Origin of the sequence: Collinsella sp. TM10-22, assembly GCF_003466125.1 — a bacterium.
Taxonomy (GTDB): domain Bacteria; phylum Actinomycetota; class Coriobacteriia; order Coriobacteriales; family Coriobacteriaceae; genus Collinsella.
The window spans coordinates 57,672-173,014 of sequence record NZ_QSOC01000003.1 but is presented as its reverse complement, the minus strand read 5'-3'; the positions used below and the strand labels follow the sequence as shown (position 1 = coordinate 173,014).

Annotated in this window: 93 protein-coding genes and 1 tRNA gene (2 of these 94 cut by a window edge); 19 read left to right on the top strand and 75 right to left on the bottom strand. The window is 60.8% G+C overall.

Going from position 1 to position 115,343, the window contains the following annotated elements:
* From DXD94_RS04205 to DXD94_RS04190, 4 genes are all read right to left on the bottom strand, one after another.
* Positions 1 to 637 carry the start of an L-fucose/L-arabinose isomerase family protein gene (locus DXD94_RS04205; protein WP_117763309.1) on the bottom strand. 764 nt of this gene lie to the left of the window's left edge, so only the first 637 of its 1,401 coding nucleotides appear in the window; its start codon is at positions 635 to 637; its stop codon lies beyond the left edge, outside the window.
* A 257-nt stretch (positions 638 to 894) separates the two neighbouring features.
* On the bottom strand, positions 895 to 1,905 hold the full coding sequence (locus DXD94_RS04200) for a LacI family DNA-binding transcriptional regulator (RefSeq protein WP_117763308.1): 1,011 nt from the start codon (positions 1,903 to 1,905) through the stop codon (positions 895 to 897).
* A 203-nt stretch (positions 1,906 to 2,108) separates the two neighbouring features.
* A complete protein-coding gene (locus DXD94_RS04195; protein ID WP_117763307.1) occupies positions 2,109 to 3,083 on the bottom strand; it encodes a nucleoside hydrolase in 975 nt (324 codons plus the stop codon).
* A 27-nt stretch (positions 3,084 to 3,110) separates the two neighbouring features.
* Positions 3,111 to 4,082: a ribokinase gene (locus DXD94_RS04190; RefSeq protein ID WP_117763306.1), complete on the bottom strand. Its 972-nt coding sequence runs from the start codon at positions 4,080 to 4,082 to the stop codon at positions 3,111 to 3,113.
* Positions 4,083 to 4,268: 186 nt separating this feature from the next.
* Between DXD94_RS04190 and DXD94_RS04185 the strand changes: the two genes are divergently transcribed.
* Positions 4,269 to 6,485: an acyltransferase family protein gene (locus tag DXD94_RS04185; protein ID WP_117763305.1), complete on the top strand. Its 2,217-nt coding sequence runs from the start codon at positions 4,269 to 4,271 to the stop codon at positions 6,483 to 6,485.
* Between the two features lie 511 nt (positions 6,486 to 6,996).
* Here the strand turns inward: DXD94_RS04185 and DXD94_RS04180 are convergent.
* The 8 genes from DXD94_RS04180 to DXD94_RS04145 form a co-directional block, all read right to left on the bottom strand.
* On the bottom strand, positions 6,997 to 8,193 hold the full coding sequence (locus tag DXD94_RS04180; RefSeq protein WP_055252163.1) for an Nramp family divalent metal transporter: 1,197 nt from the start codon (positions 8,191 to 8,193) through the stop codon (positions 6,997 to 6,999).
* A 74-nt stretch (positions 8,194 to 8,267) separates the two neighbouring features.
* The gene (locus tag DXD94_RS04175) at positions 8,268 to 10,112 is read right to left on the bottom strand and encodes a magnesium transporter (RefSeq protein ID WP_117742950.1); all 1,845 of its coding nucleotides are present in this window, start codon (positions 10,110 to 10,112) and stop codon (positions 8,268 to 8,270) included.
* 437 nt (positions 10,113 to 10,549) lie between these two features.
* The gene (locus DXD94_RS04170; RefSeq protein ID WP_233502268.1) at positions 10,550 to 11,956 is read right to left on the bottom strand and encodes a polysaccharide deacetylase family protein; all 1,407 of its coding nucleotides are present in this window, start codon (positions 11,954 to 11,956) and stop codon (positions 10,550 to 10,552) included.
* A gap of 72 nt (positions 11,957 to 12,028) precedes the next feature.
* On the bottom strand, positions 12,029 to 12,784 hold the full coding sequence (locus tag DXD94_RS04165; protein ID WP_117735636.1) for a PRC-barrel domain containing protein: 756 nt from the start codon (positions 12,782 to 12,784) through the stop codon (positions 12,029 to 12,031).
* The gene (locus tag DXD94_RS04160; protein ID WP_099432470.1) at positions 12,784 to 13,173 is read right to left on the bottom strand and encodes a YtxH domain-containing protein; all 390 of its coding nucleotides are present in this window, start codon (positions 13,171 to 13,173) and stop codon (positions 12,784 to 12,786) included. The genes DXD94_RS04165 and DXD94_RS04160 overlap by 1 nt, the downstream gene beginning before the upstream one ends.
* Positions 13,174 to 13,309: 136 nt before the next feature.
* On the bottom strand, positions 13,310 to 14,143 hold the full coding sequence (locus DXD94_RS09800; protein ID WP_233540316.1) for a hypothetical protein: 834 nt from the start codon (positions 14,141 to 14,143) through the stop codon (positions 13,310 to 13,312).
* A 24-nt stretch (positions 14,144 to 14,167) separates the two neighbouring features.
* Positions 14,168 to 15,541, bottom strand: a complete 1,374-nt coding sequence (locus tag DXD94_RS04150; protein ID WP_117763304.1) for a hemolysin family protein — start codon at positions 15,539 to 15,541, stop codon at positions 14,168 to 14,170.
* Between the two features lie 110 nt (positions 15,542 to 15,651).
* Positions 15,652 to 16,335: a hemolysin III family protein gene (locus DXD94_RS04145; RefSeq protein WP_199568379.1), complete on the bottom strand. Its 684-nt coding sequence runs from the start codon at positions 16,333 to 16,335 to the stop codon at positions 15,652 to 15,654.
* A 187-nt stretch (positions 16,336 to 16,522) separates the two neighbouring features.
* Between DXD94_RS04145 and DXD94_RS04140 the strand changes: the two genes are divergently transcribed.
* On the top strand, positions 16,523 to 17,488 hold the full coding sequence (locus DXD94_RS04140) for an alpha/beta hydrolase (RefSeq protein WP_117763303.1): 966 nt from the start codon (positions 16,523 to 16,525) through the stop codon (positions 17,486 to 17,488).
* A gap of 252 nt (positions 17,489 to 17,740) precedes the next feature.
* On the opposite strand, the gene DXD94_RS04135 is transcribed toward DXD94_RS04140, so the two are convergent.
* The 4 genes from DXD94_RS04135 to DXD94_RS04120 all read right to left on the bottom strand — a co-directional run bounded on the left by DXD94_RS04135 (position 17,741) and on the right by DXD94_RS04120 (position 22,544).
* Positions 17,741 to 18,946 carry a DUF362 domain-containing protein gene (locus DXD94_RS04135; RefSeq protein ID WP_117763302.1) on the bottom strand — a complete coding sequence of 402 codons (1,206 nt, stop codon included), beginning with the start codon at positions 18,944 to 18,946 and terminating at the stop codon, positions 17,741 to 17,743.
* Positions 18,947 to 19,216: 270 nt separating this feature from the next.
* The gene (locus DXD94_RS04130; protein ID WP_117734744.1) at positions 19,217 to 20,422 is read right to left on the bottom strand and encodes an ABC transporter permease; all 1,206 of its coding nucleotides are present in this window, start codon (positions 20,420 to 20,422) and stop codon (positions 19,217 to 19,219) included.
* Entirely contained in the window at positions 20,409 to 21,596 is a 1,188-nt protein-coding gene (locus DXD94_RS04125; RefSeq protein WP_117763301.1) for an ABC transporter permease, read from the bottom strand. The genes DXD94_RS04130 and DXD94_RS04125 overlap by 14 nt, the downstream gene beginning before the upstream one ends.
* A gap of 9 nt (positions 21,597 to 21,605) precedes the next feature.
* A complete protein-coding gene (locus DXD94_RS04120; RefSeq protein ID WP_117763300.1) occupies positions 21,606 to 22,544 on the bottom strand; it encodes an ABC transporter ATP-binding protein in 939 nt (312 codons plus the stop codon).
* A 211-nt stretch (positions 22,545 to 22,755) separates the two neighbouring features.
* On the opposite strand from DXD94_RS04120, the gene DXD94_RS04115 reads away from it, so the two are divergent.
* Positions 22,756 to 23,901 carry a sensor histidine kinase gene (locus DXD94_RS04115; RefSeq protein WP_158564789.1) on the top strand — a complete coding sequence of 382 codons (1,146 nt, stop codon included), beginning with the start codon at positions 22,756 to 22,758 and terminating at the stop codon, positions 23,899 to 23,901.
* On the top strand, positions 23,898 to 24,527 hold the full coding sequence (locus tag DXD94_RS04110) for a response regulator transcription factor (RefSeq protein WP_117734748.1): 630 nt from the start codon (positions 23,898 to 23,900) through the stop codon (positions 24,525 to 24,527). Before DXD94_RS04115 ends, DXD94_RS04110 begins: the two co-directional genes overlap by 4 nt.
* Before the next feature lie 289 nt (positions 24,528 to 24,816).
* On the opposite strand, the gene DXD94_RS04105 is transcribed toward DXD94_RS04110, so the two are convergent.
* From DXD94_RS04105 to bilR, 13 genes are all read right to left on the bottom strand, one after another.
* Positions 24,817 to 25,158 carry a 4Fe-4S dicluster domain-containing protein gene (locus DXD94_RS04105; RefSeq protein WP_117763298.1) on the bottom strand — a complete coding sequence of 114 codons (342 nt, stop codon included), beginning with the start codon at positions 25,156 to 25,158 and terminating at the stop codon, positions 24,817 to 24,819.
* A 7-nt stretch (positions 25,159 to 25,165) separates the two neighbouring features.
* Positions 25,166 to 26,254 (bottom strand): nickel-dependent hydrogenase large subunit, encoded by a 1,089-nt coding sequence (locus tag DXD94_RS04100; RefSeq protein ID WP_117734750.1) that lies wholly within the window; start codon positions 26,252 to 26,254, stop codon positions 25,166 to 25,168.
* A 5-nt stretch (positions 26,255 to 26,259) separates the two neighbouring features.
* Positions 26,260 to 26,979, bottom strand: coding sequence for an NADH-quinone oxidoreductase subunit C (locus DXD94_RS09645; RefSeq protein WP_158564788.1), 720 nt, complete (start codon positions 26,977 to 26,979; stop codon positions 26,260 to 26,262).
* Complete coding sequence (locus tag DXD94_RS04085; protein ID WP_117734751.1) at positions 26,979 to 27,554, bottom strand: NADH-quinone oxidoreductase subunit B family protein; 576 nt, start codon at positions 27,552 to 27,554, stop codon at positions 26,979 to 26,981. Before DXD94_RS04085 ends, DXD94_RS09645 begins: the two co-directional genes overlap by 1 nt.
* A 12-nt stretch (positions 27,555 to 27,566) precedes the next feature.
* Positions 27,567 to 30,449 (bottom strand): proton-conducting transporter membrane subunit, encoded by a 2,883-nt coding sequence (locus tag DXD94_RS04080; protein ID WP_117763297.1) that lies wholly within the window; start codon positions 30,447 to 30,449, stop codon positions 27,567 to 27,569.
* A gap of 260 nt (positions 30,450 to 30,709) precedes the next feature.
* On the bottom strand, positions 30,710 to 31,105 hold the full coding sequence (locus tag DXD94_RS04075) for a helix-turn-helix domain-containing protein (protein ID WP_117763296.1): 396 nt from the start codon (positions 31,103 to 31,105) through the stop codon (positions 30,710 to 30,712).
* Positions 31,106 to 31,799: 694 nt separating this feature from the next.
* Entirely contained in the window at positions 31,800 to 32,507 is a 708-nt protein-coding gene (locus DXD94_RS04070) for a hypothetical protein (RefSeq protein ID WP_117763295.1), read from the bottom strand.
* 89 nt (positions 32,508 to 32,596) lie between these two features.
* Complete coding sequence (locus DXD94_RS04065) at positions 32,597 to 32,887, bottom strand: hypothetical protein (RefSeq protein WP_117763294.1); 291 nt, start codon at positions 32,885 to 32,887, stop codon at positions 32,597 to 32,599.
* Between the two features lie 49 nt (positions 32,888 to 32,936).
* Positions 32,937 to 33,740: a hypothetical protein gene (locus DXD94_RS04060; protein ID WP_117763293.1), complete on the bottom strand. Its 804-nt coding sequence runs from the start codon at positions 33,738 to 33,740 to the stop codon at positions 32,937 to 32,939.
* Complete coding sequence (locus DXD94_RS04055; protein WP_117763292.1) at positions 33,741 to 34,178, bottom strand: hypothetical protein; 438 nt, start codon at positions 34,176 to 34,178, stop codon at positions 33,741 to 33,743.
* 54 nt (positions 34,179 to 34,232) lie between these two features.
* Positions 34,233 to 34,682 carry a hypothetical protein gene (locus DXD94_RS04050; protein ID WP_117763291.1) on the bottom strand — a complete coding sequence of 150 codons (450 nt, stop codon included), beginning with the start codon at positions 34,680 to 34,682 and terminating at the stop codon, positions 34,233 to 34,235.
* A gap of 368 nt (positions 34,683 to 35,050) precedes the next feature.
* Positions 35,051 to 36,355, bottom strand: coding sequence for an ATP-binding protein (locus DXD94_RS04045; RefSeq protein ID WP_117763290.1), 1,305 nt, complete (start codon positions 36,353 to 36,355; stop codon positions 35,051 to 35,053).
* Positions 36,356 to 36,612: 257 nt separating this feature from the next.
* The gene (gene bilR / locus DXD94_RS04040) at positions 36,613 to 38,643 is read right to left on the bottom strand and encodes a bilirubin reductase, long form (protein ID WP_233540315.1); all 2,031 of its coding nucleotides are present in this window, start codon (positions 38,641 to 38,643) and stop codon (positions 36,613 to 36,615) included.
* A 575-nt stretch (positions 38,644 to 39,218) separates the two neighbouring features.
* On the opposite strand from bilR, the gene DXD94_RS04035 reads away from it, so the two are divergent.
* Positions 39,219 to 40,568: a CdaR family transcriptional regulator gene (locus DXD94_RS04035; protein ID WP_117763288.1), complete on the top strand. Its 1,350-nt coding sequence runs from the start codon at positions 39,219 to 39,221 to the stop codon at positions 40,566 to 40,568.
* On the opposite strand, the gene DXD94_RS04030 is transcribed toward DXD94_RS04035, so the two are convergent.
* The 5 genes from DXD94_RS04030 to DXD94_RS04010 form a co-directional block, all read right to left on the bottom strand.
* Positions 40,555 to 41,547 carry a flavodoxin family protein gene (locus DXD94_RS04030; RefSeq protein WP_117763287.1) on the bottom strand — a complete coding sequence of 331 codons (993 nt, stop codon included), beginning with the start codon at positions 41,545 to 41,547 and terminating at the stop codon, positions 40,555 to 40,557. The genes DXD94_RS04035 and DXD94_RS04030 overlap by 14 nt on opposite strands.
* A 195-nt stretch (positions 41,548 to 41,742) precedes the next feature.
* Complete coding sequence (locus DXD94_RS04025; protein WP_117743654.1) at positions 41,743 to 42,819, bottom strand: NADH-ubiquinone oxidoreductase-F iron-sulfur binding region domain-containing protein; 1,077 nt, start codon at positions 42,817 to 42,819, stop codon at positions 41,743 to 41,745.
* A 17-nt stretch (positions 42,820 to 42,836) separates the two neighbouring features.
* Positions 42,837 to 44,969, bottom strand: a complete 2,133-nt coding sequence (locus DXD94_RS04020; RefSeq protein ID WP_117763286.1) for an FAD-dependent oxidoreductase — start codon at positions 44,967 to 44,969, stop codon at positions 42,837 to 42,839.
* 133 nt (positions 44,970 to 45,102) lie between these two features.
* Positions 45,103 to 46,608, bottom strand: coding sequence for an FAD-dependent oxidoreductase (locus tag DXD94_RS04015; protein ID WP_117763285.1), 1,506 nt, complete (start codon positions 46,606 to 46,608; stop codon positions 45,103 to 45,105).
* Between the two features lie 255 nt (positions 46,609 to 46,863).
* Positions 46,864 to 47,442, bottom strand: a complete 579-nt coding sequence (locus tag DXD94_RS04010) for a DUF1097 family protein (protein WP_117743657.1) — start codon at positions 47,440 to 47,442, stop codon at positions 46,864 to 46,866.
* A 142-nt stretch (positions 47,443 to 47,584) separates the two neighbouring features.
* Between DXD94_RS04010 and DXD94_RS04005 the strand changes: the two genes are divergently transcribed.
* Entirely contained in the window at positions 47,585 to 48,481 is an 897-nt protein-coding gene (locus tag DXD94_RS04005; RefSeq protein ID WP_158553174.1) for a LysR family transcriptional regulator, read from the top strand.
* Positions 48,482 to 48,730: 249 nt separating this feature from the next.
* Here the strand turns inward: DXD94_RS04005 and DXD94_RS04000 are convergent.
* Positions 48,731 to 48,807 (bottom strand) — tRNA-Met (locus tag DXD94_RS04000).
* 196 nt (positions 48,808 to 49,003) lie between these two features.
* On the opposite strand from DXD94_RS04000, the gene DXD94_RS03995 reads away from it, so the two are divergent.
* On the top strand, positions 49,004 to 49,777 hold the full coding sequence (locus tag DXD94_RS03995; RefSeq protein WP_158564787.1) for a type III pantothenate kinase: 774 nt from the start codon (positions 49,004 to 49,006) through the stop codon (positions 49,775 to 49,777).
* An 85-nt stretch (positions 49,778 to 49,862) separates the two neighbouring features.
* Here DXD94_RS03995 and DXD94_RS03990 read toward each other — a convergent pair whose 3' ends face one another.
* From DXD94_RS03990 to DXD94_RS03975, 4 genes are all read right to left on the bottom strand, one after another.
* Positions 49,863 to 51,059, bottom strand: a complete 1,197-nt coding sequence (locus DXD94_RS03990; protein WP_117763283.1) for an ATP-binding protein — start codon at positions 51,057 to 51,059, stop codon at positions 49,863 to 49,865.
* Positions 51,060 to 51,311: 252 nt separating this feature from the next.
* Positions 51,312 to 52,013, bottom strand: coding sequence for a hypothetical protein (locus DXD94_RS03985; RefSeq protein ID WP_117763282.1), 702 nt, complete (start codon positions 52,011 to 52,013; stop codon positions 51,312 to 51,314).
* Positions 52,014 to 53,741 (bottom strand): dihydropteroate synthase, encoded by a 1,728-nt coding sequence (gene folP, locus DXD94_RS03980; RefSeq protein ID WP_117763281.1) that lies wholly within the window; start codon positions 53,739 to 53,741, stop codon positions 52,014 to 52,016.
* Positions 53,742 to 53,835: 94 nt separating this feature from the next.
* The gene (locus DXD94_RS03975; protein ID WP_117763280.1) at positions 53,836 to 54,588 is read right to left on the bottom strand and encodes an NAD-dependent protein deacylase; all 753 of its coding nucleotides are present in this window, start codon (positions 54,586 to 54,588) and stop codon (positions 53,836 to 53,838) included.
* A 135-nt stretch (positions 54,589 to 54,723) separates the two neighbouring features.
* Here DXD94_RS03975 and DXD94_RS03970 point away from each other — a divergent pair, with 135 nt between their 5' ends.
* Positions 54,724 to 55,542 (top strand): exodeoxyribonuclease III, encoded by an 819-nt coding sequence (locus DXD94_RS03970; protein ID WP_117734766.1) that lies wholly within the window; start codon positions 54,724 to 54,726, stop codon positions 55,540 to 55,542.
* A gap of 348 nt (positions 55,543 to 55,890) precedes the next feature.
* On the opposite strand, the gene DXD94_RS03965 is transcribed toward DXD94_RS03970, so the two are convergent.
* From DXD94_RS03965 to DXD94_RS09920, 4 genes are read right to left on the bottom strand one after another with little or no spacing between them, the layout of a single operon-like run.
* Positions 55,891 to 56,604, bottom strand: coding sequence for a DUF6580 family putative transport protein (locus DXD94_RS03965; protein WP_117734767.1), 714 nt, complete (start codon positions 56,602 to 56,604; stop codon positions 55,891 to 55,893).
* A gap of 4 nt (positions 56,605 to 56,608) precedes the next feature.
* The gene (locus DXD94_RS03960; RefSeq protein ID WP_233540314.1) at positions 56,609 to 58,042 is read right to left on the bottom strand and encodes an ABC transporter ATP-binding protein; all 1,434 of its coding nucleotides are present in this window, start codon (positions 58,040 to 58,042) and stop codon (positions 56,609 to 56,611) included.
* 20 nt (positions 58,043 to 58,062) lie between these two features.
* Positions 58,063 to 58,950 (bottom strand): energy-coupling factor transporter transmembrane component T, encoded by an 888-nt coding sequence (locus DXD94_RS03955; RefSeq protein ID WP_233502131.1) that lies wholly within the window; start codon positions 58,948 to 58,950, stop codon positions 58,063 to 58,065.
* Positions 58,919 to 59,053, bottom strand: a complete 135-nt coding sequence (locus DXD94_RS09920; RefSeq protein ID WP_255415020.1) for a hypothetical protein — start codon at positions 59,051 to 59,053, stop codon at positions 58,919 to 58,921. Before DXD94_RS09920 ends, DXD94_RS03955 begins: the two co-directional genes overlap by 32 nt.
* A 96-nt stretch (positions 59,054 to 59,149) precedes the next feature.
* Between DXD94_RS09920 and glmU the strand changes: the two genes are divergently transcribed.
* The 6 genes from glmU (at position 59,150) to gltA (ending at position 66,737) form a co-directional block, all read left to right on the top strand.
* Positions 59,150 to 60,562 (top strand): bifunctional UDP-N-acetylglucosamine diphosphorylase/glucosamine-1-phosphate N-acetyltransferase GlmU, encoded by a 1,413-nt coding sequence (gene glmU, locus DXD94_RS03950; RefSeq protein WP_117763279.1) that lies wholly within the window; start codon positions 59,150 to 59,152, stop codon positions 60,560 to 60,562.
* A 191-nt stretch (positions 60,563 to 60,753) separates the two neighbouring features.
* Positions 60,754 to 61,740: a ribose-phosphate pyrophosphokinase gene (locus DXD94_RS03945; RefSeq protein ID WP_089573682.1), complete on the top strand. Its 987-nt coding sequence runs from the start codon at positions 60,754 to 60,756 to the stop codon at positions 61,738 to 61,740.
* A gap of 452 nt (positions 61,741 to 62,192) precedes the next feature.
* A complete protein-coding gene (locus tag DXD94_RS03940) occupies positions 62,193 to 63,320 on the top strand; it encodes a hypothetical protein (RefSeq protein ID WP_117763278.1) in 1,128 nt (375 codons plus the stop codon).
* 351 nt (positions 63,321 to 63,671) lie between these two features.
* Positions 63,672 to 64,301, top strand: coding sequence for an aminoacyl-tRNA hydrolase (gene pth / locus DXD94_RS03935; protein ID WP_199568372.1), 630 nt, complete (start codon positions 63,672 to 63,674; stop codon positions 64,299 to 64,301).
* Positions 64,302 to 64,497: 196 nt separating this feature from the next.
* Positions 64,498 to 65,337: a sulfide/dihydroorotate dehydrogenase-like FAD/NAD-binding protein gene (locus tag DXD94_RS03930; protein ID WP_006235793.1), complete on the top strand. Its 840-nt coding sequence runs from the start codon at positions 64,498 to 64,500 to the stop codon at positions 65,335 to 65,337.
* On the top strand, positions 65,328 to 66,737 hold the full coding sequence (gene gltA / locus DXD94_RS03925) for an NADPH-dependent glutamate synthase (RefSeq protein WP_117734771.1): 1,410 nt from the start codon (positions 65,328 to 65,330) through the stop codon (positions 66,735 to 66,737). Before DXD94_RS03930 ends, gltA begins: the two co-directional genes overlap by 10 nt.
* 233 nt (positions 66,738 to 66,970) lie before the next feature.
* On the opposite strand, the gene DXD94_RS03920 is transcribed toward gltA, so the two are convergent.
* Together DXD94_RS03920 and DXD94_RS03915 are read right to left on the bottom strand one after the other, a co-directional pair.
* Entirely contained in the window at positions 66,971 to 73,588 is a 6,618-nt protein-coding gene (locus DXD94_RS03920) for a leucine-rich repeat protein (protein WP_199568371.1), read from the bottom strand.
* Positions 73,589 to 73,762: 174 nt separating this feature from the next.
* Positions 73,763 to 75,790, bottom strand: coding sequence for a hypothetical protein (locus DXD94_RS03915; RefSeq protein WP_117763276.1), 2,028 nt, complete (start codon positions 75,788 to 75,790; stop codon positions 73,763 to 73,765).
* A gap of 226 nt (positions 75,791 to 76,016) precedes the next feature.
* On the opposite strand from DXD94_RS03915, the gene DXD94_RS03910 reads away from it, so the two are divergent.
* Positions 76,017 to 77,420 carry a helix-turn-helix transcriptional regulator gene (locus DXD94_RS03910; RefSeq protein WP_117763275.1) on the top strand — a complete coding sequence of 468 codons (1,404 nt, stop codon included), beginning with the start codon at positions 76,017 to 76,019 and terminating at the stop codon, positions 77,418 to 77,420.
* 51 nt (positions 77,421 to 77,471) lie between these two features.
* On the opposite strand, the gene DXD94_RS03905 is transcribed toward DXD94_RS03910, so the two are convergent.
* The 11 genes from DXD94_RS03905 to DXD94_RS03855 all read right to left on the bottom strand — a co-directional run bounded on the left by DXD94_RS03905 (position 77,472) and on the right by DXD94_RS03855 (position 87,806).
* Positions 77,472 to 78,095: an AAA family ATPase gene (locus DXD94_RS03905; RefSeq protein ID WP_117763274.1), complete on the bottom strand. Its 624-nt coding sequence runs from the start codon at positions 78,093 to 78,095 to the stop codon at positions 77,472 to 77,474.
* A gap of 171 nt (positions 78,096 to 78,266) precedes the next feature.
* On the bottom strand, positions 78,267 to 78,905 hold the full coding sequence (locus DXD94_RS03900) for an amino acid ABC transporter permease (protein ID WP_055285379.1): 639 nt from the start codon (positions 78,903 to 78,905) through the stop codon (positions 78,267 to 78,269).
* Positions 78,906 to 78,908: 3 nt separating this feature from the next.
* Positions 78,909 to 79,655: an amino acid ABC transporter permease gene (locus tag DXD94_RS03895; RefSeq protein WP_117743673.1), complete on the bottom strand. Its 747-nt coding sequence runs from the start codon at positions 79,653 to 79,655 to the stop codon at positions 78,909 to 78,911.
* Positions 79,656 to 79,680: 25 nt separating this feature from the next.
* Positions 79,681 to 80,556, bottom strand: a complete 876-nt coding sequence (locus DXD94_RS03890; RefSeq protein ID WP_117763273.1) for a transporter substrate-binding domain-containing protein — start codon at positions 80,554 to 80,556, stop codon at positions 79,681 to 79,683.
* An 8-nt stretch (positions 80,557 to 80,564) separates the two neighbouring features.
* On the bottom strand, positions 80,565 to 81,296 hold the full coding sequence (locus DXD94_RS03885) for an amino acid ABC transporter ATP-binding protein (protein ID WP_055251548.1): 732 nt from the start codon (positions 81,294 to 81,296) through the stop codon (positions 80,565 to 80,567).
* Between the two features lie 416 nt (positions 81,297 to 81,712).
* On the bottom strand, positions 81,713 to 82,156 hold the full coding sequence (locus DXD94_RS03880) for a GatB/YqeY domain-containing protein (protein ID WP_117743340.1): 444 nt from the start codon (positions 82,154 to 82,156) through the stop codon (positions 81,713 to 81,715).
* Between the two features lie 54 nt (positions 82,157 to 82,210).
* Positions 82,211 to 83,431: a peptidylprolyl isomerase gene (locus DXD94_RS03875; protein ID WP_117743341.1), complete on the bottom strand. Its 1,221-nt coding sequence runs from the start codon at positions 83,429 to 83,431 to the stop codon at positions 82,211 to 82,213.
* Positions 83,432 to 83,566: 135 nt separating this feature from the next.
* Positions 83,567 to 84,031: a PTS sugar transporter subunit IIA gene (locus DXD94_RS03870; RefSeq protein ID WP_117743342.1), complete on the bottom strand. Its 465-nt coding sequence runs from the start codon at positions 84,029 to 84,031 to the stop codon at positions 83,567 to 83,569.
* A 152-nt stretch (positions 84,032 to 84,183) separates the two neighbouring features.
* Positions 84,184 to 84,885, bottom strand: coding sequence for a phosphoribosylglycinamide formyltransferase (purN, locus tag DXD94_RS03865; RefSeq protein WP_117763272.1), 702 nt, complete (start codon positions 84,883 to 84,885; stop codon positions 84,184 to 84,186).
* Positions 84,875 to 85,978, bottom strand: a complete 1,104-nt coding sequence (gene purM, locus DXD94_RS03860; RefSeq protein WP_117743344.1) for a phosphoribosylformylglycinamidine cyclo-ligase — start codon at positions 85,976 to 85,978, stop codon at positions 84,875 to 84,877. Before purM ends, purN begins: the two co-directional genes overlap by 11 nt.
* Before the next feature lie 157 nt (positions 85,979 to 86,135).
* On the bottom strand, positions 86,136 to 87,806 hold the full coding sequence (locus DXD94_RS03855) for an amidophosphoribosyltransferase (RefSeq protein ID WP_117743345.1): 1,671 nt from the start codon (positions 87,804 to 87,806) through the stop codon (positions 86,136 to 86,138).
* Between the two features lie 285 nt (positions 87,807 to 88,091).
* Here DXD94_RS03855 and DXD94_RS03850 point away from each other — a divergent pair, with 285 nt between their 5' ends.
* Complete coding sequence (locus DXD94_RS03850) at positions 88,092 to 89,321, top strand: putative ABC transporter permease (RefSeq protein ID WP_117743346.1); 1,230 nt, start codon at positions 88,092 to 88,094, stop codon at positions 89,319 to 89,321.
* Between the two features lie 90 nt (positions 89,322 to 89,411).
* Here DXD94_RS03850 and DXD94_RS03845 read toward each other — a convergent pair whose 3' ends face one another.
* From DXD94_RS03845 to DXD94_RS03805, 9 genes are all read right to left on the bottom strand, one after another.
* Positions 89,412 to 89,831, bottom strand: a complete 420-nt coding sequence (locus tag DXD94_RS03845; protein WP_117763271.1) for a molybdenum cofactor biosynthesis protein MoaE — start codon at positions 89,829 to 89,831, stop codon at positions 89,412 to 89,414.
* 83 nt (positions 89,832 to 89,914) lie between these two features.
* Entirely contained in the window at positions 89,915 to 90,910 is a 996-nt protein-coding gene (locus DXD94_RS03840; RefSeq protein ID WP_117763270.1) for a class B sortase, read from the bottom strand.
* Between the two features lie 35 nt (positions 90,911 to 90,945).
* Positions 90,946 to 91,410 carry a 5-(carboxyamino)imidazole ribonucleotide mutase gene (gene purE / locus DXD94_RS03835; protein WP_006235810.1) on the bottom strand — a complete coding sequence of 155 codons (465 nt, stop codon included), beginning with the start codon at positions 91,408 to 91,410 and terminating at the stop codon, positions 90,946 to 90,948.
* A 613-nt stretch (positions 91,411 to 92,023) separates the two neighbouring features.
* The gene (locus DXD94_RS03830) at positions 92,024 to 92,932 is read right to left on the bottom strand and encodes an ROK family protein (protein WP_089572591.1); all 909 of its coding nucleotides are present in this window, start codon (positions 92,930 to 92,932) and stop codon (positions 92,024 to 92,026) included.
* 24 nt (positions 92,933 to 92,956) lie between these two features.
* Positions 92,957 to 94,444, bottom strand: coding sequence for a glycoside hydrolase family 1 protein (locus tag DXD94_RS03825; RefSeq protein ID WP_089572592.1), 1,488 nt, complete (start codon positions 94,442 to 94,444; stop codon positions 92,957 to 92,959).
* 85 nt (positions 94,445 to 94,529) lie between these two features.
* A complete protein-coding gene (locus tag DXD94_RS03820) occupies positions 94,530 to 94,871 on the bottom strand; it encodes a PTS lactose/cellobiose transporter subunit IIA (protein ID WP_117734788.1) in 342 nt (113 codons plus the stop codon).
* 2 nt (positions 94,872 to 94,873) lie between these two features.
* Complete coding sequence (locus DXD94_RS03815) at positions 94,874 to 95,170, bottom strand: PTS sugar transporter subunit IIB (protein WP_089572594.1); 297 nt, start codon at positions 95,168 to 95,170, stop codon at positions 94,874 to 94,876.
* A gap of 48 nt (positions 95,171 to 95,218) precedes the next feature.
* A complete protein-coding gene (locus DXD94_RS03810; RefSeq protein WP_089572595.1) occupies positions 95,219 to 96,511 on the bottom strand; it encodes a PTS sugar transporter subunit IIC in 1,293 nt (430 codons plus the stop codon).
* Between the two features lie 154 nt (positions 96,512 to 96,665).
* Entirely contained in the window at positions 96,666 to 97,469 is an 804-nt protein-coding gene (locus DXD94_RS03805) for a ChbG/HpnK family deacetylase (protein ID WP_233502133.1), read from the bottom strand.
* Between the two features lie 252 nt (positions 97,470 to 97,721).
* Here DXD94_RS03805 and DXD94_RS03800 point away from each other — a divergent pair, with 252 nt between their 5' ends.
* Positions 97,722 to 98,543 (top strand): MurR/RpiR family transcriptional regulator, encoded by an 822-nt coding sequence (locus DXD94_RS03800; protein ID WP_117734789.1) that lies wholly within the window; start codon positions 97,722 to 97,724, stop codon positions 98,541 to 98,543.
* A 20-nt stretch (positions 98,544 to 98,563) separates the two neighbouring features.
* Here DXD94_RS03800 and DXD94_RS03795 read toward each other — a convergent pair whose 3' ends face one another.
* A complete protein-coding gene (locus tag DXD94_RS03795) occupies positions 98,564 to 99,952 on the bottom strand; it encodes a glycoside hydrolase family 1 protein (protein ID WP_117734790.1) in 1,389 nt (462 codons plus the stop codon).
* Between the two features lie 251 nt (positions 99,953 to 100,203).
* Between DXD94_RS03795 and DXD94_RS09640 the strand changes: the two genes are divergently transcribed.
* Positions 100,204 to 100,548 (top strand): hypothetical protein, encoded by a 345-nt coding sequence (locus DXD94_RS09640; protein ID WP_157758013.1) that lies wholly within the window; start codon positions 100,204 to 100,206, stop codon positions 100,546 to 100,548.
* 218 nt (positions 100,549 to 100,766) lie between these two features.
* Here DXD94_RS09640 and DXD94_RS03785 read toward each other — a convergent pair whose 3' ends face one another.
* Positions 100,767 to 101,909 (bottom strand): YhcG family protein, encoded by a 1,143-nt coding sequence (locus tag DXD94_RS03785; protein ID WP_117734791.1) that lies wholly within the window; start codon positions 101,907 to 101,909, stop codon positions 100,767 to 100,769.
* Between the two features lie 120 nt (positions 101,910 to 102,029).
* On the opposite strand from DXD94_RS03785, the gene DXD94_RS03780 reads away from it, so the two are divergent.
* Positions 102,030 to 102,920 (top strand): DMT family transporter, encoded by an 891-nt coding sequence (locus DXD94_RS03780; RefSeq protein ID WP_117763269.1) that lies wholly within the window; start codon positions 102,030 to 102,032, stop codon positions 102,918 to 102,920.
* On the opposite strand, the gene carB is transcribed toward DXD94_RS03780, so the two are convergent.
* The 8 genes from carB to dnaB form a co-directional block, all read right to left on the bottom strand.
* Positions 102,851 to 106,165, bottom strand: coding sequence for a carbamoyl-phosphate synthase large subunit (gene carB, locus DXD94_RS03775; RefSeq protein WP_117763268.1), 3,315 nt, complete (start codon positions 106,163 to 106,165; stop codon positions 102,851 to 102,853). The two genes, DXD94_RS03780 and carB, sit on opposite strands and share 70 nt — an antisense overlap.
* Before the next feature lie 98 nt (positions 106,166 to 106,263).
* Positions 106,264 to 107,769, bottom strand: a complete 1,506-nt coding sequence (gene carA, locus DXD94_RS03770; protein ID WP_233540313.1) for a glutamine-hydrolyzing carbamoyl-phosphate synthase small subunit — start codon at positions 107,767 to 107,769, stop codon at positions 106,264 to 106,266.
* A gap of 317 nt (positions 107,770 to 108,086) precedes the next feature.
* On the bottom strand, positions 108,087 to 109,052 hold the full coding sequence (locus DXD94_RS03765) for a hypothetical protein (protein ID WP_117743350.1): 966 nt from the start codon (positions 109,050 to 109,052) through the stop codon (positions 108,087 to 108,089).
* Between the two features lie 19 nt (positions 109,053 to 109,071).
* Positions 109,072 to 110,844: an ABC transporter ATP-binding protein gene (locus DXD94_RS03760; RefSeq protein ID WP_117763267.1), complete on the bottom strand. Its 1,773-nt coding sequence runs from the start codon at positions 110,842 to 110,844 to the stop codon at positions 109,072 to 109,074.
* Between the two features lie 203 nt (positions 110,845 to 111,047).
* Positions 111,048 to 111,743, bottom strand: coding sequence for an NUDIX domain-containing protein (locus tag DXD94_RS03755; protein ID WP_199406603.1), 696 nt, complete (start codon positions 111,741 to 111,743; stop codon positions 111,048 to 111,050).
* A 21-nt stretch (positions 111,744 to 111,764) separates the two neighbouring features.
* Positions 111,765 to 113,069: a phosphoribosylamine--glycine ligase gene (purD, locus tag DXD94_RS03750; RefSeq protein WP_117763266.1), complete on the bottom strand. Its 1,305-nt coding sequence runs from the start codon at positions 113,067 to 113,069 to the stop codon at positions 111,765 to 111,767.
* A gap of 118 nt (positions 113,070 to 113,187) precedes the next feature.
* Positions 113,188 to 114,474, bottom strand: a complete 1,287-nt coding sequence (locus DXD94_RS03745) for an adenylosuccinate synthase (protein WP_117763265.1) — start codon at positions 114,472 to 114,474, stop codon at positions 113,188 to 113,190.
* A 93-nt stretch (positions 114,475 to 114,567) separates the two neighbouring features.
* Positions 114,568 to 115,343 carry the 3' portion of a replicative DNA helicase gene (gene dnaB / locus DXD94_RS03740; protein ID WP_117763264.1) on the bottom strand. Its footprint extends 622 nt past the window's final position, so 776 of the gene's 1,398 nt are visible here — the last part of the coding sequence; its start codon lies beyond the right edge, outside the window; it ends in the stop codon at positions 114,568 to 114,570.

The following is a 115,343-nucleotide window of genomic DNA, read 5'->3' as shown; positions in this document are numbered from 1 at the left end:
GGGCGTCGCGCACGGCCTGAACAAGTTCGGTCATGGGGATGGGCGAAAGCTGAATATTGAACTTCTCGAGCAGCTCGCCCTCGTTGCACATAGTGGACCAGAAGTCGAACGGACGGGTGGCCATCTGCAGGATGCGAGTGTGCTTGAAGGTCTTGACCACGTTGCACACGGCCAGGAAGTCCCAGACGCCGCGCTCGAACTCGGGGTCGGTCAGGCGGCAGTTGGTCATATAGGTAAAGGGAACCTGGAAGCGGCGCAGGACCTTGCCGGTCGCGAACAGGCCACACTGGCTGTCGCGCAGGCGGGTGCCGTCGGGCTCGGGGCGCTCGTCGCGCGGGCCCCACAGCAGCACGGGCAGGCCGAGCTCACGGGCAAGGCGGGCGCAAACGTACTCGGTGCCAAAGTTGGCGTGGCACAGCATGATGCCGTCAACGCCCTCGGCGCGGAACTTCTTGACGATAGGCTCGATATGGCTGTCGTCAAACAGCAGTCCCTCGTCGTTGATGTCGTCGATGTCCACAATGTCGACGCCGATCTCGCGCAGGCGATCAGCCGTCAGGCCGCGATACTTGATCGCGTCCGGCGCGCTAAAAATGCTTCGGCGCGTGGGCACAAAGCCGAGCTTGATCTTATCCATGTACGTCCTCCCCTAGTCACATGTTCAGTAAACAGACGATTGTTTCGTTTTGTTCTGTTTACTAAATGTTTTACTATTCTGTTTAGAAGTTTAGCGCGAAATACCCACAGGCGGTAGAGAAATAAGCCTAAACGGTATGTAAACAAACTGAACATACAAGGAGAACAAAAAAGGGTCCCGAAGGACCCCCCTTTTGAACGGTGTTGCACTTACTGCCCTCGCGCGCTTTGACGCGCCGCGAGCGATGCTGCCTTCGCCTAGATTTCGCGCACGCTCTGGCGCTCGACAAAATACGTCGATACGGCCGTCTTGCAGGTATAGCTCTTGGGATTGCGGATGTTGCCCACCAGTCGGCGCACCGCGATCTCGCCCACCTCGTGCTTGGGAACGTGCACCGTGGTGAGCGGCGGGTTTGAGAAGGCGCCCAGAGACAGGTCGTCAAAGCCGATGATCGAGACATCCTCGGGCACGCGTACGCCGTGTTCGCTCAGCGCGCGCATGGCGCCCACGGCAAGCACGTCGTTCTCGGCAAAGAAAGCCGTCGGCAGGTCGTCGCGCGAGATGCTGTCGAGCCACGCGCCCATGTCGCGATAAGCGCCCTCGAGCGTGGTTCCCAGCGTGACGCGCCATGTCGGATTGGCGTCAAGGCCCGCGTCCTCTAGCGCTTGGCGATAGCCGCGCTCGCGATCCTTAAAGTTGCGGATGCGAAGGTCGCCTGCTAGGTAGCCAATTTGCTTGTGACCCTTCTCGATAAGGTAATCCACGGCACGCAGCACCGAATCGGTGTTGGCAATGACTACAGCATCAAAGTACTGGCGGTCGCTCCAGCCGTCGAGCACGATCAGGTGGGCGGCAGTGTTGGCGAACAAGGCATAATCTTCCTCACCCAACTCGGTGCCCATCAGCACGATGGCGGCAGCCGGGTCGGCGATAAGGCCCTCGACCTGCGGGCGCACGGCGTTCAAGTCGCTAAAGTCGAGCGAGACAAAGCTCGTGCTCATGCCGTGGCGACGCGCCTGGCGCTCCACGCCCTCGATGACCGCGGGGTGAAAGGTGCTCTCGTCCAGGATGGCGCCCGTCTTGCGCGCGAGCACAAACTGAATGCTCTCGAGCTGTGTCGATTGCTGGTAGCCGAGCGATTGCGCGCACTCCAGGATGACCTTGGCGGTCTCCTCGCTCACGCTGCGCTTGCGGTTGAGCGCGTTGGACACAGTCGCAGGCGAAAAACCGGTGATGCGGCTGATCTCGCGAACACTTGCTTTAGCCATTGTTCCCCCTAGTAACGGTCGCGGTCGAGCAACGTGGCCTGACCGCCCCGTGACTCGACAACTAAACGACCGCAAATTCAATCTAAACAGAATAGTAAATGTTTAATAGCTAGTTTAGCCTGTTGTCAAGCGAAGTGGTGCGACTATTCCCCCAACGGGCACATTTACTCGGTAGCTAATTTGGGACGGGGCGTGAAAAACATTTAACCTAGGACGCGGGCCATACGCGCCTTAAACTCCGCGAGGAAGCGCGGGGCGTCGACGGTCAGCGCCACAAGCGCGCTCTTGTCCGGATCGGACAGGCGGTGCTCGTCGCAGATGGTGCGGCCGCGGTACTCGCCCAGCAGGTCGACGCGCAGGTTACAGCCGAGCGCACCCACAAGCGTGGGGTCAATCGCCACGGCAACCGCCAGCGGATCGTGCAGTGCGCAGCCGCCCAGGTAGGGTGCGTTCATCTCGTACGAGCCAATATAGTGCTCGACCATGCTCGCAAATGCGCAGCCCGCCATGGTGCCCGAGCCCGTCCAGCCGGCAATATCGCGACGCGTGAGCACCACGCGATGCGTCACATCCAGACCCACCATAGTGAGCTTGCGGCCCGAGCGCAGCACGGCGTCGGCGGCCTCGGGGTCGCTTGCTATGTTGGCCTCGGCGCCCGCGCTCACGTTGCCGGGCACGGTGAGCGCACCGCCCATCACGACCACGCGGCCGATGGACATCATCGCCGCCGCATCGCGCTCCAGGGCAAGCGCCAGGTTGGAGAGCGGGCCGGTCGCCACGTAGATCAGGTCGGGGCCATAGGTACGCGCGGCATCGATCAGATAATCGACCGCAGCGTTGCCATCGGCCGACGTCGCCCCCACCGGCTCGTACGGCGAGGCGGGCACGCTCGCGCCGCCGATGCCGTTCTTACCGTGAATGAGCGTGGTGGACGCCGGCGGCGTATAGGGCTCGGTCGCCTGCAGAGGACGGTCGGCACCCAGGTACACCGGCACCTCGGGACGACCCAACAGGTCGAGCACCGCCAGGCAGTTGTGCGCCGACTGCTCGACGCGCACGTTGCCAAAGCACGTGGTAATGCCCACGAGCTCCACCTCGGGGCTCGCGATGGCATAGGAAAGCGCCATCGCATCGTCCACACCCATATCCAGATCAAGGATCAGCTTCTTAATCGCCATAGTTCTACTCCGCTTCTCCGTCTTGTACTAATCGTCTAAACCAAACATGCGCTCAACTTCGGCACGCGTGGGAATCGACTGCTGCGCGCCCAAACGTGACACCGTCACCGCCGAGGCACGGGCGCCGGCGGCCATGCACTCAAAGAGCGGCAGGCCCTCCAGGCGAGCCGCCGCAAGCGCACCAATAAACGTATCGCCCGCAGCCGTGGTGTCGACCACCTCGCTCGAAAGCGCCGGCATGCGCAGCAGCTCACCGTCATCGCCAAGTGCAACTGAGCCGGCGCCGCCTAGCGTGATGACCGCAGCCCCGGCGCCCTTGTCGACCAGCGCATTGAGCGCGGCGACGCAACTCGCATCATCCGTGGGCAGAATGCCCGTCAGCACCTGGCACTCGGTCTCGTTGGGGCAGACCAGGTCGACCGCAGGCCACGCTCCTGCCGGCAGATCGCAGGCGGGTGCCGGGTTAAAGATCGTATAGAATCCCAGCTCGTGAGCGCAAGAGAGCGCCGCGGCCGTTGCCATCAGATCACATTCGCCCTGGGCGATAAAGACGCTTCCGGCAGCCGGGGCAATCTCGCTGGCGTCGCCGTCGAGCTCGTCGGCCACCAGGCGCCTCAGTGCGCGGGCAACGTCCTCGCCCGCAAGTGCATGGTTGGCGCCCGGCGACAGCACGATGCGGTTATCGCTCTCGCAGCGAATGATAGTCGCGGTACCGGTCTCCACGCCATCGAGACGTGTCGCAAACTCAACGCCCACGCCGGCATCCTGAAGCCCCGCCACGAGCACATCGCCAAAGGTATCGCGCCCAACAGCGCCAATCATGCACGTGTGCGCACCCATGCGCGCGGCGGCGACGGCCTGGTTGGCGCCCTTACCGCCGGCGTTGGTGATAAAACCGCTGCCACCGACTGTCTCGCCCGCGCGCGGCATGCGCTCGCACGCCACCGAAAGGTCCATGTTCATGCTGCCGAACACCGCAACGATGCTGTGATCCGCCATGGAAACCTCCTCGTCCGTGGGCTCTGCGCCCGCTGTCGGCCGTCAATTGTGTGCTCTCGCACCTCCATAACTTTAATTCACTTTGATGTGGACGCGCGCTTGAGCTTGCGCCAGCAGCAAGCATTCACAGGAGCAGGCAGCTACAATGAATACGTGCTGATTATTCTCGTCATTGGATGATGTTTTATGGAACAATTCTCGCAATCGGGCTCGCGCGGCCGACGCCGCACGGGCAACGAGCCGGCGCCGCACGAACGCGTGAAGGGCGAACGCCGTGCCAACGAGCCACGACGCACCGCGAGCCCCCATCGCGCTTCCGCCAACAACGAGGGCAGCGCCAACACTCCCGCCGCGGAGCAGACGCCTGCTCGCCCCAAGTCCCGCTATATCCCTGCGCTCGACGGTTTGCGCACGCTTGCCGTCGTCGCGGTGGTGCTCTATCACCTCAACCTCACGTGGGCGCAGGGCGGTCTGCTCGGCGTCACGATCTTCTTTGTGCTTTCGGGCTATCTGATCACACGCCTGCTACTCAACGAAGTCGCTAAGACCGGCCGCATCGACCTCAAGAGCTTCTGGATCCGCCGTATCCGTCGCCTGGTCCCCGCCGTGGTAACGGTAGTGTTCGTGACCTGCGCGCTGTGCACCATCTTTAACCACGTGATGCTCACCAAGATGCGCCCCGACATCCTGCCGTCGCTGCTGTTCTTCAACAACTGGTGGCAGATTGCCCAAAACGTCTCGTACTTCAATGCTCTGGGCGACCCCTCGCCGCTCACGCACTTTTGGTCGCTTGCCATCGAGGAACAGTTCTACCTGATTTGGCCGCCACTGCTGTTTGCCATGGTATCCATGCATGTGAGCAAGCCCAACACGCGCCGCGTGGTTCTGGGCCTTGCCGCGGTATCTGCCCTCGCCATGATGGCGCTTTACAACCCTGCCGCCGACCCCAGCCGCGTATACTACGGCACCGACACCCGCGTGTTCTCGCTGCTGCTGGGTGCCTGGATGGCCTTTATCCCCGATCGCGACCTGGCGCCGGTGCGTCTCGCTCATCGTTTGGGGCTCAATCGCCTGGCTGGCGCCGCCAAGCACGGCAAGAACGCCGAGAGCAAGTCTGGCGAGAAGGCCGACGAAGCAGCCGAGACCGCCCCGGCACAGCCGAGCGCCCTCGTGCGCTTTTGGTCCTCGCCCGCATCCATCGATGTGTTGGGCGTCGTGGGTCTGGTTGGCCTTGCCGCCATGGTCGCGCTCACCAACGGCTACACCGCGTTCCAGTATCGCGGCGGCACGCTGCTGTGCTCGATCCTCACGCTCATGGTCATTGCCGCCTGCGTGCAGCCCCAGGGAATGGTTGCCCGCGCGCTGTCCGCCGAGCCGCTCGTGTGGGTTGGCAAGCGCTCGTACAGCATCTACCTGTGGCACTATCCGCTGCTGTTGCTCATGAACCCGGTCGCCAACATCAACGACACGCCCTGGTGGCAGTACATCTTGCAGGTACTTGTGGTGGTCGCCGTAGCCGAGTGCTCCTATCGCTTTATCGAAACGCCGTTTAGGAAGGGCGCCTTCGGCCGTACCGTCGCCGAGTTCCGCGACGGCACCACCACACCCGCCAACTGGGTGCGCGCGCATATTCCTGCGTGCGCCACTTGCGGGATCGTGCTTGTCATCGCGCTGGGCGGCCTGATCTTTGTGCCGGAGACCTCCGCGCTGAGCGGTGAGGGCGCCGAAGTCCTCAACAAGGAAGCCAAAAACACCGCGCCCACCGACCAGCAGGCGGCCGACGACACCGACAAGGACAACGACGGCTTCCCCGATGGCTCCTACGACCTGTTGATGATCGGTGACTCCGTGTCGCTGCGCGCCGTTGATTCCTTTGACAGCATGTTTCCTCACAGCCATATCGATGCCGAAAAGGGCCGCCAGTTTGATGCGGGCCGCGCGACATTTGAGGGCTATATCCAGCAGAACCTTGCCGGCAAGATCGTGGTCTTTGCCCTGGGCACTAACGGTTTGGTAACGGACGCCCAGGTCGACGCGATCATGGCCGTTGCGGGAGATAAGCGTATTGTGGTGTTTGTGAACACTCGCAGCCCGCAGCCGTGGGTCGGGTCCACGAACCAGGCCATCGCCAACGCCGCCACGCGCTACAAGAATGTACGCGTTATCGACTGGTACGGGCACAGTGCCAACCGCAACGACCTGTTCGATGGCGACGGCACGCACCTGTCGACTACCGGCGTGACCGAGTACCTCAACCTGATCCACGATGCGGTCAAGAAAGACCTGCCCGTGCACCCCGAGGACCACGTCAACGATCCGCAGCCGGCAGCCGTCAAGTCCGCCGCCGACGCGCTCGTCAATGCGCTCGCTCTCAAGCCGCACAAGCTGGGCACCGACAAGTAACCTGCAGCGCAAACTCCCCCCCTCCGGCAGTTAGGGACGTTCCTTATGTGCCGGCACCTAGGGACACTCCTGACACAGCCGAGGAACGCCCTCCTTGCGACCGAATTCTGGACGCCTCGCCACCCCGAGCGTTGTTTCCAAGCCCACACCCGCAGCAAGCAACCCAAAATTACTCTTTTCGAGCCGGCTCCAAGAGGTCGTGGACAAAAAGAGGCAAATATGAGTACTGTTACAATTTAAGTAGCAGGCAAAACCACCCAAAATGGCGCCCATGCGGTAGCGCGCGACCCTTCCAGTTGACCAGAATGGCCGGCTTAGGACTTGGAGCTCCGCTTTTAATGAACAGATTTTTAGATATGTTTATTATTTTCTTAGTTGTAAATGCTATCGGCCAGGCAACAGTACTCATATTTGGCATTTTTTGTCCACCCGCATATTACTAACCCCCTATAACAGGCAAAATACAGGCCGCAACCCATGGCGGCGGCCTGTTTGGAGTCCAAAAGAGGCGCTAAGCGCTGTAACCCATCGCCTGCAGGACAAACATGACAACCGTCAGCACCGTGATCACGCCGATAGTCGCCCACGTAAGCACATTCCACACGCGGCCGTTGCGGTTGGCGCCCATAATGTGACGATCGGCGGCAATAACCACCTGAAACACCAAAACCACGGGCAACAGCACGCCGTTGATGACCTGCGAGGTCATCATAATCTGGAACAGATCGACACCAGGCATAAGCACCAGTACGGCAGAGATACCGATGATGGCCGTAATGATGCCGCGATATACCGGAGCCTCGTCCCAGCTGCGATCGGCGCCGCGCTCCCAACCAAAAGCCTCGCAGATGGCACTCGACGTAACGCCCGGCAGCACGCAGGCAGCCAAAAAGCTCGCTGCGACCAGGCCCGAGGCAAACAGCACCGTGGACCACTGACCCGCGATGGGCTCCAGCGCGCGGGCGGCATCGGCGGCATCGCTAATCTGAATACCCGCCGGGAACAGCACCGTACCGGTCGTGATGATAATGAAGCCCGCAATGATATCAGCAGCGATCGAGCCGCTCACGGTATCAATACGCTGCAGCACGATATCGTCCTCGCCCGCATTCTTATCGACCACGTTATTCTGCGCCAAGAAAATCATCCACGGCGCGATGGTGGTACCGATCGTTGCGACCACGAGCGACACGTAGCTGGGATCGTTCTGAATATTGGGGACGACCAAGTCGACCGCGACCTCACCCCAGTTGGGACCGGCCATAAACGCGGCGACAATATAGGTCACGAAGACGCAGCTTACCAGCAGCAGAATCTTCTCGATGCGCTGGAAGCTACCCGACATGGTAAGCATCCACACCAGCAGCGCCACCAACGGCACCGAGATGCTCGCCGGCACGCCAAAGAGGGCAAGGCCGCTCGCGATACCCGCAAACTCCGAAATGGTCACAGCCGTGTTGGCGATCAACAGCGCCGCCATGGCCAGCACGCTCTTGCGCACGCCAAAGCGCTCGCGAATAAGCGATGCCAGGCCCTTGCCCGTGACGCAGCCGCAGCGCGCCGCGGTCTCCTGCGTCACGATAAGCAGCACGGTCATGACGGGAAGCATCCAGAGCATCTTATAGCCATAGCTGGCGCCCGCGCTGGAATACGTGGCGATACCGCCGGCGTCGTTACCCGAAAGCGCCGCCAGCAGACCGGGGCCCATAGCGCCAAAGATGGCGGCGATGGTCAGCTTTTGCTTGGCGCTCGCCTTTTGTTTCGTGTTTTCCACGAGACCACCTAACCCATGACTGACATGGTGAGCAGCACCGCGGCGATGCAGTACGCCACACACGAGATCATGACGGCGATGACGTTCATAGCGGTACCCGACGTGTTGAGGTCGTGCTCATCGCGCCAGAACAGCACCATCAGATAAATCACGGCGCTCATGTTGCCCACCAGGCAGATGATGGCAGCAATGTTAAAGCAGCCGGTAAAGAGCTGCTCCTCAAACATAGGGGCATCGGGGAACGCGGCGGTGCGCACCAGCTGCGCGCACAGGTAAGTAACAAGCGAAAGGATCAGGCCCATACCCGTGCTCTGGAAGAAGAACCCCAGATACGGCTTGGGCTCATCGTCATGGCCGTCGTACTCCAGGAAGTAGTTCTTGACGAACGACACCATGCGCGAGGCAGCCAGCAGCACGAGCGGCATGGCGCACATGGGGAACACCACCAGATACGCGGAGCCCAGCGCCGTCCCCAGCACCGTCGCCATGATGCACGAGGCAATGCCCCACACGACGACCCAGTACTGGCGATGCACAAACCAGCTGAGCACGTTCGTCGAGTCGTCCGATGCGCTATCGCCCGAACCGACACCGGCGATCTGCAGGTCCTCCTGGTGCTCCTCGGCAATAACGTCCATGGCGTCGTCGAAGGTCACGATACCCAGGATGTGGCGGTTCTCGTCGCAGACAGGGATGGCAACCAGGTCGTACTTGGTCATCTCGTCCGTCACGTCTTCCTGGTCCTCGTCGGGCGACACGTAGACCAGATCGCGATAGGCAAGCTGGCCCAGCGTGGCGTCGCGGTCGGCCACGATCAGCGTGCGCAGCGAAAGCACGCCCGTCAGCATGCCGCTCGGATCCTCGGTATAGACGTAATAGACACTCTCAAAATCCTCGTCGAGTTTGCGAATTGCCTCGATGGCATCGCCAACCGTCGCCGTGGCGGGCAGCGAGACAAACTCCGAGGTCATGATGCGGCCGGCGGTGTTGTCCTCGTAGCCCAACAGATTACGAATCGCCTTCTCCTCCTTGACGCCCATCAGGCGCAGGAGCTTCTCGGCCTTCTCATAATCGAGCTCGTCGATCAGGTCGGCGGCGTCGTCCGGGTCCATCATGGCCAGCATCGACGATGCGTCGGTATCGGACAGGCCCTCGAGCATCTCGGTCATGAGCTCGTCATCATCGAACTCCGAGATGGCCTCGGCAGCCTGTGCGGTATCGAGCTGCGCAAACACCTGCGCGCGCAGGCGCGGGTCGAGCTGCTCGATGATGTCAGCGATGTCGGCAGGATGCAGCTCGCCAAGCGTCTTGTGCGACACCGAGAGCTGGATGTTCTTAGTCGAGCGGTCGAGCAGGTCCATGTAAGACCAGGCGATAATGTCCTCGCTGAGCGGCTTGCCCAAGTGCTTCATAAAGCCCTCGACGATATGCTCGAGCGCGGGACCGATTGCACGCAGCAGACCGCGGGCGCCGACCTCGGCACCCAGCAGACGCAGCTGATTTTCGCCCGACATGGAGAACTTGATGTCGTTGACACGCACGACCTTCATGCCTTGCGTATCGACGATCTGCTTATTGAGAACATCGCGCGCCAGCAGGAGCTCGGTCGGCTGCAGGTACGAAAAGCGAATGTTGGTGGCAGACGTATTGAGATACACGCCCGTCTCGTCGATACGGTCGACCCATTTGCGCCAGCTGATCATAAACGGCGTCTTGCCGGGACCACGGAACGCAAGCGACGTCACGTGCGGAAAAACTTCGCCGGTTGCAATGCCAAAATCGTTCACAACGCCGAGCTTTTCGCCGTCGACGTCCAAGACCGGCAATTTGAGCATCTCACTCAGATAATTCAATGGTGCTCCCCATCATTATCCCTGCGGACCGCGTGACCATGCCGGCACGCAATCCGTGGACTTTTAGATATGTATACGCATGCGCGGGCGGCACGCCGCTCAGCGCTCACACCCCGTGCACGCGCAGAAAGCACCTGCATGGGGTCATCGACTGTATGGTCGAGGTTTGGATTTCACCTGTAACCTTTCTCTTGACCCTCATTAACCGCAGTAACTATAGCATCAGCATCGCGCTGCGGCGCCGAATTTATGCGCTGCACATTGCAGGCATACCAAACGCTGACGCATCCGTGACATAGTCGTCCGCAGCGAAGTGGTGGGACAAAATTATCAGTAGTGTTTGTCCCAGGGTCGCTTGCGACGACAAGCCCGATGCGCCTTTCGCACCTGGGACAAACACTACTGATAATTTTGTCCCACCGTGCCACTCGTTTGAGCTACTCCGTGGCGTCGTCGTCCTCGGCAAGTTGGGGAAATACGGCGTTCTTGGGCATGGTGACCTTCGTCAGTGACGTGAGCTTTTTGCTCAGCGCTGTGTCCGTCTTGACCAGATCGCTGAGCGTCACGATCTTGTAGCCGTCGGCAATAAGCCCGTCGATAATCTGCGGCAGCGCCTCGAGCGTCTGCTCGGCGCATTCGTCTCTATCGGTGAGCAGCACGATATTGCCTGGCGTCACCGAATCGAGCACCGTCGAGACCTGCTCGTCGGCACCTTTGAGCAGCCAGTCACCCGAATCGATATTCCACGAGACCACGGCGGAGACCAGGTCCATCGAGTCGATCCAGTTTTGCTCGTCAAAGGCAGCATAGGGAGCGCGCAGCAGCATCGTCTTCACGCCGGTCGCCGACTTAATCGCATCGGTACCTTTCGTGATCTGTTCGCGTACTGTCTCGCGATCCTCGCCCTTGAGCGAATCATCGCTGTAGCTGTTGGAGCCAATCTCGCACCCGGCATCGACAATCGCCTTGGCCGTGGCAGGCGAGGCCTCGGCCGCATCGCCCGAAAGGAAGAACGTCGCGGTGACGCCCTTTTCCTTGAGCACCTGCAAGATCTGTTTGGTGGCGCCGCTCGGGCCCTCGTCAAACGTCAGCGCCACGTACTTTTCGTTGCCCTTGGGCGCCACGCTCGCGCACTCGACCACGCAATCGGTAGCGTTCACGACCTCGCCGCGGTCCTGCGTCTTGCCCGACTGCTCGCCGACCCACACCTCGGAGCGGCCCTGGATGCCCCACGTCTTGACGTACTCGATGGCACCCGTGCCCTCGACCTTGAGCTTGGGATCGATAACCGTAGCCTGAACCTCATGCTTCTCGTAGGTGTTACGGCCATCCTTGACCGTCACCTTCTCGCCGCCCTCAAGTTCGCGGCTATCCCATTTGCCCTGCTTCACGCGCTTGCCGTCGACCTTCACCGACAGCTTTTCGCCCCCATGGCGCTTGAGCACGCTGTCATCGACGGCCAACAGGTCGCCTGCGTCGTAGGTGTCAGCCAACTCCTGGTCGTCGATAAGATTCTGCAACGTAGAGCCCACGCGCACCGCGGTCTTTTGCCCGTTGAGTTCCACGTCCACGCTGCGGTTTACGTAGCCCACGACGGCAGCGATAAACAGTACGAGCGCGCAACCCACGGCGATGAGCGCATAGGGCAGGCGGGACGGTCGGCGCGGTGAGCGCCCGCTGCCGATGCGCGCGCTGCGATCGCTAAATCCACGGCTATGGTTGAGGTACATCGCGCCGGGCTTACGGCGGCGACGGCGCTGGCCGCTGGGCAGCTGCCCCAGGTCGCGTCGCGCCGTCGGACGCGCACCCGAGCGCCCGTTTAAGTTAGATCCGTTTTGGCGCATGTGCCCTCCCCCATAAACGCAGCAAGCCGGAGCAACAGGTCTCCGGCTCGCCTCCCATCATTTGGTACGTCGCTATTTGCTAGCTTTTGACGAGCCCCCGCTCGCCTTTTGATATTCGTCCTTAAACGCCTTGAACATACCGCGCGTCTTGCCGAGCTGCTTGCCCAGTGCGCGGCTGCCCTTGTCCACGGCGACCGATCCCTTGTCATCGAGCACCTTGGCGCCCTTCTTGACCTTGTCACCCACCACGACGCTGGCCTCAGCGGCCTTGGCAGCCGCACCGCCCGAATACCCGAGCGACTTGACCTCGTCCGAGACGACCATCGCGCCGTTCTCGTAGCCCCGCAGCATCGTCGGCGGCACCTGCGTGTCACCAACCAAAACACTCGAAGCAGCACCGGCGGTCACATAGAATGCCTGCACGATACCCGAGCGTGGCTTGAACTCAACGTCCGAGCAATAGCCCACGACGTCGCCCGATTCCGTGCGCACGTCCATACCGACCCAGATGATGCAATCGTCCAGGTTGATGTCGAGGCGCTTGGCGGCGGCGGCATCGTACGTGTCCTTGACGTCATCGACCGCAATGGCGCCCTCGTAGACACCAATGGCGTCGAGCGCTACGAATCGGTCGGGACGCTCGATCATGCCCGCGATATCGGACTGGCGGACCATAAAGCCGACCACGCGCGTACCGCCCGGGGTAAAAACCGGAAAGTGAATCTTTCCGAGCTTTTTAGGGCTGCGCGGCGTGCCGTCCTTTTTGATGCGCTTGTCCTCGGTAGGCTTGCGATAGATCTTGGCGCCGACAAAATCCCCGGCGCGCATTATGCCTCGGTCGAGGGCTCCGCAGCCTCGGTATCAGCCTCGACGGCGTTCTCGACCACGACGTCGGCGGCAGGCGTCACGTTGCCGCCCGAAATGGCGTCGTTGAGCTGCTCGCGCAGCTGGTCCATGCGCTCGCGGGCCAGGTCGACCTTGGCGCGCAGGTCGTCGGTCTTGGCGTCGACCATCGGGCCAAAATCGTTGACCGCAGCACGGGCCTCCTCGGCGCTGTGCTCGTAGGTGTCGCGCATATTGTCCCAGGCGTCGTTGGCGATATCGGCAGCCATGGCGCGGGTCTCGGCGCCCGAGCGCGGGGCCAGAGCAACGCCGATAATAGCGCCGGCAGCGGCACCAAAAAGTGCGCCGGAGACAAAGCTGAAAGTCTTACCCATGATCATTCCTCTCCTGCGGGCACGTCGGTGCCCACCGTTTGAATGCTGTCCATTATACCCGCAGCGCATCACTTGCCGCTCCGCTCATCTGCGTACGGCAAAGGCGCAGGTCCGTGATGGTAATAAACGCGTAGGCCTACTCCTGAGGCATAGCCGGCATGGCCACCGTGGCACCCGGGTCCTCGCCGGCGCCGTCTACGAGCGGCAGGCCGCCCTCATGCGCAGGTCCCGCCGGAACCGTCGCCGCACCGCCAAAGACGGCAGCGGAAGCCTCGTGGTTTTCGGCAACCGCACCCTCGGTATCAATCGCCACCTGGGGCTCGTCGTCAAAGTTGGGGACGCCCTGGGGCTCGGTGGGAACGGGCTCGGCGGTCGCATCGGCAACAGGCTCGGCGTCGACCGGCACATCGCCCTCGTCAGCGCCCTCGTCCTCGGCAGCATCTTCGCCGTTCGCGGCGGCGACGGCCTCGTGAGGATCCTTGCCCTCGGCCTCGGCGCGCATGCCCAGCACCAGGTTGCGCAGGCCCGCGACCGTACCGTCCACATCGGGAGCCGGCTGGTCGGCGTGCAGATAGGCCCAGTCCATCATAAAGGTGGCAGAAGACAGCGCGCCAATGGCCAGCGCGTCGTCGGGACACGAAAGCTCAACCTCAAAGACGCGCTCGTCGTGCTCGCTTACGCGCGTGCGACCGCACGAGATGCTGCCGGCAAGACCGGTCTCGTTCATGAGCTCGACCGTCACGTGCTCCAGCAGGTGGCAAAGCTCGGTCTGACCCATGGAATCCTGGAACTCGCGGCCGGAATCACCCAGGCACAGGTGCTTGGCAATCGCCGGCACCAGGTAGTACACGCGCGCCGTGGCCTCGATATCCTCCGAGGTCATCAGCGGCATGCCGGGGTTCACCAGCACATGCGCGCAGATCTTGTCCTCGCTGACGGTGACCTTAAGGATGTTGAACAGGCCTGCCATAACTCTCCCCTACTCTTCCTTGCCCTACTCGTCGCCGTCGTGCGGATTCGCAGAACCCGCACCCGACGCTGCCGGCTTATCTGCCGAGAACTCGGAATCCTTCTTTTCGGTTTCGGCCGGAGCGATCACGCGAATGAGCGAGATGCGCTGGCCACGCATCGACTGCACCTTAAACTTGTACCCCGCGACCTCAAACACCTCTCCGATGTCGGGCACCGAGTCGCAAAGCTCCAAAATCCAGCCGGCGATGGTCTCATAATCATCGCTTTCCTCGAGCGGCCAACCAAGCTCAATTGCGTCATCGCACGAAAAACGCCCATCGACGAGCCACTCGCGGCGCGAAAGGCGCGTGAGGTACTTGTTGTCGGGGTCGAACTCGTCCTCGATCTCGCCCACGATCTCCTCGACGATATCCTCGATGGTGATGATGCCGGCCGTGCCGCCGTACTCGTCCACGACCACCACGATCTGGTCGTGCGAGGTCTGCATCTCGGACAGCAGCGGCAGGATATCCTTGGTGTCGGGCACAAAGGTGGCGTCGCGCAAAAAGCCGGCGATGGGCTGGTCGCCCTTGCCGTCGAGCGCAGGCTGGATCAGGTCCTTGATATGCGCGATGCCCGCCACGTTGTCGGGGTCCTCGTGATAGACGGGGATGCGGCTAAAGCCGGTCTGGCGCATGGTGGATAGCACGCTGGCGACCGTCTCGTCATCCTCGCACATGGTGGTGTCCACGCGCGGCACCATGACCTCGCGGGCAACGGTGTCGCCCAAGTCGAAGATCTCGTGAATCATGCGCTTTTCCTCGTCGAGCAGGTCATCCTGCTCCGAGACCATGTACTTGATCTCTTCTTCCGAGACGTTCTGACGGTCGTCGGCACTCTTGATGCGCAGGATGCGGGCTAGGCCATCGGAGCAAGCGCCAGTCAGCCACACGAGCGGACGGGCGATCTTTTGGAAAAACGACAGCGCCCCCACGACCTGCTTGGACACGCCCTCGGCATTGGCCAGGCCGATGCGCTTGGGCACGAGCTCGCCAATCACGATGGACACGAAGGCAACCGCGACGGTGATGATGACCGGCGCCAAACCGCGCGCGATGGCGGAGAGCGGCGCGATGCCAAAGCTCATGAGCCACGTGGCGAGCGGGTCGGACAGGCTCGTCGAGGCGACGGCGGACGAGGCAAAGCCCACGAGCGTGATGGCAACCTGGATGGTGGCCAGCAGCTCGTCGGAGTCGGCGGCCAGCTTCATGGCGCGCTCGGCGCGCTTGTCGCCTTCCTCGGCCTCGTGCTCCAGCACGGCGCGCTTTGCCGTGGTGAGTGCCATCTCGGACATAGAGAAGTAGCCGTTGATGAGGGTCAAAACGAGGGTGGTGATGAGAGAGATGGTTATGTCCATCGGGAGTTTCTCGAACCTCCAAGATTCGGGACGTCAGGTTAAAACGTTGGGGGCGGATACGGCAATGGCGCCGGCGCCCAAACGGGGACGCGGACGCGCGGGCGTGGTCGCTAGATTACGAAGAGGATCACCGCCATGAACTGGAAGATGCTGCCGGCGAGCACCCACAGGTGAAACACGCTGTGCAGGTAGCGCACGTTTTTGGCGATATAGAACGGTACGCCCACGGTGTAGCACACGCCGCCGACGGCGAGCAGGGCAAGCGCCACGGGGCTGAGCAGTGCCACAAGCTCGGGCAGCTTAAAGACAACGAGCCAGCCCATCAGCAGGTAGACCAGGCCGCTTACCCAGTGCGGTTGACGCTCGCGCATAAAGCACTCCAGCGCGATGCCGACGATGGCGATGGCCCATACGGCAAAGAACAGCACAGCACCGCCGTCGTTTGCAAGCGTGATGAGGCAAAACGGCGTATAGCTGCCGGCTATGAGCAGGTAGATACAGCTGTGGTCGATGATACGGAACACGCGCTTGGCGCGCGCGGGCTGAATCGCGTGGTAGAGCGTGGAGGCCAGGTATTCGAGGATGATGCTGACGCCGTAGACAATCGCCGCAGCCATGTGGGCCGGGCCGCCGCCACGCAGGGCAGCGAATACGATCAGGAGCACCAGGCCTGCGATGCCCAGCAGGCAGCCGACACCATGGGTGACGGAGTTCATGATCTCCTCGCCCACCGTGTACTGTGGAACGGCCGCGGTCTTGGGCCGCGGCTTGGAACTGTCGCTCGAATCGGACATGCCGGTTACATCCTCCAACATAATAGAGTTCTCAACACTATATCAAAGCGTCTTGGTACGTGCGAAATTTGCACCATACGCGACCTTTTGTTTACCCATTCTTTGCTTGTTGACGCATCAACGGCGAACATTCATAATGCGCTTCGTTTAAATGTTGAGGTATTAACGTCTTAGAGGAGAACACTGCGTGACTCAAAGTGCACACCCCCATCGAAAGCTCAAGATCGCCGGCGTTGTTGCGCTGGCGCTTGTTGTCGCGCTGCTCGGATTTGCCGGCAACTTTTTGTTTGACTTTGCCCTGAACCCCCACGCGCCGTACACCATGAAGATGATGCAGGACGGCAAGGACACCAATAAGGGCGAGCAGATGGATGCCGAGGCAGTCGAGGCGCGGGCGTGGTTCAAAGAGCATCGCGAGAGCAGCAGCTTCACCGCAGATGACGGGACCGAGCTTGCCGCTTGGTATTTTGCCGCCCCGGAGAGCACGCACGATTACGCTATCTGCCTGCACGGATACACCGACGAGCCCATCGGCATGTCCCGATACGTCAAGCGCTTCCACGACCGCGGCATGAACGTACTCGCACCCGCCGCCCGCGCCCACGAGCGCTCCGGCGGCGAGTATATCGGCATGGGCTGGCCCGAGCGGCTCGACGTCATCGCATGGATCGGGCGAATCGTTCAGGCCGACCCCGAGGCGCGCATCCTGGTCTTTGGCGAGTCGATGGGCGCGGCGACGGCCATGAACGTCGCGGGGGAATCGTTGCCCTCTAATGTTAGGTGCATCATCGAGGACTGCGGCTACACGAGCGTCTGGGACGAGTTTTCCCTGCAGCTCAAGGACGTGTTTGGCCTGCCCAGCTTTCCCTTGCTCGATGTGGCGAACCTGGTGTGCAACGTTCGCGCAGGCTATGACTTCCATAAGGCAAACAGCGTGGAGCAGCTTAAACACGCGACGGTCCCCATGCTCTTTATCCATGGCGACCAAGACACCTTTGTGCCGTACAGTATGCTCAAGCAAAACTACGACGCGTGCGCTAGCAAGGTCAAGCAAAAGCTCACCGTCCATGGCGCCACGCACGCCAAGAGCGCGCAGGTCGACCCCGAACTCTACTGGAACACGGTCAACGGCTTCCTCGACAAGAATTTCTAGGTGAATTTACACATATTTGGCTTTATCTGACCCCTCTATTTTCGGAAGTGCGGGGAAAATGTCGGAAGCCCCGACCAGACCGCGGTTTTACCAGGAATTTATCAGGGGTGTTGTTGCCAAAAAACGGTTTGTGGTCTGCGATATTCGATTTTTCCCCGCACTTTCGAAAAACCGCCCGCGAGCACTGCGCTCGCGGGCGGTTTTTTCTTACGTTACGCTACAAAGGCGCTTGATATGTCCAATAGACAGGCGCTACTTGACCTCGATGAGCTCGTACTTGCTCGTGCCCAGGCCGATCTTCTCGGCGTGTGCGATGCAGGAGCGCCAGTCGGTGTCGGGATGCGTGATGCAGAAGGGGTCCTTGGCCTGCTCGCCCTGCAGATGCTCGTGGTCGTGCTCCATCTTGGCCGCGCTGTCGGTGAGTACGGTGTTGGGCAGCGGCTCGGAGGCCAGAACGGCGTCGGCGCAGGCCTGGTCGATGGCGACCGGGTCGAAGCTCGCAAACATGCCAATGTCGTTGACGATGGGCGTGTCGTTCTCGGCATGGCAGTCGCAGTTGGGGCTGATGTCCATGGCGAGCGAGATGTGGAAGCTCGGGCGGCCGTCAACGATGGCCTTGGTGTACTCGGCAATCTTGCAGTTGAGCACGTCGGCAGCGGCGTCATAGTCGGGATTGATGGCATCCTGGTTGCACACGCCGATGCAGCGGCCGCAGCCTAGGCAGCGGTCGTGGTCGATGGCGGCCACGTGCACCTCGACGGTCTTGCCACTCGCCAGCTCGCGCTCGCGGGTGCCATCGAACGAGACGGCGTTGTGCGCGCAAATCTTTTCGCAGGCACGGCAGCCAACGCAGTGCTCGGTCGCGACGCTCGGCTTGCCGGCAGCATGCTGCTCCATCTTGCCGGCACGGCTGCCGCCGCCCATGCCCAGGTTCTTCATGGCGCCGCCAAAGCCGGCCTGCTCATGACCCTTAAAGTGGGTGAGGCTGATCACGATGTCGGCATCCATGAGCGCCTGGCCGATCTTGGCCTCATGCACGTACTCGCCGCCCTCGACCGGAACGAGTGCCTCGTCGGTGCCCTTGAGGCCGTCGGCGATGATGACCTGGCAGCCCGTGGCGTACGGGGTAAAGCCGTTCTGGTAGGCGGTGTCGATGTGCTCGAGCGCGTTTTTGCGGCTACCGACGTAAAGCGTGTTGCAATCGGTGAGGAAGGGCTTGCCGCCCAGCTCCTTGACCACGTCCGCGACGGCACGCGCGTAGTTGGGGCGCAGGAAGGAGAGGTTGCCCAGTTCGCCGAAGTGGATCTTGATGGCGACGAACTTGTTGTCGAAGTCGATCTGCTCGATGCCGGCGCGGCGAATCAGGCGCTTGAGCTTGTCGAGCTGGCTTTCGCGGCCGTGCGTGCGCAGGTTGGTGAAGTACACCTTGGCAGGTGCAGCGGGTGCAGTTGCGGTCATAGATATATCCCCTCGGTCTATATGGCGTTACAGACATAGAGGATGGTACCCGTTAAAGCGGGGTTGAAGTCAAGCGCGGCGCCTAGCCGTTGGGGACATTCTTAAACGACTAGTCGCTGGGGGCACCCTTTCGCCACCCGGCAGTTGGGGACGCTCCTTTCCTGCCGACAGCTAGGGACAGTCCTTGCCAGCCCGGCCGGCAAGCCGGCCAATCGGCAAAGACTGTCCCCCATGGCTAGTCGTTTAAGAACATCCCCAATGGCTAGGCGGTTAGGCGCGGGATTTGTTGTGCGCGAGGGCTAGGCCTGCGGCGGCGATGGCGGCGGCAAAGAGCGCCGTGACGCCCAGGTCGCAGGCAATGTCGCCCAGCACGGCAGGCGTCAGGTCCGAGGCAAGTGCCTTGCCGATCGCGTCGTTCACCCAATACGTCGGCACAAAATGCGCCGCGGTCTGCACGGCCGAGCCCATGAGCGACAGCGGCATCCAGGCGCCGCCCAAAAACGTCATGAGCATGCCGAGTAAGTTGCCCACGCCGTTGAGCAGCTCCTCGCGCGCGCCCAAGCTCGACAGCGTAAAGCCAACGGCCAGCGGCGTGCACGCCAGGGCAAACGTTGCAGCCAGCGCTAGGCACACGCGATCCACGCCAACCTCGGCAACCGCTCCGGCAAAGCCCACGACGCCCATCATGCTCGACACAAACCAAATGCAGACGGTGAGCACGGCGGCGGCCGCGAACACGGCGAGCGAACGCTGGCGCTCGGAGACCGGGCCGGCATCCATGCGGCGCACGCGTTCGGGCTCGTTCATGCCCGAGAGCACCAATCCCACCGACACGATGACCGACGAGATGATCGCGTACGCGCCAAAGTTGAAGTACGACTCGAGCGTGGCGGCGGCAGTCGAGTCGACCTTGACCTGCTCGATCTGGACCTCCGCGCGCTTTGCGGCCGCGTGCTCGGCCGCCTTGGCAACGTCGCCGTTAGAAGCAGCGGGCTCAAGTGCCGCCGCAGCGCCCGCGAGCGAGATCCAGCGCGAGGCCTCGGCAGACGAAAGCGCCGCCGCCATGGTGCCGGCACCGTAGGTCACATCGAGCTTGGGCAGGGACTCCCCCACGCGGGCGGCTGCAACGAGGTCGTCCTCAAACCCCTCCGGGATAAAGAACACGCAGTCGGCGCTGCCCTTGGCGCTGTTGCTCTTGGAGAGCGCGTCCGCAAGGTCGTACGTGTCGTCGCCAACACCCGTAACCAGGTCAAAGCGCGAGCCCAAGTGCTTGGTGAGCGCGCGCGAAAGATCGCTGTCGTCGCGGTCGACCACAATCACATTGGCGTCGTAGGGCTTGTATTCGGTGAGCTGCGACGAGTTCCAGCTCACCGATGCCGCGATGAACACACCCATCAGCGATATGAACACCGTATAGATGAGCAGGTAGAACGGATGCGCGAGCGCCATGCGCAGCGCAGTCTTAAAGGTGCTCATAGCGGCTCCTTCCAAAAATCAGCGTGGCTGCGACAACAAACACCAGCGTCATGAGGACCAGCGCGCCCGCACGGATGACAAAGGGACCCAGGTCCTCAAAGAAATATAAGCGGTTGAACATGTCGCAGATGAGCTTGACGGGATTGAGCCAGCACTCGGCCGGGAAGGCGCGGGCAACGTCGTCGGCAAGTGCCATCGCCGGCTCGCCGTAAAGCCCGGCGAACAGGGCGCACGTGGTAGCGAAACCCGTGAGGATGCCCGACTTGGATGCCTTGCCACCCTTAACGGGAAGCGTGCCCACAAAGAGTCCCAAGCCCGTGGCGGCAAGCGCGGAAGCGGCGCCGCCCACCAAACACAGTCCCTCGCGCCCACCAAAGTCGACGCCCACGACCAGGCTCACGTAGCCGATCGCGATCGCCATCGAGGCGAAGGAGACCAGCCACGAGCCGACAAAAATGCCGGCCAGCGACGCCGTCTTGGAAAGGCCGCCCACGCAGCGGCGCGCGCCAAGGCCCGACAGATTGGGCTGCAGGTCAACGACGCTCAAGGCGGCAAACTCGGCAGACATCATCGCGACCAGGCCAAAAAGCGCGTAATAGTAGATGACTGTGCCATCGGGCGTGGTGCGTGTCAGGCTTACGCGGCGGACGCCGCCCTCAATCGACAGGGCGCGCGCAACCGCCTCGGGGTCGGCGAGCGCCGCCGGGTTGTCCTGGGCAATCTGGGACATGAGCTCGGCATTTTGCGTATACGAGCTCGCCACCGTCTCAAGGATGCTGCGGTCGGTGAGCACCGACGAGGCGCGCGAGCTGTCATAACTCGAAAGCAGCGTGAGCTTGGGCGTGCCCGCGGCATCGACCGTGTAGATGCCCACGACCTCGCCGGACTTGAGCGCACGGTTCGCGGCGTCCACATCCTCGCACTCGCTCACATCGAGCAGCTTATCGTCGCCCTCCTTGGCAAGCGAAGCCGCCACGCCCTTAAAGGTCGAAGCGTCCCAGGCCTCGTCCGCCACGACGGCAACCGGCACCGGGTCGATCTTGCCGTCGGAGCTGAGGTTCGCAAACATAAACATGAACATCGTTGAAAGCGCAATGGGAAAGATCGCGCCCCAGACCCATGTGCTCGGCCGACGCAGCAGCGTCTTGACCGTGGTGATGATGGTGTTGAACATGGCCGCCCCCTAGTCGCGCAGCTCGCGGCCGGTGATCTCGAGGAACACGTCGTTGAGGGTCGGCGGCTCGCTCCACACGCGGCCGAGCGCCACGTCGGCGACGCGCAGCGTGTCGAGGATGTCGACCAGATTGTGCGGGCTCGCCTCGCAGGTGCAGACGAGTTCGCCGCCGGAAAGCTCAACGCTGAGCACGTGCTCGAGGGCACGCAGGCGCTCGACCGTGGCGACCTCGACGGTGCCGACCTCGACGGTCACGCGCTCGCCCATCTGAATCATGCGCTTGAGCTCGTCGTTGGTGCCCTGCGCCAGCACGCGCCCGCCGTCCATGATCATGATGCGGCTGCAGATCTGCTCGACTTCCTCCATGTAATGGCTGGTATACACCACCGTGGCGCCTTCGTCGCGCAGGCGGGAGATGCCCTGCAGGATGGCGTTGCGGCTCTGCGGATCGACCGCCACCGTGGGCTCGTCAAAAAAGATCAGCTCGGGCTTGTGCGCGATGCCGCAGGCGATGTTGAGGCGACGCGCCAGGCCGCCCGAGAGCTTGCCGGGGCGAAACTTGGTAAAGTCGCCCAAACCGACAAAGTCGATCGCCTCATCCACCAGCGCGCGGCGACGTTTGCGGTCGTTAACGTAGAGACTGCAGAAATAGTCGATGTTCTCACGCACCGTAAGCTCGTCAAACACCGCAACTTGCTGTGGGACCACGCCGATGCGGCGTTTGAGGTCGTAACGCGTGGGCGTCATGGGCTCGCCGAACAGCTCGATGGTGCCCTTGTCGTAAGCGAGCAGCTGCAGGATGCAGTTGATGGACGTGGTCTTGCCCGAGCCGTTGGGGCCCAGCAGGCCAAAGATCTCGCCAGGGGCAATACTCAGGTTAAAGTGATCGAGCGCAATAAGATCGTCATAGCGCTTGACGAGGTTTTCGACGTGGACGATGTCTGTCATAAGGCGACCCTTCTGTTGCTTGCGGCCCGGTACGATTGCATCATCGCAGGAGCGGACGGCGCGCACCAGTGAGCTTTGTCACGAGTGCGAGGGGGCGGAGGCGAAATCCCCGCTCGCGCAAGCGATCGACGCCGCTTTGCCGCGCGGGAGGAATGTCACGGTTGCCCCGGGCGGCGCCTTCCCCGTGCGCGGCATCGCGTACAATACCCGTATGAATAGGCTATTCGACAAATCGATCGTGCTGGCGTGCTGTATTGCGGCCGCTCTGGGCCTTGCTGTGGATGCCCGCTTGGTCGCGGCGTTTTGCCTTGGCGTTATAGCCACCTCGGCGTCGGAAGTCGCACGAGAAGAACACGCCCATCGCGCGAGCGAGGCCGCGAGCTACGCCTACATCATCGCTGCCGTCTTCGTGCCGCCATTTATGCCGTTCGCACCCCTTGCCTTCTATGACATCGCGCGACGCGTGCGCCGTGAACGCATCTGGCCCGCGCCGGCGATTAGCGCCGTGTTTGTCTGCGAGCTTGTCGCGGACCTTCGCGGCGGCGCGCTCACCACCCGAACGCTGCTGCTAACCGCCATCCTTTCGGTCGCTGCCACGTTGCTGTCGCTGCGCACCGCGCAGCTGGAGCGCGAACAGGAACGCATGCGTCGCACCCGCGACAAGCTGCAAGAACGCGCCCTGGCACTCGAGGCACGCAACCGCGACCTCGCCGACCGCCAGGACTACGAAGTCGAGCTCGCGACGCTCGCCGAACGCGCCCGCATCGCGCGCGAGATCCACGATAACGTGGGCCACCAGCTCACGCGCGCTTCGCTTCAAACCGAAGCTCTGCGCGTGGTCCACGCCAACGAGCCCAGCGTCGCCGCCGATTTCGCCGACGTCAAATACACCGTTGACGAGGCGCTTCAGCTCGTGCGCGCCAGCGTCCACGCGCTCAACGACAATGCGGCCAACCTCTCCGTGCAGCTCGAGCGCATCGTTGAAGGCGCACGCTCGGACAGCGGTCCGCAGATTGAGCTTGAGGTTTTGGCCGAGCATGCACCCGCCAACGTCGCCAACTGCTTTGCGGCGGTACTGCGCGAGGCGCTTTCCAACGCCATGCGCCACGCCCATGCCAAAACCATTACCGTGCGGTGCATGGAGCATCCGTCGTTTTACCAGCTCGTCGTTACCGACGATGGAACGGGCGGGGTTCGGACAGGCGCCCACAGCGCCACAGGGGGTATGGGGCTCGCCTCCATGCGCGAGCGCGTCGAGGCGCTTGGCGGAACCTTCACCGCCGGCCTGCGCGCCGGCGCCCCCGGCTGGCGCGTGTTTGCCACCATCCCTAAACAGCAAGGAGATGAGGGCCGATGAGGCTCATAGTTGTCGACGACGACCGCCTAGTGGTCGATTCGCTCAAGATTATCCTGGGCGCTCAGCCGCAGATAGAGGTGGTGGGCACCGGTGCCGACGGCGACGACGCGGTGGCGCTCTGCGCCGAGCACGCACCCGACGTCGCGCTGCTCGACATTCAAATGCCAGGGCGCGACGGCCTTTCGGCGGCGCGCGAAATCCTTGAGCACGACCCCGCGGCACGCGTGGTGTTTCTGACGACATTCTCGGATGACGAGTACATCGTGTCAGCGCTCAAGCTGGGCGCCCGCGGCTACCTGATTAAAACCGATATCGCCGCCATTCCTCCGGCGTTGGCGCAGGTCATGGACGGCAAACGCGTGCTCGAGGGCAAGGCGATCGAGGATATCGATTTTGATGGGGCGGGCATCGCGGCGGGCACGCCCCGCCGGCCCGCGGCCTTTGCCGGCCTGACCGACCGCGAGTTCGAAGTCGCAGAGCTCATCGCCCGCGGTCTCGACAACAAGGAGATTGCCGCCACGGCATACATGGGCGAAGGCACCGTGCGCAACCACATCAGCTCGATCCTTGCCAAAATGGGCCTGCGCAACCGCACGCAGATCGCCATCGCCTACCTGCGAGGGTAATTACCCAACGGCCAACCGCCCCGGCATAGCAAAATGGCTGTCACCGATTTAATGCCATTTCAAAACTATGCCGGTTTACGGGGCCAAAGTCGGGACCCTCATCCATACCCGCGTTTTCTGCAAAATGACGGCTCGTCTACCTGCGGTTTCATTTTCACGAATATCGGCATGGTTGGGGACTCGTGACTCAGCCCCGTAATCCGGCATAGTTTTGTTCGCGGCGGCCCAACCGCGCGTTCAAGCGCGGGGCCGGCGGGGCATTTTTGCCCCGCCGGCCCCTATTCCAGCTCTATTCCGGCTTGGTTTCTACCGTGAGAATCTTGTCCGCCGCAACCGGAGTACGGGCGGTGTCCATAGTCAGGCAGTGCTTGGGGCAGCTCTCGATGCACTCGCCGCACGCCACGCAGGCGTACGGGTCGATCGACCACGTTCCGCCTTTGCGATCGACCGCAAGCGCGCCCGCCGGGCAACGGCGCGCGCACATGCCGCAGCAAATGCACACGTCCATGTCGTTGACGATGTGCCCACGCAGGCGCTCGGGTGCCGCGAGCTTCTCCTGCGGATAGCACACCGTTACCGGCTGCTTGATCATAGAGCCCAAGGCCGTCTTGGCAAATGTCAGCAAACTCATGCCGCGCCTACCTTTCCGTGCAGCTAATGCAGGGGTCGATGGTCAGGATAATCATGGGCACGTTAGCAATGAGCACGCCCTGCAGCGCATGCGTCAGACCCGCCAGGTTTTGCGACGTCGGCGTGCGCACGCGGAAACGGTCAAGGTTCTTGGTGCCGTTGCCGCGCACATAGTAATACGCCTCGCCGCGCGGCTGCTCAATCACAACCTCGCCGAGCGCGCCGTCAGCCGGCGTGAGCTTGGTGCGCCCGCCGATACCGTCGTGCGGAATCTTGCCCACAAGCTCCTTAATGATGTCCAGGGCCTGCGTGACCTCGGCACAACGCACTTGGCAGCGGGCATAGCAGTCGCCATCGGTAGCAACGATGGGCTCAAACGCAGCCAGATCCGCATAGGCGCCGTCGCCGAACATGCGCACGTCGTAGTCCACGCCCGAAGCGCGCCCAAACGGACCGACCATCGAAAGGTCCAGCGCGTCCTTCTTGCTGATCACGCCCACGCCATGCAGGCGCTCGCCGCAGCTGTCGTCGTCCAAAAACGTATGCACCAGGGCCTCGTAGTCGGGGCGCATGGCGTCGAGCGTTTGGACAATACCCGCCAGCTCAGAATCCTCAATATCATGCTTAAGGCCGCCGACCTCGTTAATCGAAAGGATCACGCGGCCGCCGCACGTGCTCTCAAAGATCTTGAGAATCTGCTCGCGCAGGGTCCACGAACGATAGAACAGCGCCTCGAAGCCAAAGGCATCGGCGAGCAGGCCCAGCCACAGCAGGTGCGAGTGGATGCGCGAAAGCTCATGCAAAATGGTGCGGATATACTGCACGCGCCCGGGCACCTCGATATCGAGCATGCGCTCGCAGGCGCTGGCATAACCGTAGCTGTGACCCACGGCGCAAATGCCGCAGATGCGCTCGGCGATGTAGCCAAACTGGTGCATATCGCGCTTTTCGGTGAGCTTCTCAAGGCCGCGGTGCACAAAGCCAATCTGCGGAATTGCCTCGATAACGCGGTCGTCCTCGATCACCAGGTCCAGGTGAAGCGGCTCGGGCAGCACAGGGTGCTGCGGACCAAACGGAATAACGGAGCGATGTGCCATGGACCTTACGCCTCCTTTTTCTGCTTGTCGCGGGCGGCCTTGGCGGCAAGCGCCGCGCGGACCTTGGCCGCTTTCTCGGGATCCATGGCGGCGAGCTTTGCCTCCATCTCGGCAGCCTTGAGCGCGGCCTTGGCGGCAGCCTCATCGTGCTGAGCATCGGAGCCGGCAGCCGCAGCGGGCTGAGCGACGACAGCGCCCGCGGCACCGCCAGCGCCCGCAGCGCCCTCCCCCGCAGCAGCCGCAGCCGCGGCGGCCTTCTCGGCCGCGGCCTTGCGCGCCTTGGCCTCGGCGGCGGCACGGACCTTCATGGCCTTCTCGCGCGCGGCCTTCACCTCGGGCGTGATAACGCTCATGGGCTCGGCAGTCGAAACCTGGTAGAAAAAGCCCTTAAAGTCAATCTGCATGTCGGTGATGGCAAGCCCAAATAAGTCGTGCGCTTCGTTTTCAAACGGGAACACCGCCGGATAGTACGAGCTGATGGACGGAATCTCCTGGTACTGGTCGATGCCCTCGACTACCAGGTTCTCAATCGCATAGCTGCCGTCCTGCGCAATATGCTCCTGAGCAGCACGAACGTTGATAAACGTATAGACTAGGCGATACGTGCCGTCGTCGACGTTGCGCTCGGCGTGCATTTGCACAAAGCGCGCGCCGACGCCCTTGAGCGCCTGGACATGCAACAGGAGCTCGTCGATCCCAACGGTGGTATAGATAGCCTTTTGCATTACTCGGCCTCCTTTGCAGCGACGGGCGCGGCGGGCGTCCCAGCGGGCGTGTCGCCGGCCCCCGCAACTGCCACAAACCCGTCCTCGCCCAGCTCAACGCCACCGTCCCAGGTTGCGGCACCTCCCACGGTGAGCGGGTCGCCACCGGCACGCATCACGGCCTCCTTCTGGTCCAGAATGCCGCACGCCTCCACGATGGCATCGATCACGGTCTCGGGGCGGATGGCGCATCCGGGCGCGTACACGTCCACGGGAATCGCGCGGTCCACGCCGCCGATCACGTTATAGGCATCGCGGAATACGCCGCCCGAGCACGCGCAAATGCCGCAGGCCACCACGCACTTGGGCTCGAGCATCTGGTTGTAAATCTGGCGCACGACGGGCAGGTTCTGGGCATTGACCGACCCCGTCACCAAAAAGATGTCCGCATGCTTGGGGTTGCCGGTATTGACCACGCCAAAGCGCTCCGCATCGAACAGCGGCGTGAGCGAGGCCAACACCTCAATATCGCATCCGTTGCAGCTCGAGCCGTCGTAATGAATAACCCACGGCGAGCGCGACATTTTATGATCCATGGATGCCGCCTCCTAAATAAACACGTCAACGAGGATGGGCATAAGGTTGAGCAGACCAAACACCAGCGCCACGCCCCAGCCGAGCTTAAAGCAGCTGCGCCAGGTGCTGCGCGCGAAGGTGTTGTCGATCAGCACCTCGACAAAGTACGTCGCAACCATCACGACCAGGGCTACGACCCAGCTCACCGGGTTGTCCCAGACAAAGAACATGCCCACCCACATCAAAAACAGCACGGTCTCACACCAGTGCATAAGGGTCATCTTGGCCAGCGTACCGCCGCTCATCTCGGTGGCGACACCCTGGACAATCTCTTGATGCGCGTGATGCGAGTACGAAAGGTCAAACGGCGACTTGCGCAGTTTGATGGTGAGCACCGCAAGCAGCGCCAAGAAAATGGGCGCACTGTACGCGATGATGGGCGCCGACTGCCCGGTTACGGCGATGGAGTCGAAGCTATCGGTGGCGAGATACAGACCCACGCTCATCAGCAGAACGGCGGGCTCGTAGCTCATAACCTGCAGCAGCTCGCGGTCGGCGCCAACCTGGGCAAACGGGCTTTGCGTCGAGGCGGACGCCAGCACCACAAAGATCGCGGCGAGCGTCACCATAAAAGCGCACAACAGCGTGTTGGAACCCGACACAAAGATGCCGCCGCCCACCACGGTAAAGATGAGCGCGCACGCCATGTAGGTATCATCCATGGTGTTTACGCTGGCAGGGGCCTTGCGCAGGAGCTTGGCCACATCGTAGAACGGTTGCAGCAGGCGCGGGCCCACGCGGCCCTGCATGCGGGCCGAAAGTTTGCGGTCAACGCCGTCGATCAAACCGCCCACAAGCGGCGCAATCAGGGCAAACGCCACGGTACCAATAAATATGCCCACGACGCCCGAACCTTCAAAATACTTACCGCGCAGCACCGAGGGCGCGCTCATGGCAAGTCTCTCGGGCCCGATCCACGCGCAGCACAGCAGCGCAAACAAGATAATGCTGCAGCACGCGACGCTGCCCGCGGGGCCGATACGCTTCTCGCCAAGGGCGTCCTCCGAGTACCAATTGCGCTTTTCGGCCTTCACCTCGTGACCCATCGAGCCACGGAAATGGCGGTAATTGTCGGTCCCCACGCCCGAAAGATATACGTTTACGTGCGGCTTGTTGCTCACACGGAATGAAGTCAGCAGCACCACGGCAATAAACGCCACGATAACCACCATCAGATACATGGCATCCTTGCCAATAACGTACGGCACGCGGCCAAACACCATGGCCAAGTAAGGCGACACCAGACCGCTCGAGATAACCGGGAACGCCACGCAACACAGAATCAGCAGCGCGGCGATGGTGTTGAGCGCCATCCATTCGGTCTTATGGACATTGACCTCAACGTTTTGAGCCGTGGGGTCGACGCCCGAAAGCTTGGCAAGCCACTTGCCCCAGAAGAAGAACGTCGCGGCCGAGCCAAAAGCAAGCACCATGATCATGAGCACGTTGCCGGTCTGCGCAAACGCCACCAGGGCGCCCCACTTGGAAACGAGCATGCCAAACGGCGCCACAAACATACCCATGATGCCCAGCATCATCAGACGCGTCAGGTGCGGCATGCGGCTGAACATACCGTCCATGTCCTCAATGTTACGGCTGCCGATATGATGCTCGGCGGTGCCCACGCACAGGAACAGCAGCGACTTGGCCACCGTATGGAACAGGATCAGGAAGATGGCCGCCCATACGGCCTCGGGCGCGCCGACACCCAAGCAGGCACTAATGAGGCCCAAGTTGGAAATGGTGGAGTACGCGAGCACGCGTTTGGCGTTGCTCTGCGAGATGGCCATGAGGGCAGCAAGCAAAAACGTGATGGCGCCCACACTCGTGACCATAAAGCCGGTCACGGGATAGATGGCATAGAGCGGGCTCAGCTTGACCATCAGGAACACGCCGGCTTTGACCATGGTTGACGAGTGCAGCAGGGCGCTCGTGGGCGTGGGGGCAACCATGGCGCCGAGCAGCCAGGTGTGGAACGGCATCTGTGCGGCCTTGGTGAGTGCGGCGAGCGACAGCAGAACGACCGGCATCACCAGCAGCGCAGATTGCGCGGTACCAGCGCCGGCAAGATCGATCATGCCCGAGATGGTCAGCGGCATGCCGCTAACGTGCAGGTACATGAGTCCGGCCAAAAACGCGATGCCGCCCAGCATGTTGAGGATGATCTGGGTAAAGGCGTTTTTAATGGCCTCGGGCGTGCGCGTGTAGCCAATCATAAGGAACGAGCACACGGTGGTGATTTCCCAACCGCAGAACAGCCACTCAAGGTTGTCGCTCGTCACGATGACGAACATGGCCGAGAGGAACAGGAACATGAGCGCCAGGAACTGCGGGCGATGGTCGGGCGCAGTCTGCCCGCGCAGTGCGGCCTCGTGCTCGTCGTGGGCCTGGAAGTCCTTCATGTAGCCCAAGGCGTACACGCAGATCAGGCTGCCGACGATGCCAACGGCGAGGACCATGATCACGCTCATGTAATCCAGGTAGAGCGGCGTGGCCGTAACGACTTCGACCGCGGGCAGCGTCATGGCCGCAAAGGCGACCGAACCCACCAGCTGGACGATGCCGAGCACGCCGGTAAGCACACTCTTATATTTATGCGCGTTGTACAGGATGACGGCGCACAGGATCACGTCGATGACGGAGCTGATGATCGAGAGCACGTGCGAGGTGCCGGGGGCAACCTCAAAGCTCTGCGGACCCGTGCCAAAAAATAAGACAGCAACTACAACCGTTGTCGCCATAATGACGCCGGAGCCTACAAGCCCTACCGCATCGCGAGCACGGTCACCGCGCGCAAGCAGCATGCCCAGCGCCGGTACCAGCGGAAACAGGGTAAGGAAATACAGTAGCGTCATACCATCACTCCCCCATGCAAAAACGCTATACATGCATTACGTTATAGCGCTAATTTGAGCACCTGAAGGCGGGCTTTCGGCCAACTGTGGAACTTTAGACGTGCGAGGTAAGAAGCCTGTCCGTATTGAAGCAATATGGCGGGCCCCGTCGCGGCAGTGCAGGGCGCGCGCCCCATTACATGACAACCTCCTCTGCTCCGAAAGAGCCTTTAGAGGGGCATCGCGATAGAAAAAATGCACCCCGTAGGCGCACGTTTTCGCTACTCCGCTTTCTTGGCGCATGGTTTACGACCGCGCGGCTTATCAACCAGCGCTGCCTCGCCGCCGTCGCGATACTGGCGGCACCAGGCCTTAACCGAAGACTCGCTGGGAATCTGGTGTTTGATCATGGCCTCGCGAACCGTCAGGCCGTTTTCCAGGCGATCCTTAACTACGGCGAGCTTAACCTCGTACGAATACGTGTGATGGTGAGTGCCCGCGTTGAGCACGGCATCGGCACCGCCCACGGCATATGCGCGGGCCCACTGACGAGCCGTTGCCTGGGGAATGCCAAGCTCCGCGGCGAGGGCGCGATGACCGACCCCCTCTTGGAGGACCTCGACGGCGCGCTGCCTAACCTCAGGCGCATGCGTGCGAGTCCTAGTTGCTTCTGACATACCTGCCACTTCTTAGCCTTAACCGTTAATCTGCTTTCTTACGTGCATGTTAGATAGTAGCATTTTGCTGTTCGCGCGTAGCAGTTAATTGAAAATAGCAACGGCGGCATCTGGGCATTTGGCATTTATTTGCGACATTTCTTTACGTTCTATTTACGCAGCTAGTTAGCTCGCAGCTCATTGAGCGTGTTTTACCAACCAGATTGGTATCTTTTTGTTTCGCTTGGTATGGTTTGCGTAATTATTAACCCCTCCTAGCCCCTAAGTTAACGCGGCAGGCCTTCCGTTTACTCTCCAGCTTTCCACTTAACTTTCCAGCTTTCCACCCTAGGTGTTAAGTTAAGTGGAAAGCTGGAAAGATGCTGGGATGTCGGGAAAGCTAAAACGCCTTTCTCCAGCGGCAGCTGGACAGTTAGTTCAGATTCGTATTTTTTGACAGCACCGAAACTCTATTCTGCCCCCCTGAGAAGCCCCGTTGGCGGCTCACTAAATACAAATAGAGCTCATATCGGCCAGCTAACCATAGTTCTGGACTGTTTTTTGCCCCAAAACGAGCGCCGGATGCGCCTTCTGCGGTCTGGAATTATACGTATCTGAACTAACTGTCCAGCGGAGTCCAAGACTGGAATCGCGCAGACTAGGGGGGCAACTGGGTGGTTGCCGCCCCCCTTTGCGAAGCTAGTCGGCTTCGGAATCAGTGATCGATGCCGTTGAGGTTCACCCTCGTGAGCGTATAGGTCACATAGTCGGGCGATTGAGGCGTTGCGCTCGCCATGTCACCCTTAACCAGGCTCGCTGTCATCACCAAGCGATAGTTCGCGTAGAACCGACTCGGCTCAACCTGCATTTTGACCGTAACAGTAAAGGGCAGGCTAAACGTAGTGCCAGCGTTCTGCGTTTTGAATTTGCCATTCTCCTTCGTGTCGGTGAAGGTAATCGCATTGCCCTCAGCTTTAACCTCGGCAAGTTCACTCGCCCCCGTTACGTAGTTGGAAATGCCATCCGTTACGTTCTCATACAAACCATCGGTCCCGCTGCGGACGCACCCGATCACGCCGCCAAAAAACGCGCCCGGCACGCCAGAGGCGTCTTTATTCTTATGTGCAATAGAGGCCGCCTTGCCCGAGTATTCAATGTTCAGATTACTCACAACGCTACCGTAGCTATACGGGATCAACCCAGAAAGCGCACCTGTGTCCTTGGAGTTGCGGATCTTGATAGCCGCCTGCGTAGCTACCTGCGACGAGCCCCTCAGATTACCAACGATAACGCCACGGAACGGGTAACCTTTATTACCCAAGCCCTGAAAAACGGCGGCGTCCAGCTCAAGCGTGTCAATGCTTTCCCCCTTGTCGTTCTCCAGCTCGATGCTGTAGTAGGCACTCTGGAGATAGCTATGCATCGTCGCATCGTCAAGCGTATCTTTGGGGTCGGTTTTGTTAGGCTCGACCCGTCTCTCTCATGTTTTGCTCGCCTGCTTGTAGACGTACGTCACTTCATTCCTAGCATCCGCTGGGCACGGGCGAGCTCGTCGTTGCTGGGCGCACTCATATAGCCCGTGAGCAAATCGCTCGCAAACAGGCTCTGAGCGGTACCCGTCGCGGCGACGGACTTAAGAAATCCGTTGGCGATGTAGGCGGAATAGGTAAAGTAACCACCCATCACGAGCGCCACGGCGCAAACAAGTGCGATTGCCGCCACAACCAGCTTGTTCTTGGCTAGGCTTTTGCTTTTTGCCAGCTGCTCGCGCTCGGCATCCTGCTGCTTCTCCTGCTTCTCCATGTGCGCCCCCTCTCCTACTTACCGCTCGTGTTGCGCGCGATCAGGTAGATCACATCGGTCTCTTTGGCGCTCTCGTCCCACGAAAGCTTGATGATAAGGTTGAGCGTGTCCTTGCCGTTCGAGCCGTCGAGTGTCTTGGCGCTGAGTTCGCTTTTGCTGAACACCTTGAAACGGTAGAGCGGGCGCGCGTTGCGCTGGACGTTTTGATAGTCCTTGAATGTAGGGTCGCTTGCGCCCTCGCCCGGCACGGCTCCAGGCCGTCGCCCGGGTCGTTGATGGGCGTGAAGCTCTTCAGCAGATCCGTTTCAGACATTTTCATGCTATAGGGCTTGCCACCCGCAGTGCCGCTCACGTCGGGAGTATCACCTAGGCCCGGATTCTCGGCTTTATACAGCTCGATAGTAAGACCTTTAATATTGGTCGTATTCGCAAGCTGCAGCTCAAACCCATCGCCGCCCGTCTGCACGCAAAACGGGCGCTTGAGCGTCACCGTGTTGCCGGTCTTGGTATCGCCGTATTCGGGGTTGTAACTCAGGTCGATCTGCTCGGCGGCCGTAGCGTTGGGGCCCAGCACCTTGAGCTCTGCCGGCTCCTTGATCTTGCCGACGGTGAAGCCGCGATTGGCATCGACAAACCATCCGAGCGTCAACCCCAGCAACACGAGAAGCACGGCCAACAGGCCCATGATGGCCAGGGATTCGCGACGATGATTGCTGGTCCACGTCTTGATGCACTCGATGCGGCCAACCGGACGTGCTTCGCCGTGCGAGCCGAACCCGTTGCCGCCGGGGTTTGCCGCTCCTTCGTTGTGTTTGATATCGCCCTGCTCGCGGGCATTAAGCTGCTCGTCCATTTATTTATCCGTCTCCTTGGCGGTAAAGTGCACGCGAATGTACTTGATGTTCTTGCCGATAACCTCGTCGGCGTTGTTGTAGTAGCTGGCGCAGGTTTCCACATCCACAGCGAACATGCCGGCTCCGACAGGCGGAACCGCACTAGGCGCCTGACCTGGCACACTCGTGCTATCGGCGCGGAAATGGCGCGCGTGGTTACTGTTGATGTCGCCGACGAAGGCTGCGTATCCCGCGGCGGGGTCCGTGCTCGCAAAAAGGTTGCCGCCGTAGCCGGCGTTGCCCGTGCGAACGTAGCTCTTAAACTGCTCCGGCCAAATCCAGTAGAGGGTTTTGGGTACGGTTTTGGTCGTATTGTTTGAGCCCTCAGCGCGAAAGCTCCTCGCCGGAATGGCAAAGCTCTGCGTGATGACGGTAACGCTGGCTCCGTCCTGGGTCACCGTGGTTGTCGTGGGAACCAGCGGATTGGAGTAAAAGCCAGAGGTGTCTTTGCCCTAGAAAACCAGGATATGACCGCGCACCAAATCTTTAAGCGAGTTGATGATCTCTTCGTTTTTCGATGCGTCCGCGGCGGTGCCCGTACCCGCAGCGCTCGTCTGGACAGAAATCTCCCAGGTCATCTCCACCGTGATATCGTGCAGGTCGTTGCAGAGCGGCTTGACGTTGAGCTGGAGCTGGCCCGCCGATCCCGGAGAGAGACTGCCATCGGCACTCATGTTATTGAGGTTGAAAAAATTGTTCACGGCAAGGCTTGTACTGTCCGACGCGTAGTTGTCCTGGGCGTCGTACTTGCCCGCCGTGCCGTCCTGCGTTCCCGAGAGCACAAACCGCGGGCCCTTCGCCGCGATCGTGCTTCCCGTGGCGCTCACTCGGTTATTCGCGGAAAACCAGGCCAGGCATGCAAAGATGGCAACGATGGCGGCCAGCACAAACAGACCGCTCACCAGGAAATCCTTCCAGAAATCCTTGAGGGTCCGCACATGCTCGTCGGCAGCTTGGCGGTACTCGGCCGCCGTCTTGTGCTGCTAGAGCTCGCTATGTCGGTCCATGCCACTCATCGTTTACGTTTGCCCTGCTAGTGGGCGTGCCATCCTTTCCGCTTGGTCGTGCTCAATCCATTGCTCGTAGGCATAGAATTCAGGCAGAATACAACACCATACGATAAGGCAAGAGAATAGCATTGACCTGCGGTTTTCTCCACAACACAAGCCTTAATGATGTCTTAAAAATCGAGCCCTTGGTGCAAAGTAACCTGACCCCCTTGCACCAATCCGTAGCACCGGGCAGCGGACGCACGACGTACCGCCCCCCCTTAACACCCCAACGCGCGCACGGGTATCACGTAGATACCGTCCTCGACCTCGCGGGCGTACTCACCCACCCCCACAATCACGGCCATAAACTCCGGTTCGCGTGTGCGTGAACGAGGATTTCCACAGACCTTCTTGCGAGCGCGCTTGAGGCTCTCGACGCCGGCGCTCGCCTTATCTTCGCTCACCTTAATCTCAAAGGCGGCCCACCGTCCATCGGCTAGCTGCACGATGGCATCGCATTCAAGGCCCGAATCGTCGCGATAATAGCGCACGGGCGTACTATCCAGCAGGTCGAGCGACCGCGCGTAGACCGAAAGGTCGCGTATGACCATATTCTCAAACACCAGACCAAATGTCTGCCAGTCGGCAAGCAGCGCCTGCAAGGACATGCCCAGCAAGGCGCAAGCAAGGCTTGGATCTGCCAGATAGCGCTTGGGTTTGACGGTAAAGCGTCGTTTGTCGCGCGCGGCGGGAACCCAACCGGGGACCTCCTCGAGAATGAACATGCCTTTGAGGGCATCCAGGTACCTACGCACCTTGGTCTCGTCGGCAAACGCTGCGGGTTCCTCCTCGGCACCGAACATATCCATAAGAATCGTTTTATACGTGGTCGCCCGTCCCAGATTGCGCGCGATCGATGCGGAGACTCGACGAGCAATATCGGGGTCGAGACCAACCGCCGGGAAGCTGCTCGAAAACGTGGTGTTGAGATATTCGCGGGCGATGAGCTGGGCGTCAGCCGAAACCATATCGATCGCCTCGGGCCAGCCGCCGCGGCAAGCGGCTTCGACAAGCCCCGGCGTATCGCCATCGCACCGGCAGGGCTCAAAACGATGCTCAAACAAGCCCGCCAGGCTCACCTTGCCGTTAGACTCACCTGTCTCGGCAAGCGTCATGGGGTGCATGCGGACGCGGCCGATGCGGCCGGCTCCACTATGCGCGGGCGCCTCCGCCTTTGAGCCAAACGCAGGCGTGGCGGAACCCGTGAGGATATAGGCGCCGCGCGTACCCCGGGCACGGTCGACCTCGTGTCTAACGTAGTCCCAAATCTGGGGAACGCGCTGCCACTCATCGATAATATGCGGACGGTCTCCCAGCAACATCATCGCCGGGTCGGCACGCGCGAGGTCGAGATTCTCGTCGACATACGAGACGGACGCCCCGTGCTCGAGCGCGGCCCACGTCTTGCCACACCACTTGGTGCCTGCAATCTCGACCGCGCCAAAGACACGAAGGTAGCGCTCGATTTGCGCATCCACGATACGTGGGATGTATCCGTCCCGATGTAGCCTCTCGCCTGCCATGAGCCACCCCCGCAGATTTCCAGTTCCTGCTTTCTGATTCTTCTATTCCACTGTAGCAAATTCGGATTTTCAGGTGGTTGCGATTCGGATTTTCGTGTTCATATAATTCGGATTTTCATGTTCTAAGGATTCGGATTTTCTTATGCTTAAGATTCGGATTTTCTGAACCAGCTGGTCAGGGGCGCCCTCATTGACAAAAAGGCGGGGAGCGCCGATACGGCACTCCCCGCCCACTCAATACGCGATAGCTTTCTTACTTAGAGCTCGTTGGCCGCGTGATACGCCGTGCGGATAGCGCTCGCAATGTCGGCGGTGCGCTCGCCCGAGCAGTCGCCCACGCAGGTCACGGGCACCGTCACGCCGTCCAGGTCAAACGCGTTGGCCTTGGAGCCCACGGCCATCACCACGTAATCGCAAGCAATCTTCACCGGCTCCTCGGCACCGTCCTCGGTGGTGCGAACGGCCTCCACGCCCTCGTCGGTAATGGCGGTCAGGCGGGTCTTAACATGCTGCTCAACGCCATGCTCGGCAAAGTCGCTCATAATCAGCGGCAGAATGGTCTCGGACTCGCCCGCGGCAATCTTGTCGAGCATCTCGACGATCGCCACCTCGCAGCCGTGCTGCAGCAGGTACTCGGCAGTCTCGGTGCCCACCAGGCCACCGCCAATGACGGCGACGCGCCCGCCGAGCTCCACCTTGCCGGCCAGCACGTCCCAGCTCGAGACAACCTTCTCCGAATCGGCACCGGGTACGGGAATGACCACATCGTGCGCGCCCACGGCCACAATCGCGGCGTCGGCGGCGTTGAGGTCCGCGGGGCTAGCGGTGTGGTTGAGTTCAACCTTCACGCCCAGGCCGGGCAGAATCTTCTCGTAGTACTCGACCGAGCGCATGATCTCGTCCTTGCGCGGAGGCGCGGCCGCCAGCACAATCTGGCCGCCCAGATGGTCGCTCGCCTCGTAGACGGTCACGTCGTAGCCGCGCTTGGCCGCCACGCGCGCCGCCTCCAGGCCGGCAATACCGCCGCCCACCACGGCGATCTTCTTGTCGCCCTCGCCCGGCTTAATGGCGATGGTCGCCTCGTCGCCGTTCTCGGCATTGAGCACGCACGAGATGTATTTGCGGTTTTGGATCGCGTCGACGCAGCCCTTGTTGCAGTTGAGGCACTCGCGGATGGGCTCACCCGTAGCGGCCTTGAGCGCAATGTCGGGGTCGCACATGAGCGAGCGGCCGTACGCGACGATGTCGGCCGAGCCGTCTTCCAGGATCTTCTCGCCGGCCTCGACCGAAACAACGCGGCCGACGGTTGCCACCGGCACGGAGACCAGGGCCTTGACGCGCTCTGCCACGGGCAGCGTCCAGTTGTAGGGCATGGCGCCCATGGGCGGAATGGTGTCGCCCATGTTGCCGGTGTGGTTTGCCTGCGCCACCTGGATCATGTCGATGCCGGCGCCCTCGAGCAGCTTGGCGAACTCGCAGGCCTCGTCGGGCAGCAGGCCGCCCTTGCCGCGCGGCGTGCCGTCGGGGTTCTCCATGATCACGGGGAGCTTGTACTCCACCATCAGCTCCGGCGCGGCCTCCTTAATGGCGGCGACGACCTCGAGCGCGTAGCGGACGCGGTTCTCGAACGATCCGCCGTACTCGTCGGTGCGCTGGTTGAGGATAGCCGAGCACAGCGAACCCACCAGACGGTCGCCGTGGACCTCGATGGCGTCGATCCCGGCCTGCTGCGCGCGGGCGGCCGAGGCGGCGATGGCTTCCTTGATCTGGGTGAGCTGCTCCACACTCGCCTCGTTCACAAAGTGCTGCATGTCGTGGTGTAGCTTGGCGTAGGCCTGTTTGCGGATCTCGTTGGACTCGGCCATCTTGGCGGCAAAGGTCTCCTCGTCGCCGGCGGCCTTGGCCTCCTGCGCGGCCTTGGCGGCGGCCATTGAGCCCATGACCATGCGGCCGACGCCGGGGACGTCGTACTCGGGGTGGAACAGCTGCAGTGCGACCTTGGCACCGTGCTTGTGGACGGCGTCGGCCAGTGCCTTAAACGTGGGGATCTGAGCGTCGGTCGCCAGCTTGGGCGTGGGGCTTGCGGTCATAACGGGAGCGACGTCGCCGATGACGATGTAACTCACGCCGCCACGGGCCAGGCGCTCGTAAAAAGCCAGGCTGCGCTCGCCGATGGAACCGTCGCGCTCCTCGTAGCCGGTGGTAAGCGGCGGGAACATAATGCGGTTCTTGAGCTCAAGGGGGCCAACCGTAATGGGTTGAAGCAGCTTAGACGCAGGTGTGGTCATGGACATTCCTCTCTTGTAGGCGCGGCGGCGATGATGCCGCGTAGTTGTCTAGAGGATATGGCATGGGGGCACAGCGGCACAACGAAAATCGGCGGATAGCAGGTAGCGACAGGTGGATGGGGCGAGACGACCCTTCGGTTTGTCTCGATCTGTAACAGTTACTCGGCAAAACCGGGTCTTACTGTTACAGATCAAGATATTCCTCTCGACCCATCCTCAACAATCTAGATCTGTAACATCTAGACCCACTTTTGGCCCCTACCCGTTACAGATCGAGACAAACCAATCTGGCCTGACGTAAGATCTAAATCTGTAACAGTTACTCGGCAAAATGGGCACCAGATGTTACAGATCGAGACAAACGGGACCCGCCTGCAAGAAAATCTCAATCTGTAACATCTACAGGCCAAAATCGGACCCATCTGTTACAAATCGAGACAGCCCCCGGCAGCACCGTCCCCGTTCGAGGAAACGACCGCCACACTCACCGTTTTAAACAACCTGACACCGCTCAGCCTGCGATAATTATTTGGTCACGCGTCGACTACGGCGAAGACGCGGCAGAAGGGACACCCATGCAACCGAGTACCACCGATACGTCCACCGCAAAGCAAGCGCTGCTCGAGGCGCTCTTGAGCGACGCAGGACTCAAGAACCTCACGCAAACAGCCTCTGCCGCTATGGACAACCCGGTGCTCGTCGTCGATCCCGTGTACCGCTATGCCGCCCGCGGCGGCTTTGAGCTCGACGATGACGACAACTCCCCCTTTGCAGCCATCACCCGCGCCGAGCTCTCCGAAGGCGACATGCTGCAGGACGAAGGCGTGCGCTACATCATCAAATGCGGCTTAGACGAGGAGATTGCCCGCTCGACAGGCCCGCTTACACGCTATAACGACATGTTCCGCCTCAACACCATGACCGATGCGATCAAGGTGCACGGCACGTGTCTGGGCCGGGCGATGATGATCGAACGCAATCACGCCTTTGGCGACAGCGATCGCGAGGTCTTTGAGTTCTTTGTCCGTCTGCTCGCGCAAGAGCTGCAGAAAGGCGGCTTTCTTTCGTTGGGCGGCCCGCAACAGGGGCCATATTTTCTCTCGCGCCTCCTGGACGACGAAATCCCCAACCCCATCACCTGCACACGCAAAATGCAGCTCGTCGGCTTTACCCCGCTCCCCTCGCTCTACGTCGTATGCCTGCTCAAAAAAGACTCCCAGCTCGAGGCGCGCGAGGCGGAGAGCATCCGAGGGCAATTGCAGCCGCTGCTGCACCATAGCCTTATCACCATGTACGAGGGCGAGCTCGTGGCGCTGGTAAGCCGTCCGCCCTCCACGCAGCTGCCCGCCAACGACGAGGCGATCCTTGCCCGCGTTGCCGCCGCGAATAATTTGTTCATTGGCATCAGCAACGAGTTTTCCCAGGCAACAGATGTGCGTGCACACCTCGATCAGGCACGCGCCGCCATTCGCTACGGCTCGACCTTTACCAAAATCCTCGAAGACACCCATGTGTATCGCTATTGCGAATACACCTACATGGAAATGCTCGATATCTGCAATGACCACATCAACCTTATGAACTACTGCCATCCGGCAATCTGGGCACTTTGGAAGCATGACCAGTCGCACGATTCCGAGCTGGTCGAGACGCTCTTTGCCTTTATGCAACACAGCTGCAACACGGCGCGTACCGCCGCGATCTTATCGCTTCACAAAAACACGCTGCTCTATCGCCTAAACCGCATCAAGGAAATCACCGGCAACGACCTGGCATCGGGAGAGGACCTCTTTTTGTTCCACCTCTCGATTCGCGCCCTAATCTACCTTGGCTTTCTTGAGCCGAGGATTAAGCCCCGCACCAGCGCCGACCTGCACTGTCGCAAATTAGCCGAGCGGGGCTTAAACAAAACTAGTCGCGCTTAATCTCCAGCGTGGGGAACGTCATCTTGGCGTACTTTTCCATCAGCGGCTTGACCTCGTCCATGTGGGCAAAGAACTCGTCGCGGGTCTTGTTGATCTCGTTGAGGTGCTCGGCGCGCGCATGGTCGTCATTGCGGTCGCGGATCAGACCGTTCTCGGCAATCTTGAGCTTGGGACGCCCGGTGCGCTCGTCGGTCACGATATCGCCACCGGCACCGCAGACCGCGCACTCCCACGGGAACTCGACCCCATCCCAATGCTTGTCGCCGGGGTACACCAGGGAGCTGTGGCAGTTGGGGCACACGCCGTCATCCGGATCGCCCAGCCAGCAGCGCTCGTCAACAGGCGTGCGAATGGCCTTGACGATGTTCTCGCCCATCTTGTGGGCGCGGGCGATCTGTCCGCCCCATTCCACGTCGTCTCCCCACACAAAGGTATTGCCCGGGCGGCCATCACGTTGCGCCATATAGCGATCGACGACAGTCATCGACATGGTAAACATAGTCGCCTGCAGGCTCTCCAGCGCCAGGGACTGCCAATCGTGCATGGAGCCGCCAACAGAAATAAGGCCGGCAACGGTATGCGGATTCTCCTTTACGGCACCGATGGCAAGCAAGAACGAAAGCTCGTATGCCAAGAAGCGCTGCGCAAAGCGGGTGTACACCGAGCTGGGCGTAAGGTCGTAGGTCGGGACCGAGAAGATCACGCCCTGGCAGGTCTGCAGTTCGCGAATAATCGCATCTACATCATCTTTGTTTTTAAGGACGCAGCCATGATATTCCTTTTGCAGGCCGGCGCCCATCTTTCCCATCTGCATGGTGCAGCCCTCGCAACCGGTGCAGGGCAAGATGTTATAGTCGAACAAATTGATCAGCTCGACCTCGCCGCCGGCCTCGCGCACCGCGCAAAGGGCCTCTTTGGCCAAAGCCTCGCCGTTGCCACCGTGCCTACCGGCACAAATCGCCATCACTTTAAACGACATGGTCGCTCCTCTCCAGAGCATTTTGGACACGGATTCTGCCCGTGTGTACTTCGCAAAAAGCGTACGGCAGACGCAAAACGTGCGCACCGTCCAGGCAACCAAGGCTCGTGCGAAAGTCTGCAGGACGCCTCGTGCAGATAAACAAAGGCCCCTCCCGCATGCCTACAAGGAGCAAAACGGAAGGGGCCGGCGCTCTTATTTGCGCTTAAAGGGAATGGGTTTGGGTGGGCACTTGGGCTTGACGGCCCCAGCCGTGACAATCGCGCCGTTGTCGCAGATGTCGAGGCAGGCACCGCATTGGCTGCAGGCCTTTTGGTCGATCACGTGGATAAAGCGTGGCCTTCCCAGGATCGCGTCCTCCTCGCAAACGTCCGAATCGACGCACTTGTTGCAGGCCTGGCATTTGGAAGCCAAGATATGGAAGGTCAAGAATGCCTGGCATTCCCCGGCGGCACAGACCTTCTTGGTGGTGTGCTGCATGATCTCGCCCTCGAACAGGTCGAGGAACGACTGCACCGTACGCGCCAGCACGCGGCCTTGCTCGCACAGACACTGCGCCTGCATCACGGGGCAAAGGTCGCGGAGGAGCGCCAAGTCGCCCGGTTTGCCCTTCTTGCGGCAGATATCCGCAAGAATCGTTGCAATCTGATGCGAGCCCTCGTAGCCAAAGACACAGCGTCCGCAGCTCTCGTGACGATAGAGCGTGCAAATGTCCAAAAGTGCCTTTGCCATGCAGTTTTTGGCGGTGCAGACGCGGACGTAGTCACTGCATAGCTCAATCTTTGAGGTGTCGTCGGGCCTCAGCAGCAGACCGCTGGGATAGCCAATCCCCACCGCTTTGGCGTCGTCGACGCCCGCCGCGGCAACCAGGGATTCCGCACTCACGACGTGGTCAAGCTCAACGGGCTCATCGGCTCCGTCAAACCACACCCAGCGCTTGCCTTTGGCGGCAAGTAACTCTGATCCGCTCAGGCAGCGGTCGTCGCCTTCACCCTCGCAGCAAGATGGGAGAGGCTTTTCGCCGTCGAGCATCTTGGTCGCGGCCGAACCGTTGGCATAGACAAAGCCCAGGCTCGGGTCGCACTCGATCACGCGGCAGGATTCGCCCAACGCATCCGCGAGCGCGGCAGAGACCTCATCGCCCGCCGGCACCAAAACCGCCTGGGCGCCAGCCTCTGCAATTTTTTCCGCAGCGGCCGCCACGTCCTTCTTAAGGAGCCAGAGCGCCACAGGCGCCTGTCGATGCACAGGCATAAAGTTGATGATCGTCATGGGTTATCGCTCCTTTCCTAGTACTCGTTCCACAGGCGCGGCGTGCTGATCGTTAGGCGCAAATCGCACTGCAAGCAGCGGCTCGCCTCGCACGCGGCCTCATGGTCGGTATAGGGGCACTCAAACGTATCGAAGTTGTCCTTACGCATCTGGGCATCGACAAACTCGGGCTGCACGGCATCGTCGTAGAAGCCCTCGGGGGCATGCCCGACCCACTGCTCGGGAGCATCGTGCTCGGTCAGCTCCTCGTCGATGTCGCCATCGCCACCCAACGCGCGGTCGATGGCCGAAGCACACGTGCGACCTGCAGCAATTGCCGCGATCACCGATTTGGTACCCGTCACGCAGTCGCCCGCCGACCAAATGCCTTCGACGCTCGTCTTGCCCTCGGCGTCGGCCACGATGTACGGACCGTGCGTAAGTTCAAGGCCCATCTGGGCCGTGCCCTCGGGCTTTTGGCCCACGGCAAAGATCACGCAGTCGGCATCGATGGTCTTCTCGCCGCCGTCGAGCAGTTCGGTGACGGCGCGGTGGTTCTCGTCAAAGTAGAACCGCTCGATCTTGTGGATCGTCATGGAACCGACCTTGCCAGAACCGTCCTCGGTCTCGTTGATGCTGGTAAAAGCATAGGCATCGTGCAGCACCACGCCTTCCTCGGCGGCTTCGGCACGCTCCTCGGGCGTCGAGGTCATCGCGTCTTGGGCCTCAAGGCAGGCGACATCGACCGAGGCGGCACCCAGACGCACGGCGGTGCGGGCGCAGTCGTACGCCACGTTGCCGCCGCCAAGCACCACAACGCGCTTGCCCGTCAGGTCCGGGGCATCGCCCGTGCGGGCAGCCTTCAAAAAATCGGTGTTGCGCAGCACGCCTTCGAAGTCGTGACCGGGCATGGGGAGTACCGTTCCGTCGTGGGTACCCACCGCAACCAGCACGGCATCGAAGCCCTGGTCAAGAAGGGCTTTGGGCTCGGCGATGCGCTCGCCACAGCGCAGCTCAATGCGCGGCTCGGCGTCATCACCCTGGGCAATCTCCAAAATCGTCGCGACCTCGGCGTCAACCGTGGCATCGGGCAGGCGATACGCCGGAATGCCATAGCGCATCTGGCCGCCGACCTTCTCGTTGGCCTCGAACACCACGACCTTGTGGCCCTTCTCGGCGCAATAGAGCGCGGCGGTCAAGCCGGCGGGACCGGCACCCACAACGGCGACGCGCTTACCGCTCAACGGCTCATGGCGCACGTTGGCCTTCCAGTCGCCCGTATCGCGCACGGCCGCGGCGCGCTTAAGGCGGCAGACCGAAACCGGCGTGCCGTTGAGCTCGTTGCGCTTGCAGGCGTCCTGGCAGCTATGAACGCAAATGTCGCCCAGGCTCTCGGGGAACGGGACCTTCTCGCGCACCACCGCGGCAGCGCGGGTGTACTCACCGTTGCGAATATGCCGCAGGTAGCGCGGGATATCCACATGGGCGGGACAGCCCGAGCGACAGGGGACCACGTTGTCGGCATACGACTTGTTCTCATCGAACATATTGAGCGTGTCGACGATCGAGCCCGTGGGACACACTTCGATACAGGCGCCGCAAAAACGGCATCCGGCCTCTTGCAGGCTCACGCTGCCGTCCGTACCAATGCGAATGCCGTCCTCGGTACGCTGATAGTCCAAAACGCCGGCGCCGCGCAGCTCACGGCAGGCACGTACGCAGCGACCGCACCGGATGCAGCGGGTGAACATATGGGTGATCAGCGGGTTCGATTCGTCCGTGGCGACCGGACGGCTCTTGGTGCGCCAGCGCGCCGGCGAAACTCCCATGTACTGATACATAGACTGCAGCTCGCACTTGCCGTACTTGGGGCAGCCGGTGCAATCGGCGGGATGCGTGGCCAGGATCAGTTCCATCGCCAGCTTGCGCACGCGCTCGGCCTGCTCACCCGTCGTGTTTACGACCATTCCCTCGGCAACCGACGTCTTGCAGGCACACACCGGCTCGTCTTGGCCTTCGATTTCGACCATGCACAGACGACACCCGCCAACGGCCTCAAGATCGGGATGTTTGCACAGATGCGGAATGTAGATGCCAGCATCGAGCGCGGCCTCCAGGACATTCTGCCCCTCGCGCGCCTCGACCTCGGCTCCATTAATCGTTAGCTTCATTCGTTCCCCTCAAAACGTCGCTTTTGTCCAGAAAGGCGCCCGGGACCAAAGTGATCCCGAGCGCCTCGCGTGTAGGGCAAATCCCCGCCTGCACCCAACGCGTGGGTGTCTGCAGACGCGAATAGCTACGGTGTTACGACCACTCCTCGTCGCCAGCGTCCTCAAAGAGGGCTGCGGCGGCGTTTTCACCGGCGATGCGACCCGAGTTAAGGCAGAAGCCCATGGTGTTACCAGGAATGCAGTAGTTATAGGAGTCGCCATAGATGGTGCAGGCATCGGTGCCAACGCAGTACAGACCAGGGATGACCTCGTAGTCGTCGGTCATGACCTCCATCTTGTGGTTGATGAGCACGCCGCCCAGGGTGCCGTAGGCGCCACAGTACTGCTTGCAGCAATAGAAGGGGCCCTTCTCGAGCGGCTTCATAAACTCGCGCTCTTTCTCAAAGATGTCGTCCCAGCCGTTGTCGCACATCTCGTTGTACTCGTCGACGTTGGCGAGCAGGCCCTCCACGTCGATACCCGCCTTCTCGGCAAGCTCCTCCAGCGTATCGGCCTGGCAGATCGCCGGATAGCCAGCCTCCAGGTCGCGGTTCCACTGCTCCTCAAAGCCGTCGTACAGGTCGTGCGGATGAACGTGGCTGACGATATCCGGACCATCCTTCTTCCAGTGCTTGAGCATACGGGAATCAAAGATGGCATAGGCGACCTTGCCGGGAAGATGGTTGATGGCGTTGCCGACAAAGGTGGTGTTGAAAATCTCGTCCTCCGGCATAAAGCGCTCGCCCAGGCGGTTGCACCAGTAGCACGGCTGACGGAATGCGCCCTCGACATAGAAGTGGTTCATGTTGTCGGGGATCTGATACATGAGCTCCATGGTCACCGGGGTGTGGCCGCCGCCGACCTCGTGGCACATGTTGATGCCGTCGCCGTCCATGCCCGGAATGGCAAACGAGAACAGGTCGGTACCCCACTCAAAGTCGAGCTTTTCCTTGATGAGCTTGGCGTTGTGGCCAAAACCGCCCGTGGCGACAATCGCGGACTTGCACGAGATCTGGTACTCCTCGCCGTCCTTGTCCTTGGCGGTCACGCCGCAAATGGCGCCATCCTCATCCTTGATAAGGCCGGTGCCCGGGCACTCAAACATAAACTCGACACCCAGGTCCTGAGCGCGCTCGGTCATGCGTTTGGTCATCGTGGTGGCCGCGCGAGGACCGGGCTCGGAGCCGTCCTCGGGCTGCACGACATGCCAGGTATACTCGCCGTCGGAGTAGGCGCGCGTGCGCTCGCGGGCGCGGAACGCCGGGCGCACAGAGTTAAACTCCACGCCCATGTCCTGCAGCCATGCGATGGTATCGCCCGACTTAAAGTAGTAGTCGCGCACCAGGCGAGCATCGACCTGGTAATGGGTGTAGAACATATGGCGACGGAAGAGCTCGCCGGGCGTGACCTCGATCATCGAGGCCTTCTGAAGCGGAGAGCCAGCTGCGGCAGGCCCCATGCCCATGTTGGCGGCGCCACCGGTAATGGGGGCCTTCTCCAGGGCAATGACGCGAGCGCCCGCCTCGGCTGCAGCGACCGCTGCGGCAAGACCACTCAGACCCGCGGCGACGACAACGACGTCGGTCTCTAACTGTTTCATGCGAATCCTCCTTTATAGGGCTCTTGGACGAGCCCGGGCTTCATGCGAATTGCATGCGTATCGACAGCCATACTTTCGCTCGAAAACAGCCTCAAAACCATGTGCAAGCGCACCGATGTTTGCCCATAGCATCCACGGGCTTTGTGCAGATGAACCATGCGCTTGGGCAACGTTTTCGAGCGCATGGTCTTGGCGCCATACGCACAAAGGGGGCGGTGTGCCTTATGGCACCCGCCCCCTGATAATCGAGTTTTCTTATTTATGATTCTGCTGCGCCTCGAGAACAGCGAGCGGCGTAAGCGCCTGAATAGTGCGCTCTTTTCCAAAGATCGCCGAGCACACGAGCGTTCCTGACATGACCAGGCAAACCGCGAGCGCGATTCCAAAGGCCCAGAACGCAAAGAGGTGGCCAAAGTTGATCGGCTGCTGCAGCATAAACGTGAAGAACGACGTGGCAAGACCCATAAAGACGCAGGGCACATTGGAGCAGATCTTGCCTTCGAGCAGGTTCTCGTGAGTCGTCAGGATACAAAAGATAACGAGGATGGTCGGAACGATATTGCTCATAACCATGTTGTCGGCGCCAAAGGCCGAGACGAATACGCCCATGACCAGCGAATTGATCACACACCAAACCTCACCGACGGCATAGCTCACCAGCATCTCGGGGATCTTCTTAAAATCGGCCCCAAAGGCAAAAAACATCAGCAACGGCAAAAAGCACATCCAGGTGTACTGCCCATACCCAAACACCCCCATCAGCTGCATAAGGAGTGTGAGCACAACGGCACCAGTGGCGGCCTGAACAAGCTTGATGGTTTTACGGCCCTTCATCGAGATCCCTCTCTTCAAAAGAAATTTGCGGTGTTGTCGATACGCACGCAAATAACCGCTCCTAAATCATAAAAGGGAAATCGCTGGGCGTTTGCGCTAATCTATGCATTACGTGATAAGGAAATCTAATGTACGGAGAACCATGCGCATCAAACAGCTGGAGTACTTTATAGCCGTGGCAGAGGCACGCTCTTTTTCGAAGGTCGCCAGGGAGTTCTTTGTTTCGCAGGCAACGGTTTCAAACCAGATAGCGGCGCTCGAGCGCATCGTGGGAAAGCAGCTGTTCGAGCGCGATAACCATCACGTTGAGCTTACGATGGCGGGAGCCCTGTTCCTCGATGACGCCCGTGCAATTGTCGGGCGAACTGCCGAGGCCGTAAGACGCGCGCGGACGGCAGACGACATGCCCGAAGGCGAGCTCAAGGTTGGCTACATAAAGGGATACGAGCGGACCGATCTTGCCGACATGCTGTTTGGGTTTCACCAATGCTACCCCAACGTGCGACTGAGCTTTATGCGCGACAACGTCTCGGAGCTCTACGACGCCCTGCGCCGAGAAGATATCGACGTGTGTATCAACCTGCTCTACAACGAATACCGCATGTCCGATATGCAATGGCAGGTCTTGAGGTCCTATCCGCTGCACGCCGTGGTACCGCTCGATCACCCGCTCGCCCATCGGCAATCGATTCGCATCGAAGACCTTAAGGGGTATCCGATTGTCGATGCCACGCGCGGAGCCAGCGGATACGGCGAATCGGAGGCGATTGCGGCCACGCTTGCCAAAATAGAAGAGCGCCCCAAGATTGCCTATGTGTCCGAGGACGTCGAGACAAGCGTGCTGTGCGTCGCCGCGGGCCTGGGCTACGCGCTGCTGCCAGGGTATCTAACGCAGACCTTTCCCACCAACGGCAAAGTCGTTGCGATTCCCATAGAAGGCAAATCGGCCGAAATGACAATTGCCGCCGCCTGGCTACCACAGCGCAAGAACGACCTGCTCGATGTCTTCCTAGATGAGTTCCTGATTACCAACGACTAGAACCGCCCAGGCGGGAGGTCAGCGTCTCGATCTGTAACAGTTACTCGGCAAAATGGGCCCAAGATGTTACAGATTTAGACAAACCGTCCGGGCGGGGACTCAACATCTCGATCTGTAACATCTAGCCGTCCAAATGGGGTCTAGGTGTTACAGATCGAGATGTTGTTTGAGAGGCCGAGAATTGGACCGAAAACACGGTCCCGGAATAACAAAAAAGCTCGCCGGCTAGGCCGACGAGCTGCAAGTTCTTGGTCGCGGGGGCAGGATTTGAACCTACGACCTCCGGGTTATGAGCCCGGCGAGCTACCAGACTGCTCCACCCCGCAATGTCTGGGCGCCTCATGTGCGCAAGAAAGAATATTACGTGGGAGTTCGGTAAACGGCAAGAAAAATCTCGTAGAGCATAATTCCTTCATATTTAAACCCCTCAGCCCCTATCACCGTAAACGAATCGCAGCCGAGCGCCGTCGACGGCACGTATACAATGGTGCGCGTCCTTTTATGCCGACACCGGGAGTAGACATGCTGCTCGCTATCGATATGGGAAACACGCAGACGGCCATGGGTCTGTTTGACGGAGACGAGCTGGTGCAGTCGTGGCGCATGCCCACCGACCGCTCCTATACCGCCGACGAGATCCACGTGCGCCTGATGGGCTTCTTTAAGATGTACGACCTTTCGCTCGATGCGGTCGATGCGATCGCCTTTGCCGGCGTGGTTCCGCAGCTCTCACGTGAGTGGCACGCCGTTGCCGACCGCATCGCCGCGGACGCCATCGTCATCGGGCCGCAGACGGCTGCGGTGACCAAACTGCGGGCGGCGCGCCCCCAAGCCGTTGGTGCCGACCGCGTCGCCAACGCCGTTGCGGCCGAGGCTTTCTACGGCGCGCCGGCAATCGTGGTGGACTTTGGCACCGCGACCAATATCGACGTCATCGATGAGGACGGTTATTACATTGGCGGAGCGATTGCGCCGGGCATCCGCATCTCCATGGACGCGCTTGCCGCCCGTGCCGCTAAGCTCGCCAGCGTTCCGCTCGAGGCGCCCGAGCATGCCATCGGTCGCGACACCGAAGAGTGCATCAAGGTCGGCGCCGTGATGGGCGCCGCCGCCATGGCCGAGGGCCTGGTCGCGCGCATGAAGCGCGAGCTGGGCCGCGAGGACGCCACCGTTATCGCCACGGGCGGTCTCGCCGGCATCGTCGCCGATTCGACCGATGCCTTCGACGTGGTCGACGGGCAGCTCACCATCAAGGGTATCTGCGAAATCTACCGCCGCATGCAGGAGCTGGGATAGAGCAAACGCCAGGTCGCAGCAACCAGCCGCCAATCCTATTCCTCAAAATCGAAAATTTTTCAGTTTTGAGGAATAGGATTTTTTGCTAAGCCTCGCCGCACAACCACCTCGCCAGGTCCACGATCTGCACCCCATCGCGATCCGTGGCCTCGTGATGCGTGCGGGCAAGAATCATCTTGGGATACGCATCGCCAATGCTCAGCAGTGGCGAAATCTCGCGTTCAAACGTCTTATCCGAGCTGATGTCGTCGCTCACCTGAATGTAGAGCTTCTCGCTTCGCTTGATTGCTACAAAGTCTATTTCCTTTTTATAGAGCACACCGACGTATACCTCGTATCCGCGGCGCAGCAGCTCGATGGCCACCATGTTCTCGTATACGCGTCCCCAATCCATATCACGTGTACCAAGCAGTGCGTATTTGAACGCGTGGTCTGCCAGGTAATACTTCTCGCCGCTCTTAAGGTATTTTTTGCCGCGAATGTCGTACCGACGAACTTTATAGAAGGCAAACGCATCGCACAGGTACCCCATGTACGTGCCGACCGTCTTGTTCGTAATCTTTAGCCCATCCGCATTCAAAACATCTGTAATGTTGCGTGCCGACGTTATGTTGGAGACGTTGCCCATCATGTAATCGGCAATGCGCAGCAGTGCCGATTCGTTTCTCACGTTATGCCGCTGCACGATATCCCTCACGATGAGCGTTTTGAAGACATTGGAGAGATATTGGTAGCGCTGCTCCTGCAGTGGATAAGGGTAAGAGCCGGACATGCCGCCGGTTCTCGCGTACTCATCGAAGTCGCGATCGACCTCGCCCTCGTCACTATAGAAGCGATACTCCTCAAACGAGAATGGGAAAACCTCGATCTCGAACGTGCGCCCCGTAAAGAGCGTCGACAGATCACTCGACAGCAAAAAGGCGTTCGATCCGGTGATGAAGATGTCGTACTGCTCGGATGCATGGAGGCTGTTGATCGCGCGTTCAAAGCCGTCGCACATCTGAACCTCGTCGATAAGCAGGAAGTTTTGCTTGTCGGACACTCGATGCTCTTTTACATAGGCGAGCAGCGCGTGATACTCGAGCAGGTTCTCGAACTCATCGAGGTTGTAGTTGATATGGATGACATTCGAATTGGACAGATGTGCCTCCACGTAATCGCGGAGGGCCTCGAGCAATTTTGATTTACCGCTACGACGGATGCCCGTGATGACCTTGATGTCCGGCACGCCAATAAGACTCGTCAACGTGTCCATATATGACGTTCTATTGATGAGTTTCATCGGGGCCTCCTCGCGGTCTTTTATCGCTATTCCTCAAAACTGAAAAATTTTCAGTTTTGAGGAATAGGCTCTATAGCGAATATACCTCGCGAAAGACCGAGCTGCCTTAATTCTATTCCTCAAAAACGAAAATTTTTCAGTTTTGAGGAATAGGGCGCTGGCAACCCATTCCCCAGATAGGCGGAACCCTCCCCGGCACAGGCCGAAGAGGGCTTCGTTGTCATTGTTGTCTTTGGACGCGAACGCCCCGCGCTACAGACCGCGAATGCGCACGGCCTCGGGCGGAAACTCCTGCTCGCCGGCATCGGTCTTGATGGTCGCACGGCCCCAGATATCCAGGCCCGCAAACACACCGACCGCAAGCGGCAAACCGTTGGGCGACACCGCCGCAACCTGACGACCCAGCAGCGGCACCATGTCGAAGTACTCGCCCAGCACCGGAGCCAACGGGCCGGCAGCGCCCTGCGGCGTGTTGGCAACAACTGCCCAAGCGCCCACGCGGGTCAGCACGGCGGCAGACAGCGCCTCGACCAGCGCCTCGTCGGCCATATCCACGCCAAGCCCGCTCAGCGCCGTGCGCTCAATATCCACCGTCACGGCACCGAACATGCCCGCGGCACCGGCACCACCGTTCACGGCAACGCGTGCGAACGGCGTCTCGAACGCGGGCGCGCCGCACACGATGTTGCTCGGCCACTGGATACCCACTTTACCGGCAAGGCCCAACCCCGGCGTCGAAGCCGTGCCCACAAGCGCGTCCATCATGCCCATCGCCGCCACAAACGGCAGGCCGTGGAAGGCATGCATATTCACGTCTGGGCGCACGACCAGCGAAAACGTCAACGACGCCTCACCCGCACTCCAAGCGCACCAACCCGCAGACGCACCCTCGCGGCCCGCGTCGCGCGCGGCATCAAGCTCGGTGCCGGCGGCTACAGCATTCATCTCAATCATCTACATACGCCCCAATTCGCCCACGATATGACCCACGCGGTCCTCGGGCTCCTTGACCTCGACGCCGTTGAAGCGGAAGAACCGCGCCGGGTCGTGCATCAGGTCCTCGAGCGGCACCAGCACAAAGTCGCGCTCGCCGATCAGCGGATGCGGCAGGCGCAGCTTCTTGCCGCCGTGCGTCTCACCATCCATCCACAGCAGGTCCAAGTCGATGGTGCGCGGGCCGTTGACCTTGGCCTTCTTGGAGCGGTCGCGGCCCAGCTCGAGCTCGATCTTCTGCAGCTCGTCAAGCAGTACCAGCGGCGCCAGCTCGGTCTTAATCTCGATAACGGCGTTGGCAAACGCGTCCTGGCGCGTCTCGTAGGCCGGCTCGCTCTCGTAGATGCGCGAGCAGTTGGACACGCAGGTGAGCGGGATCTCGGCGATCATGTCGCGCGCGGCGCGGATGTTGTCGCAGCGATGTCCCAGGTTGGAACCCACGGCCACAAACGCGCGGCGCGGCTGCGGCTTGGCGACGGCCCAGTAACCGTTCAGGAACTGCGCGAAGCCGGTGACGTCGTGCACGCGCACGATGTTGGCACCGGCCTGGATGGCGCCCAGGCACACACCAAACGTGGCGGCATCGCGCGCGGCCGCCTCGGTCACGCCCGAGACGGCGCCCACAAAACGCTTGCGCGACACGGCGCACATGAGCGGATAGCCCAGCGATGCCATCTTGGCGGTCTCGCGCTGGATGACGATATCCTCGTTGGCCGTCTTGCCAAAACCCGGGCCGGGGTCGATGCAGATGCGATCGCGCGACACGCCGGCATGGATGAGCGTGCGGGCCTGGTCGGACAGGAAACCCATGACGCGGCGCATGATGGGCGCCGAATCGGGCAGGGTGAAGCGGCGGAGCTGAGAGGTGGGCACGTAGGCCTCCTCGCGGCGGGCGCTGCGGCGCATCATGGCTGCCAGGTGGTCATTGGGCTCCGGCGCGGGCTCGGGGGTCGCGGCAGGCTCGGCGGCAGGGGCGACCCGCTCGGCCGCCGGTGCCGCCTGCTTCTGCTCGTCCGCAGGCTCGGGCGCGGGCTCCGGGTCGCCAAACGGCAGCGAAGGCTGCACCACGCCGCCCGGAAGCTTGGCCTCCGTCTTGGGCTCGCCCAGCAGCTTGCCGCGACGGCGGCGAGCCGGCTTCTCGGCCTCTCGCGCGGCCTCGGCAGCCGCCTCGCGCGCCTTCTCGGCAACAAACGCCGCGGCCGAGGTGTCGAGCTGCACCGTTGCATGTGTGCGGGTAGGTGCCGCGACCTCGCCGGCGTGCATCACGATGACGCCGCAGGTGCTTGTCGCGACAAACTCGACCATCTTGGGGTCGGTGAAGCCCGTCACATCGTTGACGATCGAGGCGCCGCAGCGCACGGCAGCCTTGGCGACCGCCACGTGGCGCGTGTCGATCGAGACGATGGCGCCCTCTTTTGCCAGCGCGCGCACCACGGGCAGCACGCGACGAGCCTCCTCGTCGGGATTGACCGGGGTAAAGCCGGGGCGCGTGGACTCGCCGCCTACGTCGATGATGTCGGCGCCGGCGTCGAGCATCGCCAGGCCGTACTCGATAGCGGCATCCGCATCGAAGTGCTCGCCGCCGTCGCTAAACGAATCGGGCGTCACGTTGAGGACGCCCATGATGCGCGGACGGTCAAAGCTGAGCTCGTACTTTCCGCACCGCCATGTCTTGCTATCGTTCGCCATGAACATCCTCCTAAAATGCCCACGCCGCCGCGCTTGGGCGCTGGCGGCGGGGTCGTTTTGCAATCAGTCTTTCTATTGTATCCGCGTGCGCGGGCTAGAACGCAAACGCGGCCGCGATGTCGCAAGAAATCAGCAGGTCGGCATTTGCATCCTGATCGGTGGGAGCAAGATTGCAAATGGCCAGCGTATCGCCGGTAAAGTAGCGCGTAAGGCCCGCCGCCGGATACACCACGAGCGAAGTCCCGCCCACAATAAGGGCATCGGCCGCGGCGATGGCGGCAACGGCACCGGTAAGCACATGCTCGTCGAGCGGCTCCTCGTAGAGCACCACATCGGGCTTGATGCGGCCGCCGCACACAGGACACGCGGGCACGCCCGCGGCATCCTCGTGATCGCGCGCACAGATCCACTCGGCGCTATAGACTGCGCCGCACGCCTGGCAAATGCTGCGGTGGACCGAGCCGTGCAGCTCGAACACGCGCTGCGAGCCGGCCATCTGATGCAGGCCGTCGATATTTTGCGTCACCACGGCGCTAAGCTTGCCGGTCCGCTCCAGCTCGGCCAGTTTGGTGTGGCAGCGATTGGGCTTGGCGCCAAGCGCGATCATCTTGGTGCGGTAGAAGTCAAAGAACTCGGCCGGATGCGTCTCGTAAAAGCTATGCGAGAGCATAGTCTCGGGCGGGTAGGCAAACTGCTGATGATACAGGCCGTCCACGCTGCGGAAATCGGGAATGCCGCTCGCCGTGGAAACGCCCGCGCCGCCAAAGAACACCACGCGCTCGTGGGTATCGAACAGCTCCGCCAGCGCCGCGGAGGCCTGCTTGGGGTCCGATATTGCCTGCGTCATACGAGTCCTCCGTCCTGGTTGGTCGGGCAGCGTCGGGCAATATCCCAGCACGCGGCCCTTGGGTTGTCACGCGTGGTGCCCGCTCCGCCCTTGTTGCGCTAATCTTAAGCCTGCCAACCCCGTCGAAAGGACACCATGCCTCAGACTTACACTTTCGCCTCGTGGAACGTCAACGGCCTGCGCGCCGTGCTCAAAAAGGACCCGAGCTTTATCCAGATCGCGCAGGAGCTCGATGTCGACATCTTGGCGCTGCAAGAGACCAAGCTGCAAGAGGGCCAGGTCGATATCGACCTGCCCGGCTATCACCAAACCTGGAGCTACGCCGAGCGCAAAGGCTATTCGGGCACCGCGGTCTTTAGCCGCCAGGAACCGCTGCGCGTGCTGCGCGCCGATGCCCTGCTGCCCTACGCCGGCGAGGGCGAGGCGGCAGAGCTCGTGGCGCAGGCCGCAACCGAGGGCCGCGTCTGCGCGCTCGAGTTCGATAAGTTCTGGTTTGTCGACGTCTATACGCCCAACGCCCAAAACGAGCTCGCCCGCATCGATGTGCGCATGGCGTGGGACGATGCCTACCGCGGCTTTTTGAGCGCACTTGAGCGCGAGACCGGTAAACCCGTGGTGACCTGCGGCGACTTTAACGTGGCGCACGAGGAGATCGACCTTAAGAACCCCAAGTCCAACCGCGGCAACGCGGGTTTTTCGGACGAAGAGCGCGGCAAGTTCACCGAGCTGCTCGATGCCGGCTTTACCGATACCTGGCGCGCGGCAAACCCCGACGTCGAAGGCGTCTACAGCTGGTGGAGCTACCGCTTTAATGCTCGCAAAAACAACGCTGGCTGGCGCATTGATTACTTCCTGGTGAGCGACGCAATCGCCGGCAACGTGCGCGACACGGGCATCCGCGGTGGCATCTTTGGCAGCGACCACTGCCCCGTTACCCTCGCCCTTGAGCTCTAACCCAACTGATCTCCCAAAGACGAAGAAAAGCGGGGCGATTTCGTGGCGGGCGGGTTCAGCTGATTCCCTGGGACGTCTGGGGACGGAAGAAAACGGATCAATTTGGCTCTCTGAGGGCCACGATGCCCGTCATGTCAACCGGCCATTTCAAAACTATGCCGGTTTACGGGGCTAAATCGCAAACCCCCAACCATACGCAATTCCGAAATAATAAAACTGCAGGTAAACGGCTTACTCTATTTCGAAAAAAGCCGGTATGGCCTGCCTGTGCCAATCTAGCCCCGTAAACCGGCATAGTTTTGAAATGGCACTTCGACAGTATTGATTCCCGCCCCGACACAACCAGCCCTACAGCCCGTACTTCACGACGACTCGGTTGATGCGGCGACACCAGGGCTTGTACAGGGCGGCCAAAAACACGCAGGTCGCGAGTCCGTGCGTGATGTCGAACGGCACCGCCGTGGCAAGACGCGCCACGGCGCCCGCCCACGTGAGCGGCTGCACAAAACCGATGATGTCGTATGCGTTGATCACGACGCCATAGAGCAGGCCCGATGCAAAACCGTACGCAAGCAATGCCGGCATGCGCACGGTCCCATCCGCACGGTCGAACGCACCCGCATGCGCCAGGGCGCCGCCAACATAGCCGACGAGTCCCCAGGCATACATCTGCCACGGCGTCCACATACCCTGGCCAAAAAAGAAGTTGCTGGTCAGCGCCGCCAGCGCGCCGACCATAAACCCGTTGCGCCGGCCCAGCGTCGCCCCCGCGATAATGGCGATGGCGCTCACGGGTTTAAAGTCGGGAATGGGGCCAAACAAGATACGCCCCGCCGCGGCCAACGCCGCCAGAACCAGCGTTGGCATAATCTGGCGCAGGCCGGGGCGCGATACCTCGTAGCCCGCAAAGAACAGCGCGAGCACCAACGCCACCACGACAAGCATGGCAAGCGCCGCCTGTTCAACGCCCGCCAGCAACGCCGCAGTCATCACTGCGGGGACCGCCAGCAGCAGCGGGATTTCCATTTTTGCAAGTAGGCGCGAGACGCGATAATCCGCCATTCCATCACGCCCTATAAAACACGTTTTCGGCAAAGAAGTCGGTCGGCGGCTCCACGCAGGCGATCTCGCCGTCAAACATCATGGCGATTTCGTCAGCGACCTGCTCGGCAAAGTCCAGGTCGTGCGTGGCCATGATGACGGTGCCGCCGGCCTGCGCATGCTCACGCAGGGCTCGGGCGATAATGCAGCGACTTGCCAGATCAAGGCCCTTGGTGGGCTCATCAAGCAGCAACAGCTCGGGGCCAATCAGCAGCAGCTTTGCCAATGCAAGCAGTTGACGCTGTCCGCCCGAAAGATCGCACGGGTGGCGCCCATCCAGGCCCGACAGCCCCAGACTTGCTGCGCGCTCCTGTGCCACGGCCTCGTCGTACCCGCAGGTCGAAGCCCATTCCATTAGTTCATCGCGAACCGTCTCGGCAACCAGCAGGGCCTTGGGATTCTGAGGCAGCAGCGCCGCCGAAGCCGTCCCACGCACCATGCGGCCACGCTGCAGCTTAGCCGTCTTGGCCAGCACCGAGAGCATCGTTGACTTGCCGCAGCCGTTTCCGCCCACGACCGCATGCACCACGCCGGCCGAAAACGCCACGTCGAGCCCGCGCAGCACCCAACCGCCCGCGCGATCGTAGCGAAACCAGCCCTCGCGGATAGCCGCTGCCGCACTCGTCGCCGCCCCCTGCGCGGGCCGGCAAGAGTCCAAAGCCAAAAGTCCCTCGCGACTACCCAAACTCGCTAGGTCAACCGCCTCGCGCACGCGACCGCCCTTAATCCGGTACGCATACGTCGCATACTCGAGCATCGGCCGCGGCTGGTGCGTTGCCACAACAACCGTGCAGCCCAGCTCGCGATTCACACGAAACAGCGCATGCATAAAAATTTTCTCGGCGACGGGGTCCAGCTGGGACGTGGGCTCATCGAGCAGCAGCACGCGCGGGCGCAACGCCAGCACGGCAGCCAACGACAGCAGCTGCTTGCGTCCGCCCGAAAGCGTGTCGGTATCGCGGTGGAGCCAATCCTCCAACCCAAAGAAATAGCTGGTCTCGGCCACGCGACGCCGCATCTCGTCGCGCGACATGCCCAAGTTTTCCAGGCCAAACGCCATCTCGTGCCACACGGTCTCGCACACAATCTGGTTTTCGGGGTCCTGAAACACATAGCCCACGCGCTCCGCGGACGCCCGAACGTCCATGTCGGCAACGTTCTCGCCCAGCACGAGCAGTTCGCCAGTGCGCTCGCCCGCCGGAGCGATCTCGGGCTTGAGCAGCGACAGCAGCGTCGACTTACCCGACCCGGTACCACCAACGAGCAGCGCAAACGCGCCTTGGGGAACAGCCCAGTCAAGCCCCTCGAGCACCGGCGCCTCGGCCCCGGGGTAGGCAAAGCGCAGGCCTCGCACTTCAATCGCCGGCTCATCCGAGCCGCGCGCCGCGTCCGTCATCATGCTCCCGTCCAACCGAGTCATCAGCCAAACCTCTTTTCGTCAACCGCGTGCAGCACGCAGGGCAGTGCCATCCAAGCCGCGTATACAACATAGCCCGGCCACGGTGCCGGCACCGAAAGCTGCGGGTAAAACGAATACTGCGTCGTCGCAACCCATGCCACCGCTACCGCGGCGGCACCAAACGCCGCAAGCCCAACCAGCGCGGCAACATCGCCGCGCCCCAGCCGATACCGCGCGTACGTCGTGCGACGCGTCGCGGCGCCCCACCCACGGGAACGCATGGCGTCCGCGCGCTCCAGCGAATCTTCCATGCCCCAGCCCATCAGCACGCTCGATGCCCGCAGGCGCGAGCGCACGGGGTCGGCCGGCGCGCGCCCCGGCACGTCAATCGCATCCTGCACCGCCAGCACCGTACGACCGCGGCGCAGAAACTGCGGGATAAGCCGCATGCACATCGAGATCATGAGCGCGACCACCGGCGCGGCGTTGCCAAAAAGCGCGAGCACCTTGTCGTAGCTAAGCATCGACGCCGCGGCCTCAAACCACAGCACGCTCGCCACAAACAGCCCGCCCATGCACAGGCCGTATACCATGCTCTCCAGATACACCGCGCGCATGCCAATACGGAACAGCTCCGTCGAGCCCGAGGCGCTAAACAGCGGATTGACCAGCGCGATGATCAAAATCACCGGCAGCTGCCAGCGAAGCGCCCCCAGCGTACGCGCTGCACCGCGCGTCGCAAACCCGTACGCCAGCCCGCCCGCAAGCGACAGCGCAATCAACACCGGTTGCATCGAGAACATGGTAAGCCCCAGCGTCAGCACCATATAGAGCGCCGGCACCGCCGGGTGCGACATCGAGAATGCCGCGACGGGCTCACTGCCCGATTCCTCTCGCGTGATGTCCACGGGCACCCCCATCCCCTCGCTCAAACGCCAACGCCGCAGCGCCGCCGACGCCATACACAACCAGCGCAAACGCCACACCGGCGACACCGACATCGGCCGCCATGCGCCAATCGTTACGCGCTCATCATATGCCTGCGGTATCATATTGCGCCGTGTATCGTTTCCAAACACACGTCTCTATAACGTAACAGGAGATCACATGGACGCAACCGCAATTATCCTCGCCGCCGGCGAGGGCACCCGCATGAAGTCGAACCACTGCAAGGTTTCGCACAAGATCCTGGGCAAGCCCATGGTTCAGTGGATCGTCGACGCCACCATCAAGGCCGGCTGCAGCCGCGTCGTGGTCGTCATCGGCAGCCACGCCGACGAGATGCGCGCCCTCATCGACGGCGCCTACGCCACCAGCGCCACCAAGGTCGAGTGCGTCGAGCAGACCGAGCGCCTGGGCACCGGCCACGCCGTGAAGGTCGCGCTCGAGGCCTGTGGCATCACGCAAGGCCCCGTCGTCGTGCTCAACGGCGACCTGCCGCTCATCACCGCCGACACCGTCGCAAAGTTCGCACAGACCGTCGCCACCGGCGAGCTCACCTGCACCGTCATGACCATGACCCCGCCCGATCCCTTCGGCTACGGCCGCATCAAGCTGGGCGCCGATGGTCAGGTCGAGCGCATCATCGAGCAGAAGGACTGCACGCCCGAGCAGGCCGCCGCGCTGCTGGAGTGCAACGCCGGCTGCTACGCCTTTGACGGCGCGCAGCTCGCCGCCCACATTGACGAGATCGGCAACGACAACGCGCAGTCCGAGTATTACCTGCCCGACATGCTCGAAATTCTCAAGGGCCACGGCCAGGCGGTCTCCATCTTCCACTGCGATGATTACCGCGACGGTCTGGGCGTCAACAGCCGCATCCAGCTCGCGCAGCTCACCGCCATCGCGCGCGATCGCATCAACGAGCACTGGATGGCCGAGGGCGTCACCTTCATCGACCCCACGCAGGCTTGGATCGGTCCCGACGCCGTCATCGGCCGCGACACCGTCGTGTGGCCGCAGACGCACCTGATCGGCCACGTCACCGTGGGCGAGGAGTGCCAGCTCGGCCCCAACAGCCGCCTCACCGACACCACCGTCGGCAGCGGCTGCGTCATCGATGAGACTATCGCCATCGAGGCCGTCATCGAGAACGGCGTCGACTGCGGCCCGCGCGCCTACCTGCGCCCGGGCACCCACATGCTCGATGGCTCCAAGGCCGGCACGCACGTGGAGATCAAGAAGTCCACGATCGGCGAGGGCTCCAAGGTGCCGCACCTGTCCTACATCGGCGACACCACCATGGGCTCCGGCGTCAACGTGGGCGCGGGCTCCATCACCTGCAACTACGATGGCGTCCACAAGCACAAGACCGTCATCGGCAAGGACGCCTTCATCGGCTCCGACACCATGATGGTCGCGCCCGCCCAGATCGGCGACGGCGCGCTCGTTGCCGCCGGCTCCGTCATCACCGAGCCGGTTCCGGCAGACGCACTCGGCCTGGGCCGCGCCCGTCAGGTAAATATTGAGGGCTGGGCCGCCGATTATCGCCGCCGTCTGCACGAGGACGACGAGGTATAACGTTTTATCAAGCACAAAAGGAGCTGTTCCATGGAGCAGCTCTTTTTTCTATCGTGACCTGCGCAACCGGATGAGTGGTCGGTTCGTGTCCGTTGACGGTAAAGACGTTATCAAGACTCGATAAACCCTATCGCGCGGTTACAATGCAACAAGGCATCTATATGGCATTCGATGTATAAAGGAGAAGGGTAATGCCGATTAATGATCCCGAGAAGTCGGAGAATATGCGCAAGTCCATCCGCGTGTATTCCGGTTCCTCCAACCGTCCCCTCGCTCAGAAAATCGCTGAGTACCTTGGGGTCGAGCTTTCGGGCCTTACGCTAAAGCAGTTCGCCAATGGTGAGATTTACGCCCGCTACGACGAGACCGTCCGCGGCGCCGACGTCTTCCTGATTCAGTCCGTAGCCGGCGGCAACGTCAATGACATGCTCATGGAGCTGCTCATCGCCACCGACGCTGCCAAGCGCGCGTCTGCCCGCTCCATCACCGCCGTCATCACCCACTACGGCTATGCCCGCCAGGACCGCAAGGCCGGCCCGCGCGAGCCCATCACTGCCCGCCTCGTCGCCAACCTGCTCGAGCGCGCCGGCGTCAACCGCATCATCACCCTCGACCTGCACCAGGGCCAGATCCAGGGCTTCTTCGATATCCCGGTTAACCACCTGTCCGCACTGCCGCTGTTCGGCCAGTACTACAACGACATGCACTTCGACACCGACAACCTGGTTGTCGTGTCCCCCGACGTGGGTCGCGCCAAGGCCGCCAAGAAGCTGTCCGACATGCTCGGTTGCGATCTCGCCATCGCCCACAAGGGCCGTCCGCGCCACAACGCCGCCGAGGTCATGGGCATCATCGGTGACATCAAGGGCAAGACCTGCATCATCAATGACGACATGATCGACACCGCTGGCACCCTGTGCGCCAACGTCAAGGAGCTCAAGGCCATGGGCGCCGGCGACATCTACGTGTGCGCCACCCACGGCATCTTCTCCGGCCCGGCCATCGAGCGCCTGAACGACGCCCCCATCGTCGAGTGCGTCGTCACCGACGCCATCCCCGTCGAGGTCGGCGGCAAGATCAAGACCATCTCGGTCGCCGAGGAGTTCGCTCAGGCCATCTCCGCCGTTTACCACGAGGAGCCCGTCTCCACGCTCGTCGGCGGCGACTTCGCACTGTAATCCAACGCGCATCGCATCATCTTTGATGCTTTTAAAGGGTCGGAAGCTCGCTTCCGACCCTTTTTCTATCCCTCGCCAACCTTCCCTGGACAATTAGTTCAGATACGTATTTTTTTAAAGCCCCAAAGGGCCGTTTGGAGCCTTCTGAGCTCCCCGGCGGATGCCATGCCGCCCAATGCTCATCGTTTTCGAGTACAACCGCCGCATATTTACCCTCAAATCGCCCTCGAAGGCCCTTAGAAACGCCTCGAACGCCCGCCGTCTTATACGTATCTGAACTAACTGTCCAGTAGCTATCGTCAACCTTCGCGGCAGAGCTCAATTTCCTGCAATCCCCTCAACCGATTCCATCGATTTCATAACACCCAGCCGTTCATGGCGCGCAGCGCCCCGCTGAGCGAAAAGAACGGTATGGCGGTCGCATTCTGCCGCCAACTTAGTACGTTATAGCTATGACGACCGTGATTTCACATCTCTCCGCCCTCCGCGCAATTCGTCGCGCACGACGGGCGTACTCTGCCCTACCCTGGGACTCCGTTGATAGTGAACAGCAAGCACAGGCCTTGGCTAGCTGCATTCCCAATAATGACGCGATAGACTTTGGCGCACTTTCGATACTCGACGCCTGGAATGAAGATGATTCCGAACTGCTCGATCTTCTCGTTTCAAGCGAAGACAACAGACGCCCCGACAAGCGACTTCTTCAGCATATTCTCTCCGCTCCTCTTCCTGAAGGTGCAATTATGCACGTCGAGGCCGACATCTACGCAACGTCTCCTGCCATGACAGCCATGCTTTGTTCCAAAAATGAATCAGTCGCCAAAACCTTGATGCTTCTCATGGAACTGCTCGGAACCTACTCCCTTCCTCCCGGGGCAACATACCCCATTGCCTATGACGACGTCTGGCCCAAGGGAGATGGCTACGAAGCGATGGACGACCTCGATTGCCGGGGCGATCAGTCGGCGGCCGAACAGCAGAACGAAACCCGCTACGAACAGGCGCACTACAAATGCGAGCCCGCCACAACTATCGAAGAGCTTGAGGCGGTCGCGCGCTTCGCCAAAAGTAGCTCATACACCTCGTTTCGCACGGCAGTCAATCTCGCCCGACCCGGATCTGCATCCCCAGCCGAATCCCTAATGTTTGCCGTTCTCGGAGCGCCCATGCGCTTTGGCGGATTCGGATGCTGCAGCCTGCCCATGGGAGGCCTGCTACTCAACCATCGAATCGACTTCGACACTCTTGCGGTCAACATGTCCTCCGGCATCCCTTACGCCATCTGCGACCTATATTGCCCGGCAGCCGGAGTCGACAACGAATACAACGGAATTGGGCATGAGCTTCAAAACGCTCGCATCCACGATGGCAATCGAAATAATGGACTCAAAGCAATGGGCATCCACGTCCTGGTTATCAATCGCGACCAAATGAAAGACCTTGTTGCACTCGAAGCCTTCGCCCAAACGACGCATCGACTCGCGGGAGTCCGATTCCGGTATCGCATCAAGGGCTATCGCAAGCGTCAGGCCGCTTGGCTCAACGCTCTGCGGGCCGGAATCGGCCTTGCGCCGGTCTAAACGGCGAATCACCCGTGCGCCGTCGAGCAGGGCTGGACAGTCAGTTCAAATACGCATAAATGGACACAGTGAATTAGGCTGTTTTACAGCTATCTCTATACCATTCGCCCTATTTGAAGGCAGGGTAGACTTCAAAACGGCGCCATATGGACTAACTAAAGCTCCAAAACAACGTATCGGCATCGAATTAAGCACTTCGAGTCCTCAGAACTTATACGTATCTGAACTAACTGTCCACCTCGGATTTTGACGGCCGTCCAAACGCCCCCAAACAACCTCAATTGCCCTCCATTTGACAGTGGCAACAGGGTCGCTCACCATAGCAGGCGACAAATCAACGAAAGGATGAACATGGCAGCTGCACAGCCGCTTAAGATTCGCATGGTTGCCGGGCTTGGCAACCCGGGCGAGGAATATGCCGAGACCCGCCACAACGCCGGCTTTAAGGCGATCGACGAGCTGGCCCGTCAGGCCGGTGTCACGTATTGGAAAAACCAGGCCGGCGCCGAGGTCGCGCTCATCAACATCAACGATGCCGAGGAAGAGGACGGCAAGCGCCAGATCGTGCTGGTCAAGCCGCAGTCGTACATGAACACCTCGGGCGGCCCCATCTCCAAGCTCTGCCGCGAGTACAAGATCAAGGCCGAGGAGCTGCTCGTCATCCACGACGAGCTCGACATCCCCGCCGGCGATGTGCGCGTCAAGGTGGGCGGAGGCCATGCCGGCCACAACGGCCTGCGCTCCATCATCGACAAGATGGGCAGCCGCGACTTTAGCCGCATCCGCACCGGCATCGGCAACCCTCCCGGCAAGATGGCCGTCGCCGACTATGTGCTCAAGCAGCTGCGCGCCCGCGAGGCCGAGGATTTCCAGGACACCTGCGCCCGTGCCGCCGACGCTGCCGGTCTGGCCATCGTCCACGGCGTAATCTACGCCCGCGATCACGTAAACGGCGCCGCTTCCGCCAACGGCAAGCACTAAAACCTGCCAAAATAAACCTGTCCCTTTTTGGCAGGTCACTTTTCCCACCTGCCGAAGATACACGCAAGCGACATGCCCATGAGGGTATAATTTGCACCGTATGTCTGCACAACGCCTGTGCGCGTACGGTTCTAATCGGGCTGCCGTCCATTTCCGTGGAGGCACGGTTCGGTCGCCCTAACAAGAGAGGGGTTCTATGTATAAGATCCTGGAGAAGACGCAGTTCTCGGAGAAGGTGTTCAAGTTCCGCATCGAGGCGCCCGCAATCGCCAAGCATGCGCATGCTGGACAGTTCCTCATGGTTCGCGCCAACGAGACGGGCGAGCGCGTCCCGTTCACCCTGGCCGGCTGGAACGGTGACGAGGGCTGGGTCGAGTTCATCTTCATGGTGATCGGCAAGACCACCGAGATGCTTTCCACCTACGAGGCCGGCGAGTCGCTGCGCGACGTCGTGGGCCCGCTGGGCGTTCCCACCGAGATGGCCGAGGGCCCCTGCGCCGTCATTGGCGGCGGCGTCGGTCTGGCAATTGCCTTCCCGGTCGCCAAGCACCTGGTCGAGACCGGTCACGAGGTGCACGCCATCATGGGCGCCCGCACCAAGGACCTCCTGCTCATGGAGGACCAGTTCCGCGAGCTCCTCGACGAGGACCATATCCACATCACCACCGACGACGGCTCCTATGGCGAGCAGGGCGTTGTCACCGCTCCGCTGGAGCGCCTGCTGCAGGACAAGGCCGTGAGCCAGGTCTTCTGCGTCGGCCCCGTTCCGATGATGAAGTTCTCGACCCTCACCGCCCAGAAGTACGACACCCCCATCACCGCGTCGCTCAACCCCATCATGGTTGACGGCACCGGTATGTGCGGCTGCTGCCGCGTCGAGGTGGGCGGCGTGACCAAGTTCGCTTGCGTCGACGGCCCCGACTTCGATGCCACCCTGGTCGACTGGGATGACCTTCGTGCCCGCCAGGCCGCTTACCGTTCCGAAGAGGGCGAGTCCCTCAAGGCCTATGAGGAAAAGAGCTGCGCATGCCACTAGTTAACGGTCGTTTCGTTGCCGATATGAAGTCGCCCCGCACCCCCGATAACGAGGAGCCGGCTGCCGAGCGCGCCTGCGACTTCCGCCCCGTCGACAAGGGCTTCACCGAGGAGATGGCGCTGGCCGAGGCCGAGCGCTGCCTCAACTGCAAGAAGCCGTTCTGCGTTGAGGGCTGCCCCGTCAACATCAACATCCCCCGCTTTATCGAGCAGATCCGCGAGAAGGACTTCGGCGGCGCCCTCGATACCATCCGCGAGGACTCCATGCTTCCCGCCATCTGCGGCCGCGTTTGCCCGCAGGAGAACCAGTGCGAGGGCAAGTGCATCCGTGGTAAGAAGTCCGAGCCCGTGGCCATCGGTCAGCTCGAGCGCTTCCTGGGTGACCGCCCCGAGCTCGCCTCCACGCCCAAGATGGCCCCCAAGAACGGCAAGAAGGTCGCCGTCGTCGGCTCCGGCCCGTCCGGCATCACCTGCGCCGGCGAGCTCGCCCGCAACGGCTTTGACGTCACCGTCTTCGAGGCTTTCTTCACCGGCGGCGGCGTGCTGGTCTACGGCATCCCCGAGTTCCGTCTGCCCAAGGCAGTCGTCAAGCGCGAAATTGACGGCCTGGAGGACATGGGCGTTAAGTTTGAGTACAACTCCGTCGTGGGCAACATGGCCACGGCCGAGGAGCTGTTCGAGCAGGGCTTCGACGCCATCTACGTGGCGACCGGCGCAGGCCTGCCCAAGTTCCTCAACGTCCCCGGCGAGAACCTGCCCAACGTCTTCTTCGCTAACGAGTACCTCACCCGCGTGAACCTGATGAAGGCCAACAAGTTCCCCGAGTACGACACCCCCACCAAGCACGGCAAGAACGTCGTCGTCTTTGGTGGCGGCAACGTGGCTATGGACGCCGTCCGTACCGCCAAGCGCCTGGGCGCCGAGCACGCCATCATCGCCTACCGTCGTACCGAGGACGAGATGCCCTGCCGTCGCGCCGAGTTGCACCATGCTAAGGCCGAGGGCGTCGAGGTTCTGCCGCTCGTTTCCCCGCTCGAGTTTGTCGCTGGCGAGGACGGCTCCGTGTGCGCCGTCAAGGTCCAGAAGATGGAGCTCGGCGAGCCCGACGAGTCCGGCCGCCGTCGTCCGGTTGCCATCGAGGGTGCCATCGAGGAGATCCCCTGCGACGTCGCGATCTCGGCTATCGGCACCAACGCCAACCCCTTCGCTGCCAAGATCGGCGGCAAGATGGAGCTCAACAAGTGGGGCTACATCGTCGCTGACGAGGAGACCGGCCAGACCACCGATCCCCGCATTTGGGCCGGCGGCGACATCGTCACCGGTGCCGCTACGGTCATTCTGGCGATGGGCGCCGGCAAGAAGGCCGCCGCTTCCATCACCAAGAGCCTGCTGGGCGAGTAATCACCTACAGCGCTAGCCATGAAACGGCAAAGTCCCCGTCGAGCACACGCCCGGCGGGGACTTTTTCTATGCCGGCCGTCCAAACCACCACAAAGGGGACAGGCACCTTTGTGGTGGTTTTGAACTCGCCTGGTCGTTTCGTCTCAATCTGTAACACCTTGAGTCCAAATATCTGGCTTGGTGTTACAGATTGAGATTTTGTAAAAGCCGGGAATGGGCGCCGCCACCAAAACCTAGCGCTTGCGTCGCTTGGTCACGGCGACGCCGGCGGCGGCAACGGTTGCGCCGGCGATGCCCAGGGCGGCGACCGTCATCGCGGCGGAGTCACCCGTGCTGGCAAGCTCCGTGGCGCCGGATTTCTTGCCGTTTTCACCCTTACCCTTGGACTTGTCCGTCGTCACTGTGGTCGTCGTCGAAGTCGAACCACCCGCAGGAGCCCCGGTACCGCCAGAGCCATCCGCACCGCCACCCTGCTCGCCACCGCCAGGCGTCGGCTTGGGTTCCGGTTTGGGCTCGGGCTCCGGCTTGGGCTCAGGCACCGCCTCATCGGTCACCGTAATCGTAATGTTCAGACGCTCGGAATACTCGCTGTACGACATGCCAGGGCGTTGTGCCGCAATGCGCACATACATGTTGCTATCGAGCGCAATAGGCTCGGTGTACTTTACGCGGCCTTCGTCACGGCAGGGGCAGGTGTCGTTGGTGGTGTACCAAATCGTCGCGCCATCCTCCGCCGAAAGCTCCAGCTTCGTACCCTTGGGCACCGTAATGTAATTCTCCTTGGGCGACCACGAGCCAAACGTCGTCGCACCAATCGTCGCCGCCGGTCGCGCCGGTCGCACGGCCTCGGCAGACACGCGCACGTCAACCTGCTTGGACAGCGCCGTGCCATCCACCGCCGCCGTCAACGTCGTCAAACCGGGCAGAGCACCATGCAGCACAAACGTCGCCGCGCCGTCCTCGCCCGTCACGGCCTGGGCGGCATCGACAGAGCAGATAGCCGAGGACTCCAGCCCAACACTAACCTTGGCGCCCGCAAACGGCTTGCCCGCCTTATCGGTCACATGTGCCACTAGCTCAAAGTCGCCGCCCTCAAGCATGGTCACAGCTTGTTCCACGTTGAGCTTGAGCTTGTCGGCACGAACGCCCACGGCAAGCTCCCCGCTTGCCCAGCGCGACATGGCCGTGCCCGCATAGTTCCGAGCGCCATCAAGCTCAAACGCCACCGTCGAGCCCGCCTCACGCGCATCGGCATAGCGAATACGCAGCACGCGCGACAGCGGCTTGCCATCGGGGTCATCCTGCTTATCGAGCCAGCTGTACGTCACATCGCCCAAGCCCTGCGCATTCAGCGCGGCCAGAGCATCGTCACTCGCGTCCATATACTGCGCAAACTCAACATCGATGCAATCGGTATAGGCATGGGCCGAAGCCACCTCGGGCGCCGCCGTCGACACCAAACCAATGTTCACCTCAGTCTGAATCGGCGGCACGCGCAGCCAGGCGGAGCACGCCTCCTCATACCCGTCCTTGGTCACGCGCACCTGATACCAGCCGGTCGGCGTATTCCAGTTGTACGCACCGTCCGCACCCGTTGCAAGCGGATTGTCCTGCTCATACTCCTCGGCATCCCAACGCGTGGCATTGGTGCCGGCCGCATCGTCGGCGCTCCACAGCTCAACCGTCGCGCCTTCAACCGTATTGGACAGCAGGCCCTCGTACACCACGCCCGCAGGGTCGGGTGCAGCCTTGGCAGCCACATGGCGGTAACGTGCCTCAAAGATCGACTGCATCTTCTCGTCCGAAATCAAGCCGTCCTTGTTGGCGTTATAGACCTCGGCATCGGTCAGCTCGCCCCAGTTGACCGTAATACGATTCTGGCACGCGCGCTCCACCTGCTCACAGGCGACATCGTAGGCGCACTCAGCATTGGTCAGCTTAATCGCGCGCTCCGAACCCACGCTGGTCGAAGCCGCATCATAGGCAGCGCCCACCACGGTACCCGCCGAACCGGCCGTCAACACGCCGGCGATTGTCATAATGGAGCCCACTGCCACATCGGTGCTGTCGTGGCAGAGCTGGCGATACAGCAGATCCTCAAACGCACGCGCCTTCTCCATGGCGTCACGCAGCGCGTAAATGCACTTCCAGTCGTCCTCGGTCTTCTCGGGCTTGGCAAGCAAGCGCGTATGCTGAAGCTCATAGCCCTCGCGCTCGCCCTTCACCTTCTGCATACGGACGTTCACGTTCTCCCAGTTCTTGCTGGCATCGTTCACGCCGTAAATGCCGGTAAAGATGCCGATGCCCTGGGTCGCCGCGGGAAACGCCTGGCCGGCCGCCTTCCACGCATCGGTCTTAAAGACCTGTCCGAACATCTCGCACTCGATCTTATAGCTCTTGAGCGAACGGATCGTGCGGATGAGCTTCATATGGGCGCTCACGTCGCCGTTGAGCTTCCAGGCCATGAGCCATCCGCGCACCTTGGAGTTGTTGAGGCTATGGACCACATTCCAGTTGTCGTACAGGTTGTCCAGAATGTCGCACTGCATGGCAATCGAGTTAAACAGAAGCGCCTGGTTCTTGTTGTTATTGGAGTTCTCGATAAATTCCGACTCTATATAGGCCGTCTGCTCGCCATCGGGCGCGGCGACCTTAAAGCCCTTGACGGTATCGTCATCAGCCGCCTTGTAGCTCAGCGAGCTGCCGAGCGCCTGGCCCAAATCGTTAAACCCGCTCGTCGACTGCCCGTTGTACTCGCTGGCCTTAATACCCGCGCATTTGTTGAGCGCTGCGGCGGTTGCATCATTCCAGCTGCCGTATTGGTCGAGCTGGCCGATACCCATCGACTGGCCCACCAGATCCTCGGCCTGCTGGGCAATAAACTCCGCTCGCGACGCATGGTCGATGAGCTCCTTGATGGCGGCCGCATCCGCAGCGTTCGCGCCCTGGGCCGCCGCGAGTTCCTGATACCAATCCTCGCTGGTGCCGTAAGCATCCTCAAAGATCATCTTGTCCACGTTGACGCCATAGCTGTCGCCCTGCTTGGTCAGCAGCGCCGCCGACCCGCCGACCGCGGCCTTGAGCTCAGCCGCAAACTGCGCGGCCTCGTCGTTGCCAGCATCATCGCCCTCGACGTCGCTGGCGGCAGGGGCGCGACGAGCCTTACGGGCAGCTCCACCTTGGGCTTCGTCCTCTTTACCGTCCTCGTCCTCCTCGGCAAACGCATCGGCGACCATCTGGTCAATCGCGTCGTTAAAGGCCTCATCGACATCATTAAACGAGTTATCCATCATATACTCGTGCCACTGCTGTACGGCATTCGAGAACTCCTGCTGGCGCTCCTCGGCCGCGGCGGAATGCTTTTTGGCCGAAGCGTTGGCGTCAAAACTCAGCATGGTCATAAGCTGAGCATTGGAGATGCGGTAGGTCTGCGGCATAAAGATCTGCTCAAAGTTGCCGCAGTTCACATAGGTCGAGTCATTCGCCTTGTTAAACTCGTCGAGCAGCTTGAGATATCCCTCGTCCACATACTCCGCCACATAGCGCACACGGGTGCCCTCGCGCGACTTTTGAGTCAGAGGAATCGTCACCGTCTTGCCATCCACGCAGTCCACGTACAGGTCGAGCGTGTCGGCGGCCTCTTCGTTTCCCACCTCGAGCGTGATGTCAAAGGTCCAGTAGGCGTTCTTCTTTTGTGGCAGATGATGGAAGGTCCACAGGCTCTTGCCGGTGTCCTTGCCGTCCTTGACCAAGTTTTGCGTACCGCCACGATACGTCACATCAAAGTTCCAGACCGAAGCGCCCGGAACATAGCGCACATAATTGCGAGCCGTCACCTCTGCGGCAGCGGCGGCGACATCGGTCGAGCCCACGCGCGCTTCGAGCGTCACACGCTCGGCGGCAAGCGTATCCTGCGGCAGTTCGTATTCAATCTTGGCACGGCCGAGTTTATTGGTCTTGCCGGTGTACTTTGCAGCCGACGAGCCCGTCCCCACGGTGAGCTGCACGCTCTTGCCCGGCGCTGCATAAACGTAGGCCACATTGCCCAGCAGGCTGTGAACGTCGGTGTTGTCGACCTCGATGCGCGATCCGCTAACCTCGAGTGTGGTGCTTCCCAGCGGCAATGTCACCTCGCCCAGCGTAATAAGCGGCGAGACGGCATAGATGCCCGCGGCCTTAGGCTTAAAGCGCACAAACACATCGGCGCCCGCACTCTTCTTCATATCGAGAACGAGGTTGTCGCCCTCCCAAGTTGTGGCAGCCCACATGGCATCGGAGCTGGCGCCGGCTTCGCGAGCGCCTGCGGACACATCCTCGACGGCATCCTTGGCCAGCGGAATCTCTATCTTGGCAGCCTGGCTGTCCTTGAGCTCGTAATGAATGCGCAGCTCGGTCTCCGCGCCAACAACCGCGGACGAATCAGCGATAACCGAGCCCGCCGTCAGCCCGCGCTCGGCACGATACGTCTCCACGTCAAACGTGGGGACGTCGAGCGTCACGTCGAGCTGTTTGCCGTCCTCAATCTTCACCTGCTTTTGCGCGATATGCTTACCCACGGTCAGCCCTAGGCGGCTAAACGTGGAATAGCTCGTCGCTTGGATGTCGTAGCTCGTCTTGTTAAAGGCGACGATGGTGTACGAACCGGCCTTAAGGCGCGGCGTCTCGGCCTTCATGATAGGCGTGGTGCCGTCGTCTTCGTAACCTATCAGATAGGTGATGCCGTCGGCAACCAGTTTGCCGTCGGACGTACGGAACACCAGCACGCGGTTGGCACCCTGGTAGTCGCCCTTGGTCGTGACCGTCGCCGTGCCCCAAGGCTTCAAGTCGATATCGACCTTGCCGGCCGAAGGCCTCACCGTCGCCGTCGCCCCACCCAGCTTGAGGCTGTCTTTGGGCACGAGCGTTATCTCCAGATCCTGGTCTGCATCGGCAATGGCCTGCGACACCACGAGCGCTGTACCCTGGATACGGTAGTCGTTTTCCTTGTCGCCCTTGGCAGGTTTGAGCGTCTTGCCGCCGCTCTTCACCGTCAGATCGATGTTATCGAGACTATCGAGCTCAATGCGTTCGGTCTTATCCTGGCCTGCGACCGGTTCGAGATAGGCCACATTAAGTTCAATCGCGCGCGAGGCCGGAATCTTGGTAAAGTCCTCCGCCTTAATCTCTCCGATATTCCATGTGCCCGTCATCTGGTCGCCCGGGCGCGCCAGCACCATGTCATAGTAACCGCTGAGCGAAATGCGCAGGGTGGCTGCTGTCTTGGAGAGAGCGTCCGCTGTAAAGCTGCCGTCATCGCCAACCGCCAGCGGCGTGGACTGCCCCGCCTGCACGAGTGTAGCCGTCGCACTCTGGGGAAGTTTGCCCGTCACCTGGGCCGCCTCACCCATCCACTCAAACGTGTAGGCAGGCTTCGAGGAATCGACGGAGTCCTTGCGATCGGCCACGGCATCGGCAAGCTTTTTGACCATCGAGGGGTTGCCAGCCGAATCGGTCGCATAGGCATAGATGGTCTGGCCTTCACTAAAGGGAATCGCATACGTTACGCCATCGATTGTCACGCGCTCATTATAGTCGCCCGAATAGCCCGCCTCACCAAACTGAAGATCGGGGTTCATCACGCGCAGGGCAACGGCATTATGGTTCGTCTCGTTTCCGTATCTCGTGTTCTCAAAAGCTCCCCACTCTATCATTTCCACGCTTTTGGGTAGCACAATCTCTTTGCCGGCAATCGCAGGATCAAGAGAGGCGAACGCGTGCGCTCCGATATATTTGACGCCGTCGCCAATCGTCACCGACGACACATGCTCGCACCCGTTAAAGGCATAGGGCCCAATCCGCTCCACCGTGCCCGGCACGTTGATCTGGGTAAAGGTGAGCACTGTTGTGTCCGAGACATAGAACTGTGGCACGCCGCAATAGGCGAATGCAAGATAGGCGATGGTTTTGACCGAAGGCGGCAGCGTTGCCACCACATTGTCGTCAAGTTGTTCGCAGTCCTTAAAGGCCTGCTCGGGAATCGTGGTAAAGGCCGCGTTATTGGGCCAGGTTACCGTTTGGAGCGTCTTGCTCTTGTAGAATGCATAGCTCTTGAGCTCCTCGACCGAATCGGGCAGTGCGATCTCTTTGATGCTGCTGCCGCCCAAGCCGCCAACCGAGCGGACATGTGAATTCGAAGCGAAGGTGATCGATGTGAGCGCAGCGCTTCCCATACCCGTAAGGCTTACGACATTTTTGTCGTCGATGGTCGAGGGCACCTCCAACGTGGTAATGCCCGCGTCGCCATACTCGATAGAAATTTCGTTGGTGAGGCTATCGATCGAGAAGTAGTACTGCGCGGGGGTCTGCTCGCCGGCCACGTAGCCATCGTCGTATTCGCCCTTTACGCCCGTGGCGCCCTTCGAGGTTGCCCAGAGTTCAAGCTCCTCGTTCCAGGTCGCCTCGGTGCCGGAAGCCTCCTCTTGCTTTTGCTGTTCGGCGAGCTCCTTGCCCTCGACAAGATCGGTGGCAAGCGTACCCGCAGGTGTGCTCTCGGCCTGCCCGGCGCCCGTCAGGCCCGCCGCCGATGCAATCTCGAAGGCCGGGGGCGTAGGGGCGTCATCGACGGCGGGCACTGTGGGATCGGCAGCGCCGGCATCGGGCGCGGGGTCGGCGGCGTTGGCGGCATCGGCATCGGGCGCAGCGTCGGCGGGGTCGGCGGCGTCTACTTGCTCGACATCCGTCTGCACAAAGGTGCTATCGGTGGTGAACACCTCAGCAAACGCGCCCACAGGCAACGAGCCCGTCACCATGGTGAGGGTCACCGCGGCAATGGTCAGGCGGCGGCAAAGCGCTCGAACAGTAGTCCACCTCATGGTCGTTCCTTTCCTGCAAACCAAAAGTCATCCAGCGTAATCGTTGTCCAAAAACAAAGCGAACGGTAGGTTCATATATACGAACCTACCGTTCTACCTGTGCAAACCACCACAAAGGGGACAGGCACCTTTGTGGTGGTTGGGGGTTATTCATCCGTCGTGGCGGAGCGCAACCTAACGCTTGCGACGCTTGGTCGCAGCAACACCGGCAGCGGCAACAGTTGCGCCAGCGATGCCCAGGGCGGCGACCGTTATCGCGGTGGCGTCTCCCGTGGCGACCAGGACAGCATCGGGCTTCTTGGCCGGCGTGGTTTTCTCAACCGTCTTGGTCGTGGTGGTTGTCGTGACCGGCTTGGCCGCGGGTTTGGTCTCGGGCTTCACCCCAGGCTGAGGTGTCGGCTTGGGATCCGGCGTAGGCTGCGGATCGGGGGCCGGCGTGGCCTCGGGCGTAAACGTCAGGTTGGTGCTCAGCCATAGTGTGTAGATCCAACCGCTCTCGGGATCGATCTCGCTTACCTCGCTCGTCTGATATCCGCACTCCACGCCATTGACCATCAGCTTGGTGTTCGGCGTAAAGTAGAAACCACGCGCCGGCTTAAAGTACAGGCCGTAACGATAGGTCACACCGGGCTTAAACGCGTCGATATGGTTGGTGATGTGCTGGTCCCAGAACTCAACGGAATTTACTTCGCTGCCGTCGCTGCCCGTCCAGAACTCGCACTGGAGAATAGAGTCGGAACCCGCCGGAACATTCGCCGTAAAGACCGGCTTATCGCCCGCCTTAAAGGTGGTCGTGGCGCCGTTGATCTCGATAACGTCGATGGCACGCCATTCGTCAATCGGCTGCTCGCACAGCATATTGTCAGCAGTGGGCGCGAAGACGCCGTTGACGGTCTTGATGTGGTGCGCCCAATGACCGTTGACGTACATCATGCAGTCATCGGCCACGGTATTGTCGCCCTTGAGCCTCAGCTCAACGGAGTACATGTAGAACTTGCCCTCTTCGAAGTGGTCAATCTTCTTCATGCCCGGCGTGTACTTTGCGGGGTCGGAATACCAGAAGGCAACGGGTACCGACTCCCCGGATTCCATGTCGAGCTCCATTTCCTCCCAGCATTCGTAGGCGATCTCATACTTGTCGGCATCGGCGGCGGGGATCGTCGCGGTCGCGCGGGGCGCCTCGCCGGGCGCGTAGTCGGTCTTCACGTCGTTGACGTCCAAGTTATGGAGGGCTTCGTTTTCCGATGCAACAAGCGTAATTTCGCTATTGATGGCATAGCGGAGGTAATAGTCGTCCCTGGTTTCGTTGAGGGTAATCGAGCTGCCTGGCTGATAGGCGTTGAAGATATCATCGGGATCCCCAACAATGATGGCACCGCCCTCATAGTCAGTTCCGGTATACGTCAGTGCCGCGCCAATATAAAGAACCTCATTGCGTGTGAGTCGATACGAGCCGCCTGCCGCGGCACCCGTAAAGGTCAGCGTCAGCCTCATGTGATCGCCAACAGGCTCAAAGTGAGCCGTCACATCGGACATAGATGTGTCCTGGACTTCAGCCAGGGTGCCCGAAACAGCATCGGCCCGGTAGTACTTGGTTTCGACAAGTTCGCAGAGCGGCTCATCCGGCATGCCGCCCTCTACATCGGGAAAATCATAGGTATACGACTGGCCCTTTTCGAGCGTGATGTTGCCCGGAAGTACACAGTCCGTATAATGATCGACCACGGTCGTGTTGAAGTTGACGCCACCCGGGTTCTCGGTGGCGTCGGTCACGCCACAGGGCATGATGGTATCGTTTGCCGGCGTGGCGGCGTTGTCGCTGGGAGTGTTTTGTTCGGCGGGTGTCGCATCGTTCACCGTTGCCGCCGGTGCGTCCTGCTGAGCCTGCTGAGGTCCTGCCGTGGATTGCGCCACCGGAGCCGCGTCAGCCATCGGCGCAGCCGGGGCCACCGGTACCGGCGCCGGAGCCGCCGTATCCTCCGCAACCGTCGGCGTCACCGGAGCCGCGGCGACCTCGCCCGTCGCAGCGGCGGGATCGGCATATTCGGTCGCCAGCGCCACGCTCGGCAGCAGCAACTGACCGACCATAAGCGCACACGCGCCGGCACAAGCGATTTTGGCACCTACACAACGCCAGGTACCATGAACCAACGAGCAGGTGCGCTCGCGCTGAGTTTGCTTATCAAAGCGGCTTCCGTACATAACGGCCTCCTTGGTCGCAGGGGCATACCACCACAAAGGTGCCTGTCCCCTTTGTGGTGGTCCTGTACCACCAAGATGCGCCAAATGACTCCGTACGCCTAGGTTCATAGATGCGAACCTAGGCCTCTACCTGCGGTTTAATTCAATATGATTTCACCATCGCCACACTCGTCCCAGGAACGCCACAATCGAGGACACGATTATTCGTCCATCCAAAGGACCGTTCTTGAACCTGAGTAAGCCTAAAATCAACGCGCTTCTGGCACTTGCGCTCTTTACCTTTGTCTTTCTTGCCGCCGAGTTTCGATTCGACATTAATGTCGGGCTGCTCGCCGGTGCCGAGCGTGTTGTGATTGCGCAGGGCTTCATCCTCGGCGCCAGCGTGATCGGCTTTATCGGATATGCGCCGCTGCTCGGGCTCGCACAGCGCAAAAGCCGGCCTCAGGCAGTTGTCAGCGCCGCCGTCCCCATCGCCATCTTGGGGTTGACTCAGATTCAGTCCCCCACGAGCCCGCTTGCGCTCGAGATTCTGGGATGCCTCGCATTCCTCGGACTCGGCCTACTGGGCGGCGCGGCACACCATGCCTTCGCAACGACATTCCAAGACGATCCCAAGCTCGCCACCGGTGCGGGAGCAGCCTATGCCGCGGGCATCCTGATGCAGTTCGCCATCAACCTGCTCAATTGCGGCGGCATCGCAGAGCTCATCGTCCTTGGCACAGCGACGATCGCTATCTCCGCCCTCAGCGTCGTTCCCCAAAAGGCTGCTGAGAGCTCCAGCCCCGCCATCAATCCCTTTGTTGAGCCATCGCACGCCCTTGCCAAGCAGGCGTGTTGGAGCATCGCGCTCGTCATGATTCTGGCCTGTCTGTTCTCTACTCTCGATAACGTGGTCACGTTCTCCAACGCCCACGGCACCATCGCCGTGCAGACCTGGCCGCGCCTCTTTTTGGCAGCGAGCGGTCTTGCCGCCGGTCTTATCTTTGGTCTTGCCGAGCGTCGCTACATGGGACTCGTCATGTTCGGCGTCACGGTACTCTCCACCATTTCGATCTTAGCCGTCGAAGCAGGAGCCGATCCCAACCTGGGCCTCATTGTCTTTTACCTGAGCTCGGGCTTTTTTGTCACGTTCTTTACCGCCACGTTTACTCAGCTGGCACCGCGCATGCACGTGCCCGCCTTCTGGGCCGGCATGGGCCGTGCAGCCAATAACGTGTGCGCGTTCACCACGTCGGGCGTCTCGCTTGCGCTTGTGACCTCTGGCAACGTCGCCCTCATCATGATTGGCGCGGTCGTGCTTCTCGTCGCCGCCTGCGCGGCATTCGTTGCCGCGGGCCTATTCCGCCCGCCCCAAACCGAGCAGGAGCGCGAACATCAACAGCTTGCCGAGGAGGCGCTGGCAGCACCGAGTATCGAGGAGCAGCGTCAGGTCTTCATCACCGATCACGCTCTCACCCCACGCGAAGTTGACGTGCTGGTGGCTGTGACCCAAGATGAGCGCCCGCTCAAACAGGTCGCCGAGGAGCTTGGTATCTCGATGCGCATGGTACAGCGCCACCTGAGCTCCATTTATCAAAAGACCGACACGCAGACGCGCGCCGGTCTCACCAAGGCCTTTCCCTCGGCCTAAAACAAAAACCACCACAAAAGTGCCTGTCCCCTTTGTGGTGGTTTTGGTCGGCTAGCCTTCGAGCTGGGCCACTTTGTAGCGGTAGGCCGCCGCGATGACGTCTTTGCAGCCCTCGCGACCCAGCTTGGCGCGATTGACGACGATGTCTTTACCGCTCGTCATCTTCCACTTTCCGGCGCTATAGCGCTTATAGAACGCCTCGCGCGCCTTTTGCTGCTGCTTGACCAGCTTGGCGCCCTTCTTTTTATTAAGGCCACGCTTCTTGCGCACGATCTCGACGCGGTCCTCAAAGGGTGCGGTCACCAACACGGCAATGTGGTTGGGGTTGTTGCGCAGCAGATAATCGGACAGACGGCCTTCGATAATGCAGCTCTCGGTCTCACCCAGATCCAAAATCACCTGGCTCATCTTTTGGAACAACTTATCCGAGTACGAACGCGCATCGTAGCGGTCGGGCAGAAACGCCATGTTCTCCACGGCCAGGCGCTCGTCGTAAGCGACCATCTTGTCGAGCGACTCGCCTGTGCGCAGCGAAGCACGTACCAGCAGCTCGTTATCGTACAGCGGAATCCCCAACTCGTCGGCAAGCATGCGACCAATCTCGTGGCCCTCGGCGCCAAAGTCGCGCGCGATGGTAATGACCACAGGATTCTTCTTGTTCTCCAGATCGCTCATCGCGATTCCTTTCTAACAAATGAGAAAAAGGCAGTCTCTGTTTCCCATTTTGTCACTTACGCCGGTCCTGGTTTCCCAAGTGCGGCAGATTGCCCCGAAAGAGGAGCGCCGCGTACTAAATGTACGCAAGCGACGATTGAGGGGCAAGGTGCCGTGCTTGGGGAAGCAGGACTATGCGGCCACGATACGACGTTGATATGCCCTCACCAGCAACGAGATACCAAAGTTGAGCACAAAGTACATCGCAAACACCAGGCCGTAGAGCATAAGCACCTGCGACAGGTCGATCGCATGGGCCATCACGACGTTTGCCGTGTACATGAGCTCGGCCACGTTAATGCCCGAAAGATACGAGCTGTCCTTGATGACGGTCGTGCACTGGCTGAACAGCGCCGGAATGATCGTCTTAAACGTCTGCGGCAGAATGATGTAGCGCATGGTGGCAAAAAAGCCAAAACCCTGGCTCTGCGCTGCCTCAAACTGGCCGCGCGGAATCGAGTTGAGGCCGCCGCGCACAATCTCGGCCATAACAGCGCTGGTAAACAGCGTAAAGGCTATGGTCGAGATCACAATGTCCAAACCCTGCACCGTAAAGTAGATAAACAGAATCCACAGCAGGTTCGGCGTACAACGGAACAGCTCGATATAGGCGCTCACCAAAATACGGAACGGGCGAGGCGCATAGCTTTTAACGAGCGCTAGCACCGTGCCAAAGATGAGCGAGAAAAAGATCGACAGCGCCGAGATCTCGATGGTCTTAACAAAGCCGCCCCAAATGTAGAGCAGGTTGGTCGCGTTGAAGATTTCCATGCGCTAGGCCTCCTCTACGTTGTCGAGCCCCAGCTCGGCCAGGCTCACGCCGCGCGGACGCTCCTTGGAGCGGCGCTCGAGCCACTGCACCAGCATGGCGAGCGGAAAGCAGATGATGAAGTACATAAGGCAGCAGACGATGTATCCCTGCAGGTAACCGTACAGACTCACAAAGTTGTCGGAACGGTACATAAGGTCGCCACCGGCTACGAGCGCCAGCACCGACGTGTTCTTGACCAAGTTGAGCGCCTGATTACACAGCGGCGGCAGGATGATCTTGAACGTCTGGGGCAGCACGATGTACCAGTAAGCCTGCGCGCGGGTGAAGCCCTGGCTCTGGGCCGCCTCCATCTGACCGCGCGGAACGGCCTCGATGCCGGTGCGGATGACCTCCGAGATGTAGGCCGCGTGGTACAGGCCCACACCCAAGAAGCCCAGCACAAACGGCGCGATGCGCACCGGCTGGTCGGCGCCGGTTATGGCCTGCAAAAACTGCGGGCCGGCCATGTACATAAAGAGTACCTGCACGGGCAGCGGAGTGTTCTGGTAAAACTCCACGTACACGCGGCTGATGGCACGCAGCACGCGCGAACGGGTGGTCGAGAACACGCCCAGCAGCGTGCCCAGCGCCAGCGACAACAGCAGACCGGCAACAACCACCTGCAGCGTCACGCCAAAGCCCTCCCAGAAGGGCCCCATGTTTTGAAATGTCGTCGACCAGCGATCGGCGTCAAACAATCCTTCGAGCATTTGATTCCTTCCTTGGACGATGCGCCTACACAAGACCCCAGGTCTTGACCTCTTGATCGAGCCAGCCGTCGGCCAGGCGATCGCAGACCACCCGATCGACCACGGCCGAAAGGTCGCAGTCCTTCTTGGTCGCCACGCCGTAGCCCTGCTCGCCAAACTTGACCTCGGGCTGCAGCAGCTCGACGGTCTCATTCATATAGCCGGCCAGCGTGGAGCGGTCCATGGCAAAGACGTCGATATTGCCGGCGTCGAGCGAACTCTTGATGATGGGATAGCCGCTAAAGGCCCTAAATTCGGGCTCGCAGCTAAAGCCGTTATCCTTGATCATCTGCTCGATCAGGCCCTGTGTGGTGGCACCCTGGCTCACGCCGATGACCTTGCCGTCCAGGTCCTCAATCGAGGAAAAGCCCGAACGCTTCTTGACCATGAGTCCCACGTAGTCGGTGCGATACGGCGTCGAGAAATCCCAGCTCTTCTTGCGCTCGTCGGTGATGGTGTAGGTCGCCGCGACCACATCGAGTTGGCCGTTGTCGATCAGCGGGCCGCGCGTCTTGGGCGTTACGTCGGTAAACTCGACCAGCTCCTGGGCGCGGGCCTCCTTGTAGCTCACATCAAAGACGGCGGCGGCAATCTGGTAGCACAAATCGACTTCCATGCCCTCAAAGCGACCCTTGGCGGTGTCGTAATAGCCGTAGCCGGGAACGTCCTTCTTAACGCCGGCATTCAGATGACCGCGCGACTTGATGGCCGCAAGCTTGGAGCCCTTGTCGGAGGCCTCGCCGCTGGTGGAGTTGCCGCAACCGGTGAGCGCGGTCCCCGTCAGCGCGAGCATGCCAGCGCCCGCCAGCTGCAAAAAGTGACGGCGCGACACGGCCGCCCTCGTCATATCCGTCATGTCCATCACCGCGCCTAATGCAGAATCTTGGACAGGAACTCGCGGCAGCGCGGGTTCTCGGGGTTATCGAAGAAGTGCTCGGGCGTGCCCTCCTCCAGGATGCGGCCGTCCTCCATAAAGATGACGCGGTCGGCCACCTGGCGCGCAAAGCCCATCTCATGCGTCACGCAGATCATGGTGATGTCCTCCTGCGCGAGCTCAATCATAACGTCGAGCACCTCCTGCACCATCTCGGGGTCGAGCGCCGAGGTCGGCTCGTCAAACAGGATGATGGGCTGCTTGGTGCACAGGGCACGGGCGATGGCGATGCGCTGCTGCTGACCGCCCGAGAGGTTTTGCGGATACTCGCCGGCCTTATGCGCCATGCCGACGCGCTTGAGCGCGGCGATGGCGATCTCGGTCGCCTCCTCCTTGCTCTTCTTTTGCAGCTTGATGGGCGCGAGCGTCAGGTTGCCGAGCACCGTCATGTTGGGATACAGGTTGAACTGCTGAAACACCATGGAGCTGTACTTGCGAGCCATCTCCAGGTGATTCTTCTTGGTGAGCGGCGTACCGTCGATGATGACCTCGCCCGATGTGGGCTCCTCCAGATAGTCGACGCAACGGATGAGCGTCGACTTGCCCGAACCGGAAGGCCCGATCATTACGAGCTTCTCGCCGCGCTTGACGGTGAGGTTGATATCTTTGAGCACATGCAGGTCGCCAAAGTACTTGTTGAGATGCTTGATCTCGATCATGTCTGCCATGAATGCCCCTTCCCTGCGTTTACACGAATTGCATCATTGTACGGAAAGAATCGCGTTTCCGCAGCCCACACTGCACCCCCGTAAAGAACCCGCAATCTTCCACCCACTCGTTGGCACCCATTGGGGACAGACTTAAATGAGTACCTGCTCATTGGGCACTCATTTAAGTCTGTCCCCAATGGGTGCCCCACCAAAAAGGGGCGCGACCATGACGGCCACGCCCCTCAAGACCCGAAAATAATACAACCGCCCTTGTTGAGCATAAGTCAGCGAAAACCCGTACACGCGAGCAAGGTGACGTGAAATGAAAGGGCGCAGACCTTATGGTCGCGCCCTTGAAATTGAACGTCAGATTGCCGTGTGTGTGGGTTTGCAGCGTCGAGCCGTTACGCGGTTTGGTAAAACCGCGTAACAAATTACGCCAATTTGGCTCCGACGATCTTTGCCGCCGCAGGCTTGTCGAAGTTGCCGCCGGTGGCCTTGCCGAGTGCACCCATGACCTGGCCCATCTGCTTCTTGGACGTGGCGCCCAGCTCGGCGATGACCTGCTCGATCAGGGCCTCGAGTTCCTCGCCCGAAACCTGCGCGGGCAGCAGGCTCTCCAGAATCTTGACCTGCTCGGTCAGGTTGTCGGTACGCTCTTGGTCGGTGCCGGCCTTGATAGACATCTCCAGCGTCTCGCTTGTCTGCTTGATCAGACGTTTGATCATGCTGTTGACGTCTTCCTCGGTCACGTCGCGGCGCTCATTGACCTCGATGTTCTTCACCTCAGCCTTAACCTGGCGAATGATAGACAGGCGAACCCTGTCCTTGGCCTTCATGGCCGCAATCATTTCCTTCTGCAGCTCTTCGTTGGTCATCTGCAAACCCTCCTCAATAGTGCGGGCGGCACTCACACGAGCGCCGCCCCATGATTACTCAGTCGTCGACGAATCGTCGGTCGAACTCTTGGTGACGCCCTTCAGGCTGACGTTGTACGGCACGTCCTTGGGCATGGGGTTAACGGTAATGTCGGCATCCTTCTTGTACTGCTCCAACCACTCGCTATACGCAGTGCTCTCTGCCTGCGTCTTCACCACGTTGGAGACGTACTTTTTGATGGCCTTGGGCACCTGGTTGATGTCATCGACCTGATTATCGACATGGAAGTAGTCGGTGCACTTGATGATGTGATAGCCGTACGTCGACTCGACCACGTCGCTCACATCGCCCTTGTTGAGCCCCTCGAGTGCCGCCTGGTAGCTGTCGACGAAGGTGGTGAGCTTGTCCCAGCCCACGTCACCCTTCTTCTCCTTGGAGCCGGTGTCGTCGGAATACTGCTTCACGGCGTCTTCAAAGCTCAGCTCGCCGGAGTTGATCTTGTCCAGGCACTCCTGCGCCTTAGCCTTGGCGGCAGCCTTGTCCTCGTCGGATGCGTCGGAATCGACCTTGATCAGGATGTTCGACGAGCGGCGGGCATCGTTGTAGTTCGACAGATTCTCGTTGATGTAATCGACGATCTCGCTGTCCTTGGGCTTGCTGGTGGGCGCCACGGCATCTTTGAGCTTTTGCTGCGCCAGGCTCTCCTTGAGCGAGCTCTTATAGGTGTCCTCGGTGTAGCCGTAGGTCTTAAGGGTCTTCTTAAAGGCCTTGGCACCGCCCGCGCTCTTGCACGCGTCCTTCCAAGCCTTCTCGACCTCCTCGTCCGACACCGTCACGCCGTTCTCCTTCTGTGCCTGTTGAAGCAGAATCTGCTGCGTGTAGGAGTCGATGAGTTGCTTGCGGTACTTCTTGGGCGTGAGGTCGTTGTCGACCAGATACTGCGCCCAGTCCTTGTCCTTGGTGTAGCCGTAGGACGTGCGCATGCTCATGATCTGCTTGGTCACGGTGTCCTCGGTGAGGTTGGTGCCGTTGATAGTGGCAGCCACACCGCCGGTAAGCTTGTAGCCCGAGGTATCCTCTGCTTGCGACATAAGGCCGGAGCACGCCATGGCCGAGACGGAAAGCAGCATCGCCAACACACCGATGACCACCAGAACGATCTTGACGGTCTTAGACACGTACGTCTTGCGCTGCTTCTTACGAGAGTTGGAGGCAGCGCGAGCCTGCTGCTCGGGCGTCGGCGCGGCCTCGGAGTTCTTTTTCTTATTTGCCATGTTTGGCCTTTCGCATCACGAATCGAACAAACGCCATTGTGTCACAACGCGGCCCCCGCGACAAAGGGGGCAACCCTGGCACTTGGGGACGTTCCTTTTCTGCCGGCAGTTAGGGACTGTCCCCAAGTGCCGGCTTTAAAAGTGGCGGCGGATGGCGTCGACCATGCCTTGAGGTGTGGTCTGGCCGAGCACATCGGCCGCGACATCCGCGTCCATAAAGATGTTCATGAGCGCCTGCAGGGCCTCGACCTGACCGCCCGGCTCGGCGATGCCCAGATTGATGACGATCTGCGCCGGCACCGGAGCGCCCATGCCAGCCATAGCGTTAAATGTCACGGGCGCGGCGGGCTTTACCACCGCGATATAGGGCTTGGCTACAAACCCCGGATCGGTATGTGGAATGGCGATATTTGCCGCCGGCATGGCAAGACCCGTGGGATAGGCATCCTCGCGCATGCGGACGGCATCGAGCCAACCGGGCGCAGTGTAGCCGCGAGGCGCAAGCTCGTCCTCGAGCCGCGCAAACACCTCATCCGGCGTCGCGCACTCCCAATCAAAAAACACCAGCTCAGGCGTAAACAGCGCTTCGTTATCCGCCATGCGCTCACCTCTCTCACCTAGTCACCTGCGACGTTCTTAAACGACTAGTCATTCAAGAACGTCGCAGGTGACTACCTAAAACAAAAGGTGGCCACGCGCGCCTTGGCGCCAATGACCACCCTGACTACTCGGATAAATTGTACTGTGCGCCGCTAGCCGCGAGGCGCGTCAATTGCGACCTTGCCGCTCTCCAGCACGTGGACGCGGCCGTCGGCGAGCATCTGGACCACCTCGGGATACAGGACGTGCTCAATGGCATGGATGTGCTCCTCGAGCGTGTCGACGTCCCAGCCTTCCTCGACAGCCAGCGCACGCTGGGCGATGATGGGGCCATTGTCGTAGATCTCGTTGGCAAAGTGCACGGTCACACCGGTCACCTTGACGCCGCGCGCAAAGGCATCGTCGATCGCATGCGCGCCGGTAAAGCTCGGCAGCAGCGCCGGATGCAGATTTACCACGCGGTTGGGGAACGCCGCCAGCAGGGGCGTGCGGACCATGCGCATGTAGCCAGCCATGACCACATATTCGCAGCCGCGCTCGAGCAGCTCGTGCGCAATGATCTCGTCGGCGGCAATAGGGTCGGCATAGACATCCTTGGAAAGCGTCAGCGTCTGAATGCCCGCACGCTCGGCACGCTGCAGGCCCTTGGCCGAAGGACGGCTCGAGACCACCAGCTCAATCGAAGCATTGAGCTTGCCAGCGGCGATCAGGTCGATCAGCGCCTGCAGGTTGGTACCCGAACCGCTGATGAGCACACCGATCTTGAGCGGCTCGGCCGTATCGGTGCCGGTCGGACGGGCATAGGGCACAAAGTCCAGGCCCTCGGCGGCAGCCATCTGCCCGTTAGCGCTCATCGGAGTACACGACCTTACCGGAACCCTCGACGCACTCGCCTACGCGGAATGGCTTCTCGCCCAGCGCGACCAGGGCCTCGGTAACCGCGGCCTCGTCCTCGGGGGCGACGATCAGGCACAGGCCAACGCCCATGTTGAAGGTCTTGCATGCCTCGTCGGGCGCGAGCTCGGCTTGGCGCGACACGTAGGTGATGACGGGCGGAACGTCCCAGCCCATCTCAGCGCCATTGCGGGTGACCACGGCGTCGACGTCGTCGGCGAGCGCGCGGTTGAGGTTCTCGGTAATACCGCCGCCGGTGATGTGGGCAATCGCGTGCACCGGAGCGCCGCCGCGCAGCAGCTCAAGAATCGGCTTGACGTAGATGCGCGTGGGAGCGAGCAGGGCGTCAGCGAGCGATGCGCCGCCGAGCTCCTCGAGCGGACGGCTCAGCTCCTCGGCCTTAGCGGCGGCCTCGGGCGTGCCCGGCTTAATGCCGTCGACGCCGATGACCTTGCGCACGAGCGAGTAGCCGTTGGAGTGCACGCCGGTGGAAGGCAGGCCCAGGATTACATCGCCCGGGCGGACGTTTGCGGGGTCGAGCATCTTGGGACGGTCGACGACACCCACGGTAAAGCCGGCGAGGTCGTAATCGGCGGGGGCCATGACGCCCGGGTGCTCGGCCATCTCGCCGCCCACAAGCGCGCAGCCCGCGAGCTTACAGCCATCGGCCACGCCCTTGATGATCTTTGCCATGTGCTCGGCCTCGATGTGACCGATGGCAACGTAGTCCAGGAAGAACAGCGGCTCGGCGCCCGAAGCCAGAATGTCGTTGACGCACATAGCGACCAGGTCCTGGCCCACCGTCTCGTGACGGTCCATGATCTGGGCGAGCACGAGCTTGGTGCCCACGCCGTCGGTGCCGCTGATCAGGATCGGGTCTTCCATATCCTTAAGCGCGGCAGCCGAGAACAGGCCACCGAAGCCGCCAATGCCGCCGATAACCTCGGGGCGATTGGTGTCCTTGACCATCTGCTTAATCGCGTCGACGGCGCGGCCGCCCTCGGCGGTATCGACGCCGGCATCCTCATACGTCACATGCTTGCTGTCGCTCATCTGAGCCTTCCTCTCCCATTACCGTGGCGCCGCGCGGGCGCCAAACGGTGCTCATAGTTGCGTTCATTTCGGCGCGCGCCATAACAGCACGCGCCGCCATATCAACAAAACAGCAGGTAAAACCTACCAAAATAAACCTGTCCCTTTTTGGCAGGCTTTAGGCCTCGCCGTGTTCCTCTTCCCAGCTGCGGTCGTCGTATTTCTCGACCACGGCGTCGTCGTCAAAGTGCAGCGGCTTGTCCAGGTTGCGGGGCTTAAAGCCCTCCATAAATTTGTCGCGGCCAAAGCTCTCGGGAATCGCCACGGGATAGCGGCCGGTAAAGCATGCATCGCAATAGCCGCCCTTGGGCATGACCTTCAGCAGGCCCTCGACCGAAAGGAAGGCCAGCGAATCGGCGCCAATGTACTCGCAGATCTCATCGACCGTCTTGTTGGCACTGATGAGCTGCGACTGCACGTCGGTATCGATGCCGTAGAAGCACGGCCAAATGACCTCGGGCGAGTTGATGCGAATGTGAATCTCCTTGGCGCCGGCGTTACGCAGCATCTTGACGAGCTGCACCATGGTGGTGCCGCGCACGATGGAGTCGTCGATGACGACCAGGCGCTTGCCCTCGATGTTGTCGCGCAGCGGGTTGAGCTTCATGCGCACGCCCATGGCGCGCAGCTCCTGCGTGGGCTCGATAAACGTACGGCCCACATAGCGATTCTTGATGAGGCCCTCGCCAAAGGGAATGCCGCTCTCGTGCGAATACCCCTCCGCGGGCGGCAGGCCGGAGTCGGGCACGCCGATGACCAGATCAGCCTCGACGGGCTCCTCGTGTGCCAGCTGGCGACCCATGTCGTAGCGGCAGGCGTAGACGCTCTTGCCGTTCATGATGGAGTCGGGGCGGGCGAAGTAGACCTGCTCAAAGATGCAGTTGGCAGGCTCTTCGGCTGCAGGTACGCCCTGCTCGGATACCAGGCCCTCGGCGCTGATGCGCAAAATCTCACCGGGGCGGACATCACGGACGTACTCGGCACCCACGATGTCGAGCGCACAGGTCTCCGAGGCAACGACCCAGCCGCCAGCGCGCGTGACATGGGTGGTGGCGTCGACCGTCGCGGCGTCGTCTTGCGACGGCAGCTGCGAAACGGATGCGGCATCGGCTTGGTCCAGGCCCTCGTCCACGAGCTTGCCCAGCACCAGCGGGCGAATGCCGTGCGGGTCGCGGAAGGCATAGAGCGCCTGCTCATTGATGAGCGTCATGGCGTAGCCGCCGCGCACGAGTTCCATGGTCTTACGAATGCCCTCGCGCAGATGGCCTGTACGCTGAGTAAAGTAGCCGATGAGCTTGGTCGCAACCTCGGAATCCGAATTGGAGAGGAACGGCACGCCCAGCTCGATCAGCTGGCGGCGCAGCTCGTCGGTGTTGACCAGCGTGCCGTTGTGAGCAAGCGCGATAATGACGCTGTTGATGGTAGAAAGATGCGGCTGAGAGGCTTCCCAGCTCTTGGCACCGGCGGTGCCATAGCGCACGTGGCCCACGGCCAGCTGGCCGGAGAGCGTCGACAGGTCGGCGTTGGAGAACACGCGGTCGAGCAGGCCCAGATCCTTGCGGACCATAACCGTGCCGCCGTCACCCACGGCGATTCCCGCCGATTCCTGGCCACGGTGCTGCAGCGCACGCAGGCCAAAGTACGTCAGTCGAGCCACGTCGCGATCGGGCGCCCATACGCCGAAAATGCCACATTCCTCATGCAGCTGGTCGGAGTCCGGATCATACGTCGACATGGTGTTCACCTGTCCCGCGGCACGCTCGGCCGCGCGGATGGTTTCTTGAGACATGGCATCCCCTCAGAGCCTCGTATTTTGGCGTTACCCACCTTATTATACGCACGGCAGGACAAGCACTCCCGCGCATGAACAGCGCTTTTTAAAAGCCCACCGAGCTAATAATCAGTTTTGTAGCCAAACATTTTATCGGTCTGTCCAGTGCAAGCGCCCGCGCCCCCAGATGGCCGACGTGTCCACCGTTGGGGATTACAAAGTTGCAATTGGGTCGTTTGTCCTGTCTTTTGGCAGGTCGGCGGCGTATCCTTATAACCTGCAACAAAGCGAGAAAGGTTATGTATGGATCGAAATGAACTCGACCCCAGCGTCCCCAGCGCCACCGAGGTCAAGAAGATCCCCCTGATCATTAAGGTGTACGCCGCCCTGTGCATTCTGTCCGGCGTGGGCACGCTCCCGTCGGTCGCCGCCTTTATGTGGCAGGTCATCACCGCGCTCATCACCGGCAACACCGCCGCCAAGCTCGGCGACAACACGCTCGTCGCGGTTGGACTCATCGTCGCCGGCATCATGCTCTCTGCGGCAAGTGCCGTCATCCTGATCATCTTTGGCCTGGACCTTATCAAAAACCAGCGCCGCAACGCCGCGCGCCTGTCCTATATCCTTATCGCATTTACCGTCGTTGAGCTTTTGGTCGACGTGATGCTCCAGGGTATCGGGCCGTTCTTGCTGCGCCCCGCCATCCAGCTCGGCATCCTCGTCGCGCTTTCGGCCACCGTCGACCCCACGCTTCGTCAGGAGCGCGAGCTGCAGCGCCGCCTGCAGGAGATGCTCGATCGCGACGCCGCCGCCGAGGGCATGCTCGGCCGCGATGAGACCGGCGAAGGCTACATCAAGCTCAACTACTTCAACCTGTTCTGGGTATTCTTTGTCTGCTGCGTACTCGGCCTGATCCTGGAGGACATCTGGCATATGACGGTCGACGACCCGGGCGTCTACCAGAACCGCGCCGGCATGCTGTTTGGCCCCTTCAGCCCCATCTACGGATTTGGCGCCGTACTCATGACCATGGTGCTCAACCGCTTCTACAAAAAGAACCCCATCATTATCTTTTTGGTGAGTGCCCTACTTGGCGCAAGCTTTGAGGTGTTCGTGGGCTGGTTTATGCAGACCTCGTTCGGTGTGGTCTCGTGGAACTACTCGCACATGAAGCTCTTTGGCATGCCCGACCCACTCGCCGTCCTTACCGGCGGACGCACCTGCACGGGCTTTGCCTGCCTGTGGGGCCTGGGTGGCCTCATCTGGATCAAGCTGCTGCTGCCGAGGCTGCTCAATCTCATCAACATGATTCCGTGGAAGAGCCGCTACTCCGCTACCGTCATCTTCACCATCATTATGCTGGTCGACGGCGTCATGACGCTGCAGTCGCTCGATTACTGGTACCAGCGCGTCAACGGCACGGTCAGCGATATTCCCGTTGCGCAGTTCTACGGCACGTACTTCGATAATGAGTATATGGAAAATCGTTTCCAGAGCATGACCATGAGCCCCAAGGATGCGACGCGCGTGTAGCGTCCACCGCGCCCAAAACGCAAAATGCCCGCCGGTATCACACGTACCGGCGGGCATTTTTATAAACGAGCCTTCTATCGACGTAAGCCTCTACGCCTCGCGCTCGACCTCACTCACACACTCATTTTTGATGGTGCCAACGAGCGCCTGCAGCGCATCGACCACATGCGGACGAACGTCTCCGCCAATGAGCACGAGCATGATGTCGTCGCCCACGGCAAGCTCGCCGCTTGCCAGCCACACGCGCACATAGCCGATACCAGGCATCGCGCGCGTGGCCTCGATAGCAGCCTGCACCTTCTGAGCATCGAAGCCGAACACCACGCCGCCCACCTTATGCCCAGGCGCCACGCCATCGGTCTCGACTCCGCGCACCTCGGCCTTGGGCGTCGCACGCACCACACCGTTGTGTGTCAGGTACATGCCGCAGCCAGCCGCCGAAGCATCGGCCTTAGCCTCACGCAGCCAAGCATCAACCGAAGGCATCGTTTTGCCATTCTCGAGCATCATTTCTCCCTTACCGTCCCAAATTAGCTACTCTAGGGCAATTTAGCTAATTTGGGACGGGGCTCTTTTAGCTACCCCTGGATAATCTACTCCTCGACCGGCGTGAGCACCATGACGACGCGCGTGTTGCTCAGCGACAGCGAGCGACAGGTCACGAGCGTCACGACCTTGGTTGCTGAGGCGGCGCGGTCGCCCGCATCGCTCGCCACGGCAGAGGCACCGTCGAGCATCTCGGACAGGTAGTTCTTAAGCCCGTCGTCGCCCTCAAAATTGCGCGTACGCGCCTTGGCATACGTGTCCTCAACGACCTTGGTCGCCAGCGGACGCAGCTTATAGGTGGCGTCGCGCGTGATGTAGTACACGCACTCTATGCTGTCGAACGTCGCCTGATCGGTCGTGCCCGAGATCACATTGAACATCGATCCGTCGTTCATGTGGTGACCATAGATCGTAGTCTGCTGATCCACCATGCCGGGCGCAGTGTCCTCGTAATCCAAGAAGATGGCACCCGATGCGTTGGACGTGCCATCGAACAACGTGTTGAGGTACTTGGAATTATCAGTAGCCTGCACTACGGGATAGTTAATGTTGGTGCCCGGTACGTAAATCCAACCGACGACCTCGGGATTTGTCTGGGCAAGAGCATTGAAATCGATAATCGGCACGCCGCTAGCGTCCTTATCGCTATACTGCCGTTCGATCTTTTGATACGACTCGCTCGCCTGCTTGTAGCCAATCTGCGCATTGATAAAGATGGCGGCAGCGGCAACGATCAGACCGATACCGATAATGATGAGCAGAATGGGAATGACGGACCGGCGTTTCTTGCGCGGCGGCTCGGTGTAATCCGACGGCGCGGCATGCGATGAAGACAGGGGCGGCTTCTTAGCGGTGCTATAAGACGAAGGACGATACGCAGCCGGCGTATCCTGACGACGATGGGATGTCGGCGTTACGGGACGCGGCGCGCGCGGCTGCTGAGGAGAGGATGTCCGACCCTGCTGTGCCGCACGGGCAGCACCCGGCTTCGACGGATCGGGAATCTGAGGAACCTTGAATCGTTTTCCCTGATAGTCGGACATGGCTCTCCTTATACTGCGGTGAAACGGCGGAACGCCTAGGCGTCGGCCATCTCCTGCTTCATCTTCTCGATAACCTTGCGGTACTCGGGGTCGCATGCGCCCAGAATCTGCGTGGCGTAAATGGCGGCGTTCTTGGCACCGTTGATGGCAACGCAGGCCACGGGCACGCCCGAAGGCATCTGCACCATCGACAGCAGCGAATCCATGCCGCCCAGGTCACTCGTCTTCATAGGCACGCCGATGACCGGCAGCGGCGTAAACGCAGCCACGACACCGCCCAGGTGAGCAGCCTTGCCGGCAGCAGCAATAATCACCTTGATGCCGCGGTCGGCAGCAGTCGAAGCCCACTCGTGGACCTTCGCCGGCGTGCGGTGCGCGCTCGCAATGACGAGCTCATAGGGCACACCGAGCGCCTCGAGCTCGGCGGTACAGCCTTCCATAACGCCCAGATCGGACTTGGAGCCCATGATGATCCCGACAACCGGCTTCTGATCTGCCATAAACAAAGACCTCCTGTTGAGAGCGGTGTCGCAGCGAATCCGCGACCCTTAACTACTGAGAGTAGTATAGCTGCTCCCGTCCCTGCGGTCCCCGGGTGCCCCGCGGCGGGCCGGGTTTTTATCTTCGCTCCCCTTGCTTCGCAAAGTCGCTCCGATAATAAACCCGGCCCGCCGCGGGGCACCCGGGGACCTACCGGGGATTGCTATGACGTACGTTGGCTAATTTGGGTTGGAATGAAAGGTTTGCGGAGGGTAGTGGACAGTTAGTTCAGATACGTATTTTTTGGCCGTGCCTCTTGGCGCTACTAGGGTGATTTGAAGTCACTTTGAGCCCCATAATGACCTCTATCGCCCTTATTTGAGCGTCTCCACCGGTTCGGAAAGTCAAATTCAGCCCAATCGGGCTCAGGTCGGCCTTTACACACCCTCTGAAAAATACGTATCTGAACTAACTGTCCAGCGACATTCTCGATCAACAGCAAAAGGCCTCCTGGCGAATGAAAATTCGCCAGGAGGCCCCTTACAAAACGTGGGCTCCTTCGTTCGAATGAACGAAGGAGCCCATACTCTTTTTTTAGGACAGGAGGCCGCGAGTCGGGCCACCAGCCGCCAATCAATCGCACTCGCCAAGCGAGCGGCGCAGCGTGCGCACAGCGCCAAGCAAATTGGCATCGTTGCCGTTCTGTGCTGGCTTGATGCAGGGCCTCGGTATGATGGGAAGAACGTGAGCCTGATCCATCATGCGCTCAAATGCCTCAAACAGCTCGGGACGGGCGCTGATTCCGCCGCCGACCACGATGACCTCAGGGTCGATGACCGACTGCAACCCCATCAGCATGTTGTCGAAGACCAGCGCGTATGCATCCAGACCGCGACGAGCGTCCTCATCCCCCTCTTCAATCCAAGAGAAAATCCGATATCCGTCAATATCATCGGTCGGATCAATCCCCTTCGCCGCACACACCTGGTCTCGGAGCGCCCGCCAGCTGGTGACATCACCGTACACCGACCCAAAGGTCACGGGCTTGCGCACATCGTTGCTCACAAAGCACACGGTGCCGGCGAGATTGTGCGCGCCTCGCAAGATGTGACCGTCAACAACGATGGCACCGCCGAGACCCGTACCGATCACCACCATCAACCCCAGGGAGACCCCCTTCAGCGCGCCGACGGCATATTCTCCCAGTGCCGCGCACATCGCATCGTTCTCGATGGTTACGGGAAGCCCCGTGCTCTCGCGCAAGATGCGACCGAGCGGATATCCGTCCAAACAGTGAAGGGCGCCGCCTCCCCCAACCACGCCATCGGAATCGCCTTCGGAAAAGACTCCGGGCATACTTATTCCCACACCCCTCACCCGGGCGCGATGGGGCTCGATCACCGAGCGGAACGTTTCGATAACCTGGTCGGCGGGCGAGGTGCATGTTGGGATACTTCCGTGCTCCTCAATGTGGTAGTCGGCGTTCACCACCGCCCATTTCACCTGAGTGCCGCCCGCATCTATACCGAAATAGCAGTCCATAATCTTATCCCCTGTCCCATAGGGTTAGTCCAGGTCCTCGCCGTTGCTCTCGATGACCTTCTTGTACCAATAGAAGCTGTCCTTGCGGCTGCGCGCGAGCGTGCCCTTGCCCTCGTCGTCGCGGTCGACGTAGACGAAGCCGTAGCGCTTGCGCATCTCGCCCGTGCCGGCGCTGACCAGGTCGATGCAGCCCCACATGGTGTAGCCCATGAGGTCCACGCCGTCGAGTTCCACGGCATCCTCCATGCTCTGGATGTTCTTGCGCAGGTAGTCGATGCGGTAGCCGTCATGGATGGAGCCGTCGGCCTTCACCTCGTCGCTCCAGCCGATACCGTTCTCCACGATCCAAAGCGGCTTGTGATAGCGGTCGTAGAGCTCGTTCAAGGCGATGCGCAGGCAGTACGGATCGGTCGCCCAGCCCCAGGCGTTGGTCTCGAGGTAGGGGTTTTTCACCATGCCGAAAGCGAGATTGCCGGACGCGACCTCGAGCTCCTTCTGGCGCAACGATACCGTCGAGCCTCCGTAGCACGAGAACGACAGGAAATCTGCCGGATAGGTTGCGAGAAGCTCGAGGTCGTTCTCGCCCATTTCCAGCTTGATGCCCGCGCGCTCCATCTCCCTCAAGCGATAGGCGGGATAGTGGCCGCCCACCTGCACGTCGGCATACCACAGCGCGTCACGCTCGCGTTCCATGGCGAGCAGATGATCGGCGGGGTCGGCGGAATAGGAGTAGATGGGGTTGTACGCGAGCATCTGACCCACCATGATCTTAGGGGAGATTTGGTGCGCCGACCGAACCGTAAGGGCAGACGCCACGAACTGGTTGTGCGCCGCCTGGGCCTTCGCATGGGGGCTCCCATCCGTAAGCCCGCCCGCCATGAAGCTCCCCATGCTCATCATGTTGATCTCGTTGAAGGTGAGCCAGTACTTCACCTTGCCCTGATAGTGCTTCATGACGCAGGTGGCGTAGCGCACGAACAGGTCGATGAGCTCGCGGCTCTTCCAACCGCCGTACTTGTTCACGAGCGCGAGCGGGGTCTCGTAGTGCGAGAGCGTCACGAGCGGTTCGATGCCGTACTTAGCGCACTCGTCAAACACGGCGTCGTAGAACGCTAGACCCTCGGTGTTGGGCTCAGCCTCCTCGCCCGTGGGGAAGATGCGCGCCCAGTTCATGGACAGGCGGAAGCACTTGAAGCCCATCTCGCCCATGAGGGCGATGTCCTCGGCGTAGTGGTGGTAGAAGTCGGTGGCCGTGTGGCTGGGATAGTAGTAGCCATCAACCACCGCCACCTCCAGCCCTTCAGGAAGTCCCTCCTCGCAAACCGCATACACGGGAAGCGCGCCGGTTTCCCCTGTCGCGGTATTACGCCACGTTATCTGCCGTGACACCGTATGGCTACCGCTGGTCATGGCGTCCGAGGTGTTCGGTCCTTTGCCGCCCTCTTCCCAGCCGCCCTCATACTGGTTGGCGGCGGTGGCGCCACCCCACAGGAAACCTTCCGGAAATGCCATTGGGTACCTCCTCGATCGTGAAAACATCTTCATGAAACGGGAAGACGGGCTGCATGGCAGTCCCGGCTTCCCGTCAGATAATCAGTTAGGCGCTTGCACCCATGCGTTGATAGACCGTGATGAAGCGCTCGGCAAGGATACGGAAGCCCTCAGCGCTCATGAGCTGATCCTCCGCATGCAGCAAGATGATGCGAAACGGCAGCTCCTCGCCGCTGGCCTCTTGCTGAAGCAGTTTCATGTGAGCGTCGTGGCCTGCGTTGAACACCACGTTGCCCTCGTCGATAAGTTTCCGGGCGGCCTCAAAATCACCATTCTCGGCACAGGCTATCGCTTCGAGGTAGCAGCTGCGCGCGCTCCCCACCTGAGCGACGATAGAGAAGCACGTCATTTCAAACTGATCGATCGCTTCTTGTTTGATCTCTGACATGGCTATGCCCCCAGCAACTTTCGAGCCTGTTTGAGCACGGCCTCGCCGTTCATTGTCCCATACGCTGTCATATCAATCGGCTCCACCGGACAGTTCACTTGATTCTTCACCTTGTTGAGTTCAAAGCGAACCTGCGGTCCCAGCAGGATAACGTCGCTATCCGCATATTCCGCCGCTTGGTTGACAGGGTGCGCCTCGATGGTGCACACGAAACCGTCTTTTTCAGCCGCCTGTTGCATGCGCTGTACCAGCATGCTCGTCGAAGCGCCCGCGGCGCACATAAGTACGATATGTTTCATCCTACGCTCCCAACCTCATGGAAAATGATGGTGTGAATATGAAAATCCCTATGCGGCCGATTCCTCGAGAGCGGCCTGCTCCTCTCGCAACGCCTGGCGATCAGCCATAAGGGTGAAGGGGGTATACATGAGCACCGACACCGCCAAAACCGCAACCGAGATCACCAGGCACCCGATGCCGCCCTGCATGAATGCGATGACCGGCTGGGGAAGCACCCAGGGAAGCTGAATCGTGGGATTGAACGCAGCCCCAAGACCGAGGGCGTAAAGCGCCTGGACCACGATGGCGCAGACCGGGATGTTCAGCACGAACGGGATGAAGTACGTGGGATTCAGCACGACCGGCAGACCGAACATGAGCGGCTCGGAGATATTGAAAAGCGACGGAACAAGCGCGATGCCGCGAATCGCCTTGAAGCGCTCGGACTTGGTGAAGAGCAGCGAGATGCTGATGCCCAGGGCGTTAGCCTGGCCACCGATGGCGGTGCCGAGCGCGACGACGGCCCAAGCGCCATAGGGCAGTGCCTCGCCCGCGATGATGGCCTCGGTGTTAGCAGCGCTGCAAGCCATGATTACCGGAGCGTAGAAGTTGAGCATCACGTTGGGGTGGACACCGAAGAACCAGAAGATCGACTGCAGCGAGCACACGATGATATAGGCCAAAGGAGAGGCACCAACCATCGTGACCGGCGTGCCGATCAAGGTGTTGATCATATCGAACAGGTTGCCCCACGGGGTGAAAGAAAGACCCCACTTGGCGAACCACACCGCAGTGAATAGCACGATGGCGGCAAACATCGGCGACAGCGAGTCTGCAACCATGGGCGGAACCATATCGGGGAGCTTGATTTCAAGCTTGCTCATCAAAATGGCTGTCACCTTCGGCACGATCAGGCCAAGCAGAATGGCGACGAAGATGCCGTTCGATCCCATGTACGACGTGTTGATGAAACTCGCCATGGGAATATCCTCGAACGATTGCTGCGGCATGAATGCCAAAAACACCGCGCCGCTCACGATGCCACCGGTATAACCGCTAAGGCCGCATACCTTACCCCACCTCAAACCGATGAAGAAGGAGATGTATATACCCATCATGTTCATGGTAACGGTGAGGATGGAGTTGCCGGTCGCCATGAGACCGCTCGAAACCACCCAATCGGAGAACCCCGGAATGGGGAAGTTGATGAGAATCGCGATAACCGAGACGCCAAGGGTCATGGGCAGCGTGCACATCATGCCGCCCATGAGGGCGTCGAGCATCTTGCTGTCAGCAACCTTGCTTGCCACAGGTGCGATTGTCTTATCCATTATGTTTTGGATCTTGTCGAATACCGCCATGTTTCAGCTCCAATCTTTGCAGTGAACCCTATCGATGCCCGTGTGCGGCATCTTCCCCTCTAGATAGCGCATCCACCTCTCTTCAAAATCACAACGACGTGCTTCAGGCAGTACGCCATTCAGCGTGAATTGGCGAGATTGCCCCAGCGGACGCTTACGTCAGGTCCGCGTACGTCACGAGCCCCACGTCCTGCTCTGCAAGCCATGCGGCGACATCAGGGTCGACAAGCATCGCGGCTTCCCGGATGCGGGCCTCGAGCATGGTCGAGTTATCTCGCAAGTACGCGTCGATATAACCTGGGTGAAACACCATGAGACGGCATATCCCTTCCGGTGTCGTTTCAAGCGCCTCTCGAAGCGCCGCAAAGGGATCCGCTTCATATGACGAGAAATCCTTGGGAACATAGGAAAGCACCGGCGTCGAGCGAAAGGTGACTGGCTCGCCCGGAGCACCCATCGCGAAATAGGGCAGGCCGTGACGCTCGGCAACGATCTCAAGGCCGCGGAAGAACATGGGGCTTGCGACCGCATGTCCCTCGAAGTAATCGGGCTCACGCCCGACGAGCTCAAGGAATCGCCGATACTGCGCCTCGATTTCGATAATGACCTCGTCAAGCACCACGAAGTCCTCCCCAGCCCGCGCGGCGGCGCGATATGCTGAGCTCCGCTTGAAATTGCCATCATCGTCAACGATGCTCGAGATGAGCGAGGAATCGCTGAGGGGCCTACCCGTGCAGATATTGGTGTGCTGACCCAAGCAGAGATCCTTGATTTGCAGGCGCGCCAAACCGCTTTCTGCAAGCGGCATGTTGGTCATGACGCCCACCGAGCGAATGAGCCCCGCTTGGACCGCGGCCGCTATCCCGCAATTAACACCGTCGCTGTAACCTAAATCGTCGGCGCGCAGCAATAACCGCTTCATCCGATCCTCCTCAACCGATATCTCGTCGAGCGGCAAAGCAACGAAGCGATGCCCTGTGTAGAGCCGATGCCGTGTTCCGGCGGGGCGGCAAGCTTCGTCGTCTCTTCTTGCATTAAGTATGACGCCGGCTATATCCAAAATCGGTTACATGCTGTGCCACAAGGTTGCGAGATGGCTACGCGAGTTTCATAACGTGAAACTCCGCAGGAATACCGGCATGTTTGAGCTATAGTTTGGTCAAATGAGGCCCTCTTATTCGGGCCACTGAGCATAAAGGGGACAGCCATCATGGAAAAATCCATCTCGATGGGATCGGTTGCCGAACGGTTGCTTGACTACATCGACACCGCAATGCAGCACGACACCAACTACGAGATAGCGACCACGCTGGTGAAAAACTACAGCAAGCTGAGCGAGCTCTCGATTGGAGAAATCGCCGACATGTGCTTCGTCTCGAAGGCTTCAGTGTCGCGATTCTGCCGGTTTATGGGTTTCGCTGATTTCAAGGACCTGCGCAACCAGCTTGAACATGACGTCCTCAAAACCGGGTTGTTTCCACATGCCTTTGTAGAACAGCTGTCAAACGACACGGAAGGCGCTCTGGCATCCTACCGGGAGGCGATCCTGCTCAATATCGAAACGACCGTCTCGGCGGCAAACATCGCGAAACTGCCCGCCATTGTCGATGATTTGCACGACAGCGGGCATGTCGCGTTCTTCTCCCACCACTTCCTCTGGGACGTGGGCCGCTACTTCCAAAGCAGGCTCACCATCATGAACCGCCTCATCGAGCTTTACCTCGATTATTCATCGCAGCTCGCCTGCGCGCAATCGCTCACCAAATCCAGCCTCGCCATCATTTGCAGCATAGGGGGAACATACCCCATTCGTTATCCAGAAATCGTCAACGCACTCGCCGCCTCCGGCTGTCGTCTTCTCGTCATCACACAAAACACCTCAAGCGCCTACTGGAACCATGCCTCCTGCATACTGAGCTGCGGAGTGACCAACAACATCGACACGGGCAAGTTCGGTGCGCTTGCCGCCATCGACTTGATAGTCATGGAATACCTGAGGCGTTATGGAGCCGATTCCGGTACTGGCGAGTAATCTCGTCGGACCACCGACGCTCAGCAGGGCAAGCCGTTTTCTCTAATCACGTCCTGATACCAGAAGAAGCTGTCCTTCCTGAAACGAGCGCATTGCTTCGCATCGGTTTCCGTGCGATCGACATACAGAAGGCCGTAGCGCTTAGTGAACCCCTGATGACTTGAGCATAGATCCATGAGGCTCCAAACGCAGTAGCCGAAGACGGGATAGCCTTCGCGAATGAGCTCCTCGACCTCGCCCAAATGTCGTGAAAGGTATTCGATGCGCACGGCATCATGCACCCTGTTCTCCTCGTCAAGTGACTCGGAAAGCGCCATGCCGTTCTCCGTGACGATCATCGGAAGCTGGTAGCGATCGTAGAGCTTGCGCATGCCCACGCGAAGCCCAAGGGGGTCGATGCCGTTCGACATCCACTCGGTCGGCGCGATCGCAGGGTTATCGCAGAGTTCGAAATCCCCGCCCGACCACGGAGGGAACCGGTCGAAGCGGATGGGCTCCGTGCGCTCATGCGCACAATTGCTGAAATAGTAGTTCACCCCAAGAAAATCGGGCCTCGTCGCGACCAGGATGTCGTGGTCCCCGCACTCAACAACAGGGTAGAAACCTTCGCGCTCCAGGTAATAGCGCGCATAAGGCGAGATGTCGCCGCGCACACTCAGGTCGAGCAGGTAGTTCTGCATCATCTCCTCGGCGTTCATGGCCGCAAGCACATCCGCCGAAGCGCTCGTCCGCGGGTTGACCACCTGCATGGCGACAACGGGGCCGATCTGCGCATCGGGGTCGATCTGTCGCAGGCACGCGATGGCGCGATGCTCGGCAAGAGCGACATGATAGCTCATCTGGTAGGCGTTCTTCTGCCGTTGGCGCGGATCGGTTTCGGTGTCACCCGTGTTGCTGGGCGCGGAGGTCGCAATTAGCTGTTCATTCACGGTAACCCAGCGCTTGACGCGCCCCTTGAAGTGCGTGAAGCAGATTTCGGCATAGCGCACATAGAAGTCGATCATCTTACGGCTCTTCCAGCCGCCGAAGGCCTCGACCAACGCACTCGGACATTCGAAGTGATACAGGGTGACCAAGGGCTCGATCCCTCGCTCCAGCAGGTAGTCAATCAGCTGGTCATAAAACGCCAAGCCCTCAGGATTGGGATCCCCCGAGGCATCGGGCATGATGCGGCTCCAAGCGAAACCCATCCGGTAGACCTTGATGCCGAGCTCGGCCATGAGGTCGACATCCTCACGCCGGTGATGATAGTGGTCCGAGGCGATCTTGTTATCGGCGATGCCGGGACGCCCCGGGCCGCGATCGGTGGTTGCCGGACCTTTGCCTCCTTCATCATACCCACCCTCAACCTGAAAAGCGCTGGTGGAAGCACCCCAGAGGAAACCTTCGGGAAACCGGTGCTGAGTCATGAGTTCAACCTCTCGTCACGGATGTCACTTCTTGCAACTCCCGTTATAACGGATGTACGAACCAAAGCCTGTTACTCATTCCCGGGCAATGTTTCACGATTTGAAAACGGCCGTGCCATCATGCACCGCAAACTCTAAAGAACATGCCGTCGCGAAGGCCAAGCCTCATGCCCGCCACCGTCACGTGCCGGCGCCGCACACCGCCAAGCCGCTACTCCCCGTCGCGGAAGGTCAGGAGGTCGCGGTAGTCCGTGTCGCGCGTGCTGCCCGTCTTCGAGAACGGGTTCACCGAAGCAGGACACCTCATCCTCAAGATCTACCTCCTCGACGAAACCAAGGTCGATTTAGGAGACGCAACGTTACTACAGCGCAGGGAAAACGGCCCGCCGAATAAAATCGGATCGATCCCCCGTCTTTCGGTCGATTGCCACCACCATGGATGCCGGAAAGCGCACGGTAACTGCAACAAGCGGCTCATCAGCAACAACGCCAGGCCTGACATGGATGCGCTCAAGACGACCCGTCCAAGTCTCTTGCTCAAACTCTACGCTCTCGCGCTCGATATCTTCGTCTGTCAGGACCGATCCATCAGCTAGTTTGTACTCAGTCATTATCTAGAACCTCCCTCTCAGACAAACCATGCTTGAGAGCATTGCGGTGGACAATTGCCATGGAAGTATCCTCTCCTCCAGGCAGAGTTTGTCATACTCATTGCATGACAAACTCTGCCTTGATACGTTCCCCACCCCATGCTCATCGGCAAAGCTCAAGGCCATAAGCGAAATAAGCTTCTAACACCGAACAATTCCTACCGCTACCCATCAGACCTCTCCAGCAACATCCGTAAGTCATCGATGGGCGGCAGAGCATCGAGCAACTCTCGTGGCATATCCTTCGACGTCTTATAGGTGGCCACACCCATGGGTTTTGTGAAGTCTTGGATCACATAGTCAACAAATCCCTTGTCCATGTCTTTGCAAAGCACAAGGCCTATGGAGGGATTCTCGTGCTCGCGACGCTCAAAGTCGTCCAGGATGCGTAGATAGCCAGAGAGCTGGCCGAGATAGGCCGGCTTGAAGGGGCCGCTCTTGAGCTCGACTGCAACTAAACAGTTGAGGTCGCGGTTGAAGAACAGGAGGTCGATGTACTGATCGATGCCAAAGGCGTCGAGATGGTACTGGTTTCCCACAAACGCGAAGGCTCGACCGAACGTCATGATGAACTGCTTGATATTCTGCACGATGCCTTGCTCTAACACGCGCTCGTCGACATCCTCCGCATCGCGCACCCCGAGTTCCTCAATATTGATAAAGTCGAGCAGATACTCGTCCTTGAACGTGGCGATAGCGCGCAGCGCCTGCTGACCCTTTGGCAGCGTTGAGAGGAAGTTGTTGGAGACCTCTCCTTGATGATGAAAGTCGTCCGCCTTCAGCGAGCGTTTGAGCGCCTCCACACTTAAGTGCTCAAATGCGCACTTGTGAATGTAGAAGAGCCGCTCGTCAAGGGTCTTAGCACCTGCAAGGATATACCGATGATGGGTAAACCCAATCGCTAAAAAATCATCGAGAGAACATGTGTTTGAATTCGGCACTTGCAAGTGACGAATTTGCAGAAGGCCACCGTCTGAAGATTCGTCACTCACGAGTGACGAATCGAGAAACGCCTGTTCATCGCCCGGAGCAGACCAAGCTTCAAAGAAGATTCGCATATATTTGAGACTTGTTGTGGAGAAGCCCCTGAGTCCTGGCAGCTCCTTCCGCAATTGTTCGCTGATGGTTTTGAGCGCGTTGGTTCCCCACGTGCCATTGCGCGTGTTGGCGGAGACGTAGCCTCCCACGGCGAAATAGAGCTGCAGCTGCTGAGCGTTGGCGCTCTTCGCCGCAGCATACTGCGCACGCAATATCGCCGTCTTGATGGTCTGAACTTCCTCACGATAGCCCGTAATCTCTGACATCATGGCGTTCTCCTCTTCTTACGAACTTGTGTTCCATGACGCGTTCTATGCTATCAACGCGTGCGGACACAAAATTGCGCGTACCATAGAGGCGTTTTCTGCTTCGCCTCGTTTGGGAGATGTATGTCCAAACCCTCATCCGCACTCGACGCCAGCTCTTGCGATGTTTACGCCGACTCCGCGCGCCACCCTCTCACGCGCACATGGTGCGTAGCTGCGCTCGCCCTCATCTGCTGCGCGCTCTGGGGCAGTGCGATCCCCTGCATCAAGATCGGCTACGAGCTTCTCGGCATCCAAAACGGCGACGTACCATCGGAGTTTCTCTTCGCTGGCGTGCGCTTTATGCTTGCCGGCGCTATCGCACTTGCCGCTGCAGTCATAACAAGACGTCGCTTGCCTCGCGTCTCACGCACGGGATGGCCACTCGTTATCAGACTCTCGCTTGCCCAAACTATCGTGCAGTACGCCTTCTTTTATATCGGCGTTTCAAACGCTTCGGGTGTGCGCGGCTCAATCGTCAACGCTATGAACACGTTTCTCTGCGTGTTGATGGCAGCGCTCGTGTTCCGGCAAGAACGGCTCACTGCGCGCAAAGTCCTCGGCTGCGCTATAGGTTTTACCGGAGTCGTTATCGTCAACCTCACCGGTGGCGATAGCGGCGGCGCCGTCACGCTCACAGGCGAGGGCTTCATCCTTATTGCCGCTGTCTCCTACGCTGTCTCGTCTGCCCTCATCCACACCTACTCCCAGCGCGAGGACCCCGTGGCGCTCAGCGGCTACCAGTTTATCAGCCCTAGTCATCGCGCAAAGCCCTTCGGCAGCACACGGTGCAGCCGAGTCACCGTGTGCCGGGGCGGGAAGGCGGACCTTTCTCTCGGAAAACTTCGCGAAGCCCAGTTTCCGAGAGAAAGTGTCCGGCTGCCGCCCCGGCCGACCAGGTCACACTACATCGCGTACTGCGGCAGGTCCTGCAGGGCGATGACGTCCATACCCATGTCGTTGGCGCTGCCGTGACCCTGCTGGTCCTCGCGCACCGCCTCGATGGCACTCACGTATGTGTTGGCAGCGGACATCGCGGTCACGCAGGTCACGCCGCGGCGCACCGCCTCGGTACGCAACAGATAGCCGTCGCCACGCGAACCCGGGCCGTACGGCGTGTTGATGATCACCGCAATCTTGCCATCGGCGATAAGGTCGCCGATATTGGGACGCTCGCCGTCATGCGGGCCGCTGATCTTTTCCACGATTTCGCACGTCACATTGCCGCCGCGCAGCACGCGCGCCGTACCCTCGGTAGAGCAGATATCAAAGCCAAGGTAGCGCAGGATACGGGCGACCGAAAGGATGTGGCGCTTGTCGCGGTCGCACACGCTAATGAACACCTTGCCGCAGCTCGGGTCGGGCAGCTTGTAGTCAATCGCCAGCTGCGTCTTGGCATATGCCTCGGGATAGCTCTTGGCGATACCCATGACCTCGCCCGTCGACTTCATCTCGGGCCCCAGGATAACGTCGGCTCCCGGGAAACGACCCCAGGGCATAACGGCTTCCTTCATGCAGAACCAGTCCAGCTGACGCTCGTCGCTCGGCAGGCCCAGGCTCGCGATGGAATCGCCCGCCATGATACGCGCCGCGCACTTGGCCAGCGGCACGCCGGTGGCCTTGGAAATGAACGGCACGGTACGGCTGGCACGCGGGTTAGCCTCGATCACGTAGACGGTCTCGCCCTTGATGGCATACTGCACGTTGACCAGGCCGCGGACTCCCAGCGCCATCGCGATGCGGCGCGTAGTCTCGCGGAGCTTCGCCTGCAGGCTCTCGCTAAAGCTAAACGGCGGAATGCACGTCGCGGAGTCGCCGGAGTGGATACCGGCCTCCTCGATATGCTCCAGGATACCGCCGATGTAGACCTCCTCGCCGTCGCACAGGGCGTCGACATCGGACTCGATCGCACCCTCCAGGAAGCGATCCAGATACACCGGGTAGTCGGGGCTAATGCGCGCGGCCTCGGCCATGTAATCGCGCAGATGCTCGGCATCGTAGGCGATCATCATTCCGCGGCCGCCCAGCACGTAGCTCGGACGCACCAGCAGCGGGTAGCCGATGTGCGCGGCCACGGCCTCGGCCTCCTCAAACGAGGTGGCCTGACCCGCCGGCGGATACATAATGCCCAGCTTGTCGAGCAGAACGGCAAAACGCTCGCGGTCCTCGGCAAAATCAATAGCATCGGGCTTGGTGCCCATGATGTTCACACCGCTCTCCTCGAGCATGCGCGCCAGCTTAAGCGGAGTCTGACCGCCGAGCGTCACCACGACGCCGTCGGGACGCTCAACGTCGATAACGTCCATGACGTCCTCGTAGGTGAGCGGCTCAAAGTACAGGCGGTCGGACGTGTCGTAGTCGGTCGAGACAGTCTCGGGATTGCAGTTGACCATGATGGTCTCAAAACCGCGAGCCGCCAGCGCATAGCTCGCATGCACGCAGCAGTAGTCAAACTCGATACCCTGACCAATACGGTTGGGGCCGGCGCCCAGGATCATCGCCTTGGGCTTGTCCGCCGGCGTGGTCTCGTCGGGGGCAACGCACTTCTTGGCATCCGGGCTCGTGCGGTAGATGTTCTCGTACGTCTTGTAGTGGTACTCCGTGGCGCTCGAGAACTCCGCAGCGCAGGTATCGACCGTCTTCATGCTGGGAACCACGCCCAGACCCTTGCGGTAGGCGCGCACAAAGCGCTCGTCCGAGCCGGTCAGCGCGGCAATCTCGGCATCACTCGTGCCATACTGCTTGAGCAGGCGCATCGCGTCGGCGTCAATGTCCTCCACACGCAGGCCGCGGATGCTCTCCTGGACCTGCACCATGTCGTTGATGCGGTTGAGGTACCACGGATCGATGCCGCAGATGGCATGGATCTGGGCGATGTCCCAGCCGCGGCGCAGGGCCTCGACCACAAAGAAGATGCGGTGCTCGGTCGGGGTTGCCACGGCTTGGGCGAGCTCATTGTCGCTCAGCTTATCGGCACCCTCCTTGCCACCGACACAAATACCCTGGTGTCCATCCTCCAGCGAGCGCATGGCCTTGCCAAAGGCTTCCTCGAAGGTGCGGCCGATCGCCATAATCTCGCCCACGGCCTTCATGCGCGTGGTGAGCGTGGGGTCGGTACCCTTGAACTTCTCGAAGGCAAAGCGCGGCACCTTGACCACGCAGTAGTCAATCGTGGGCTCAAAGCAGGCAGGCGTTGCTTTGGTAATGTCGTTGACGATCTCGTCGAGCGTATAGCCAACGGCCAGGCGCGCGGCGGCCTTGGCGATGGGAAAGCCCGTGGCCTTGGAGGCCAGTGCGGACGAGCGGCTCACGCGCGGGTTCATCTCGATGACGATCAGGCGGCCGGTCTGGGGGTTCACGGCAAACTGCACGTTGGAGCCGCCGGTCTCGACGCCGATCTTCTCCAAGATGGCGAGCGAGGCGACACGCATGCGCTGATACTCAAGGTCGGAGAGCGTCTGCGCCGGCGCCACGGTAATGGAGTCGCCGGTGTGCACACCCATGGGGTCGAGGTTCTCGATAGAGCACACGATGATGCCGTTGCCGGCGTGGTCACGCATGACCTCCATCTCATACTCTTTCCAACCCTCGATGGATTCCTCGACCAGCACCTCGTGGGCAGGCGAGAGCTCAAGGCCCTGGCTCACGATGGAGACGAGCTCCTCGTGGGTATGCGCGATGCCGCCGCCGGCGCCACCGAGGGTAAAGCTCGGACGCAGCACGCAAGGATATCCCACGCGCTCGGCGATAGCCTCGGCGTCAGCCACGCTGTAGGCATAGCCCGAGCGCGCGACCTCCAGGCCAATCTCGGCCATTGCCTCGTTAAAGAGTTTGCGGTCCTCGCCGCGCTCGATGGCGGCAAGGTCGCAACCGATCATCTCGACGCCGTACTTGTCCAGCGTGCCGTCTTTCGCCAGCTCGACGGCGGCGTTCAGACCGGTCTGGCCGCCCAGCGTGGGCAGCAGCGCGTCCGGGCGCTCTTTCTTGATCACGCGCTCGATAAACTCGGCGGTGATGGGCTCGACATAGGTGCGGTCGGCAAGACCCGGGTCGGTCATGATAGTCGCCGGGTTGGAGTTGACCAGGATGACCTCAAAGCCATCCTCCTTGAGCACCTTGCAGGCTTGGGCGCCGGAGTAGTCGAACTCGCAGGCCTGGCCAATGACGATGGGACCCGAACCAATAACGAGGATACGCTTGATGTCAGTACGTTTCGGCATGTTTAAAACCTCCTAGAGAGGCTGACTCAATGTTTTGGAAAAGTCAGCGAGGGTGCAGCTGGTGCATCAGGTTGCCGTAATGCGAGGGCGCGCTGGGCTTATGCCCGCGCGTCCGAAGCAGAACGGCAAGATGATGTGCCAGATGCAGCCGCAGCGTCGATCGGTCCGCCGTTCGGCAGAACGGCGGAACCATCGTCGGCGAAATTCCAACCGGCAAGGCGGTCCTTCGCGGTGTCGATGTCCAGGTAGTTCTCCTCGCCGTCCATGAGTCGCGTAAAGGCGGTAAAGAGATAGTGGGCATCGGTGGGGCCAGGCGAGGCCTCGGGGTGGTACTGGACCGAGAAGCACGGGGCGTCGAGCAGCTGGATGCCCTCGGCGGTGCCGTCGTTAAGGTTCACATGCGTCAGGCGAATGCGGCCAAAGCGCTCGTTCATCACGACCGGCGCGATGCCGCGGCGCACCCAGACGCGCAGATCTCCATCGGCCGCATGCTCGGTCTCGCCGCCGGAAAGTTCGGGGACAAGCTTGCCCAAGCTGGGGCACAGCAGGCCAAAGCCATGATTTTGCGCGGTGATCTCCACGCAACGGCTTACCAGGTTCATGACCGGCTGGTTGCCACCGCGGTGACCGAACTTAAGCTTTTCCATCTGGGCGCCGCAGGCCAGGCTGATCATCTGATGACCCAGGCAAATGCCAAAGACCGGCACCTTGCCGATCAGCTGCTGCACCTGCTCATAGGTCTCCACCACGGCGTCGGGGTCGCCGGGGCCATTGGACAAAAAGACACCGTCGGGATTCATGTCGAGCACCTGCTGGGCGGGCGTATCCCACGGCACGACGGTAAGGTCGCAGCCGGCGCGGACGAGACCCTCCAGAATGCCGCGCTTGACACCGCAGTCATACGCGACCACTTTGTGACGGGCAGGAGCGGCAGCCGCAAGCGCAAAGTCATGCGTGGCAGGCAGGTCGGCGGCCACAAACTCGTGAGGCGCGGGGCAGCTCACGGTCTTGACCAAATTCTCGCCCACCAGCGTGGGCGCTGCGGCCAGACGCTCGGCAAGCTCGTCGACGTCGAAGATCTCGGTCGAGATAATGCCCATTTTGGAACCATTGTCGCGCAGATGGCGCACCAGAGCGCGGGTGTCGACACCCTCGATAGCGACGATGCCGTGAGCGCGCAGGTACTCCGGCACACTGACGGCCGAACGCCAGTTAGAAGGCGTGGTGCACATGTCGCGGACGATCATGCCGCGCATGGCGGGAGCGCTCGCGGGGCGAGCGGTATCGCCGGGGAAGGCCGACTGGACGTCGGTCTCGTCGATGCCGTAGTTACCGATCTGCGGATAGGTCATGGTTACGATTTGGCCGGCATAACTCGGGTCGGTCATAACCTCAAAGTAGCCCTCGAGCGAGGTATTGAAGCAGACTTCGCCGGTCGCGGTGCCCTCGGCGCCGCATGCACGTCCATAAAAAATGGTCCCATCCTCAAGATACAGGATGCAGGGACCGCAGGTGCCCTTGCTGGTTTTGGCCAGCATACGCTGGCAAAGCTCGCTGGGCGCGAAGGTGCGGGCGGCAGCGCCCGCGGTATGGTTGTTCGCCATAGTTCTCCTTCCCGGTCTCACAGGACCGGCTTAAAGGTGTGTAGTTAGGCCTCGAGGTATTCTAACCGCAAGCATCACTTATGGCGTTAATTTCATAGAATTGTTTACAAAATGATAATTATGACTCCCCATGCATAATGATTCACAACCGCCATCGGGTAGTCTTTTTGGGACGGGGCTATTTTAGCTGCCTCGGCTGCTAGCGCTAGCGTTTTGTCTGATTGACGGCCGAGGTAGCTAAAATAGCCCCGTCCCAAAAAGACTACCCAGAAAAATCATCCCGCGTGGGCTTGTGGCTCACGCGGGATGATGGCCTCCTACTTTTTCTTGTCCTGTTCCAGCAGATCGGACGGTGAGCGATCGGGCTTGCCGCCGCGGAAAATCTCGCGACCATGCAGACGATGTTCCAGGTCACGTTCGGCCTTTTCCTCGTCAATCTTGGTCTGGCTCACCACCGGGTCCTCAATCAACGACGACACCGAGTTCACCTGCTTCTGAATGCGCTCGGCGATGGTGTCATCCATACTCACGATGCGCATCTTCCAGTCGATACTCGTGGCGTTGGATGAGCTCTTGGTCCATACGAACGTCAGAATGGCGCTCTGGTGGCCCTGGGCGGGAAACATGCCAAAGAAGGAATCGTGCTGAATGTTGCTATCTTCGTCGATATAGGCGTGCACGTTATACACCACGCGGTCAATCTTATCGTTGAGCAGCGCGTTGGTCGCAAGTGCCGCGGCCTGAATCTGCCCGTTGGACAGCAGTTCGAGCTCGTTGGCAGACGATGTGTCCAACACCGTTACCTCGACCGTGCCCGTACGCTCATCGGCCTCGTCGACGGAAAAGTCGAGCGGAAACTGCGTAAAGCCGTTGCCCCACTCAAGGCCGCCCTTCAGCGCCGTCGAAACGGTATCGACCGAAACGCTCTCGGACAGATTGGCGGTATTCAGACGGCGCATCACGCCGTAGCCGATCTGCATGCCCACGATCAGCACCAAAATACCGATGACCACGGCCATCGCGGTCTTCGTAATGGTATGGCTCACCTGCGAGCCCGAAGGATCGTCCTCGGACAGCGGGTCGATATGTTTTGCCTGGCTCGCGCGGTCCTCGCTGCGCAGCTGCGCTAGCGCCGCTTTGTCACCGCGCTTGGCCGCAGCCTCCTTCTCGCGCATGCGCTCGGTACGCTTTTTGGCAAGCGTAGGATCCAAGACGCCGGATGCATCGATTTCGGAGAATAACTCCGTCACCTCTTCCGGAGTCAAAGGGTTCTTATCAGCCATAAACTTCCTGTCATACCAATCAGTCGAGCTCGTGCGCACGCGCACCTTCGAACTGCATTCGATAGTAACGGGCATAGGTGCCGCCACGGGCGAGAAGCTCCTCGTGCGTGCCACGTTCCACAACGCGACCATGCTCAACGGTCGCAATCTCGTCAGCATGCTTAATGGTCGAGAGGCGGTGGGCGATGATAATCGTGGTGCGGCCGCGCGCCAGCTCTTCGAGTGACTCCTGCACCGCCTCCTCGCTCTCGTTATCCAAAGCACTCGTCGCCTCGTCCAAGATCAGGATCTTGGGGTTCTTGAGAAACACGCGCGCGATGGCGACGCGCTGCTTCTGTCCGCCCGAAAGACGGCTGCCGCGCTCGCCCACGACCGTGTCATAGCCCTGCGGCAGCGACTCGATAAAGGCATCGATGTTGGCGCGACGGGCGGCTTCGGCGATCTCTTCTGCCGTGGCGCCCGGTTTGCCGTAGGCGATATTCTCGCCAATCGTTCCATCGAACAGATACACGTCTTGCTGCACCAGGCCGATGGCACGACGCAGGCTCTGCTGTGTCACATCGCGCACGTCCTGGCCGTCGATGCTAATGGATCCGGCGGCCACGTCATAAAAGCGCGGTAGCAACGAACAGGTCGTGGACTTGCCACCGCCCGAAGGGCCAACCAAAGCGATGGTCTGACCAGGCCTGATGGACAGGTCCATATGGTTGATAACGGGACGCTCGTCGGCATCGCCCTCGCCCAGCTCAACATCCTCGTAGTTAAAGCACACGTCGTGATACTCCACGGCGCCGGCGGTCACCTGCAGATCCGTAGCGCCCGGCTTGTCCTGGATATCCGGCGCGGTCGAGAGCACCTCGTCCATACGCTTAAAGCCGGCGATAGCCTTCTGATACATCTCGGCGGAATTGACAAGCGTCTCGAGCGGCGTGCAGAACAACGAAATGTAGAGCGCAAACGTCGCCATATCGACTGCTTGCAGCTCGCCCTGAGCCACCAGCCAACCGCCGAGCAGCACCACGATCACGTAGAGCACGCCCGAGAGCAGGCCATACGTCGCGGTATAGACGCCCATGGCGTGGTACATGTTCTCTTTGGACGAAAGGTAGCCATCGTTAGAGGCACGGAACTTGGCGCGCTCGGTCTCCTCGTTGGCAAAGCTCTTGACTACGCGCATGCCCGCCAGCGAATCCTGCAGTTGTGCATTGATGCCGCTGATCTTTTTGCGGTTGTCGCTAAAGACCTCGCGCATACGCATGTTCTGCCAAAACATGATGACCGCAAACACCGCCGTCACCACGGCCATGGCAAGCGCCAACACCGGGGCGATGGTAAAGAGGATCACAAACGAGCCAATGATCTCGATGCCGCAGATGATGATCCACTCGGGCACGTGATGCGCCGCCTCGCAGATATCGAACAGGTCGTTGACCACGCGGCTCATCATGTCGCCCGAGCTGTTGCGGTCGAAGTACGCAAAGCTAAAGCGCTCATACTGGTCAAACAGGTCCTCGCGCATCTTGGACTCCATGCGCGCGCCCATCACGTGACCCCAATAGCTCACAAAGTAGCGGCAGGCACAGCGGACGGCATACATCAGCACCAAGCCCACCGCGATCATACCGAGCGCCTGCATAATGGCAGCCTGACCCTGGGTAAACAGCCCACCGGTCAGATTGCGCAGAATAATAGGAAACGCCAGGTCAATGGCGGCAAGCACCAGGGCGCAAACCGTATCGGCAACAAGAAGCCCCATCTGGGGCCTGTAATACGACAAAAAACGCTTCAGCATAATCACCTTACGCGGTTTTACCAAACCGCGTTTCGTCTCGACGCTGCAAGTGCCCCATTTGGACAATCTGGCCTTCAATCGTCGGTCGCGTATATCCATACGCTTCCCTCCTCTTTTAGGCCACCTCGTCTCAAATGGAGCACTTTCGCTGACTTACACAAACCAGCGAGGTCATAACCCCGCCTCAACAAAGTAACCGCTCGCTACAGTTCGGCTCCACCAAGGCGATGCGCGATGCTATCGCAGGCGAGTGCGCCCACGACGGTCTTGGCGTCTTCGATCTTACCGTCGAGTACGGCGTCGATCAGCTCGTGCAGCGGCACCAGGTCCACGTTGACAAACTCGTCATCGTCGGGATTAGGCGCGTCGAACTCGAGCTTGGTGGCCAGGTAGATGTGAATGATCTCGTCGCAGAAGCCGCAGGTCGTGACAATCGACGTCAAAAAGCGAATGCGACCGGCCCTAAAGCCCGTCTCCTCGTGCAGTTCGCGCTTGGCGCAATCGAGCGGATCCTCGCCCGGGTCGAGCTTGCCGGCGGGAATCTCGACCGTCACGCGGTCGATGGCGGTGCGGTACTGACGCACCAGCACAATCTTGCCGCTCTCGGTCAGCGCCACAACGGCCGCCGCACCCGGATGGCGAATGATGTCGCGGGCGCTGCGGTGGCCGTTGGGCAGCTCAACCTCAAGACGGTGGACGTCGAGGATCTTGCCCTTCCAGGCGCACTCCTCCGAAAGAATCTTCTCGTGTAGCTCGGCATCATGCGGGTCGTCATCGCCCAGCACAAGCACCGGCTCGTCAGCAACCTCGCCGCCAGGCTCGCCCTCGGCGTGCCCATACACGCGGCTGTCCTCCTCGACGATCTGCGCGTCCACGAGCTCTTCGTTCTTATCGTCCATCCGTCTCATTCCTCTCGGATTTTAGGCATCCCAGGCGTCGCGGCCGCGCAGCGCGCGCAGACCAATGTCGTGACGCAGGGTCTTGCCCTCAAAATCGATCTTCTCGCAGGCCTCGTAGGCAAGGTTGCGAGCGTTCTCGAACGTGTCGCCCAGCGCGGTCACGGCGAGCACGCGGCCGCCGTTGGTCACGAGCCGGCCGTCCGCCACGGCGGTGCCGGCGTGGTACACCGTCACGTTCTCAATGGCCTCGGCTTCGGCGATACCGGTGATGACCTTGCCCTTCTCGTAGCTGCCGGGGTAGCCCGCACTCGTCAGGACAACGGCCACGGCCCACTCGTCGCGCCAGTCGAGCTCAATCTGATCGAGCTCGCAGTTGGCGCAGGCCAGCATGACCTCGACCAGGTCGTTCTTAAGGCGCGGCAGCACGACCTGCGTCTCGGGGTCGCCAAAGCGAGCATTGAACTCCAGCACCTTGGGGCCGGCGGGCGTGAGCATAAAGCCGCCGTACAGGCAGCCGCGGTAGTCGATGCCCTCGGCAGCAAGCTCGGCAACGGTCTGCTCCATGACCTTCACCATGGTGGCGTGCTCCTCGTCGGTCACGATGGGCACCGGGCTGTAGACACCCATGCCGCCGGTGTTGGGGCCCTTGTCGCCCTCGAGCGCACGCTTGTGGTCCTGCGAGGTGGCCATGGGGCGCACGGTCTTGCCGTCGGTAAAGGCAAGCAGCGAGCACTCGGGACCGGTCAGCATCTCCTCGATGACCACGGTGTTGCCGGCATCGCCAAAGGTGCCGCCAAAGCACTCTCGCACGGCCTCCTCGGCCTGCTCAAGTTCGGTCGCCACGATAACGCCCTTGCCCGCGGCAAGGCCGTCGGCCTTGACGACCAGCGGGGCGCCCTGCTCGCGCACGTAGGCGAGAGCCGAAGCCTCGTCGGTAAACGAGCCGTAGGCTGCCGTCGGGATACCGGCGCGCTCCATAAGCTGCTTGGAGAACAGCTTGGAGCCCTCCATCTGAGCGCCCTCGGCACCCGGGCCAAAGCACGGAATACCCGCCGCACGCACGGCGTCGGCCACGCCCGCCACGAGCGGAGCCTCGGGGCCAATTACCACGAGTCCGCATCCGTGGCTCTGCGCAAACGCCGCCACGGCCGCAGGATCGCAATCGTCGAGAACAACGTTCTCGCCACAGCTCGCGGTGCCGCCGTTACCCGGCGCGATGTAGAGCTTGCCGGCGCGCGGTGATGCTGCGAGCTTCGCTGCCAAAGCGTGCTCACGGCCGCCGCTGCCCAACAACAGGATGTCGATGGTTTGAGTGTCCGCCTTCAAGGGTGCCTCCTCTATGGATGAATGGCCCGCTCCGCGCGAGCCCTTTGCAAGCAAATATACCCCTCGGCCGCCCACTTGGGCTGCAAAGGGGTATATCGCAATAACCAAATGGTCCCGATTACTTCCAGAATCGGTTGATGATCTGCTCGCGACCAGCGCCAACGCCAATAAACGTCACGCGGGTGTGTGCCAGATCCTCGATAAACGCCACGTAGTCCTGGGCCTCCTGCGGCAGCTCGTCAAAGCTGCGGCAGCCGGTAATGTCGCACTTCCAGCCAGGGAGCTCCTCGTAGACGGGCTTGGCATTCTCAAAACGCACTTGGTGCTCGGGCACGCTCGTATAGCGCTCGCCATCGACGTCGTAGGCGACGCACACCCTGATGGTGTCGAAGGCCGAAAGCACGTCGAGCTTGGTCAGGGCGATATCGGTGAGGCCGTTGACGCGCGAGGCGTAGTTGGCGATGGGGCCGTCGAACCAGCCGCAGCGACGACGGCGACCGGTGGTCACGCCGTATTCATAGCCCTCCTCGGTCAGCGTGTGACCGGCCTCGGACTCATAGGAAAGCTCGGTGGGCATGGGGCCCGAACCGACGCGGGTGATATAGGCCTTCATGACGCCCAGCACGCGGTCGACATTCTTCATGCCCACGCCGGAGCCGGTGATGGCGCCGCCGGCGGTGCAGTTGGAAGACGTCACGTACGGATAGGTGCCGTGGTCGATGTCGAGCAGCGTCGCCTGGGCGCCCTCAAACAGCAGGTCCTTACCCTCATCGATCATGTTGTTGAGCAGCAGGCTCGTCTCGGTGATGTAGGGACGCAGGCGCTCGGCCATGGGCAGGTACTCGTCACAAATCTGGTCCACGGTGTAGGTGGGCAGGTTGTAGATGAGCTCGAGCTCGGGGTTCACGCGGGCGAGAGCGGTCTCCAGCTTGTCGCGGAACAGCGCCTCGTCCAGCATGTCCTGCATGCGCAGGCCAATGCGGGCCATCTTGTCCTGATAGCACGGACCGATGCCGCGCTTGGTGGTACCGATGTTCTTCTTGCCGAGCTTCTGCTCAAAGGCGCCATCCAGATCGATGTGGTACGGCATGATGACATGCGCGTTGCCGCTAATCTTGAGGTTCTTGGTGGTGATGCCGTCGGCCTCGAACATGTCGATCTCCTCAAGGACAACCTTGGGGTTAACGACGCAGCCGTTACCGATTACCGACACGTGGTCGGAATACATGATGCCGGAGGGCACCTGGTGCAGGCCGTACTTCTTGCCGTTGACGACGATGGTGTGGCCGGCGTTGTTGCCGCCCGAGTAGCGCACGACGGCATCGAAGTCGCCGGCGACCAGGTCGCAAATCTTACCCTTGCCCTCATCGCCCCACTGGGCACCGACCAAAACGGTTGACGGCATGTTTACTCCTTACATTCATGGACTGTCTACGCGCCGCGTCGGCACGCAGAAGCACAAAACATTCCCAGTATACCCGTGCAACGGGCGCCTGTCCTACTCCTCGGCATGTGCCCCATCAAGCTCATAGAACTTGGTGGATGCCGGCAGGAACATCAGGTCGACGTCGCCGATCGGGCCCGAACGGTTCTTGGCCACGACGATACGCGTAACGCCCTCGTCGGGTCGATCGTCGCGTGAGGCTTCGGCCTCGTCGGCGGAGCGGTCCAAGAACATAACGATATCGGCGTCTTGCTCGATGGAGCCCGATTCACGAAGGTCGGAAAGCTGCGGGCGCTTGCCGGTACGGGATTCGACCTGACGCGAAAGCTGCGACAGCGCGATGAGCGGGATCTTGAGCTCCTTGGCCATGATCTTCAGACCACGCGACATCTCGGAGACCTCGACGGTACGGCTCTCGGAGCGACGTCCCGGCGGAGGACTCACCAGCTGCAGGTAGTCCAGGATGATGATGGCCTTCTCCTTGTTGTGGAGCATGCGGCGGCTCTTGGCGCGAATCTCGGTCACCGTGGTGCCGGGCGTATCGTCAATCAGAATATCGAGCTTAGACAAGGTCTGCGTGGCCTCGTTGATATTGGCCCACTGCTCGGGGCTAATGCGGCCCATGCGGAAGTCACTGATCGAGATCATGGCGTAGGCGCAGATCAGACGCTGGGCAATTTCCTTGCCCGACATCTCCAGCGAGAAGAAGCCGACGGTATAACCAGCGGCGGCAGCGTTGAGCGCCAGATTCAGGGCGAACGACGTCTTACCTACAGCAGGACGGGCACCGATAATGATGAGCTGACCCTCGCGAAAACCCATGAGCATGC

Bases quoted from the DNA above. Each gene is read 5' to 3' on its own strand.
- DXD94_RS04100 (WP_117734750.1), bottom strand. From the start codon at position 26,254: ATGGCACATCGCTCCGTTATTCCGTTTGGTCCGCAGCACCCTGTGCTG.
- DXD94_RS09800 (WP_233540316.1), bottom strand. From the start codon at position 14,143: ATGGCAGGCCTGTTCAACATCCTTAAGGTCACCGTCAGCGAGGACAAG.
- DXD94_RS03870 (WP_117743342.1), bottom strand. From the start codon at position 84,031: ATGGCGGATAACGAAGCGCTGTTTACGCCTGAGCTGGTGTTTTTTGAT.
- DXD94_RS04035 (WP_117763288.1), top strand. From the start codon at position 39,219: ATGCAACCGAGTACCACCGATACGTCCACCGCAAAGCAAGCGCTGCTC.
- DXD94_RS03810 (WP_089572595.1), bottom strand. From the start codon at position 96,511: ATGGCGGTATTCGACAAGATCCAAAACATAATGGATAAGACAATCGCA.
- DXD94_RS03945 (WP_089573682.1), top strand. From the start codon at position 60,754: ATGCCGATTAATGATCCCGAGAAGTCGGAGAATATGCGCAAGTCCATC.
- DXD94_RS04150 (WP_117763304.1), bottom strand. From the start codon at position 15,541: ATGGACATAACCATCTCTCTCATCACCACCCTCGTTTTGACCCTCATC.
- DXD94_RS03885 (WP_055251548.1), bottom strand. From the start codon at position 81,296: ATGGCAGACATGATCGAGATCAAGCATCTCAACAAGTACTTTGGCGAC.
- DXD94_RS09920 (WP_255415020.1), bottom strand. From the start codon at position 59,053: ATGGCGGCCGATGTCGGTGTCGCCGGTGTGGCGTTTGCGCTGGTTGTG.
- DXD94_RS04060 (WP_117763293.1), bottom strand. From the start codon at position 33,740: ATGGACGAGCAGCTTAATGCCCGCGAGCAGGGCGATATCAAACACAAC.
- DXD94_RS04005 (WP_158553174.1), top strand. From the start codon at position 47,585: ATGCGCATCAAACAGCTGGAGTACTTTATAGCCGTGGCAGAGGCACGC.
- purN (WP_117763272.1), bottom strand. From the start codon at position 84,885: ATGAGCGCTAACGGGCAGATGGCTGCCGCCGAGGGCCTGGACTTTGTG.
- DXD94_RS03960 (WP_233540314.1), bottom strand. From the start codon at position 58,042: ATGATGACGGACGCGGCGCGCGGCTCGGATGAGCCGGCGATTGAAGTG.
- DXD94_RS04115 (WP_158564789.1), top strand. From the start codon at position 22,756: ATGAATAGGCTATTCGACAAATCGATCGTGCTGGCGTGCTGTATTGCG.
- DXD94_RS04025 (WP_117743654.1), bottom strand. From the start codon at position 42,819: ATGACGATCATCAACTTTATGCCTGTGCATCGACAGGCGCCTGTGGCG.
- DXD94_RS04105 (WP_117763298.1), bottom strand. From the start codon at position 25,158: ATGAGTTTGCTGACATTTGCCAAGACGGCCTTGGGCTCTATGATCAAG.
- DXD94_RS03990 (WP_117763283.1), bottom strand. From the start codon at position 51,059: ATGAAACTCATCAATAGAACGTCATATATGGACACGTTGACGAGTCTT.
- DXD94_RS04200 (WP_117763308.1), bottom strand. From the start codon at position 1,905: ATGGCTAAAGCAAGTGTTCGCGAGATCAGCCGCATCACCGGTTTTTCG.
- DXD94_RS04075 (WP_117763296.1), bottom strand. From the start codon at position 31,105: ATGTCAGAAGCAACTAGGACTCGCACGCATGCGCCTGAGGTTAGGCAG.
- DXD94_RS04110 (WP_117734748.1), top strand. From the start codon at position 23,898: ATGAGGCTCATAGTTGTCGACGACGACCGCCTAGTGGTCGATTCGCTC.
- DXD94_RS04015 (WP_117763285.1), bottom strand. From the start codon at position 46,608: ATGAAACAGTTAGAGACCGACGTCGTTGTCGTCGCCGCGGGTCTGAGT.
- DXD94_RS03795 (WP_117734790.1), bottom strand. From the start codon at position 99,952: ATGACTCAGCACCGGTTTCCCGAAGGTTTCCTCTGGGGTGCTTCCACC.
- DXD94_RS03745 (WP_117763265.1), bottom strand. From the start codon at position 114,474: ATGCCGTCAACCGTTTTGGTCGGTGCCCAGTGGGGCGATGAGGGCAAG.
- DXD94_RS03850 (WP_117743346.1), top strand. From the start codon at position 88,092: ATGGATCGAAATGAACTCGACCCCAGCGTCCCCAGCGCCACCGAGGTC.
- folP (WP_117763281.1), bottom strand. From the start codon at position 53,741: ATGGCGAACGATAGCAAGACATGGCGGTGCGGAAAGTACGAGCTCAGC.
- DXD94_RS04010 (WP_117743657.1), bottom strand. From the start codon at position 47,442: ATGAAGGGCCGTAAAACCATCAAGCTTGTTCAGGCCGCCACTGGTGCC.
- DXD94_RS03970 (WP_117734766.1), top strand. From the start codon at position 54,724: ATGCCTCAGACTTACACTTTCGCCTCGTGGAACGTCAACGGCCTGCGC.
- carA (WP_233540313.1), bottom strand. From the start codon at position 107,769: ATGGCGAACAACCATACCGCGGGCGCTGCCGCCCGCACCTTCGCGCCC.
- pth (WP_199568372.1), top strand. From the start codon at position 63,672: ATGGCAGCTGCACAGCCGCTTAAGATTCGCATGGTTGCCGGGCTTGGC.
- DXD94_RS04165 (WP_117735636.1), bottom strand. From the start codon at position 12,784: ATGCGCGCCGGGGATTTTGTCGGCGCCAAGATCTATCGCAAGCCTACC.
- DXD94_RS03995 (WP_158564787.1), top strand. From the start codon at position 49,004: ATGCTGCTCGCTATCGATATGGGAAACACGCAGACGGCCATGGGTCTG.
- DXD94_RS03905 (WP_117763274.1), bottom strand. From the start codon at position 78,095: ATGAGCGATCTGGAGAACAAGAAGAATCCTGTGGTCATTACCATCGCG.
- DXD94_RS03890 (WP_117763273.1), bottom strand. From the start codon at position 80,556: ATGGACATGACGGATATGACGAGGGCGGCCGTGTCGCGCCGTCACTTT.
- DXD94_RS09645 (WP_158564788.1), bottom strand. From the start codon at position 26,979: ATGCAAAAGGCTATCTATACCACCGTTGGGATCGACGAGCTCCTGTTG.
- DXD94_RS03765 (WP_117743350.1), bottom strand. From the start codon at position 109,052: ATGGCTGATAAGAACCCTTTGACTCCGGAAGAGGTGACGGAGTTATTC.
- gltA (WP_117734771.1), top strand. From the start codon at position 65,328: ATGCCACTAGTTAACGGTCGTTTCGTTGCCGATATGAAGTCGCCCCGC.
- DXD94_RS03815 (WP_089572594.1), bottom strand. From the start codon at position 95,170: ATGAAACATATCGTACTTATGTGCGCCGCGGGCGCTTCGACGAGCATG.
- DXD94_RS04070 (WP_117763295.1), bottom strand. From the start codon at position 32,507: ATGCATAGCTATCTCCAGAGTGCCTACTACAGCATCGAGCTGGAGAAC.
- DXD94_RS03845 (WP_117763271.1), bottom strand. From the start codon at position 89,831: ATGATGCTCGAGAATGGCAAAACGATGCCTTCGGTTGATGCTTGGCTG.
- DXD94_RS03900 (WP_055285379.1), bottom strand. From the start codon at position 78,905: ATGGAAATCTTCAACGCGACCAACCTGCTCTACATTTGGGGCGGCTTT.
- DXD94_RS03915 (WP_117763276.1), bottom strand. From the start codon at position 75,790: ATGTACGGAAGCCGCTTTGATAAGCAAACTCAGCGCGAGCGCACCTGC.
- DXD94_RS03780 (WP_117763269.1), top strand. From the start codon at position 102,030: ATGTCCAAACCCTCATCCGCACTCGACGCCAGCTCTTGCGATGTTTAC.
- DXD94_RS03930 (WP_006235793.1), top strand. From the start codon at position 64,498: ATGTATAAGATCCTGGAGAAGACGCAGTTCTCGGAGAAGGTGTTCAAG.
- carB (WP_117763268.1), bottom strand. From the start codon at position 106,165: ATGCCGAAACGTACTGACATCAAGCGTATCCTCGTTATTGGTTCGGGT.
- purM (WP_117743344.1), bottom strand. From the start codon at position 85,978: ATGAGCGACAGCAAGCATGTGACGTATGAGGATGCCGGCGTCGATACC.
- DXD94_RS04085 (WP_117734751.1), bottom strand. From the start codon at position 27,554: ATGGATCATAAAATGTCGCGCTCGCCGTGGGTTATTCATTACGACGGC.
- DXD94_RS04190 (WP_117763306.1), bottom strand. From the start codon at position 4,082: ATGGCGGATCACAGCATCGTTGCGGTGTTCGGCAGCATGAACATGGAC.
- DXD94_RS03855 (WP_117743345.1), bottom strand. From the start codon at position 87,806: ATGTCTCAAGAAACCATCCGCGCGGCCGAGCGTGCCGCGGGACAGGTG.
- DXD94_RS03875 (WP_117743341.1), bottom strand. From the start codon at position 83,431: ATGGCAAATAAGAAAAAGAACTCCGAGGCCGCGCCGACGCCCGAGCAG.
- DXD94_RS04130 (WP_117734744.1), bottom strand. From the start codon at position 20,422: ATGAGCACCTTTAAGACTGCGCTGCGCATGGCGCTCGCGCATCCGTTC.
- DXD94_RS03965 (WP_117734767.1), bottom strand. From the start codon at position 56,604: ATGGCGGATTATCGCGTCTCGCGCCTACTTGCAAAAATGGAAATCCCG.
- DXD94_RS03800 (WP_117734789.1), top strand. From the start codon at position 97,722: ATGGAAAAATCCATCTCGATGGGATCGGTTGCCGAACGGTTGCTTGAC.
- DXD94_RS04145 (WP_199568379.1), bottom strand. From the start codon at position 16,335: ATGTCCGATTCGAGCGACAGTTCCAAGCCGCGGCCCAAGACCGCGGCC.
- DXD94_RS03940 (WP_117763278.1), top strand. From the start codon at position 62,193: ATGACGACCGTGATTTCACATCTCTCCGCCCTCCGCGCAATTCGTCGC.
- DXD94_RS04065 (WP_117763294.1), bottom strand. From the start codon at position 32,887: ATGGAGAAGCAGGAGAAGCAGCAGGATGCCGAGCGCGAGCAGCTGGCA.
- DXD94_RS04185 (WP_117763305.1), top strand. From the start codon at position 4,269: ATGGAACAATTCTCGCAATCGGGCTCGCGCGGCCGACGCCGCACGGGC.
- DXD94_RS04180 (WP_055252163.1), bottom strand. From the start codon at position 8,193: ATGGGCCCCGGTCTGCTGGCGGCGCTTTCGGGTAACGACGCCGGCGGT.
- DXD94_RS04170 (WP_233502268.1), bottom strand. From the start codon at position 11,956: ATGCGCCAAAACGGATCTAACTTAAACGGGCGCTCGGGTGCGCGTCCG.
- DXD94_RS04195 (WP_117763307.1), bottom strand. From the start codon at position 3,083: ATGGCGATTAAGAAGCTGATCCTTGATCTGGATATGGGTGTGGACGAT.
- DXD94_RS03760 (WP_117763267.1), bottom strand. From the start codon at position 110,844: ATGCTGAAGCGTTTTTTGTCGTATTACAGGCCCCAGATGGGGCTTCTT.
- DXD94_RS03895 (WP_117743673.1), bottom strand. From the start codon at position 79,655: ATGCTCGAAGGATTGTTTGACGCCGATCGCTGGTCGACGACATTTCAA.
- DXD94_RS03830 (WP_089572591.1), bottom strand. From the start codon at position 92,932: ATGGACTGCTATTTCGGTATAGATGCGGGCGGCACTCAGGTGAAATGG.
- DXD94_RS04080 (WP_117763297.1), bottom strand. From the start codon at position 30,449: ATGACGCTACTGTATTTCCTTACCCTGTTTCCGCTGGTACCGGCGCTG.
- DXD94_RS03820 (WP_117734788.1), bottom strand. From the start codon at position 94,871: ATGTCAGAGATCAAACAAGAAGCGATCGATCAGTTTGAAATGACGTGC.
- DXD94_RS04135 (WP_117763302.1), bottom strand. From the start codon at position 18,946: ATGACCGCAACTGCACCCGCTGCACCTGCCAAGGTGTACTTCACCAAC.
- DXD94_RS03920 (WP_199568371.1), bottom strand. From the start codon at position 73,588: ATGAGGTGGACTACTGTTCGAGCGCTTTGCCGCCGCCTGACCATTGCC.
- DXD94_RS03880 (WP_117743340.1), bottom strand. From the start codon at position 82,156: ATGACCAACGAAGAGCTGCAGAAGGAAATGATTGCGGCCATGAAGGCC.
- DXD94_RS04020 (WP_117763286.1), bottom strand. From the start codon at position 44,969: ATGAAGCTAACGATTAATGGAGCCGAGGTCGAGGCGCGCGAGGGGCAG.
- purE (WP_006235810.1), bottom strand. From the start codon at position 91,410: ATGGCAGATCAGAAGCCGGTTGTCGGGATCATCATGGGCTCCAAGTCC.
- DXD94_RS03985 (WP_117763282.1), bottom strand. From the start codon at position 52,013: ATGATTGAGATGAATGCTGTAGCCGCCGGCACCGAGCTTGATGCCGCG.
- DXD94_RS03975 (WP_117763280.1), bottom strand. From the start codon at position 54,588: ATGACGCAGGCAATATCGGACCCCAAGCAGGCCTCCGCGGCGCTGGCG.
- DXD94_RS04030 (WP_117763287.1), bottom strand. From the start codon at position 41,547: ATGTCGTTTAAAGTGATGGCGATTTGTGCCGGTAGGCACGGTGGCAAC.
- glmU (WP_117763279.1), top strand. From the start codon at position 59,150: ATGGACGCAACCGCAATTATCCTCGCCGCCGGCGAGGGCACCCGCATG.
- DXD94_RS03840 (WP_117763270.1), bottom strand. From the start codon at position 90,910: ATGTCCGACTATCAGGGAAAACGATTCAAGGTTCCTCAGATTCCCGAT.
- DXD94_RS04045 (WP_117763290.1), bottom strand. From the start codon at position 36,355: ATGGCAGGCGAGAGGCTACATCGGGACGGATACATCCCACGTATCGTG.
- DXD94_RS04125 (WP_117763301.1), bottom strand. From the start codon at position 21,596: ATGTTCAACACCATCATCACCACGGTCAAGACGCTGCTGCGTCGGCCG.
- DXD94_RS04120 (WP_117763300.1), bottom strand. From the start codon at position 22,544: ATGACAGACATCGTCCACGTCGAAAACCTCGTCAAGCGCTATGACGAT.
- DXD94_RS03785 (WP_117734791.1), bottom strand. From the start codon at position 101,909: ATGATGTCAGAGATTACGGGCTATCGTGAGGAAGTTCAGACCATCAAG.
- bilR (WP_233540315.1), bottom strand. From the start codon at position 38,643: ATGACCACACCTGCGTCTAAGCTGCTTCAACCCATTACGGTTGGCCCC.
- DXD94_RS03825 (WP_089572592.1), bottom strand. From the start codon at position 94,444: ATGGCATTTCCGGAAGGTTTCCTGTGGGGTGGCGCCACCGCCGCCAAC.
- DXD94_RS04160 (WP_099432470.1), bottom strand. From the start codon at position 13,173: ATGGGTAAGACTTTCAGCTTTGTCTCCGGCGCACTTTTTGGTGCCGCT.
- DXD94_RS03755 (WP_199406603.1), bottom strand. From the start codon at position 111,743: ATGGACGATAAGAACGAAGAGCTCGTGGACGCGCAGATCGTCGAGGAG.